A 115,343-nucleotide genomic window follows, 5' to 3' on the forward strand; every position below is an offset into this window, starting at 1 on the left:
AATTAAACGCCGGTTGCCGGCACAAAAGGCAGCAGGGCTGAAGAAATTCGGTGGTGCGGTAGTTCAGTTGGTTAGAATACCGGCCTGTCACGCCGGGGGTCGCGGGTTCGAATCCCGTCCGCACCGCCACCGTATTTAGGGGCGTAGTTCAATTGGTAGAGCACCGGTCTCCAAAACCGGGTGTTGGGAGTTCGAGTCTCTCCGCCCCTGCCAGTTAACAACTAAGTAATAATTGATATAGCTTTCAGATTAATAGCCCAGCTAATTTTAGCTGGGTTTTTTCTTGTTTGTCATTTTTTACGTGACTCTAACATGTGGCTCTAACTAACATATAGTTTTAATCTCGAATCTCTTTTAATTCTATTCTATTTGTAGCGCTACTCCTTCGCTTGCTATATCACAATCCCTTCCTTTTTACTATAAAAGTCACTCTCAGGCAGTTACAGGTGCTTTCTCAACAGGTATTTTTAATAAGTGCTGGATTAGGGGTTGTTGGTCACTGTTTTGCAACCATACAGCATACAATGGACGTTCTATTAACTTAGTATTAGGAGAGGCAACGAGTTCAGGATATTTCTCTTGCCAGTGTACAGGAAGGAAGGTTGTAGCGTTAACGCTATTCAATAATTCTCTGGCAATATGTGCTGATGTGGTTGTAATGATAGGTGGATGGTCGCTCTTTAAGATTTGTTGTTCTTGCTGATGAAAATCAGCTCCCCATTCCAATTTAATATAATTTTCTACCCCTTTATCAAGATTATGCTGGGTTGTTAATAAAACAAGCTGGATATTACCTATCAACTGGCTTTGAAACTCATCCATTTTGGGCAATTCAGTGGTAATTAACAGATCTAATTCACGAGAATGCAATTGCTTGACTAACGACTGGCGTGTCGAAACTAGAGACTCAATTCTTGTTTCTTGATGGAGTTGATAAAATGTATTTAGCCAGGATGTGAGATAACTTTCCCATAGGGATGCTGTAGCACCAATAGAAAGTTTTATGTGCTGGGCAACATAATTGATTTCTTTCTTCGCCAATTGCCAAGTACTCATTAGTGATTCTGCATAGGGTACCAGACGTTCTCCGGCCGCAGTTAGGCGGATATTATTGCGATGTCGTGTGAATAAATTGGTTCCCAGCTGATTTTCTAGTTGGCGGATCCGAAAGCTAACGGCGGATTGTGTTAAATAAAGCGATTCAGCTGCCCGACCAAAGTGACGAGTCTTACTGACTTCCAAGAAGGTTTTCAGTAATTCAGTGTCCACATGCATCTCCAATAGTTTTTGTCGTTAAGATTTAAATATTTTGTTTTACAGAATGTCAAGCCTCCCTAATACTCCGCGCCATAATTAGTATGACATGAGAGTTAGGAGTGTGTCAGATGGCTGAAAGCTTCATCACGACTAATCGTTTTTTTGATAATAAAAATTATCCACGTGGATTTTCCCGTCATGGTGATTTCACCATCAAAGAGGCTCAATTGCTAGAACGTCATGGTCATGCGTTCAATGAATTGGACCTTGGTAAACGTGAGCCTCAAACAGAAGAAGAAAAACTGTTTGTTTCAGTTTGCCGTGGTGAGCGTGCACCTGCAACGCTAGAGGAAAAGGTATGGGCTAAGTATTTGGTAAAAATTAGCCGTCCAAAACGTTTTCATACTCTTTCAGGCGGAAAACCGCAGATTGATTCTGCAGAGGACTATACCGACTCTGATGATTAATACCATCATTGATATTAATGATCTACGCAAGAGGGGCAAAAATTGCCCCTTTTCTTAATCTATAGCCTATCCAGCTTGTTTCTGTAATTGAATAAGTAGCCTATCCATACTTCGGTAGCTGAGTGCTTCCATAATATCTGGTTTTTCTATTTTTTTTTGTTCTTTTAAGTCTGCGATTGTGCGGGAAACTCTGAGAATTCTGTGCCAGGCACGTATAGATAGCCCTAATTTCAATAACGTATTTTCCAGAAAAACAGCATCTTCTATGCTAATTTTGCAAATATTTTCGGTTTGTTTGCTACTGAGATGGGCATTGATATGTCCACACCGCTCTATTTGTATTCTTCTTGCTCTTGCTACTCGTTTTTTGACTTCCGGACTACTTTCTCCATGTTTTGTCGATGATTGACTCAAAATGCCAGGAGGAAGCAGGGGAACTTCAATAGAGAGATCAAATCGATCTAAAAAAGGGCCTGAAAGTTTGGAAAGGTAGCGCAATACTTGTTGTGGACTACTTCGGTTATGCATCCCTTGGTGATAGCCAGTTGGGCTAGGGTTCATGGCTGCAATCAGTTGAACTTGAGCAGGAAAACAGACTTTTGCCCTAGCGCGGGATATTATTATTTCTCCAGATTCTAATGGTTCACGCAGAGCATCAAGAACACTGCGGTTAAATTCGGGTAATTCGTCTAGAAATAAAACGCCGTTGTGCGCAAGAGAGATTTCTCCTGGCTTAGGTATTGAACCTCCTCCAACAAGAGCTGCCATTGAAGAACTATGGTGAGGGGCTCTAAATGGACGTGTGTGCCATTTTTGAGAATTAATCAACCCTCCGGCTAAGCTATTAATTGCAGCGACGTCCAGAGCCTCCTGATGCGTCAATGGGGGTAATAAGCTACATAATCGGCTAGCAAGCATGGTTTTGCCTGTGCCTGGGGGCCCAAGTAGCAGGAGATTATGTCCGCCAGCGGCTGTGATCTCCAACGCTCGCTTGGCTTGCTCTTGCCCAATAATATCCTGTATATCCAAGACAGATGGTTCGGCTTGTGGTTCAACAGGAGAAGGGGGGGATAAAGCCGTTTTTTCTCCTTGTAAGAAATGACAGACTTGAAGTAAATGGTTTGCTATCAACGTTTCGTTCTGAGACAAAATAGCCAATTCAACCTGGTTTTCTGAGGAGAGGATAAGTTGCCTTCCTGCTTTTTTTGCACTTAATGCGGCGGGAATGGCTCCCATGACTCGCCGTATTTCGCCAGAGAGTGCTAACTCACCTAAAAACTCATAATCATGTAGCTTATCTGTCGTGATTTGCTCCGATGCGGCCAAAATTGCGATAGCGATGGGTAAGTCATATCGCCCCCCTTCTTTGGGAAGATCCGCAGGTGCTAAATTGACGGTAATTCTTTTGGGAGGATAGGTAAAACCACTATTGATTAGAGCACTTCGGACACGATCTCTGGCTTCCTTAACGGTAGTTTCAGGTAAACCAACAAGAGTGAGGCCGGGTAAGCCATTACTGATATGTGCCTCTATCGTGACGATAGGGGAATCAATACCAATGGTTGCCCGTGTATGAATGACGGCAAGTGTCATGATGCTCTCCTTAGCAAGAAAGCTGCTATCATGAATCGATAAAAAATAATAAAAAGTCGCCTTGCGTTATTTTGTGAAAAGGTTCGTAAATATATTTATCGCTATGGCTATATTGAAAATTATTCAGTCGTTTGAATTTTAATAATAACATAATGTTATATATGAATAATCTAACAGGCGGAAGCTCTTATGATAATGAAATCAAGTGATAATGAGTGATATCTTTTGAAAATTATAACTAAATAAAATATATAAAATTAATTTAATAAATCTTGAATCTATATTTTTTCAATGATGGTAACCACGAATCAACAAAGTTGGTTTGGATCGTATTTTTTCCAAATCATATGGATACAGATGATTATCTCATATTTTTATTGTTTTATTTATTAATTATTTTACTAAATAAACAGATGATGATTTTTTCTAAGCTAAAAATGGGTGAATTCTAGTGAATTTATCTGTTTGTTAATTTATCTAAATGAAAAATATAAATAAAAATAATTTTGTTATGAAAAAATAAAAATAATCGTTGTAAACAGTCATAGAAAGTGATAACTCTTAAATATACGTCAAGCATACGAGTTGAAAACGAATAGAATTATGAACACATTTGTCCTAGTGATTAGCCTAATTATTGTGAGCGTGGTGGTGATTATCCCACCGTGCGGGGCTGCACTAGGACGAAGAATGGCTTAGACAGAAGAATAGCCAGACTCCAAAAAACCCCCCGCACCGAAAGGCGCGGGGGTTTTTTTTAGGCTAGACACGTAGAAGCGGGCATAACAAAACATCACAACAGCCAACGATAAGATAAACATAATAGGGGTGACGGCAATGAACGGGGCACAATCGGTTGTAGAGGCATTACGAACACAGGGCGTTGAAAAAGTTTTTGGTTATCCTGGTGGAGCCATAATGCCAGTTTATGATGCGCTGTATGACGGAGGTGTTGAACACATCTTATGCCGCCATGAACAAGGTGCCGTTATGGCTGCAATCGGCTACGCGAGGGCAAGTGGTAAGCCAGGCGTTTGCATTGCGACATCAGGACCTGGAGCGACAAACTTAATCACGGGATTGGCTGACGCATTATTGGATTCTGTCCCTGTTGTAGCCATTACCGGTCAGGTGAGTTCTGAGTTTATGGGAACGGATGCCTTTCAGGAAATCGATATGCTGGGAATGTCTCTTTCTTGTACAAAACACAGCTTTCTTGTTGATTCACTGGAAAAACTACCTCAAATCATAGCCGATGCCTTTACTATTGCCATGAGTGGTCGTCCTGGCCCTGTTCTGGTTGATTTACCAAAAGATATTCAGTTGGCCCAGGGTAATTTTGCACCCTATTTTATACCTACATCCTCTCAATTTTCTCTCCCAAAACAAGAGCTGGAATTGGCTCGTCAATTGTTAGTTTCATCTCGGAAACCTATTTTGTACGTGGGGGGAGGAGTTGGCATGTCTGACGCTGTTCCTGAATTACGTAATTTTGTATCAGAAACAGGTATCCCCGTCGTTTCCACATTGAAAGGTTTGGGAGCGGCTGATTTTGGACATGAATGTTATTTAGGAATGTTAGGGATGCATGGTGCTAAAGCAGCTAATCTTGCCGTTCAATCCTGTGATTTGTTAATTGCTGCTGGTGCGCGTTTTGATGACCGTGTTACCGGGAAGCTGAATACCTTTGCACCTAATGCCAAAGTTATTCATTTGGATATTGACCCCGTTGAATTCAATAAATTACGCCAAACTCACGTTTCATTATTGGGCGATTTAAAAACTCTGTTGCCTCATTTACAGCAATCCTTATCGATCCAGGCCTGGCAGCAAGAAATCAAACAATTAAAAAATGAACATGCATGTCGTTATGACTATCAAGGCGAAAGTATTTATGCTCCGCTGCTGTTGAAGCAGGTTTCTGACCGCACCTCGCCCAGTACCGTTATCACAACCGATGTCGGGCAACATCAAATGTGGGCTGCCCAGCACATGACTTTTAGTCAGCCAGAGAATTTCATCACATCAAGTGGATTAGGAACGATGGGATTCGGTATTCCAGCGGCGATTGGTGCTCAGATGGCGCGCCCGGAAGATATGGTTATCTGCATATCTGGCGATGGCTCTTTCATGATGAATGTTCAGGAGTTGGGCACCATTAAACGTAAGCAATTGCCGGTCAAACTGATCTTATTGGATAACCAGAGATTGGGTATGGTTCGTCAGTGGCAAGAATTGTTTTTTGACAAGCGTTATAGCGAAACAATCTTAACTGATAATCCTGATTTCCTTACGTTGGCGCAGGCCTTTGGTATTCCAGGGCAAAGAATTACTGATAAAGCACAAGTGAATGAAGCCTTGGATGCTTTGTTCAATAGCGAGGGCGCGTATTTATTACACGTGTCTATTGATGAATTAGAGAATGTCTGGCCCTTGGTTCCACCAGGCGCAAGCAACGAAACTATGTTGGAGAAGCCATTATGATACAGCATCAACTTGCTATTAAGGCGCGGTCTTGCCCTGAGATTTTGGAACGGATCCTGAGGGTTACCCGCCATCGCGGATTCCAGATATATGCATTGAATATGGATCATATAACAGATAGTGATAATGTAAATATTGAACTCACCGTGACTAGTCAGCGTCCAGTTAATTTACTTTTTTCCCAATTGATGAAATTGGTGGATGTTGCTGGTGTCGAGATCAAACATAAAGAATCACAATTGATAAGCGCATAGTGCGCCATTGAAGGAAAACTGAGAATGACAAAGCAAGCTGATTATATTTGGTTCAATGGGGAAATGGTGCCTTGGGCAGATGCCAACGTTCACGTTATGTCCCATGCTCTACATTATGGGACTTCAGTATTTGAAGGAATTCGTTGCTATGACTCCCACAAAGGGCCGGTTGTTTTTCGTCATCGTGAACATATGCGGCGCTTGCATGACTCAGCCAAAATTTACCGTTTTCCAGTGAACCAAAGTGTTGATGAATTGATGGAAGCTTGCCGCGAAACACTCCGTAAAAATAAATTAGTCAGTGCTTACATTCGTCCATTGGTATTTGTGGGTAATGTTGGAATGGGCGTAAACCCACCTGCTGGTTATAAAACAGACGTTATTATTGCAGCTTTCCCGTGGGGGGCTTATCTTGGTGAGGAAGCCTTGGAGCAGGGCATTGATGCGATGGTTTCTTCATGGAATCGCATGGCCGCAAATACGATCCCTACAGGTGCAAAAGCGGGTGGAAATTACCTCTCTTCTTTGCTGGTGGGAAGCGAAGCGCGACGCCATGGTTATCAGGAAGGTATTGCACTGGATGTTCATGGCTATATTTCAGAAGGTGCGGGCGAAAATTTATTTGAAGTGAAGGATGGAATTCTATTCACTCCTCCATTTACTTCATCTGCTCTGCCGGGGATCACTCGTGATGCCATCATCAAGCTGGCACAGGATCTTGGTCTGGAAGTTCGTGAACAAGCACTTTCTCGTGAATCGCTTTATTTAGCGGATGAAGTCTTCATGACAGGAACTGCTGCGGAGATCACTCCGGTTCGTGGCGTAGATGGCATTCAGGTTGGTATCGGCAAACGTGGTCCAATTACCAAAAAAATCCAAAGCGCGTTCTTTGGCTTATTTGATGGTACAACAGAAGATAAATGGGGTTGGTTAGATCCTATTAATCCCGAATAAAAAATATAAAACCAACAGGCGATCGTTCCTCGCCTGTTTTGATTATTGAAGATAATTATTATTAAAGCTAATTGATAAGACAGACTTGGGAGTAAAAACAATGCCTAGATATCGTTCTGCCACGACGACGCATGGTCGCAATATGGCGGGAGCCCGTGCTTTATGGCGAGCCACGGGTATGACTGATGCAGATTTTGGAAAGCCTATTATTGCGGTTGTTAACTCATTCACACAGTTCGTGCCAGGGCATGTACATCTGCGTGATCTTGGCAAACTGGTGGCAGAACAGATTGAGGCATCAGGTGGTGTTGCGAAAGAGTTCAATACCATCGCTGTTGATGATGGTATCGCAATGGGGCATGGTGGCATGCTCTATTCATTGCCTTCGCGTGAGCTAATAGCTGACTCGGTGGAATACATGGTCAATGCTCACTGTGCTGATGCGATGGTGTGCATTTCCAACTGTGACAAAATCACTCCAGGAATGTTGATGGCATCGCTGCGCTTGAATATTCCGGTTATTTTTGTTTCTGGTGGCCCAATGGAGGCGGGTAAAACACGATTATCCGAGCAACTTATCAAACTGGATTTGGTCGATGCCATGATTCAGGGGGCCAATCCAAATGTCAGTGATGAACAGAGCGAGCAAATTGAACGTTCGGCGTGTCCGACATGTGGTTCTTGTTCTGGTATGTTTACGGCGAATTCGATGAATTGTCTAACTGAAGCGCTTGGACTTTCACAGCCGGGCAATGGTTCCCTGCTCGCTACACATGCGGATCGTAAGGCCCTGTTTATCAATGCTGGCAAACGCATTGTTGAACTGACTAAACGCTATTATGAACAGAATGATGATAGTGCTCTCCCGCGTAATATTTCGACCAAAGCGGCCTTCGAAAATGCCATGACATTGGATATTGCGATGGGCGGTTCGACTAACACTGTTCTGCATCTGCTGGCTGCTGCTCAAGAAGGTGAAATTGACTTCACTATGGCGGATATTGATCGTCTGTCTCGCCAAGTGCCTCACCTGTGTAAAGTTGCTCCGAGTACTCAGAAATATCATATGGAAGATGTGCACCGTGCTGGTGGTGTGGTGGGAATTCTTGGTGAGCTTGATCGCGCAGGGCTTTTGCATCGTGATGTGAAAAATGTTTTGGGTTTGGATTTGCCACAAACGTTGGCCCAGTACGACATCATGCTGACAGAAGATGAAAGTGTTAAGAGCATGTATTCAGCGGGGCCAGCAGGAATTCGCACCACACAAGCCTTCTCACAGAATTGTCGCTGGCCATCGCTGGATACTGATCGCGAAGCAGGATGTATTCGTGAGCGCACTCATGCTTACAGTCAGGATGGTGGGCTGGCAGTTTTATTTGGCAACATTGCAATAGATGGCTGCATAGTGAAAACAGCAGGTGTTGATGCAGAAATTCTGATTTTCCGAGGCCCAGCTAAAGTTTACGAGAGTCAGGAAGATGCAGTAGAAGCCATTCTTGGTGGAAAAATAGTGGCAGGTGACGTGGTTGTCATTCGCTATGAAGGGCCGAAAGGTGGCCCAGGTATGCAGGAAATGCTCTATCCCACTACGTATTTAAAATCCATGGGGTTGGGGAAAAGTTGTGCATTGATTACGGATGGACGTTTCTCTGGAGGAACATCGGGGTTATCCATTGGACACGTATCTCCAGAAGCGGCAAATGGTGGTTTGATTGGGCTGATTCATGACGGCGATATCATCAATATTGATATTCCAAACCGTAAAATTCAGTTGGATGTTACTAAAAACGAACTTGCAGAACGTACACAGGCTGAATTATCTCGCGGAGATAAGGCGTGGACACCTAAGTCCCGTGAGCGTCAGGTTTCTTTTGCATTACGGGCTTATGCTTCCTTGGCGACTAGCGCTGACAAAGGCGCAGTACGTGATAAAACCAAACTGGGGAGCTGATTGTGGCAGTTTATCCTCTTAATACGGAACCCAAAGGAGCGGAATATCTCAAGGCCGCATTGAGTGCGCCGGTTTATGATGTTGCTCAAGTCACTCCTTTACAGGAAATGAAAAAAATCTCGGCTCGTTTAGGCAATACTATTTTGGTTAAACGTGAAGATCGCCAGTTGGTGCATAGTTTCAAATTGCGCGGTGCGTACGCGATGATTGCTGGTTTGACGGAAGAGCAAAAAAACAAAGGCGTGATTACGGCTTCCGCAGGCAACCATGCACAAGGTGTTGCATTATCGGCCAATAAGATTGGCATAAAAGCGACGATTGTGATGCCGATAGCAACAGCGGATATTAAAGTCGATGCAGTTCGCAATTTTGGTGGAGAGGTTTTGTTGCATGGTGCGAATTTCGATGAAGCGAAGGCAAAAGCAATCGAAATGGCAAAAGAACACAGTTACACTTTTGTGCCACCATTTGACCATCCTGTCGTCATTGCAGGTCAGGCTACACTGGCGATGGAGTTGCTACAGCAGGATGTTCATCTTGATCGCATTTTTGTTCCCGTTGGCGGTGGTGGCTTGATTGCGGGGGTTGCCGTTCTCATCAAACAGCTTTTACCCGAAATAAAAATCATTGGAGTAGAAGCCGAAGACTCTGCTTGTTTGAAAGCAGCACTGGAGGCCGGGCATCCGGTTGATTTGCCAAGAGTTGGATTATTTGCGGAAGGTGTGGCAGTCAAACGCATTGGCGATGAAACGTTTCGTTTATGCCAGCAATATGTTGATGATGTCATTATGGTGGACAGTGATGCTATCTGTGCCGCCATGAAAGATATTTTTGAAGATGTCAGGGCGATTGCAGAACCTTCTGGTGCGTTAGCACTGGCAGGCTTGAAAAAATATATCCAGCAACATCAGATTCAGGGAGAGCGGTTGGCGCATATTCTTTCTGGTGCCAATGTGAATTTTCATGGGTTGCGTTACGTTTCAGAACGCTGTGAGCTTGGGGAGCAACGCGAAGCCTTGCTGGCGGTGACTATTCCTGAACAAAAGGGAAGTTTCTTGCAATTTTGCCAGATACTGGGTACTCGCGTCGTGACTGAATTCAGTTATCGTTATTCGGGTGCAACAGATCCAAACCAAGCCTGTATTTTTGTTGGTATCAGATTGAGCAGGGGAAATGCTGAGCGTTGTGAAATCATTGAAGAGTTAAAATCATCGGGATATCAAGTTGCTGATTTTACTGATGATGAAATGGCAAAGTTACACGTGCGTTACATGATCGGAGGCAGGCCATCCAAACCATTGCAGGAGCGGTTGTTTAGTTTTGCCTTTCCTGAATCTCCGGGGGCTTTGCTGAAATTTTTGCAGACACTGGGAACTTATTGGAATATTACTCTGTTTCATTACCGTAGCCACGGCACGGATTATGGGCGTGTATTGGCTGCTTTTGAACTTTCAGGGCCAGAAGTGCGTTTTGATCGCCATTTGGATGCGCTGGGCTATGAATATCATGATGAAACTGATAATTCCTCATTTAAATTATTTTTGACTTAAGCAATAATATAGTAAAGTAATAAAAAGCAAAATAGCCTCTTGTTATATGGAGGTATTTTGCTGATTTTATTCTATTTTTTCTGTAATAAGCGATGATGTTGGCATTATCTTTTCTACTACTTTTCCTATTATATCCGTTGTCTTTCAAGTTGCAGCTTTGTTGGCTGCATCTTGAAAGACAACGGATATATAAGATTTCCAAATTACAAAAGTTCCCAGAATGCTTTAACTAATGGTTCATTCAAGCGCTTACTCAACGTACAGACACCCAATTCAAATGGCTCGACCAGTGAGATATTTTCCAGTAGTGAGATACGGTTGCGCACAGGTTCAGGGCTATTTTCGACAACAACCGCAGGGATTAGCGCAATCCCACAGCCTAGTGCCACCATGGAAACTATCGCTTCATGACCGGAAACTGTCGCGTAAATTACGGGGTGCAGGATCTTATGCCGACGGAACCAAAACTCAATGCGTTTGCGGGAGGGGCCGTGCTCGGGCAGAATAAATGGGATGCTATTCCAGTCGGGGGATTCCTGTGTAGCGAGGGTTCTCACGGCGCAAGGCAGTGAGGGCGCAATCAGTACCAGCGGTACTTCACCTATTTTGGTAAAACGGACATTATCAGGTAGTTTTTCCGGCTTGCCTGCAATACCCAAATCTGCTGCATCAGATTGAACTTTATCAACGGCATCAGCGGCATCTCCTGTTGTCAGCTTGATTTCCACCAAGGGATGCTCTGCCCGAAATTTATCTAAGACTTGTGGCAGGTGGCTATACGCAGCCGTGACCGAACAGAATAGCCGTAACTCTCCTGTCAGTGATGGACTTTGGTGGTTTAATGAATGCTGTAGCTGCTTATATTGCAGGAGGGTTTGCTGAGCAAATTGTTTGAGTTGTTCACCAGCGGAGGTTAATTTTACTGTTCGGTTATCTCGCAGAAAAAGCGGGTGCCCTAATAATTCCTCAAGGCGTTGGATTTGGCGTGAAAGCGTGGATGGACTGACGTGCATGGCCTTGGCTGAGCGCCCAAAGTGACAACTTTCCGCAAGGTGTAAAAATAGTTTTAAATCACGTAGATCCATCGTTTGAGGCCTTTTGCCTAGAGAGTTTTTGCCGTGAGAAAGCTTGTTGCATTATCTGCAATATAATCTTGTTAATATATCAATTTAAGCAATAGCTTTCATATCATATATTGTCTGTATGCAAACAACCTCACATCTAATTATATCGGAGTCACCATGGCTAATTATTTTGATACGTTGAATTTGCGCCAGCAATTGGCGCAATTAGGCAAATGTCGTTTTATGGCGCGGGAAGAATTTGCTGACGAAGCAGGGTATTTAAAAGGCAAAAAAGTGGTGATCGTTGGCTGTGGTGCGCAAGGGCTAAACCAAGGTCTCAATATGCGTGACTCCGGTTTAGATATAGCTTATGCGCTACGCAAAGAAGCGATTGATGAAAAACGACCATCATGGCGTAAGGCAACCGAAAATGGTTTCATAGTTGGCAATTATGAAGAGTTAATTCCACAGGCCGATTTGGTTATCAACCTGACGCCAGATAAGCAGCATTCTGCGGTGGTTCAGGCGGTTCAACCCCTGATGAAAGAAGGCGCTGCGCTGGGTTATTCCCACGGTTTCAACATTGTCGAAGTGGGTGAGCAGGTGCGCAAAGATATTACCGTTGTGATGGTTGCCCCTAAGTGCCCGGGTACGGAAGTTAGCGAAGAGTATAAGCGCGGATTTGGTGTACCTACCTTGATTGCTGTACATCCAGAAAATGATGCAAAAGGTGAAGGGATGGCGATCGCGAAAGCGTGGGCCGCTGCAACAGGGGGACATCGGGCAGGCGTACTGGAATCTTCTTTCGTGGCAGAAGTTAAATCTGACCTGATGGGAGAGCAAACCATTTTATGTGGCATGTTACAGGCTGGTTCTCTGTTGTGCTATGACCAATTGGTTGCTGATGGCACTGAACCGGGATATGCAGGGAAATTAATCCAATTTGGTTGGGAAACTATCACTGAAGCCTTGAAGCAGGGCGGTATTACGCTGATGATGGATCGTCTTTCCAATCCGGCGAAGCTACGTGCTTATGCTCTTTCTGAGCAATTGAAAGTGATTTTGGCTCCGTTGTTCCAGAAACATATGGATGACATCATTTCTGGTGAATTCTCTTCCACTATGATGGCTGACTGGGCTAATGACGATAAAAATCTGCTGACTTGGCGTGAAGAAACGGGCAAAACACCGTTTGAGAATTACCCAGACGGTAATGGTAACGTCAACAACGGTAATATCAGCGAGCAGGAATATTTTGACCACGGCGTGTTGATGATTGCAATGGTTAAGGCTGGGGTTGAGCTGGCATTCGAAACTATGGTGGATACCGGTATTATTGAAGAATCTGCTTATTACGAATCTCTGCACGAATTGCCGCTGATTGCGAATACCATTGCTCGCAAGCGTCTGTATGAGATGAACGTGGTAATTTCTGATACGGCAGAATATGGTAACTATCTGTTCTCTTACATTGCAGTTCCACTGTTGAAAGAGAAATTCATGGCGACTCTGCAAGCAGGAGATTTAGGAAAATCAGTTGCAGATCGTGGTATTGACAATGCGCAGTTACGTGATGTGAATGAAGCGATTCGTAACCATCCGATTGAAGTTATCGGCCGTACTTTGCGTGGTTATATGACGGACATGAAACGCATAGCTGTCGGTGGCTAATATGCTGTTTATCCTGCCCGAAATTATTTTATCGGGCAGGTATATCTTTAATCCTTACAGATCAAATTTCAGTTTCAGTTCATCAAGAGCTTGCCGCTGAAATGCTTCAAATCGTTCTTTCGGTTGCTGCAATTTGATCAAGTTCAGTACGGGATCGTTAACTTCAGTACGAATGCCGCTTAATTCCTCCATGACGGCTAATCCACAGAAAGGTACATAGGCTTCGGAATAACCCCCTTCGTGAACAATGACTAATTTGCCATGACACAGTTCATCGGCAGCCTGTTGTACCTTGCGGGTCATTTCACGGAAACTGTCACTGTGCAACTGCATCCGTGCCAGAGGGTCAAACGCATTGGCATCATAGCCGCAAGCAACGATGATCAGTTCTGGTTGGTAACGCCGTAGTGCAGGGAGCACAATCTGATCCATGGCATAGAGATAATTATTGTGTCCAGCACCCGCCATCAATGGGATATTGATATTGAAACCTTTCCCTTTGCCAGCGCCGATATCTTCCTCACCACTGTAGCCTTCGGGATAACAGCCATCTTGATGCAGTGAAATTGTCAAAACATCGTCACGTTCCCAGAATATATGCTGTGTACCATTACCGTGGTGAACATCCCAGTCAATGACGGCAACCCGACCAACGCCAAGCTGCTCTTTGGCGTACTCAACGGCGAGGGCAATGTTGGCAAGGAAACAGAATCCCATCGCTCGATCTGGCAGGCAGTGATGTCCGGGAGGACGTGAAAGGCTGTAAGCGTTATCTAATTCACCTTGTAACACGGCTTTTACTGCAGCATAGGTGAGTCCGGCGGACAATTTGGCGATTTCATAACTACCTTGTCCCATTGGCGCTTCAGATCCCAACATCCCTCCACCATTATCACTCATGGACTTAAAACGCTGTAAATACTCTTCGGTATGAACTAGTCTTAATGCTGTATCATCAAGAGGCTCAGCACTACGCAGTTGCAGTGAGCGGCTTAAACCTGATACATCCATTAAATTTTTCATTCTGCGTTTAGTTTCTGGTGATTCTGCGTGTCCTGCACTGCTCGGTGGTTGTATCCATCCCCCAACGGGAAATACGGCTACATGTGGTAACCCAGAGTTATGCCAGAAACAAAGTTCATCAAAGAAAAAGCCTGTCTTACGTAACATATTACATCCTCTTTGAACCCCTTTATCTTTCAAGCTGCAATTTGAAATCTATTGGGTATATTGATTGTGTGTCAGTAGCTGTGTGTCAATAAACGTAATGATTGCTATAACCTTAATGAGGTTAAACAGACTCCATATATTCTAATTACAGTAGAATCAATATTGATATATTTAGCCTGAATAATTTAGATTAATTTAAAAAAATTATCTTTGTGATTTATCACATAGATTAATAATAAATGAGTGTTCTTGATATGATGATCTGATATTTATATGAAAAGCCTAAAGATGATATTATCGGCTGCTACCCAGCAAGGTAATGAATAATATATGATTTGACTCTCTACTTTTCCAGTTTGTTTGAATGCACGGTAAAATATCATAAATAACAAATGGATGGGTGATGTTGTGACTACTGCTATTGATTGATGTTTATTTATGTGAAGGGTAACAAAGAAGATGAATGTAGACAGGATACTGTAAAGAGGTATTTTTTCAGTTTCTTATTCGCCCATTAAAAATAAAATGTACTACAATCATTATGAGTCCTATCTTAAGAAGTCATCTATATTGATGCGTTTTTTTCATTCCATTTTGAAATAATTCACTGATGTAAAGAAAACCGCCTAGTCAGCTTTGCTTTCTGTTACAATTCCGTTCCCCGATCTTTCATTCTGATATAGTTTTTAGAACAGTATGCGATTAAATCCAAGCCAACAACAAGCGGTTGAATTTGTAACAGGGCCTTGTCTGGTTCTGGCGGGTGCTGGCTCTGGCAAGACCCGAGTGATCACCAATAAAATTGCCCACCTGATCCGCGCTTGCGGTTATCAGGCCCGCCATATTGCAGCAGTCACTTTTACTAATAAAGCGGCACGTGAGATGAAAGAACGTGTTGCCCAAACCTTGGGCCGTAAGGAAACACGAGGGTTGATGATCTCGACTTTCCATACCTTGGGTTTGGAGATCGTTAAGCGTGAATATAAAGCGCTGGGAATGAAAAGCAATTTTTCACTGTTTGATGACCAAGATCAGATGGCTTTGTTGAAAGATCTCACAGCCGATTTGTTGGAAGAAGATAAGGATCTGCTGAAAAAACTGATTGCAAGCATTTCTAATTGGAAGAATGACTTAATGTTACCAGAGCAGGTGATGAGGATGGCTCGCTCAGCGCAGGAGCACCAGTTTGCAGAGTGTTATCGTCGCTATGACCTACATCTGAATAGTTGTAATGTGCTTGATTTTGATGATCTGATTACTAAACCAACTTTGCTGTTAATGCGCGATGAAGAAGTCAGGGAGCGCTGGCAGAATAAAATTCGTTACTTGCTGGTGGACGAATATCAGGATACGAACACTAGTCAGTATCAGCTTGTTAAATTGTTGGTTGGTAGTCGAGTACGTTTTACGGTAGTTGGTGATGACGATCAGTCCATTTATTCATGGCGTGGTGCTCGCCCACAGAACTTGATCCTATTGAAAGAAGATTTCCCGCAGTTGAATGTGATTAAGCTGGAGCAGAATTACCGTTCATCAGGGCGGATATTGAAAGCGGCAAATATTCTGATAGCTAACAATCCCCATGTTTTTGAGAAAAAACTTTTTTCAGAGTTGGGTTATGGTGATCCACTTAGAGTGATCGAAGCAAATAATGAAGATCATGAAGCAGAGCGGGTAGTGGGAGAGTTGATTGCTCACCACTTTATCAATAAAACGGAATATAAAGATTACGCCATTTTATATCGTGGTAATCACCAATCTCGTATCTTCGAAAAAATGTTGATGCAGAACCGTATTCCTTACCGGATTTCGGGAGGAACATCATTCTTTTCTCGGCCTGAAATTAAAGATTTGCTCTCTTACTTGCGTGTTTTGACCAATCCAGAGGATGATAGTGCATTTTTGCGTATCGTCAATACACCACGGCGGGAAATCGGTGCTGTAACGATCCAAAAATTGGGTGGGTGGGCGAATCAGCGTAACAAGAGTTTATATCAAGCCAGTTTTGATCTTGGGCTGGAGCAGTATTTAAGTGGACGAGGTCTGGCTGCATTGCAGCGCTTTACCCACTGGATGGACGAAATATCCCGCCAGGCAGAACGAAAACCATTGCTGGCAGTAAGAGACTTATTGCGTGGCATGGATTACGAAAGCTGGTTATATGAAACTTCTCCCAGCCCAAAAGCGGCTGAGATGAGAATGAAGAACGTCAATCAACTCTTCACTTGGATGAGTGAAATGCTTGAGGGAGATGACCTGAATGAACCAATGACCCTTTCCCAAGTAGTGGCGCGTTTTACATTGCGGGACATGCTGGAGAGAGGTGAGGAAGATGAAGAGTTAGATCAAGTTCAGTTGATGACATTACACGCTTCCAAGGGGCTGGAGTTTCCCTATATTTTCTTGGTTGGCATGGAAGAAGGATTGTTGCCACATCCGACCAGCATTGATGAAGACAACATTGAGGAAGAACGTCGTTTGGCTTATGTGGGTATCACCCGTGCACAGAGAGAACTTTTTTTCACTCTTAGCAAAGAACGTCGCCAATTTGGTGAACTTATTCGTCCGGAACCGAGCCGATTCTTGCTTGAATTGCCACAGGATGATTTGCACTGGCCGCAGAGTAAGCGAGTGATTAGTGCGGAAGAAAGGATGATACAGGGGCAATCGCGCCTTGCTGACATTAAATCACGTTTGGGACTCGGACAGAAAAACGGTAATAAATAAGTTGTACGATTAGCACGATGATAACCCTGCATTTGTGGATAAATGCAGGGGATGCAGGGAATAAAGTAAACTTCAGTCCAAACGAGAGTTATTTTGTTCCTCAAAGAACAACAACCATTGGACATAACTCTGCCACTTCATTTCCTGCTGTAATGTTTCAGTTCTGAGTGGGTGTTTCATCTGCCATTGATGGGGTAAGGTGATAATGAGAGTCTCATTTTCCACCTGTAACCGCAAAGCTGGCAATGTGTTATCCCGTCGGCGGCTGGCGAAAATAATTGCCAGCCGTAATAAGCGGCATAACCGCTGCGCCTGTAGCGGTCGCACGGCATTTTGCTGACTGAGCGATGCTAAATCCACTGGGCCGCTTTGATTTTTCAATAACGTAGTCAGCAGTCGTTTTTGGGCCGGAGTATAACCAGGCAGATCCAAGTGACTGATTAAATAAGCAGAATGTGCAGGCCCCTGACGAAAATCAACAAACAGGCCTATTTCATGGAGCAAACATGCACTGTTCAATAACTCACGACAGCGCTCGTCCAATTTCCATGGCTTGGCAATTTGTTGGCAAAAATTTTCAGCCAACTGTTTGACACGCTGTGCTTGCTCAATATCCACTTGAAAACGTTGCTGAATATTTCGCAGGGTTCTTGCACGAATATCCTGTTCAATCGGCAAATCCAACATCCCGTAAACCAGACCTTCACGCAGCGCGCCACCTGCCAATATCATGCTTTCGATATTCAATGCTTGAAACACGGCAATTAAGATTGCTAATCCACTTGGAAAAACCAATGCCCGCTCCCGTGTCAACCCATCGATTTCCAACTCTTCCAACTTGCCGCACTCAATCACCTGATGCTTGAGTTGCTGGAGCTTGGGGAGGGTGATCAGTTCATCCATACCTTGAGCAATCATAATTTCCTGCAAGGCCTGCACTGTGCCGGAAGCACCCACACAAATTTTCCAGCCTTGCTCAAGCAGCTTAGTAGTGACAGAGCCGAGAATATCATGTGCGGCAGCTTCTGCGTTGGCAAAGTTTTCTTCTGTCAGGCTGCGATCATTGAAATAACGTTCCAGCCAGGTGACACAGCCCATTTCAAGGCTAAAGAGCTGATTGGCTTTGGCTCCGACACCGTTTACCAATTCGGTACTGGCACCGCCAATATCTACGACAAGTCGATTTTCAGGCCCGCCAGTAGTGTGAGCAACACCTCGATAAATTAACTGAGCTTCTTCTTCACCATGGATCACATTGATTGGGGTGCCCAATATCTCTGAGGCTTTCCTGACAAATTCATCCGAATTTTCTGCGAGTCTCAAGGTTGCTGTAGCAACAACGCGGATCTGCGTGGCAGGGATATCCTGCAAATATTCGGAAAAGAGGCGCAAACATTGCCATCCCCGTTCCATTGCCTGTTGTGATAAATGGTTATTTTGATCCAATCCGGCAGCCAGCCTGACTTTGCGTTTGATGCGGGTGACGACTTGAATGCTGCCGGATACTTCACGGACAACCAGCATATGAAAACTGTTTGAGCCTAAATCGATAGCCACATAAAGCGAAGAAGCACTCAGCATAGTATTTATTCCGGCTTGTGTTATTTCAGCATCGTATTATTTCATCTGTTGCATCATTTTAGCTTGGGCGCTTACGGTTGCGCGTTGCATTACCACGGCGTGGTATGCTGGTACGCCGAGGGTGTCCCCCTGAGCGAGCACGATTACGGCGCTTAGGTATAGGCAGATCGTTTAGCAGTGCATCACTATTATATTTACTGACAGGTATCTGGTGCTGGATATATTCTTCAATGCCCGGTAAGTTCAGCACATACTCTTCACATGCCAGGCTGATGGAATGTCCACTTTCTCCAGCACGACCTGTCCGACCAATCCGGTGGACATAATCTTCACAGTCATCCGGTAGATCATAGTTAAATACGTGTGTCACAGATGAGATATGAAGCCCACGAGCGGCAACATCAGTGGCAACCAGAATATCCAGATTACCCTGACTGAATTCCTCAAGAATACGCAGACGTTTTTTCTGCGCTACATCACCGGTCAATAGACCAACACGATGACCATCGGCAGCCAAATGGGCCCAGATATCTTCACAGCGGTGCTTGGTATTGGCAAAAATGATGCAGCGATCAGGCCATTCTTCTTCCAGCAGAGTCTGTAGCAGGCGCATTTTTTCTTCATTGGAAGGATAAAATAGCTCTTCCTGGATACGGTGTCCTGTTTTTTGCAGAGGTTCTACTTCCACATATTCAGGATTATTCATCTGTTCAAAAGCAAGTTCACGTACTCGGTAAGACAGAGTTGCGGAAAACAGCAAATTCATTCTTTCTGCGGCAGTAGGGAGTCGGCGGAACAACCAGCGAATATCTTTGATAAAGCCCAAGTCATACATGCGATCAGCTTCATCAAGCACAACAACCTGAATGGCACCAAGATGGATATGGCCCTGTTTTGTGTAATCGATCAGGCGTCCTGTTGTACCAACCACGATATTGACGCCAGCTGCCAGTACCTTCAGCTGCTTATCATAACCATCGCCGCCGTAAGCAAGACCCATTTTCAACCCAGTGATTTTCGCCAATCCTTCTGCGTCAGAGTATATCTGAACTGCCAATTCACGGGTAGGTGCCATAATCAGCGCTCTTGGCTGATTGGTTTTATGCTCTTTTGAAGCAGGATGAGTCAATAAATAATTAAAAGTAGATGCCAGAAATGCCAGCGTCTTGCCCGTTCCGGTTTGTGCTTGCCCCGCAACATCTCGGCCTTCGACAGTAAAAGGCAATGTCAGCGCCTGTATCGGCGTGCAGTTGGAAAACCCATTTTTATCAAGGGCTTCTAATACTTTGGGGTGCAATGTGAAGTCGGAAAACTTCTTTTCTGTCAAATGTGTTTTGCTCATAGTGAGGTAGAATATCAGTTAACTATTGCTTTAAGAAAGTGTATCCGCTGAAATAAAGACACCCTTTGTTGATCAATGTACACTTACACTGTAAAAAATTTTACTCTTGGAGCAAAAAATGAATGCAAATATTATCCATCTAACTGATGCTGGTTTTGAAAATGATGTACTGAAAGCCGAGGGCCCTGTTCTCGTTGATTTCTGGGCTGAATGGTGTGGCCCTTGCAAAATGATTGCCCCTATTCTGGATGAAATTGCCGCAGAATACGCAGGAAAACTGACTATTGGCAAGTTGAACGTTGATGATAACCCAGCAACAGCCCCAGAATACGGTATTCGTGGTATCCCAACACTGATTCTGTTTAAAGGTGGTGAGAAGGTTGCAGTAAAAGTGGGGGCTTTGTCAAAAACTCAACTGAAAGAGTTTTTGGAACCACACCTCTAATTTAGAGTCAGGTCACAGGAATTACGGGCGTTTAGCGTATGAGGTGATTTATCCGATTGACCGCTAGACGTCTGCTACGAAGCGTGGTAAGTTAGCAACTATGTGCTTATATGAAGCTTCGCTTGCGTGAATTCTTTATTTGATATTCTGATATAAAGGTTTATTGATAGATCTTGGTATAATTTGATATATCTTAGTATAAAGAGTTGACATTAAGCGTATTGCATACTAAACAATCTGTAGTGTCTGATAAATCTGTTATCTCTGGGTCCACCTGAAGTATCTGATGGCATATCGCATTTGGTAAAATTTCTGAGTTTATATACGAGTAATCTAGTATATAGCCTAGTACACCCATAGCGTTCTAATGCTGAACATCTTTAAGCAGAGTGTTTTTATCCTAGGCATTTTTATGTTGAGTCTTCTCATATTCGATATAAAATCCGTCTACGATGTTTGTGTTAAAAAACGCTTGTGTTAAAAGTGTCTATGCTGAATGTGTATGCTGAAATAGTGTCCACTGTTATAATCTTATAATAGTGTCTGCATTATAGAATTGTATTTACATTATAGATAGTTATAACATATGGCACATAGATAGTTAGACGACATAATAGTTAGAAGATAGTGAAGAGATAGTTATAAACAGTACTCATACCGAGATAATGTTTACGCTGAGGATAATGTTTACGCTGAGATAGTGCCTATATTGAAATTAATCATGTTTCGCTATTACCTCGGTCGTGTTTTGACAGTTTGTCAGCCTTATTTTGAAATCAATCTGAGTACTTCAAGCTATTGCCTTGTAATATAATTTAGTATGCTAGAAGGTTTTATTCGTTTCTGGTACAAATAAACAGGCACCGATAACGCTGCCATACCATTCATGTTCATAGTTCGAGATATACCCCGAGTTAAAGAACCCACCATTATGAATCTTACCGAATTAAAGAATACGCCGGTATCTGAGTTGATTACTCTCGGCGAAAATATGGGGCTGGAAAATCTGGCTCGTATGCGTAAACAGGACATCATTTTCTCTATTCTCAAACAGCATGCGAAAAGCGGAGAGGATATTTTCGGAGATGGTGTGCTGGAGATATTGCAGGATGGATTTGGTTTCCTCCGCTCCGGAGACAGTTCTTACCTTGCTGGTCCCGATGATATCTATGTTTCTCCTAGTCAAATCCGCCGCTTTAACCTCCGTACCGGTGATACTATTTCAGGGAAAATCCGCCCACCAAAAGAAGGTGAACGCTATTTTGCCCTGCTGAAAGTTAATGAAGTTAACTTTGACAAACCTGAAAACGCCCGCAGTAAAATCCTGTTTGAAAACTTGACTCCACTTCATGCTAACAACCGCTTGCGGATGGAACGTGGTAATGGATCTACTGAAGATTTGACAGCCCGTGTTCTGGATTTGGCAGCTCCGATAGGTCGTGGTCAGCGTGGTCTGATTGTTGCTCCACCAAAAGCGGGTAAAACTATGCTGCTACAAAATATTGCAGCTAACATTGCCCACAACCACCCAGATTGCGTTCTGATGGTTTTGCTGATTGATGAGCGCCCAGAAGAAGTAACCGAAATGCAGCGTCTGGTAAAAGGTGAAGTTATTGCCTCAACCTTTGATGAACCTGCTTCCCGTCACGTTCAAGTGGCTGAAATGGTTATCGAGAAAGCGAAACGCCTGGTTGAGCACAAGAAAGACGTTATTATCCTGCTGGACTCCATTACCCGTCTGGCTCGCGCATATAACACCGTGGTTCCTGCTTCCGGCAAGGTTTTGACCGGTGGTGTGGATGCGAATGCCCTGCATCGTCCAAAACGTTTCTTTGGTGCTGCACGTAACGTTGAAGAAGGCGGTAGCCTGACCATCATCGCTACGGCGTTGGTTGATACTGGCTCCAAGATGGATGAAGTTATTTACGAAGAATTTAAAGGTACAGGTAACATGGAATTGCACCTGTCCCGTAAGATTGCTGAAAAACGTGTTTTCCCAGCCATTGATTACAACCGTTCTGGGACACGTAAAGAAGAGTTGCTCACTACACAGGATGAGCTACAGAAGATGTGGATTTTACGTAAGATCATCCATCCGATGGGTGAAATTGACGCGATGGAATTCCTTATCAACAAACTGGCTATGACAAAAACAAACGAAGAATTTTTCGACTTTATGAAACGTTCATAGTTTTTTAAGATTGATAATCCCATAATAAACAATATCCATTTCACTAAAACGCCACATTTTTGTGGCGTTTTTTTTACTGCTTACTTACTCTATTTGCCTAAAATGGTACATTTTTTGCATTCTATTCGGATGATTAGATGCATTTTTCCTAATCGAGAACTTTATAATTATGGATCAAGTTTTACAGGTGCATGATCCATTTGATTGATTTTATGAGTCAGGACGCCTTGTTTTATTAACAAGGAGCTTATGGATTCGGTGTCGCGTGGGACATCCATAAGTATATGAATAATAGATGCCCCATCATTATTTTTATAGAGAGTTGTTATTGTGAATATTCCCAGTATGAGTGCCGAAATTTTTTACGTATTTATATTCTCATTTGTATTTTTGTTTGTGGCTCGTAAAGCAGCAAAAAAAATTGGTCTGGTTGATAAACCTAATTACCGTAAGCATCATCATGGCTTAGTTCCTTTGGTGGGGGGGATATCTGTTTTTTTTGGTGCTTGTTTCGCATTTTTTATTACGAAAGAGTTTATACCTCATAAATGGCTGTATTTGGCTTGTGCAGGAATACTAGTCCTTATCGGTGCCTTGGATGACCGTTTTGATATCAGCGTGAAGATTCGGGCAACCATTCAGGCTTTGGTTGGTATCAGTATGATGTATTTTGCTGGCTTGAAGCTTGATAGCTTGGGACACGCGTTCGGACCGTGGGAAATGTCACTGGGACCATTCAGCTATGTTGTGACTCTATTCGCTGTCTGGGCCGCCATTAATGCTTTCAACATGGTAGATGGTATTGATGGGCTGCTGGGCGGGTTATCTTGTGTCTCTTTCGGCGCGTTGGGCATTTTGTTGTATGGAAATGGCAATACGGCGCTGGCATTTTGGTGTTTTGCATTTATAGCAGGGATTTTGCCTTACATCTTCCTTAATCTTGGAACATTAGGAAAACGTTTCAAGGTATTTATGGGCGATGCGGGAAGTACCTTAATCGGCTTTACGATTATTTGGTTATTGACTGAAGCGACGCAAGGAAAAAATCCATCTATTCGTCCTGTGACAGCGCTATGGATTATTGGGATTCCACTGATGGACATGGTTGCTATTATGTACCGTCGATTGCGCAAGGGGATGAGTCCATTTTCTCCGGACCGCCAGCATATCCATCATTTGATTATGCGTGCTGGGTTTACCTCTCGTCAGGCATTTATCTTGATCACTTTGGCTGCGGCTTTATTGGCATCAATTGGAATTATTGTTGAACGGTTAATTTTTGTCCCTGAATGGGTGATGTTGGCATTATTCTTGCTTGCATTTATGTTGTATGGCTATTGCATCAAACGAGCATGGCGAGTAGCCCGTTTTATCAAACGGTGTAAGCGCCGTCTTCGCCGGGCAGCAAGCCATCATTAAAAACATCGACTATCAAAGGGGTTTTGTGCAGTGATAAACTCAGAAACGAAATCTAAACAGGATCAACCTGCTATAGAGCATGAGCTGGATATTCGGGCACTGTGTTATGCTTTGTGGCGTGGGAAGATATGGATTATCGCACTGGCAATGATTTTCGCTGCTGTCGCTCTGGGTGCATCTTATTTGATGCAGCAAAAATGGAGCGCAACCGCTATTGTGAATTTACCGACAACCAATAATTTGGGTAGCTATTATTCGCAACAACAATTTTTGCGTAATTTAGATACTCATATCAATGCTTCGCCAGAGGCGCAATTACCGACCATTCCAGACGGTGCATACAAAGAATTCATGACTCAGGTCTCAGCATATGATACCCGCCGTGAATTCTGGCTTCATTCTGACTACTACAAACAGCGCAAGGAAGGGCATGTCAAAGCGGATACTGTATTGTTAGAAGAATTGATCAACGATATTAAAATCACGCATAGTGATGATAAAACATCGCTAAATGACAGTATCAAATTGACAGTAGAAACCGCAGCTGATGCCAATCGACTTCTGCGTCAGTATATTGCATTTGCCAACCAACGAGCGAGCAATCACCTGAACAACGAAATTAAAGGTGCATGGGCGACGCGTGCCCAGTCAATGAAAGCGTTGGTTAAACGTCAGGAGATAGTGGCACAGGCGATGTACAATCGTGAATTGAATGTCTTGCAGCAGTCTCTGAAAGTGGCTGAGAAGCAGGGTATTCACCGTAATCAAACCGATATGCTCATTGAAGAACTTCCTAAATCCAAAATGTTTATGCTGGGGACGTCATTATTGCAAGCCCAAATTGAAACTTTGGAAGCCATAGGCCCTAATTACAATATCGATTATGATCAAAATATTGCGATGCTGGCTACACTGAATTTCGGTCCGACTTTGCAAGATTCTTTCCTGACTTACCGTTATCTCAGAACGCCGGAGGAACCAGTCAACCGAGACAGTCCTCGCCGTGCTTTCATGATGATTTTATGGGGAGCCGTTGGCTCATTGGTTGGTGCAGGTGTCGCTTTGGTAAGGCGTCCGCGCTCCGTTAGCTCATATAAATAACGGTATATGATTAATCTCGTTAAGTGAAAAATCTATCGTTTTTTTCAGGAAAACCCCTTTTCTTGGAAGTAGCCGCAATGATTGACAAAATAAGAGAGTCACTGTGAAAGTGTTGACTGTGTTTGGTACCCGGCCGGAAGCCATTAAAATGGCCCCGTTGGTACATGCATTGGCTATGGATGCTGCTTTTGAAGCAAAAGTGTGTGTCACAGCTCAGCATAGGGAAATGCTGGATCAGGTATTGCATCTGTTTGGGATAACCCCGGATTTTGATCTTAATATCATGCAAAAAGGGCAGGATCTGACGGATATTACATGCCGTATCCTGCAAGGTATAAAGCCTGTATTGGAAGAGTTCAAACCAGATGTAGTGCTGGTGCATGGAGACACCACAACGACCATGGCAACTAGTCTGGCTGCCTTCTACCAGCATATTCCGGTAGGTCATGTTGAAGCGGGTTTAAGAACCGGAGATCTTTATTCTCCATGGCCGGAAGAGGCCAACCGCAAGATTGCCGGGCACTTGGCCATGTACCATTTTGCACCGACGGAAAATTCTCGGAACAACCTCTTAAAAGAATCTATTGCGGAAAACCGTATTTTTGTTACAGGGAATACAGTTATTGATGCCCTGCTATCGGTACGTGATCGCATTATAAATGATGAAGCCATGTCTGAGCAGCTTGCTGAACTTTACCCTTTCCTTAACCCGAATAAAAAAATGATTTTGGTGACAGGTCACCGCCGTGAAAGTTTTGGCAAAGGGTTTGAACGCATTTGTGAAGCATTGGCACAGATTGCCAGAGCACATCCTGATGTTCAGGTAGTTTATCCTGTCCATTTAAACCCGAATGTCAGTGAACCGGTTAAGCGTATTTTGCATGACATTGATAACGTTATTCTTATCAAACCACAGGATTATCTGCCATTCGTCTATTTGATGAATCATGCCTATTTGATCTTGACCGATTCAGGAGGAATTCAGGAAGAAGCGCCTTCTCTGGGAAAACCGGTTTTGGTCATGCGAAATACCACTGAGCGACCTGAAGCTGTTGATGCGGGAATAGTGCGATTGGTGGGAACAGAAACACAAACTATTGTTGCGGAAGTTACGCGTCTATTGACGGATGTTAACGTCTATCAACAAATGAGCCATGCCCATAACCCTTATGGTGATGGGCAGGCTTGCCAACGAATTCTGGAAGCATTGAAAAAAAATCGGGTGACATTATGAGTTTTGAAACAATTTCTGTTATCGGCTTGGGTTATATCGGTTTACCCACCGCAGCGGCATTCGCCTCCCGCAAAAAGACAGTAATTGGTGTGGATATTAATCAACATGCGGTAGAAACGATTAACCGTGGCTCGATTCATATCGTTGAACCTGATTTAGATGAAGTAGTAAAAGTCGCGGTAGAAGATGGTTTTCTGCACGCTGTGGCTGTTCCCCAAACAGCGGATGCCTTCTTGATTGCTGTTCCTACGCCTTTCAAAGGGGAACATGAACCAGACATGGCTTATGTACGTTCTGCGGCGGAATCAATAGCACCTGTCTTGAAAAAAGGCGATTTGATTATTTTGGAATCCACTTCTCCCGTAGGTGCGACAGAGCAGATGGCCGAATGGTTAGCAGTGGCACGTCCTGATCTCTCATTCCCACAACAATTGGGTGAAAACTCAGATATTGATATTGCTTATTGTCCTGAACGTGTTTTGCCGGGGCAAGTGATGGTGGAACTGATCAAAAATGATCGCGTAGTAGGAGGCATGACAGCCAAATCCTCCCGCAGGGCAAGTGAGCTGTACAAGATTTTCCTTGAAGGTGAATGTGTTATCACTAATGCCAGAACAGCAGAAATGTGCAAGCTGACAGAAAACAGTTTCCGTGATGTCAATATCGCCTTTGCTAACGAACTTTCCTTGATTTGTGCTGACCAGGGAATCAATGTGTGGGAATTGATCAGTCTGGCAAACCGCCATCCACGTGTAAATATTCTGCAACCTGGCCCCGGTGTAGGAGGACATTGCATTGCAGTCGATCCGTGGTTTATCGTATCCCAGAACCCTGAACAGTCCCGTTTAATTCATATTGCGCGTTTAGTGAATGATGGTAAGCCACTGTGGGTAGTAGATCAGATGAAAGCCGCAGTAGCTGATTGTTTGGCTGAGAGTGGCAAACGTGCGAATGAGATTAAAATTGCCTGTTTTGGCTTGGCTTTCAAACCGAATATTGATGATTTGCGTGAAAGCCCAGCGGTTCATATTACAAAAATGGTGGCACAGTGGCACGCAGGGCAGACTATCGCGGTTGAACCCAATGTGTGTGAGCTGCCTGATTCACTGAAAGATTCGGTGGAATTGATGGATGTGAATCAGGCATTAGAAGAAGCTGACGTTGTATTGATGCTGGTGGATCATAGCCAGTTTAAAGCCATTCATGGTTCTGCAATAAAACAAAAATGGGTTGTTGATACAAAAGGAGTTTGGCGTTGAAACGTATTCTTATTACTGGTGGAGCAGGTTTTATCGGCTCTGCGGTCGTTCGTCACATTATTAATCAGACTGAAGATAGCGTCGTTGTCGTTGATAGCCTGACTTATGCCGGCAATCTTGAATCACTGGCTTCGGTTGCCAACCACCCCCGCTATGCGTTTGAACAGGTTGATATCTGCCAGCGTGATGCCCTGGATCGCGTGTTCCAGCAATATCAACCGGATGCAGTTATGCATCTGGCCGCAGAAAGCCATGTTGACCGTTCCATTGACGGGCCTGCGGCTTTTATCGAAACTAATATCATTGGTACTTATACTTTGCTAGAAGCAGCACGCGCATTTTGGCAACAGTTGGATCAAGAAAAACAGGCTAAATTCCGCTTCCATCATATTTCAACAGACGAAGTATATGGCGATCTGCACGGTGAAGAGGGATTCTTTACTGAAACCACACCTTACGCGCCGAGCAGCCCTTATTCAGCATCGAAAGCTTCCAGTGACCATCTGGTCAGAGCATGGCTGCGTACCTATGGCTTGCCGACTGTAATCACCAATTGTTCGAATAACTATGGGCCTTATCATTTCCCGGAAAAACTGATCCCCTTGGTGATTCTGAATGCGCTGGCAGGCAAAACCTTGCCAGTCTATGGCAAGGGTGAGCAAATTCGTGACTGGCTGTATGTGGAAGATCATGCTCGGGCGTTGTATTTAGTCGTTACCAAGGCGGAACCCGGTAAAACCTATAATATCGGTGGTCATAATGAACGCCGGAATATTGAGGTTGTGGAAACGATTTGTGAATTGCTGGAAGAATTTTGTACTCAAAAAATGTGCCCTGAAAAGCCAGCAGGTGTCTCGTATTACCGTGATTTGATTACTTATGTGACAGATCGACCTGGGCACGATATGCGTTATGCAATTGATGCAGCGAAAATTGAGTGTGAACTGGGTTGGACGCCACAGGAAACATTCGAATCCGGCATTCGTAAAACCGTGCAATGGTATCTGGAAAATGAGAGTTGGTGGAGCAGAGTCCAAGATGGCTCTTATGCAGGGGAGCGACTTGGACTCGGCAATGAATAAGCCCGTCAGGGGGAGCAGATGAAAGGAATTATACTGGCCGGGGGTTCTGGCACCCGTTTGTATCCAATAACGCGTGGTATATCAAAGCAGTTATTACCGATTTATGACAAGCCGATGATTTACTATCCGCTGTCAGTTTTAATGCTGTCGGGAATACGCGATATTTTGATTATCTCAACACCGGAAGATTTACCTGCTTTTAAGCGATTGCTGGGCAGTGGTGAACAATTTGGTATCCATCTTAGCTATGCAGAACAGCCCTCACCCGACGGTCTGGCACAGGCATTTTTGATTGGAGAAGAGTTCATCGGCAATGATACTTGTTGCCTGGTTCTGGGTGACAATATCTTTTTTGGTCAAGCGTTCAGCCCGAAACTGCAAAGTGTATCAGCCCGGGAAACAGGGGCGACAGTCTTCGGCTACCAAGTAATGGATCCAGAACGATTTGGTGTAGTGGCATTTGACGAGCAATATCGGGTACTTTCCATTGAAGAAAAACCTGTACAGCCTAAATCCAATTGGGCGGTGACGGGTCTCTATTTTTACGACAACAAAGTCGTGGATTTCGCCAAACAAGTAAAACCTTCTGCCCGTGGGGAACTGGAAATCACCAGTATCAACCAGATGTATCTGGAATGCGGTGAATTGAATGTTGAATTATTGGGGCGTGGTTTTGCTTGGTTAGATACAGGTACTCATGACAGCCTGATTGAAGCCAGTACTTTTGTTCAGACCGTCGAAAAACGACAAGGCTTCAAAATTGCCTGTCTGGAAGAGATCGCATGGCGCAATGATTGGCTCAGTGATGAGCAGTTAAAAGCGGCGGCGGCAGACTTGGCGAAAACGGGTTACGGCAAATATCTAATGGATTTGCTCAATGTCTATTCACGCGAACCTTGAACCACTGGCTTGGGATAGCCATTTTTTTGGCTTGCCCACTGCCCGCCTGAGTTTTTCGCCAGAATCGGCAGAGTTGACGGCTGCCGATTTGGACCAATATGCATTGGTGCAAGCCAAGGTGGCTACCCAACAAACGACCATTATTGATGAACTGTCTGCCTTGGGGTTTTCTTTAGTTGAAGGTGAAGTCGATTTACTGTTATCGATTGAGGCGGGAGATATTTCTGGCATTCATACGGGTAAAGAACTCATACAATTACTTTCTGCGAAAAAAGAAGATATCCCCGTATTGAAGGCCGTGGCTGCTCGTGTATTTACGGCCAGCCGCTTCCGGGCACCTTGGTATCAACCGGATGACAGTGGTCGCTTTTATGCTGCTTGGGTTGAAAAAGCTGTTTTGGGTACGTTTGATCATGAATGCCTACTTATCAACAATGAACACGCTCAAATGGCGGGTTTTGTCACCTTAAGAGACATGGGTAACGGCGAGGCGTGCATTGGTTTATTGGCTGCTGTACCAGGCAATCATCATCAAGGGATTGGGGAAAAATTAATGTCGGCGGCGCAACAGTGGTGTCAGAACCATCAGATACAACGGCTGAGAGTGGCTACACAAATCAGTAACATCACTGCCTTGCGTCTTTATACACGTAGTGGTGCCCTCATTGAGAGCACTGCATATTGGTTATACAGAGGACGAAATGATTCCATTTAACAAACCACCCGTAGTCGGCACTGAACTTGAATACATGCAACAGGCGATGGCCAGCGGTAAATTGTGTGGTGATGGTGAATTTACCAAACGTTGTGAAGCATGGATGGAGCAGCGCTTTAACTGCCCGAAGGTATTGCTGACACCATCTTGTACGGCTTCATTGGAAATGGCGGCCATGCTGCTGGATATCCAGCCGGGTGACGAAGTCATCATGCCGAGCTATACCTTTGTTTCGACCTCTAATGCTTTTGTTCTGCGTGGTGCCACCATTGTGTTTGTGGATATTCGTCCTGATACCATGAATATTGATGAGAACAAAATTGAAGCCGCCATTACAGAGAAAACCCGTGCTATCGTACCAGTGCATTATGCGGGTGTGGCCTGTGAAATGGATACCATCATGGCACTGGCGAAAAAATATAACCTGTATGTAGTAGAGGATGCAGCGCAGGGCGTTATGTCCACTTATAAAGGCCGGGCACTAGGCACGATTGGGAATATTGGTTGTTTCAGTTTCCATGAAACGAAAAACTATTCGGCTGGTGGTGAAGGTGGTGCGACATTAATCAATGATAAGTCCATGATCGCCCGCGCTGAAGTCATTCGGGAAAAAGGCACTAACCGCAGCCAATTTTTCCGAGGGCAAGTTGATAAATATACTTGGCGCGATATCGGTTCCAGCTATCTGCTGTCTGACCTGCAAGCGGCTTACCTGTGGGGACAACTGGAAATTGCTGAAGAAATCAACCTGCGCCGTCTGACCCTGTGGAATAACTACTATCAAGCCCTGAAACCGCTGGCAGACGCCGGATATCTGGCTTTGCCAATTGTTCCGGAAGGTTTGGAACACAACGCCCATATGTTCTACATCAAGCTCAAAGATATGGAAGAACGCAGCAAATTCAACCGCTATATGAAAGAGAATGACATCCTCAGCGTATTCCACTACGTGGCATTGCATACCAGCCCTGCGGGTGAAAAATGTGGCCGTTTCCACGGCGAAGATCGCTTTACGACCAGCGAAAGTGACCGCTTAGTTCGCTTGCCGATGTTCTACAACATCACTGATGCAGAACAGCAAGTCGTTATCGATCGTATCAAGGAATTTTTCGCCTAACATGTCACTTGCCAAAGCTTCTGTTTGGACGGCAAGCTCCACACTGATCAAAATCGGTGTGGGGTTGCTGGTCATTAAACTTCTGGCGGTGTCGTTTGGCCCAACTGGTGTTGGGCAAGCAGGTAATTTCCGCCAACTCATTACCGTACTGGGTGTGCTCTCTGGTGCGGGTATTTTTAATGGCGTCACTAAATACGTGGCGGAACACCATCAGCAACCGGAAAGGCTCAGGGCGATATTGGGCACATCGTCCTCAATGATTCTCGGTTTCTCGACCTTACTGGCAGTGATTTTCCTCTTGTTCAGTGAGGCCATCAGTATTGGCCTGTTTGGTCACAATCATTACAAAACTGTTGTGCAGATGCTCGCATTTATTCAAATGAGCATCGCTTATGCCAACTATTTTCTGGCTATCTTGAAAGGGTTCAGGGATGCTAAGGGAAATGCGTTGGCAGTTATTTTGGGGAGCCTGACGGGCGTAATTGCCTATGGTTTCTGCTATCGGCTGGGAGGCTACGAAGGCGCATTGGCAGGTTTGGCGCTGGTGCCTGCATTAGTGGTTTTACCTGCTGGATTGATGATACTGCATCATAAGGCCATCACCTTTTCTGCCCTGAAACCTATGTGGGATCGTGCGATTGCCAGCGATCTGGGCAAATTTACCCTTATGGCGTTGCTGACCTCCATTACATTGCCCGTCGCTTATATCATGATGCGAAATTTGCTGGCAGCGCGTTATGGCTGGGAAGAAGTTGGGATTTGGCAGGGAGCGAGCAGTATTTCGGATGCTTATTTACAATTTATTACCGCTTCCTTCACTGTCTATCTGTTGCCGACTCTTTCTCGTTTGGAGAGTAAGCAAGATATTACCAGCGAAATTATAAAGGCACTGAAATTTGTCTTGCCTACTGTGGCTGTTGCCAGCTTTTCTGTCTGGCTGCTGCGTGATTTTGTTATTTGGCTGTTGTTTTCAGACAAATTCATCGCTATGAGTGATCTGTTTGCGTGGCAGTTAGCGGGCGATGTGTTGAAAGTTGGCGCTTATGTTTTTGGTTATCTAGTGATAGCGAAAGCTGCACTGCGTTTTTATGTATTGACTGAAGTGAGCCAATTTCTTTTATTGACAGGTTTCTCTCATTGGCTGATACCAGCAAATGGAGCCTTGGGGGCTGCGCAGTCATATATGGCAACTTACATTGTTTATTTCATTCTTTGTTGTAGCGTATTTATTATTTATCGCAGGCGAGCATGACAACCCTAATTCACGTTTTGGGATCGGATATCCCACATCACAATCAAACGTTACTGCGTTTCTTTAATGACGTCTTGGCACAGGAAATACATTTTCCCGCCAAACCGTGTTTTATGGTGGTGTCCAAAGACCACACATGGCTATCGAATTACCCTAATCTGGCTATTTCTCTTTATCACAGCAAATCTGCCTTATCACAGGCGGTGATAGAGAAAGCGAAGGCTAACAGAACGGTTCGTTTTTTTTTCCACGGGCAGTTTAATGCAGCTTTATGGTTGGCTTTATTAGTGGGAAAAATCAAGCGACACCAATTTTTGTGGCATGTTTGGGGGGCTGATTTATATGAAGAATCCCGTCAACTGAAATTCCGTTTGTTCTACCTGCTTCGTCGCTTGGCACAGAAACGGGTAGGGCATATTTTTGCCACGAGCGGCGATCTCCGGCATTTTTTCCAGAATTGCCCCCGACATTGTGTACCGCGCTCAAATCAGGGCAAGCCTGATGTGCCATCATCATTACTCTATTTTCCGACCCGGATGGATCCTGCATTGACGGTCACGGAGAAAACATGGTCACCGGAAGGGATTACCATCCTATTGGGGAATTCAGGGGACCAATCCAACCGCCATATTGAAGCCTTACATAAGATCCACCGCCAGTTTGGCGATGAGGTGAGAGTGATTATTCCAATGGGCTATCCTGATAATAATCAAGCCTATATTCAGAGTGTGGAGCAAACTGCATTGTCGTTGTTTCCAGTGCAAAACGTCCGTATTTTGAAAGATAAATTGGTATTTGATGAATACTTATCACTATTGCGCCAATGTGATTTGGGGTATTTCATTTTCAAACGTCAGCAGGGTATTGGCACACTCTGTCTGTTGGTTCAATTTGCTATTCCGTTTGTTCTGAGCCGCCAAAATCCATTCTGGCAGGATTTAACAGAACAGCAGATCCCTGTTCTGTTTGAAGGTGATAAACTAAATAAACACTGGGTGCAGGAAGCACAGCGCCAGATGCTATCCCTCGATAAAAAGGCGATTGCTTTTTTTGACCCTAATTTCATTGAGGGGTGGAAAACTGCCCTATCGGATGCATCTGGAGAGTATCAATGACCTTGACACAATTCGGTGGGCTTTTCGTTGTTTATGTGATCTCACTGGTCTTTATCCTGACCTTGACGTATCAAGAATTTCGGCGTGTCCGTTTTAACTTTAATGTTTTTTTCTCACTATTGTACTTGCTGACATTCTATTTTGGCTTTCCATTGACCAGTCTATTGGTATTTCAGTTTGATGTGCAGGTTGTGCCTGTAGATTCATTGCTGCATGCAATGTTGGCATCTGGCTGCTTTTATGCCATTTACTATGTGGCTTATAAAACACGCCTCACTTATAAAACGCGGCCCAGAGATAATATAAAACCTGAAACCTTAATGATGACTTCGCCGCGTAAGCCCTTATTCACCATGAATCGGGTGGAAACGAATCTGATGTGGCTGCTGCTCGCAGGTATTGCTATCGTTACGGTAGGTTCGTTCTTTATGCAGAACGGCTTCTTATTATTTAAGTTGCAATCCTATAGCCAGATATTTTCCAGTAAAGTTTCCGGTGTGGCACTCAAGCGATTCTTTTATTTTTTCATCCCTGCCATGTTGGTGGTCTTTTTCCTGAAACCGACCAAAGTACGATGGTTGTGCTTTTTGGTGGGGACAGTCGGGTTTGGTATTCTGACTTATGTGATAGTTGGGGGAACACGGGCTAACATTATTATTGCGTTTGCATTGTTTCTGTTTATCGGGATTGTCCGTGGTTGGATCACACTGTGGATGCTGTTTGCTGCCGGTGTGATGGGAATTGTCGGTATGTTCTGGCTGGCGCTAAAGCGCTACAGTTTGGATGTGAGCGGAGCAGAAGCATTTTATACGTTCTTATATCTCACGCGAGATACTTTCTCACCGTGGGAAAATTTGGCTCTGCTGCTGGATAATTACAGCAAAATAGATTTTCAGGGACTGACTCCGATTATTCGTGATTTTTATGTTTTTATCCCCAGTTGGGTATGGCCGGACAGACCCAATCTGGTCTGGAATACAGCTAACTATTTCACATGGGATGTATTGAATAACCACTCTGGTCTTGCGATTTCACCAACCCTGATTGGTTCTCTTGTAGTTATGGGGGGCGTATTCTTTATCCCTCTGGGCGCGATAGCCGTCGGCTTTATTATCAAATGGTTTGATTGGATTTATGAGGCAGGAAAACAGGAAACCAATCGCTATAAAGCAGCAATTTTGCAGGCTTTCTGTTTCGGCGCAATCTTTAACATGATTGTACTCGCTCGTGAAGGCGTCGATTCTTTTGTTTCTCGGGTCGTGTTCTTTTGTATTGTTTTTGGCCTGTGTCTGGTCGCGGCGAAATTGCTGTATTGGCTGTTTGAAAGTGCCGGGCTGATTCGAAAGTTTGTGGTCAGTAATTTGGCTACTGTGCAAAAAACACCTGTTATTTTGGATGTAAGGAAAAAAAATGGCGTTGAATAACATTCCCAAATACCGCATTCGTGGCCTCAGTATTTGGGGATTCCGTGGTATGCCGCATTTCCTCGACCACCTTTTCCAAGATGGACAGGTAAAAACAGGTACATTGGTCGCGATTAACGCAGAAAAAGTTCTCACGGCAGAAAAAGACAATGCGCTGAATGTGTTGCTGGATGAGGCTGAATACTTATATGCAGATGGCATCAGTATCGTACGTGCCATTCGCCGTAAATACCCTGATACGGATGTATCGCGTATTGCGGGTGCTGATTTGTGGGAAGCCCTTATGGAACGGGCTGGGCGTGAAGGTACGTCGGTCTTTCTGGTAGGCGGAAAACCTGATGTCTTGGCACAGACAAAGAGCAAATTGCGTACCCAGTGGAACGTCAATATCGTGGGCAGTCAAGATGGGTATTTTACGCCAGAAATGCGTGATGAGGTGTTTGAGCGGATTCATGCTAGTGGTGCTGAAATTATTACTGTCGCAATGGGATCTCCCAAACAGGAAATCTTTATGCGCGATTGCCGCAAAGTTCATCCAGATGCATTGTATATGGGCATTGGAGGAACTTATGATGTCTTCACCGGGCAAGTTAAACGCGCACCGAAAGTCTGGCAGAATCTAGGTTTAGAATGGTTGTATCGTTTACTCTCTCAGCCAAGCCGCATTCGTAGACAGATCAGGCTATTGAGATTTCTTGGCTACTATTACGGCGGCAAGCTGTAATCTTGTAACGCTTCTGTCTTATTACCTATACTTGCTACTATCTATACTTGCTACTACCTATACCTGCTACGTTTACCTGCTGCATTGGACATATGTTATTTATGTGCAGCAGGTTTATGCTCCTTTCTTATGCATGCCTGATAGATTTTCATATCTAATAGATTGCTGGCAGTTTTTATTGTTTTTTTTGCTTGTCAATGGCTTTCTGTTTAGCTATCTGTTCTCAAATCTCATTTGGCGAAAATGTGAAATAACCATCTTGTTGTATGTTTAAAAAGTAGTCATGATGGGGTTGTTCTCTTCAACTGTGATGTTAAATAAAACAGACATCAACTCAATTTTATAATTTTTTATTTCACTGATTGGCAAAACGTGTTTTGATCCCAGCCTTTTTTACAACGATTGATTATCAATTCCTGTATTTTTTCTGTTTGTAAATATAGACATCATAAAAGTGGATAGGGAGTTTTATGAGTGATTCAAAACAGAGCCTGCAAAGGGGACTTGAGGCACGTCATATTGAGCTGATTGCGCTGGGTGGCACAATCGGCGTAGGGTTGTTCATGGGTTCAGCCAGCACTTTGAAATGGGCCGGTCCTTCTGTTTTACTGGCTTACATTATTGCTGGGCTTTTTGTCTTTTTCATCATGCGTTCCATGGGAGAAATGTTGTTTCTTGAACCTGTAACGGGTTCATTTGCTGCTTTTGGACATAAGTACCTAAGCCCGTATTGGGGATATCTAACAGCATGGGGTTACTGGTTCATGTGGGTTTCTGTGGGAATCTCAGAGATTACTGCCGTGGGCGTCTATGCTGAATTTTGGTTCCCTGAATTGCCTCAATGGATCCCGGCACTGGTCGCGGTTGGATTGGTTGCTTTGGCGAATTTGGCGGCGGTAAGGCTGTATGGTGAGTTGGAGTTTTGGTTTGCCATGATTAAAGTCACAACGATTATTGTGATGATTCTGATTGGTATCGGCTTGATTTTCTTCGGTTTGGGTAACGATTGGCAACCTATTGGTTTGGATAACCTGACCTCACATGGCGGCTTCTTTTCTGGTGGGTGGAAAGGCTTTTTATTTGCCCTCTGTATTGTTGTTGCTTCTTATCAAGGGGTAGAGCTGGTTGGCATTACAGCCGGTGAAGCGAAAAACCCACAAGTTACCCTCAAAAAAGCGATCAACAATATTTTGTGGCGTATTCTGATTTTTTATGTTGGTGCCATTTTTATTGTTGTGACGTTGTTCCCGTGGACAGAAATAGGATCACATGGCAGCCCGTTTGTGATGATTTTTGCTAAAGTCGGCATTGTTTCTGCGGCCGCGGTGATTAACTTTGTTGTACTGACTGCTGCGCTTTCAGGATGTAACAGTGGTATGTATAGCGGTGGCAGAATGCTGTATGCCTTGGCGCAGAACCGTCAATTGCCTGCTTCATTGCTGAAGCTGTCGAAAAATGGTGTGCCAGTAAGATGTATTGCAATTACCATTGGTTGTTTGATTGCGGGTTCCAGCCTGAATTATCTGATACCAAATCCGAAAGCAGTATTTGTTTACGTTTATAGTGCCAGTGTATTGCCCGGCATGGTGCCGTGGTTTGTGATTCTGGTCAGTCAGTTGAATTTCCGTAAGCATCACGAGGAAGCGCTGAAGCAGCATCGGTTTAAGTCGATCTTGTTCCCATATGTCAATTATCTGACATTGATTTTCCTCTGCTGTGTGTTGGTGGGGATGGCAATTAACCCAGACACACGCCTTTCACTGATAGTGGGGGGAGCATTTTTGCTGATCGTGTCATCAATTTATTGGTTGAATAAATTGTTTAGGCAAAAAAAATCAATCTAGTTTTATTGTCTTAAATTTAATCAATAAAACTGATTGTGGCAGTATTGCGGTGGAAATGTGCTGTCTTTATCAACTAAGTGAGCAAAGCATAATCAAACGCATCATTTCTTTTAAAAAAGCACTGGACAGTACGACATTAAATCCGTACTATCCTCCACCGCAACGGCGTTAAGCGCCCGTAGCTCAGCTGGATAGAGCGCTGCCCTCCGGAGGCAGAGGTCTCAGGTTCGAATCCTGTCGGGCGCGCCATTTAAAGCGTGCAAGAGCAGTGACAATGAGTTAACGTGGTCAATGGCATTGTTGTAAAATATCATTGTTGTAAAACATAGCAGTATGTAAAAAGATAGCTGTTATGGTGGCTATAGCTCAGTTGGTAGAGCCCTGGATTGTGATTCCAGTCGTCGCGAGTTCGAGTCTCGTTAGCCACCCCATCTTTTTTATGAAACGCGAGGGTGGCGGAATTGGTAGACGCGCTAGCTTCAGGTGTTAGTGTCCTTACGGACGTGGGGGTTCAAGTCCCCCCCTTCGCACCATAAAAGAGATTAAAGATATATAAGATATATTTCGGCGAGTAGCGCAGCTTGGTAGCGCAACTGGTTTGGGACCAGTGGGTCGGAGGTTCGAATCCTCTCTCGCCGACCAAATTCTGAGAAAACCCCGCAATAGCGGGGTTTTTTCTTTTTAGTTTCTTTCTAATTCCTTTCTACTTATCTTCTTATCTTCTTACTTTTTTCTTCTCTCTACTTTTCTTGCGGATAAAAAATTTCCTTTTTATTTCTTGTTGGTTTCTGTTTGGTTTTTTAACATAAAATCGAATGTTATCACCTTTGTTATAGTGTTAACTTTATGTTTTTAAATAAATTTTTATATTGATGTTGTATATCAACGACAAACCATATCCCTTAATGTCTCAAATGGGAGACATTTAACTAAATGATTTGTAATATATATTTGTTATGGGCTAAAAGAGCGTCTCAAATAAGAGACGGTATTTTTAACAATATTTGGTGAAAGTTAGACTATCTATTATGAAAAGTCAGTTAAACCTTAGGTAAGGGAAGTTTAATCTAATCAAAAAAGTTGGCATGCAAAATGCATTATTGAAATTGTAGATACTCATCCCACTCGTTATGACAGCGTATGGCTTCATAAATCCAGGGATGATGTAGAGCTGATTGTCAGTGCCTATGGTCCACGTTATAGATGAGTAAGCATCACTGTCTTTTCATCGCAAACCGGACACAACGTTGAGTGAGGCACTATCCGTCTGTAGACCTGATTGTATTTATACACCTGTCTTTTTTGATAGGTGTTTTTTTTGTCTATAGAAAAGTTGGTATTTTATATAATGCACCTCAGTTAACGATTCAATGGCATCATATATATCATCATTAACTGAGGTGTGAAGTCATGTGCTTTTATGCTTCGGTGGCATTATCACGCTTCAAGGTCAGCATAAAGCCTTTGCTACGGGTTTGGTTGGCTTCTTCACGTTTTTGCAATCTGTCCAATGCATCGGCAAGCCATGCATAATCATGGGCATCCGGTCGCTGCACAAGAGCGGCTTTAAATGCCGATTCAGCGTTCGCCCACTCGCCATGGCGCAAGGCAACCTGTCCCAGTGTACTATTGAGCAATGGAGTTGCACCATGTTGCTTTAATAGCTGAGAGAGCATTTTTTGTATGGCTTCATGATCACTTGTCTCAAGATGTGGAATTAATAGCAGGAAACGTTCGTCGTACTGCTGTTTTAATCCATTTAAAATGATTTGCTGGGCAGTCTCGTGATCATCACATTCAATCAAATGCTCGGTCATTGCGACTTGCAGCACAATATCATTGCGAATCTTGCGGCTTTGATCTTTCCACCATACTTTCAGCCCAGCGTTGCCTTTCTCTGCTATAACCTGATTCATTAACCCGATATAGGCTTGCTGACGCAATTTAAAGATTTCTTCTTCATCGTGCAGATTAACTTTCAGCATAGAAGGCAAGATATCAATCAGAGATTGATAATCACCTGAAAGAGAATAAGCCTGTTCAGCCAATCGTAACACTTCAGGGTGACGAGGAGCATGACCCAATAGTTTATCCACTCCATTGCGTGCGGCATAAATTTCACCTTGAGCTAATTGGATGCGGACGCGGGTAATATCAACGGGCAGTTGGTCTTTATCAGCAACTTCCGCTGCTTGTTCAATATATTGGTTAGTGTGGAAATAATCACCACGTCGCTGAGCGGCTTCGGCTGCCAGCAAATAATTCACGACAGGATATTCTGCATGGTTTGCGTTGCGGGTCATCAGACGCTCAACTTGCTTGAAATCTCCTTCAGCTAGCTTCAGCAACGCTTGTTTAGTCTGTGAACGCGCACGATTACGTTTGTATCCCCCAAAGATCCAGCTATGGGTGGATGTGCTGGTGCGCTTTAACCGACGATAACACCAACCGATGAAAATCAGCAGGAATTGCAGCAGAAGGAAGATGATCACCAGCCCGGTGATGCTGGTGGTGATATTGTTTTTATCCGTCTGGATCAAAACGTACCCTTGATGACCGGACATCAAGGGGCCGAGTACTATCCCGACAATAAGGACAATGAACAGCAATAATACTTTTAGCATGTTCAGATCTCCTCAGCGGATGTTTTTGCCTGATCGGCTATGTCTGTTGTCGCCGATAGTGATTGAGCTTCAGGCTGTGTTTCTGGTTGGACGCCAGTTTGAGATTGCTTGGAATTAGATGATTGATTTGAATTAGGTGACTGTACTGAATGCGGTAAATTGTAGATACGCTTACGTACTAGCTCTGCCAATATTGGCTGGCTACTTAACTGTTCAGGAACATCAATCGAAAGCGGTCTCTTTTGCAGTGAATCAACATTTTTTAAAAAGTTTTCTGCATCCGGATTAGAGGTATCAAAATAAGCCTTCACCCAAGATTTAACATCTGCTAATGCGCCCTGATAAATTTTAACCTGATGGCGCGGAACCGCCTGCGCAGCAATCAGCAGTTTTGAGCGAATGTTCTCGCGGAGGTAAACGCCCTGATTGGGTGCCAACAGCGGCTCTTTGCTGTTATCACGCGGGGTAATGGTAATGAAGTTATCCATAAAACTGTGCCAGCTATTGCTTAGGTTTTGACGCCAATCAGAGAGTGAAGCTGTGATTTCATGATTGCTTGCCTTCTCCGATCTGGCTTGTTCTACTTTATTGGCGAGGTGTAAGTTATCGACTTGGTTTGATAGCTGATTCAGCATCAGGATAATGCCATCTAAATCAATTTGTTTGATTTTGGTCAGAGAATCGATATCAGTCATGATAGCTTCACGGGCATAGCGCAGACTGGGATCATCCATTTCAGCGAGGTTCTGATCAGCATCTTTCAGCAAGGCGATGGCAGTGGTGATATCCTGTTCACTCCATACTTTGCGGCCAGCCATCTTAATGAGAGAGCTTGCCTGCGCCAGTCGCCAGTTTTCGATATCAGTATTTGAAAATGTTGAAATACGGTTTTGAAGATCAGATATGCGGCTATCTAGCAGTTGGCCTTGTGAGCTGGCTTGTTGTAAGGAAGCCTCTATATTTTGGAGTTTGGCATTAAGACTTTGTTTATCGGCAGATTGCTGTTGTGTCAGAGAGGCAACTTCTTGTTGAAGAGCGAGATTTTTAGCCCTTAATTCCGTGTTTTGCTGTTGACCATGATAATAAATATAAAGACCACCAACACCTATCGCCAGCGAAATGGCAATTGAGAGCGTATTGCCCACCCATCCATAACTCTTGGGTTTGTGGGAAGGCGTTGCAGGCTGCTGAGAGTGTTTCGTCTCAACAGTATCAGTGGATTGCTTTTGTTCCGTCATAATGGACATCCCATATTAATTTATTCCAGCGCCTGGATTAAGGCGTCATTATCTGCACTCTTAGCTACTTTTATTGTTTGCCAGCCCAATGTCTGGGCGATATTAGCAAGGCGCTCGCTGACCACAATCAGGTCGCAACCCAATAACCATGCTTTTCCATCGCTATCAGTTACTAAGTTATATAACAGTTGCAGCATTTCGCCACTTGTTACAACGATGGTTTTTATATCACATTGTTGCCAGTGACGGCTGAAATCTGCTGCATCATAATTGACTGGCTGGCGTGAATAACATTCACAATAATCTACTTCACCTCTCCGAATCCTTAATGTCGAGGCAATGACTTCGCGGCCACCGTTGCCTCGGAGCAATAAAATCTTTTTATTGCTCATTTTCTGTAACGTGGGGAGTTGCAGTAGATCTTCACTGGTTTCACCTTGCTCAGAGCAGAGAATTTCCAGCCCCGTGTATTGGTGAAACATTAGGGAAGTTGACTTACCGATACCATAATAAGATAGCTGATCAGGCCATAACTGGCCTTCTTGAATAAGCTGCTTATTCGCATAATGGACGGCATTTTTTGATAATAGAAAAACCAGATCTCCCGCAGATAGCCGTTGCAGTTTTTGTGACAGTAATGGCAAATCTGCCCCCGGATGAATTTCGATGAGGGGGGCGCTGAAGGCTGATTTACCAATAGCTCGCAGCCGCTTGACCAATTCCTCTCCTGCGGGGGCAGGGCGGGTGATCAAAATGCTCATTCCGGCGAATTCCTCTGGTATACGCTAGCCAGAATTTGGCGTGCGCCTTTCTCCAATAATTCTTCCGCCAATTCAATACCAGCTTGGTGGGCCTTTTTTGGTGATACCACTCTTTCACCACGCACGATCACCGTGCCATCAGGAGCACCAACCAGTGCGCGTAGCCAAATGTTGTCTTCCTGCCAGATGGCATAACTGCCAATCGGTACCTGACAGCCTCCTTCAAGACGGGTATTCATGGCTCGTTCAGCGAGAACGCAGACTTCTGTTCTTGCATGGTTCAAGGGGGACAGCAGCTCACGGGTTTGATAATCGTCAAGCCGACACTCAATACCTACCGCTCCTTGACCGACGGCTGGCAGCAATAATTCCGGTTCTAATGGCATACGGATGCGTTCTTCCAGCCCGAGCCGTTTCAGACCAGCAGTTGCAAGAATAATGGCATCATAATCGCCATTATCGAGCTTGCTCAGACGGGTACCGACATTACCGCGCAAGTCACGAACCATAAGATCGGGATATAGCTGACGGATTTGGCATTGGCGGCGTAAACTGGATGTACCAACAACACTGCCAGCGGGTAGGTCATCAAGCGAGGCGTATTCTACTGAAACAAAAGCGTCCCGTGGATCATCCCGTTCGCAGATTGTGACCAACCCCAAACCATCAGGAAATTCGATGGGAACATCTTTCATGGAGTGGACGGCAATATCAGCTCGCTTTTCCAGCAGAGCCAGCTCCAATTCCTTTACAAATAGCCCCTTGCCTCCCACTTTTGCCAATGGCGTATCGAGGATAATATCGCCGCGTGTAACCATTGGAACCAGATCTACTTGCAGGTCTGGATGAAAGTGTTTCAGTTGTTTTTGAACATATTGCGCTTGCCACATAGCCAACGGGCTTTGGCGGGTAGCGATGCGAATGATTTTCATTGTCATGGATAAGTATATTGGATAGTCGTATTAACTAATGGTTTTTAACCCTTTCCCTTTCAATTTGTTGCTTTATTGATTGCTAGGCAACTTGAAGTTGATTGGGAGTGATAGCTTTTAGCTACTGGTTAGTCACCAATTAGCGAGAAATGGTGTCAGTTTTAACATTTCAATGATTTTTTTTCCAGTTACGAAAAAGCCAGAAAAAATAGAAATAGTATATGGATATACAGTTTATAAGATAAAAATAATTTTTAAATATTAAAATAATATTTTATTTGAATGGAGAAAATAAACAAATAGATTGATTTAAAAGCAAATTGACATTTATGTTTAGACTACTGATAAAAAATAGTGAAAATATTTAACAATAATAAAATATTACTAGATTGAAATAATTATGGAAGGCTGATGTGCTTTCGATTCTTTACATCTACGATATGAAAAATAATCAACTACAATAGTTATTCTTAAAAAACATATTATTATGTCTATTTCGTGATTAATTTAATATTTTACAAAGAGTTAAACATGCTTTTGCTATTGCAGGGTAAGGAAAAAGATGTTAATGCGTACTTTACGCTTTGACTGCAAGGTGTTAGATTGATCACGTTTCCGACAATAAGTTTGTAAAAATTATTTTAAATAATCTTGTAATACCACGCATGATCGGAAACAGGGGACTACTTTAGGCACTGGAACTGATATCAGGCGAAACTCTTGTATCTCTATATTGAAACGCTGAAGCAGCGACTGGATGCAATTAACCAACTTAGATTAGAACGCGCCACCAGCTTAATGGGGGATGCTTTCAAGCAAGTTTATAGTTTAATTCCAGTATTATTACATCATCATCATCCAATGATGCCGGGCTATATCAAAAATGGTATTCCTCATGGCGTTTGTTTTTTTATGCCTGATGAATCACAACAGTTTTGGATTAATGCACTGGACAATCAGCTTATTGATGTCTTGCCAGATGTACCTTCACATACGCCCAATGGTGAATTGCCGATTACGGGGATTTACTCCATGGGTAGTACCTCTTCTATAGGGCAAAGTTGTTCTTCTGACGTAGATGTCTGGGTTTGTCATCAATCTTGGTTGGATAGCGATGAGAAAGCCTTGCTGGAACAAAAATGCGCCTTGATAGAAGAGTGGGCATCCTCGCTGGGAATTGAGGTTACTTTTTTTCTGATTGATGAAAACCGTTTTCGACATAATGCCTGCGGTAGTTTGAATGGTGAAGACTGCGGTTCTACCCAACATATCCTTCTGCTTGATGAGTTTTATCGCACAGCGGTCTGCATGGCGGGTAAACGCTTGCTATGGGCAATGGTTCCGGTGGAAGAGGAAGCGCATTATGATGAATATGTCCTTTCTCTCTATGCCCAAGGTGTATTGACGCCAAATGAATGGTTGGATTTAGGCGGCTTGGGCGAATTGTCCGCAGAAGAATATTTTGGGGCGAGTCTCTGGCAGCTTTACAAGAGCGTGGACTCCCCTTATAAGGCAGTATTGAAAAGCCTGCTGTTGGAAGCTTATTCATGGGAATATCCCAATGGAAAACTTCTGGCGATGGAAATGAAGCAATATTTTCATGACGGCTCGATTGTTTCCTTTGGCCTCGATGCCTATAGCATGATGCTGGAGCGTGTAACTCGTTATCTTACTGCCACGAACGATCTTACGCGCCTTGATTTGGCGCGTCGTTGTTTTTACCTGAAGGTGTGCGAAAAATTACTGGAAAGCCAAGATGACAAAGGCTGTACAGGATGGCGTCGTCAGGTTATATCCCAGTTGGTGCGTGAATGGGGCTGGGATGACAATAAACTGGCTATACTGGATAATCGTAACTCATGGAAAATTGAGCAGGTGCGTGATGCCCATAATGAATTGCTTGATACCATGATGCTGAGTTATCGCAACCTAATCCGCTTTGCCCGCCGTAATAATTTAAGTGTGAGTGCCAGTCCGCAAGATATTGGTGTATTGACCCGTAAATTGTATGCGGCTTTTGAAGCATTGCCCGGTAAAGTGACTCTGGTGAATCCTCAGATATCACCTGATCTGTCAGAAAAGGATCTGACTTTCATTTATGTTCCTCCGGGGCGGGTAAACCGCAGTGGCTGGTATCTTTACAACCATGCTCCAACGATCGACTCAATCGTTGGTCACCAACCGTTGGAATATAATCGTTATCTGAATAAATTAGTTTCCTGGACTTATTTTAATGGCTTGCTGACCAAAGAAACCCGGCTTCATATGCATCACGGGAGATCTCAGTGTGACAGGCAGAAATTGTGTGATTTGATGGATGACATTGCGACTCATTTCCCAATCCGCTTATCTGCACCCACACCAAAAGCGTTATACAGCCCTTGTGAAATCCGTCACTTGGCGATCATTGTTAATTTAGAGCAAGATCCAACAACTGCATTTTCCAATCAAGTTGTGCATTTTGATTTAAGAAACCTGAATGTTTTCAGCTTTGGTGAGTCGCAGCAATGTCTGGTAGGTAGCATCGATTTGCTTTATCGCAATTCATGGAATGAAGTGAGAACCTTGCATTTCAGTGGTGAACAATCGGTACTGGAAGCATTGAAGACCATATTGGGTAAAATGCATCAAGATGCAGCGCCGCCATCTGACGTTGAAGTATTTTGTTATAGCGAACATTTGCGTGGGTTGATTTGTACACGTATCCAGCAATTAGTTTCGGAATGTATAGAGTTGCGCCTGTCCAGCAACCGACAAGATCCAAATCGTTTCAAAGCATTACGAATTTCAGGACAAACATGGGGGCTATTCTTCGAACGGCTAAACGTTTCGGTGCAAAAATTGGAAAATGCAGTGGAATTCTATGGTGCGATTTCCAATACCAAATTGCATGGTCTGCCTGTCAAAATTGATACCAAAGAAAAGCACTTACCGCCTGTAATAGACGGCTTTGCCTGTGAGGGAATGATTCAGTTTTTTTTCGAGGATATCGAAGAGGAGCAAGGATTCAATATTTATATTCTTGATGAATCAAATCGGGTGGAAATTTATTCCCACTGTGAAGGTAGCAAAGAAGAATTAGTGCGAGATATCAGCCGTTTTTATTCCTCATCGCATGATCGTTTTACTTATGGCTCCAGTTTTATCAACTTCAATCTACCGCAGTTCTATCAAATCGTTAAGAAAGGTGAGCGCACCCATGTCACTCCATTTATAGATGGTGTGTTCCCATTGGATGATCTAGAAACGAATGATGTCAGGCTCGATGTTGATGGGCAATTTAATGAAACATGCGGGGCGCATGCGTCTTATCGCTCGCTGTATCATTATTGATAAAAGTGATTCTATCCATCAAGTTAACCTGAGCGCTTATTTTATTAGGCTCTCAGGCCACGAAGGCTGTAATTCAACACAATTAATTGAAAATAATTGATAATTGTGTTGCAAGTCACCATTTTGATTACTAACTAGCAATTGCCATTTATTAATGGTCTATTATTTCAATGGGTTATAAAGAATTCAGCAGTCTGTTACCAATGGTATCAATAAAAACTCCATTTTATGGAGGTTCAAAATTAATTAAATTTATTTTAGAATTAAAAAGAAAAACTTTTCAACAAAGGATTGGTAAATGATATTCCTCTTATTAAGGCTAATTGACATTATTGTTTTTTTTCCATTATTTGCGATTGTTAGTTATTTTTTTATCTTAGACAAAAACCTGAAAAAAACTCTAATATTATCGTTATTGGCTTCTATTATTTTCTTTTTAGTTCATGTCTTTTTTCCAACACTACTTATCTATTCATTAAATTTTTTTGGTATTAGATGAATTAGACGGTATATACAATGCACGACCGCTAGGTAGGGTGTCCATTTTTTTATCAATCAGTAGATTTGTTTTATTTTCCCCTCTTTAGCTATTATTTCCAGCACTTTCAGCGCCTATTTTATTAGGCGCTTGTTTCTACTGGGTAATTGTTTTTATAAAGTGTGTGAAAGATAATCACGAAAATTGGAATGGCTCACCGCTCTGTTCAGTAATGGCTTGTGCCAGCATGGAGAGAAAATCATTACCACTACGGTCACAAATCCACTGGCTATCCCGATAATCAAAATGGTAACCACCACTTTTGGTTGCCAGCCATATCTGATGGAAAGGCTCTTGGCGGTTGATAATGATTTTGCTGCCGTTTTCAAAACTCAGCGTCATCACCCCACCATTTGTTTCATAGTCAATATCCGAATCCCCATCGTAATTATCCAGTTGCTCTTCAAGATGAAGCATCAATTGATCGGCCAATTGATGAAATTCGCTATCGTTCATGTTTATTTCCTATTTGCTTTTCAGGGCCTAGCTGCGATTATAGAGAGTATTGGCGCATGAATCACAGGCATTAATATGATGAAAAAACAACTCCATTGGTCACTGGCTATCATAACATTACTTTCTCTGGCAGGTTGTGGCTTGAAAGGACCTCTCTATTTTCCCCCTGTGGAAACATCTGCGACACAGGCAACTATGCACAAAGCGGATAAGGCGCAGCCAGAAAAATTGTCAAAAAACAGTTTATTAAAAGACAATATATCAATGGATGCATGATAGTGATTCGGTAATATGATTTCTCTTGGAGTCGTATATGCAGTTCTCCAAAATGCATGGTCTTGGCAATGACTTTATGGTCGTTGATGCAGTGACCCAAAATGTTTATTTTTCTCCAGAGTTAATTTGTCGTCTGGCTAACCGGAATACTGGGGTGGGTTTTGATCAACTCTTGATTGTTGAAGCGCCCTATGATCCTGACTTAGACTTTCACTACCGCATTTTTAATGCTGATGGCAGTGAAGTTTCTCAGTGTGGCAATGGAGCGCGTTGCTTTGCCCGTTTTGTCCGTCTTAAGGGGCTGACTAATAAACGTGATATCAAGGTCAGTACGCAGGCAGGTCGGATGGTATTGAGCATCACAAATGATGATCAAGTCTGTGTGAACATGGGAGAGCCGGACTTTGATCCGCAGCGAGTTCCCTTTCGTGCCAATAAGGCTGAGAAAACCTACATTATCCGTGCCATCGAACGCACGGTGCTTTGTGGTGTTGTGTCGATGGGGAACCCTCACTGTATCATACAGGTTGAAGATGTAGACACTGCCGAAGTGGAAGTATTGGGACCAGTGCTGGAAAGCCATGAACGTTTTCCTGAACGGGCCAATATTGGTTTCATGCAAGTAATCAATCGGGGACATATTCGATTGCGTGTCTTTGAGCGTGGTGCAGGTGAGACACAGGCCTGTGGCAGTGGTGCATGTGCCGCAGTAGCCGTTGGTATTCAGCAGAATCTGCTGGATAATCGGGTTCGGGTTGATCTTCCGGGGGGAACACTGCAAATTCGCTGGGATGGATCGAGCAAACCCCTTTTTATGACTGGGCCTGCAAGCCACATTTATGATGGTACGATTCATTTGTGATGGATTCTGTGTTTACTTAATCACTCTTGAAAATATGGGGCATTGGAAAATGGATGAAAAAAACGATCCATTGCACATCGAAAACAGATTGAATGACCAAGCGGTAGTGGATTATTTGTTGAATAATCCAGATTTTTTTATCCGTAATGCCAATATGGTCGATAAGATCAGGGTTCCCCATCCGGTGCGGGAGTGTGTCTCCTTGATGGAATGGCATATGAACCGCCAGAGGAATCGCATCTGTTATTTGGAAGACGATCTGAACCATTTGGTTGAGCAGGCGAAACAGAATGAAGTGCTGTTCAGCAGCTTATTGCAATTGCTGTCAGATCTCTCTGGTGCCAAGAGCTTGCAGGACTTTCTTTCCTGCCTGAGGGCATGGTCAAAAACACTTGGATTGAGTAACAGTTATATCCGGTTGTTCAGTGATAAATGGCATCTTGGTGCACCACTGAATTCACCGGAGCTGGCTATTTCCCGTTATGCCTTTGAATCCGTCCGCATTAAGCGATTTGGTGAAAAGAATCATTATCTTGGTCGATTGCACGGCCCAGAGATTTTATTATTGATGCCACAGGCACGCCATGTTGGCTCAGTGGCGATTTCCCTTTTAGGATCGCAAGGGGATTTGGGCATGGTGATTTTCAATAGCCATAATAAGCAGCATTATCACGAAGACATGGGAACTGACATTCTCGGTCAGTTAGCGAAGCTGTTGCCGTGCTTATTGTCCCGTTGGATTGAACGCGCATGACTCAGCCGATTGATTTACTGCTAGCGCCCGTGGAAGACTTTTTACACTATTTGCGGGTTGAGCGGCGTTTAAGCCCCGTCACGATCACGAACTATCGACGCCATTTGGCGGTGTTGGCGAAAATGTCACTGGAGATGGAAATACGTGAGTGGCAGGAGTTAGATCCCGCGAAAGTCAGAATGTTTGCCTCCCGGAGTCGTCGCGCTGGGTTGCAGTCCGCCAGCCTTGCCCTGCGCCTTTCTTCTTTGCGTAGCTTTCTTGACTGGATGGTGATGCAAAATAAATTGGATGCCAATCCGGCTAAAACAGTCAGTACTCCCCGTAAAAAACGCCATTTACCTAAAAATATGGATGTGGACGAAGTTAGCCAGCTGCTCAATATTAATTTGAATGACCCTTTGTCAGTGCGCGATAGAACCATGCTGGAAGTCATGTACGGAGCGGGTTTGCGTTTGTCTGAGTTGGTGGGCCTTGATTGTCGCCACTTGGATTTGGAGGGTGGGGAAGTTTGGGTACATGGTAAGGGCAGTAAAGAGCGCAAGGTACCGTTCGGTCGCATGGCTCAGGAATGGCTCCGGCGTTGGCTGGAAATGCGGGAATTATTTGAGCCGGAAAATGATGCGGTTTTCATTTCCACCAAGAGCGGGAAACGTATCTCTACCCGTAACGTACAGAAACGATTTGAACGATGGGGGATTCGGCAAGGTGTTAGTAGCCACATCAACCCCCATAAATTGCGTCACTCTTTTGCCACACATATTCTTGAGTCCAGCGGTGATTTGCGTGCAGTGCAGGAATTACTTGGTCATGCGAATCTGTCGACGACCCAGATCTATACCCATTTGGATTTTCAACACTTGACCAAAGTCTATGATGTGGCCCACCCCAGAGCCAAACGAGGGAAATCATAATGCGTTTTTATCGGCCTCTCGCGCCGTTTGCTGCGATGACATTCGATCTGGATGATACGCTTTACGATAATTATCCTGTAATCGATAGAACCGAAAAAGAAGTATTGTGTTTCATCAGGCAGTACGATGCCAGATTCGATCACTTTGGGCATGAAGATCTGCACTTATACCGTCAGACCGTCCTTGAACGGGAGCCGGATATTTACCATGATGTCACATCATGGCGCCGACAGTCCGCAGAACTCATGTTTACCCACCATGGTTTCAATCATGAAGAGACAGTACGTGGCACGGATGAACTTATGTCTTGCTTTACGTACTGGCGTAACCAAATCGCAGTTCCAGAATCTACCCATAAGGCTTTAACCATATTGGCAGAAAAAATGCCGTTGGTGGCAATTACTAATGGAAACGCTGAACCTGCCGCATGTGGGCTTGCTCCTTATTTTGAGTTTGTCTTGAAAGCTGGCGCTGATGGGCGTTCCAAGCCTTGGCCTGATATGTACCACTTGGCGGCTGAGCGCTTGAATCTGCCCATAAATCAGATCATGCATGTGGGGGATAACCTGAATACGGATGTAGAAGGGGCTCTTTGCAGTGGTATGCAGGCTTGTTGGCTCAACATCGAAAATAAAGACTTGATGCAGGAACCTAAAGGACGTCTGGTGCCACATGTTGAGATTTCTGATTTGGCTTCTTTGATAGCACTGATATAATTTCAGCTTGCAATCTGTATAAAAAAACAGCCTTGCTTGTTTTTTATCCGACAGAATAGGGTTGTTGTAACGCTGGATTATTACAAGAACCAGTTATTACAAAACCCAATGATGACTAAAAATAAGTCATTGCTAACAACTGATGGTAATTATGGACGTTTCTTATCTGCTCGAAAGTCTCAATGATAAACAACGCGAAGCGGTCGCAGCATCCCGCAGTAACATGCTGGTGCTGGCTGGTGCTGGCAGTGGTAAAACGCGCGTGCTGGTTCACCGGATCGCTTGGTTACTGTCAGTTGAAAATGCCTCTCCGTTTTCTATCATGGCGGTCACGTTTACCAATAAAGCTGCTGCTGAGATGCGGCACCGAATTGAAAACCTGATTGGCACCAGTCAGGGCGGAATGTGGATCGGTACGTTCCACAGCCTTGCCCACCGCTTGTTGCGTGCCCATCACCTTGATGCCAATTTACCGCAGGATTTTCAGATCCTTGATAGCGAAGATCAGCACCGTCTCATCAAACGCATCGTCAAGGCGATGAATCTAGATGACAAACAATGGCCGGCCCGTCAGGGAATGTGGTACATCAATGGCAAAAAAGATGAAGGTTTGCGTCCACAGCACATTGAAAGTTATGGCAATCCGGTCGAAGCGACGTGGCTGAAAATCTATCAGGCCTATCAGGAGGCGTGTGACCGAGCCGGGTTGGTGGATTTTGCCGAATTGTTGCTACGTGCCCATGAACTTTGGCTGAACAAACCACAGATCCTGCAACATTATCGTGAACGCTTCACTAATATTCTGGTGGATGAATTTCAGGATACTAACAGCATTCAATACGCTTGGATCCGTCTTCTGGCTGGCGAGAGTGGTAAAGTTATAATTGTCGGGGATGATGATCAGTCCATTTATGGCTGGCGTGGCGCTCAGGTAGAAAATATTCAGCGTTTTCTCAAGGATTTTCCGGGAGCGGAGACGATCCGTCTGGAACAGAATTATCGTTCGACCAGTAATATCCTCAAGGCTGCAAATGCCCTGATTGCCCATAACAGTGATCGTTTGGGCAAAAATTTGTGGACAGAAGGGAGTGAAGGAGAGCCGATTTCACTTTACTGCGCCTTCAATGAACTGGATGAGTCTCGTTATGTTGTCGGTCGTATCAAGCATTGGCTGGATAATGGCGGCGCACTGAAAGAGTGTGCGATCCTGTATCGAAGCAATGCCCAATCTCGGGTTTTGGAAGAAGCCTTGTTGCAGGTTTCCATGCCTTACCGCATTTATGGTGGTCAGCGTTTCTTCGAACGTCAGGAAATCAAAGATGCCTTGTCCTACCTTCGCTTGGTGACAAACCGTCACGATGATGCTGCCTTTGAACGCGTGGTGAATACACCAACACGCGGTATTGGTGGCAGAACACTTGATGTTGTGCGCCAAATGGCGCGTGATCAGCAAAAAACCTTGTGGGAAAGTAGCCTGTTATTAATACAGGAAAAAGTGCTGGCTGGCCGTGCGGCATCCGCATTGCAGCGCTTCATTGAATTGATTGAAGCGTTGGAAACGGAAACGCAGGAAATGCCATTGCATGTACAGACCGATCGCATTATCCGTGATTCTGGCCTATGGGCGATGTATCAACAGGAAAAAGGCGAAAAGGCACAGGCGCGTATCGAAAACCTTGAAGAATTAGTCACAGCAACCCGCCAATTCAGCTATCAGGATGAAGACGAAAACCTGTTGCCGTTGCAAGCTTTTCTTTCCCATGCTGCGCTTGAATCAGGAGAAGGTCAGGCGGATGCCTATCAGGATGCCGTGCAATTAATGACACTGCATTCAGCGAAAGGTCTGGAATTCCCGCAAGTCTTTATCGTGGGCATGGAAGAGGGCATGTTTCCGAGTCAGATGTCCATTGACGAAAGTGGTCGGTTGGAAGAAGAGCGGCGCTTGGCCTATGTTGGAGTTACCAGGGCGATGGAAAAACTGACGCTGACTTATACGGAAAGTCGTCGTTTATATGGCAAGGAAGTGAATCACCGTCCATCTCGTTTTATTGGGGAACTACCGCCGGAATGCGTGGCAGAAGTTCGTCTGAGAGCAACGGTATCCCGTCCGGTCAGCCACAAACGGCTGGGTACGCCTATCAGCGCCAGCGATAGTGGTTACGCACTTGGACAGCGTGTACGCCATCCCAAATTTGGTGAAGGGACGATTATCAATATAGAAGGCAGTGGGGAGCATTGCCGTTTGCAAATTGCGTTTCAAGATGAAGGAGTTAAGTGGCTGGTGGCCGCTTATGCCAGACTCGAAACGGGCCAATAATCCGGTCGAATGTTGACAGGCTTTTTCTTCTAGGCGTAACATTCGCGCCTTACGATAAACGTAGGGAGTATAAGGAGACTTATGGTACATGCTGAACGCATTTAAATTAGAGAATAATCGCCTGCTCCGTCTTGAACTTGAAGAAGGTGATAAGTTATCTGACTCCATGTGGGTAGATTTAGTTGGTCTGGGGGATAATGATCGTCTCCGTGTCCAGAATGAGCTGGGACAAGTCTTGGCGACCCGCACTGAATTGGATGACATTGAGGCATCAGCACGTTTTTTTGAAGATGAAGATGGTATGCATGTCCACTCATTCTTCTATTTTGAAGATGCCGAAGACCATGCTGGCAACTCGACAGTTGCATTTACCATCCGTGACAGTCGTCTCTACACATTGCGAGAGCGTGAACTCCCTGCATTTCGATTATATCGAATGCGCGCCCGCAACCAGACGATGGTTGACGGGAATGCCTATGAACTGCTGCTGGACTTGTTCGAAACTAAAATCGAACAATTGGCTGATGTTATTGAAAACATTTATAGCGTGCTGGAATCCTTGAGCCGGGTCATTATGAAAGGCAAGCAGGGTGATGAGTTTGATTCTGCTTTGTCTAACCTTGCTGAGCAGGAAGACATTGGCTGGAAAGTCCGCTTGTGTTTGATGGATAGCCAACGTGCCTTGAACTTCCTTGTGCGCCGTGCCCGCTTGCCTGCCAACCAATTGGAACAGGCCCGTGAAATCCTGCGGGATATTGAATCCTTGCTGCCGCACAATGAATCCCTGTTCCAGAAAGTGAACTTCTTGATGCAGGCGGCGATGGGCTTTATCAACATTGAACAAAGCCGTATTATCAAAATCTTCTCCGTTGTTTCTGTGGTATTTCTGCCACCGACGTTGGTAGCGTCCAGCTATGGTATGAATTTCAAATTTATGCCGGAATTGGATTGGACATTCGGCTATCCTGCGGCCATTGGATTGATGATAGCAGCGGGTTTGGCACCTTATCTTTACTTCAAGCGGAAAAACTGGCTGTAGTCATTTCATCAGTTATCAATAAAACCACGCACGACTTAACGGAAAAACTGACCCGATTTATTAATAATGTTTTGGGTCAGTTCAAACATATGATAGCGACTTATCTCGTTTCAGGGTGTTTAGCTGCTTTACGTAAGCGGCGCTGAGTATAAAGCGCATCCAGCGTAAACAGAATCAATGCAGCCCAGATAAAGCCAAAAGTGATCAAACGATCAGAGCCTATTTCCTCGCCATAAACCAGTGTTGCCAGCAAGAACATCAATGTTGGGCCAAGGTATTGGAAAAAGCCCAGTGTGGACAATCGCAAATGCGCGGCTGCTGCGGTAAAGAGCAACAGTGGCACAGTTGTAATAATACCGGCAGCAATCAGCATAAGGTTCAAAGGGTACGTATTATCCAGCATATTGCTTGTCGGGCTATGGGTGAAGAACAGCAGGTAAGTCAGAGCGACAGGGAACACCCAGACTGTCTCAATCAACATACCTGTTTGTGCATCCACTCCCAGTTTTTTGCGGATCAACCCATAGACAGCAAATGTCGTTGCTAAATATAAACCAACCACCGGTACAGAGCCAAATTGCCATAGTTGGATCAGTACGCCAGTAAAGGCCAATCCTACTGCAATCCACTGCATGCGACGGAAGCGCTCACCAAGAAAAACCATGCCAAACAGCACACTCACCAGAGGGTTAATAAAATACCCCAGACTTGCTTCAAGCAGATGGTTATTATTCACCGCCCAAATATAAGTCAGCCAGTTACTGGTAATCGTGAAGGCAGTGATGCCTAACAGCAGTAGGATTTTAGGTTGACGGGCGACAGTCCAAACCTGACGCCAGTGACGAGTCACTATCAGCATCAGTACCATAAAGAAAGCTGACCATATAACGCGGTGTGACACGATTTCATCGGGTGGCACATATTGTATGGCCTTGAAGTAGATGGGAGCCAATCCCCAAATAAGATAAGCTCCCAAGGCATACAGGATACCTTGGGTCGTATTTTGGTTAGTCATAATATCCTTGGATGTTTAGAGAGTGTTCAGAAAAAATCAGAGGAGCTTGTTAATAAGATGATAGCTCATAAACCTATACAATGTGTCATTGGGATGAATGATTTACAAGTAGTTAATAGCATGAATCATAAATTAAATTTTTTTTACTCATCTAAATGGCACCTTACGCTAAATATAATGAAATAACTTTTCAGCTTTCCTGAAGAGCTTTTTGAGACAAAAAACTTATCCTATCCGGTGGGATCGGCCCTAGAAGTTGAATTTCATGGTTAAAATTGGCAACTGTGGAAATAAAATGACGATTCTTGGTTTTTAAGCCCCCACCCGGAAGAGTACGTTCCTCATCCGAAAAACTGGATTCTACATGAGGATGTCTGGTGGCAAGTTGTATCAGAAAACCTTCGTTCTTTTCATTTCCATGAACGTGGACAGCAGGTATGCCTAACGCATTAATTTTATACAGATAACCTATGTTAGATGATCTGTACTTTGACAAGCAATTATTAGTCTCTTAGAAATAAAAATCAGCGCCCTCTTCATCTGATGCAACAAAAACAGTTCTATGACCAAAAATATTATTAAAGTACAGCCTTCCTGAACCTTGGAATCCAACCTTCTGTATTACATCGGGAGGCCTGCTATCCCAACGGTATGCTACTTTGATATCTTCAACATAATGTATGGGTTCACTTACATAGGGAGTTTTATGAGTTTTCTTTTTGAAGGATCGCATTGTATTCATCTCCTTTAATTTTAATCATGTTATTGGTGAGGTAATAGATAAATATATTTTATTATATCTATCTAAATCCCATTAACGTCTTAAATGGTGATTCCAGTTTATCTGGGCAATCTAATCTCCTTATTTTAATTGCTTTACCATTATTTCTTAACTCATTACATAATTGAGCTATATCTTTAGGTGTCCAATATAGATTTTTGGCATAACCTATTCTTTTAACTATATTTAATAAACGTTCTACTCCACCTGCTTTTAATATTTTAGCAACCATTGTTGAACAATTTTTATTAATGGAATTATAGCTGTGGCTTATACGCCAAGTGCCATGCATTTTCCCATTATAGATTTCGCGCTTTTGGTATTGCATTTTTTCAACATTTAAGCCAATCAGGCGATATTCCAAATGAGGGGTATCTACAAAATCAGCTCGAAGACTATTAAGGACTCCTGCACAGGATAAAGTTCCTCGCGGTCTAGCAGGTTCTGCAAGGAAACTAACATAGTTATCATCTGTTCCTGTCGAACATCGTGGATTATTTGAAGGGCATGGATTATCTGAACTGAAATCGGTCGAAGGATATTGTGGTACTCCACCTATATAAATAGAAGCATGTCCAAAAGGGAAACTCCGGCAGGGATACCAGATATAGACAACGGCAGAGACAGGTTTACCTGTGAGGATCTCTTTTTCTGCTTTGGTTTTTGGGTTCATAACCTGTTCTCATGTTGATTAATTAATATTAAAAACAATATATTGTGAGATTTTTCGGGTTATTGGTTTTTGACAATGGGTTAAGATAGGTTCAGCTTAGCTGCTATTGGAAGTTTGTTTATTATAATTGGGCATCATATACCCAAAGTGGAGAGCTGTTAATAGGTGTTGTGAATGTTTTTGTGATTGGTTTATTTATGCTGGCTTATATCGATAATTCCGTCATTCCGCACTTCATTTCTGATTTAGAAATAGTGTGATATTACGCATATTTTATGTATTTGTTGTCCCGATGGAATTGATGGTGATCGCTCGTTTTGATCTATTACTTTTATTTGCCGGTAAATCAATATGCCCGCGCCAGAACCTGCCATTAAACGTCTTGATCACCTTGGCCTTATCGCGGCTTCCTGTCATGAAGTCAGATTACCCCGACTGATTGATGCCATTATCCCAAAATATTCAGTACATACCCGTCTCTCATGGTGATGCCTTCCTCGCGATGATCCTTAATGTTGATTCAAACGCCATTTATAATGCTTTCTTTGTCAACTCAAGTTCGGAGAGAAAGACATCGCCCAGCCAATGGGCCGCCGAGCAAATTTTTGGGTATTGGTATTTGGTGGATATTAATGTTTTGGAATTATTAAAAAACATCAACCAACCAAATAAGTTCCTACTGCACTGGCAATATGCACTTGTTTCTCATTATGTAATTCAATTCTGGCGACAGAGACTTTATTGCCAGCGCGAATAATGTTACAACTGGCGGTAAATATTTCACCACGTCCGGGTCTCAGGTAATCCACACGCAAATCAATAGTACCCAATGTCGTAAGACGTTTTTGGATCTCTGAGATTGTGAGCGTTTCAATTACTGTCAGTGCATTGCCTGCACAAACCAGCCCTCCTGCAACATCTAATATGGAAGCGATCGCACCACCGTGCAGAATTTTATGCATCATATTACCGACTAATTTTTCCTGATAGCGAAATTGCAATTCTACGTAGTCTTGTTCGAAGCGGAGCAGTTCGAGACCTAATAGCTGGTTGAATGGCATGTGGTAAACAAACACTTCACCAATAAATTTACGGGCTTCTTCTGGAGTTAAGGTTGTGTCTGTTTGCTGTATATTTTCCATGGTGGATTTCCTGATAATGAAAAGTAAAACCGACTGATATTAAATGGATCTTTATAGTTAATAACTTGTTAAGTTTATGCTTTCGTTATCGACTTTGCCAGTCTGTGAAGCACTTCGAAAAACAATTCATAGAAAAAAACAGACTACAAAAAATAACCATATAGTGTGTAGAATAAGTAGTGATTTTTTAGTTTGAAATTACCACAATAGGAAAACCAGAAATGCGCTTGTTATGGAATATACTGGTTATTATCGGTTTATTATCGCCATTGGCTCATGCAGCAGACAATCAGGTTGGTGAAGTGAGAGGGAGCGTGCTCTCGATGATGTTGGGCGAGCAAGAGTCTACGTTAATGCTCTATCCCTATGATACGAATTACATTATTTATACTTACGGGAGCCATATTAATAAATCGGCGATTCATAGCTATAATTGGGCAGATCACGCCCGCAAAGATGAAGTCATTTTTCAGATAAGTTTTGGCTTTCCATTATGGCGGGGAATTGCTGGAGAGAACTCGTTGCTTGGCGCTTCTTATACACAGCGTTCATGGTGGCAGCTCAGTAATAAACCGGAATCGTCTCCGTTTCGTGAAACGAATTATGAACCACAACTCTTTCTGGCATGGCTAACTGACTATGAATTTGCTGGTTGGCACTTAAGGGAAATTGAGGCCGGATTTAATCATCAATCAAACGGGCAACCAGAAGCGACTTCCCGTAGCTGGAATCGGCTTTACTCGCGTTTCATGGCACAGAATGGCAATTGGCAGGTGGATTTGAAATCGTGGTATCGGCTGCCTGAAAGCTCCCGTCGTGACGATAACTTGGACATGAACCGCTATATGGGATATTACCGACTGAAAGTGGGCTATACCTGGGGAGATAGTGTATTTACCGCTCAAGGGCGCTATAACTGGAACCGTGGTTATGGTAGTGGAGAGCTGGGTTGGAGTTATCCAATATCAAAACATGTTCGTGTTTATACCCAGTTTTTCAGCGGTTATGGCGAATCGATGATTGACTACAATTTCAAGCAGACCCGTTTTGGTATCGGTGTCATGCTGAACGATATGCTGTAACTGCTTTTTATACTGTAACTGCTTTTTATACTGTAACTACTCTTTATACTGTCACTACTCTTACAGTGAGATCGCATAATATACAGGCGATTGGATCGCAGCTGTATTTTTTATAGCCTGATTTTTAGGCTTTTTCAGGGATTAGCTTCTAACGATCGAGGAAAGGCGTGTCTACCGCAGAACTCATCAGCACGGCATCGCTGGCTGAACAAGCATTACGAAAAACATTCGGATACCAGCAATTTCGTCCGGGACAGCAGCAGGTTATCGACGCCGTTCTTGACGGGCGAGATTGTCTGGTAATTATGCCAACGGGAGGCGGTAAATCGCTGTGTTACCAGATTCCCGCATTGGTTAAAAATGGGCTGACTCTGGTTGTGTCTCCATTAATCTCATTGATGAAAGATCAGGTTGATCAGCTACGTGCGAATGGAGTTGAAGCGGAATGTCTGAACTCAACCCAGAGCCGTGAACAGCAATTTGATATCATCCAACGTTGCCGTCAAGGGATCATCAAGCTGCTCTATATTGCCCCTGAACGGTTGGTAACGGATAACTTTCTTGATCAACTTCACCATTGGCAACCTGCTTTACTGGCTGTTGATGAAGCCCATTGTATTTCTCAATGGGGACATGATTTTCGTCCAGAATATCGAGCGTTAGGGCAACTTCACCGCCATTTTCCCGATCTTCCTGTGATTGCACTAACGGCGACGGCAGATAAAACCACCCGCCAGGATATTGTACGTTTATTAGAGTTGCATGAGCCGATTATCCATATCAGCAGCTTTGATCGTCCCAACATTCGCTACACGTTAGTGGAGAAATACAAACCGCTTGATCAGCTTTGGTTATTTGTCCGTAGTCAGCAGGGAAAAAGCGGAATTATTTACTGTAATAGTCGCACTAAAGTGGAAGAGACTGCGGAGCGTTTGCAAAAGCGGGGGTTAAGTGTTGCACCTTATCATGCAGGGCTGGAAAACAACCAACGTGCATGGGTACAGGATGCTTTTCAGCGAGATGATTTGCAGGTTGTTGTGGCAACCGTAGCATTTGGGATGGGGATTAACAAACCTAATGTGCGCTTTGTTGTGCACTTTGATATACCCCGCAATATTGAATCTTATTATCAAGAAACTGGTCGGGCCGGGCGAGATAGCTTACCAGCAGAAGCAGTATTATTTTACGATCCTGCGGATATGGCGTGGCTGCGTCGCTGCTTGGAAGAAAAAGCCGCTGGTGAACAACAGGACATTGAACGACATAAACTCAATGCCATGGGTGCATTTGCAGAGGCACAGACTTGCCGGCGTTTAGTATTGCTGAATTATTTCGGGGAAAGCCGCCAAACAGCTTGTGGCAATTGTGATATTTGCCTTGATCCCCCCAAGCGCTACGATGGTCTGGTGGAGGCACAGAAAGCGCTATCCTGCATCTATCGCGTTGGACAACGTTTTGGGATTGGCTATATTGTAGAAGTGCTACGCGGCGCAAATAATCAACGCATTAGAGATTTTGGGCACGATAAATTACCTGTTTATGGCATTGGTAAAGAGCAAGGTCAGGAACATTGGATGAGTGTCTTGCGTCAGCTCATTCACTTGGGGTTGATTAGTCAAAACATCGCCAACTATTCTGCGCTGCAACTGACTGAGGCTGCACGGCCTGTATTGCGTGGCGAAGTGCCTCTACAACTTGCCGTACCACGCATCCAGAACTTGAAAAGCCGTAATCAGCAAAACAAATCATACAGTGGGAACTATGATCGCAAATTATTTGCCAAATTACGCAAATTACGTAAATCCATTGCTGATGAAAACAACATTCCACCCTTTGTCGTTTTCAATGACGTCACGTTAATTGAGATGGCAGAACAGTGTCCAATAACACCAGAGGAACTTTTGTTGATTAATGGTGTTGGGCAGCGGAAATTGGAACGTTTTGGAGATGCATTTATGACGTTGATCAGTGAGCATTTTGAAGGATTTGAGTAACTAAAGGATAATAACAGAGGATGATGAATGGTGCCTGAGATATTGAAAGCAAGCTGGTTAAACCGTGAACCTCAGTTCTCTGCCTTTACAAATGGACTATTACTGGATTTTTGGCTAACGAGGGAAGAAAGGAAATTTATAGGGGTTGATGATGTTCCCATCCATTATGTCTCCTTTTGTTCCCCCCACCACGATAAAACACTCGTGATTTTGCCCGGCCGAAGTGAAAGCTATGTGAAATATCCTGAAGTGGCTTACGATTTTTATCACTTGGGTTACGATATTTTCATTATTGACCATCGCGGGCAAGGCCGTTCTGGGAGAATGTTGGATGATCGACAAAAAGGTCATGTCGAAGAATTCGATCATTATGTGGATGACTTAGCTAAATTTATTGATCTTGAAGTGGCTCCCCGTCAGTCTCATCGCTGTTATGCACTGGCCCATTCGATGGGCGGTGCGATTTTGAGTCGTTTTCTGATGCGTTACCAAGAGCCGATTTTTCGTGCTGTGGCGCTATGTGCACCGATGTTTGGCATTTATTTACCGATGCCTCGTTGGTTGGCCAATATTCTGGTTAATCAGGCGGAACCTTATTTCAAAAAGCGTACCGCTTATGCTCTATCTACGGGGCAATGGCAACCATTGCCTTATTTTATCAATTTATTAACGCACAGCTATGCGCGTTACCAGCGTTATTTGCGTTACTGTGCTGATTATCCTGAATTGCGCCTTGGAGGGCCGACTTATCATTGGATGCGTGAAAGTATGCTGATGGGGGATAATCTGATTGAAAATGCGGGTAAAATTCAGAACCCACTCATGGTTTTGCAAGCGAGTGAAGATAAAATAGTGAGTAATCGGGAGCTATTGGCTTTTTGTGAGTCACGCCAAAAAGCAGAAACAGGAAAAGAAGAACAAAATCCTCTAATTATCCAAGGGGCTCATCACGAAATCCTGTTCGAAGAAGATGCATTGCGGGCGCAGGCTCTCAATGCAATTTGTGATTTTTTTGACCAGAACTGATCTAGTTTAGGAACCATAATCATGTACCATGTTATTGCTTCAGATTTAGATGGCACTTTGTTGTCTCCCGACCATAAATTAACTCCGTATACCAAGGAAACGCTGAACTTGCTGACGGAGCAAGGAATTCATTTTATTTTCGCAACAGGTCGCCATCATGTTGATGTGGGGCAGATCCGTGATGGATTGGGCATTGATGCTTATATGATCACATCTAACGGTGCAAGAGTTCACAATATTCAGGATGAATTAGTATTCAGCCATAACTTAGATCCTGAGATTGCCCATGATTTATGTTTATTGGAGTTTAATAATCCCAATATCCTGACAAATTACTTCAATAACGATGATTGGTTAATGAATAGGGAATCTCCTGAACAGGAAGAATTTTTTCAGGAGTCAATTTTCCATTACCAGCTTTTTCAACGCGATAATTTTCTCACTGATGGCGTGTGCAAGGTTTATTACACCAGTGAAGATCATGATTATTTGGTGGATTTGGAAGAGAGAATTAAAGCGCGTTGGGGGGCAAGGGTCAATGTTAGCTTTTCACTGAGAAATTGCTTGGAAGTGATGGCTGGTGGTGTTTCTAAAGGTCATGCGTTGGAGCAGGTTTGTCAATCGATTGGATACCAATTGAATGACTGCATTGCTTTTGGCGATGGTATGAATGATCGGGAAATGTTGAGTGTGGCAGGTAAAGGCTGCATTATGCAGGGAGCACACCAGCGCTTGAAAGACATTCTACCTGATATGGAAGTTATTGGTTCCAATGCTGATGATTCTGTTTCTTGTTATTTGCGGAAAATGTATCAAATTGGAAGCTATTTGAAGCTAATAGTCTGAATAATTGTTTGAAAACAGCATCCGGTGTGATGCTGTTTTTTTATACATTGATAGGTGTTATCCCAGTCACATAATAGTTAGTTATTTTTCGAGGATTCCACTTCATGCAGGATAAAATAGATATTTTCATATTTATACTAATAGTTTTTCATAAATAACATAATTAATTACTTTTATGAAAATAAATCGTAATCTAACCTAGATTTATAATAGAATAATTGGTTTTATTTTCCTGATCGATTTATACGTAACTTTGATATGTGTTAAAGATATTTATGTTGTTTTTATTTTTAATTTTGCATTTGTAAGTGTTTTTTAATTCATTATCTAATAATGGCATAAATAAGGAAATATTAACCAACTAATAATAGATCATGGACTTTAAAAGGTAAGTAAGTGTAAGATTCGTCATCCTTTATAGTTTGCTCTCTTTTTACATAAATTAACTTCAATCAAGTGATATTATGAATTGGTATTTTAGTGTTTTTAAAAATTATGCTGAATTTTCAGGGCGTGCTCGTCGTAAAGAATATTGGATGTTTTCTTTATTCCACATAATTATAGTTGTAGCCTTAGCAGTATTGGGTTCAGCAATTAGTGAAACTGCCAGTGTGTTATTGCTTGGTGTGTATATTCTTGTTACTTTTATTCCAATCTTTGCAGTAACAGTACGCCGTTTACATGATACTAACCATTCTGGTTGGTGGTTATTAATATCTCTGATTCCATTTGTCAGTATTATTTTATTTATATTTTACTGCACAAGAGGAACAACTGGCGATAATGATTATGGTACAGATCCAAAAAAAATGTCTTAATGTACCAAGGTATAATATAAATTAGAAATTTAGTTTTCCATGTAATATAAACGCCACTTATTCCTTTAGTGGCGTTTTTTGATCTTTATTAATTTATTTCATTGATTTCTTTTTGAGAAAATAATTTTTTTAGAAAAAATAATTATGTCCTTTGCATAAATAATTTATCTGGAATATAGTTCTTGCGATTTTAAGATAAGGGATATTATTTATGAATGATTTACGTCTTGCTTACTACAATTTATCTCCAGAACTATTGCAGGGGTTCCGTGCGGTAAAAGAAGGGTTGGAAAAAAGCTCGCTAGATTTACCGTTGATTGAACTGATTTATTTGCGAGTATCTCAAATCAATGGGTGTTCGTTCTGTTTAAATAAACATTCTCAAGCTTTGCGGGAACACCAAGAAACAGAACGTCGATTAGCTGAATTAGCCGGATGGCGAGTAAGCGGTCAGTTTAGTCCCCGTGAAAAGGCAGCGTTAGAATGGGCGGAAGCTCTTACTCATATTGTGACAACACACGCAGACGATTATGCTTATTTTCCCTTGAAAGATTATTTCACGGATCAGGAAATTTCTGATTTGACCTTTGCTATTGCGCTTATGAATGGAATGAATCGGCTTGCAATCGGAATGCGTCACTGAAAAGGTATGCGTCTGGTCATGTTGGTGTAAGATTACAGTTCTCCCGGTTTACGTGGGGGATTACGACCTGTGGAATTAGTTGTAGCACTGCGAATTTCTTGCCCAAAAATATCAACACGAGCCTGAAACGGTGGGAATGGTAAAGTGATATTGTGTTTGCGGAATTCCTGCAAAATGTGTTGATGTACTTCATGACGGGCAGGCATACGATGCCCCATCTCTGCGGCGTAGGCACGCAGTTCATAAATTTGAATGCCTTGTTGTAAATCCACTAAATATACTTCCGGCATTGGGTTATCAAGAATTAATGGTGAGCTTTTGGCTGCGGTCGTTAATATGTCGGTGGCACGGATAGAGTCAATATCAGCCGGCACTGGGATCGTCAGGACGATACGAGTAATCGTGTCAGACAGTGACCAGTTGATGAATTGCTCTGTAATAAATGCCCTATTGGGAACGATAATCTCTTTCCTATCCCAGTCAGACAGCGTTGTTGCCCGCGTATTGATTTTTGTGATGCTGCCTGTCAGATTACGGATAGTCACGGTATCACCAATGCGGATCGGTTTTTCAAATAAGATGATCAGTCCGGAAATGATATTGGCGAAAATTTCCTGCAAGCCAAAACCAAGCCCAACCCCCATTGCAGCAACCAGCCATTGTAGCTTCGACCACTCAATCCCCACCAGAGAGAAACCAACCAAACCACCAATGAGCGTAATGCTGTATTTGGTCAGTGTCGTAATGGCATAACCTGTTCCTGGTGTCAGCACCAGATGTTGTAATAGAGCAAGCTCCAACAGGGCTGGCAAATTACGGACAAGTTGCGTAGTAATGACAATAACTAAAATTGCAATTAACACTGAGCCTACAGTTATTGGTTGAATGCTATTAACACCGTTGATGGTTGTACTGACGTTCCAGAGCCGAATATTTTCAAGGAAAGAGAAGGCCGAATGTAACTCAGACCACAATAGGATCAGAGAAACTAGCGCAACCATTGCCAGAATTGAACGCACCAATCCTAATGATTTAGCGCTGATGGCATCCAAATCAATGACTGGTTCCTCAACTTCGATTGAACCCTCTACACTACTATTAATGTTGGTTGAATCTTCTTCACTTTTAGCACGCTGGGCCAATATCTCCGCACGGCGTTGTTTTGCCCGTTCAAAAGCGATTTTGCGGCGCTGGATCAGCATCCACCGACGGACAATATGGTAAATGACCAGCAAGAAGAACCAGATGGCGACAGAAGTTTCCAGACGCACCAATAGTGCTTGCGAGGTTCGCAGATAACCAAGGATCGAAGCAAGTGCTGCCAGGATTGGAGCAAAGAGCAGAATCCACCATAGAACAGAACTAACGATATTTTCGCCTGAACCATGTTTGTCCATATAGAGTGGAACGCCGGCACGCTTTAAGCTGTTGGTGACTAAACTCAGTGCAATACACAGCATGACAAAACACAGCCTGCCGAGAGTTGGGATAAATTTTGAATCGTCGTAATAATTAAAGGCGATCACTGCCATCATAAGAGGCACGATCAGGAAAATGGAAAGACGATAGAAACGCATAGCCCGCTTTATACGTTCTTCCGGCCAGCGAAAATGTGCGATAAATAAACCATTGGGATGGGCAAATGCTGCGCTGAGCATAAAGACCCACAAAATCGGAGTTGTTGCACTTATACCGTCGCCTATTGCTACAGCTATCGGGTATTGCCACGCATTTTGCAGGCCGTAGCCAATGGCTGACCAGAGCATGGGTAGCGGTGATGCCGCGACGATAGACCAAAAAACTGTTTGCACCGTCAGAGAAAAATGATCTTGTGTTACTTTGCCAATGCGATTGCTGGAACGCTCAAGAAAAGCATGATATTGGCGGTGTGAGCTAATACTGAAACAGACCAGTAGCAAAGTGCCTAGCAAATAAAGCAGAGTATTCTGCGTGGTCAACATGTTGAGGATTGCGTAACCTAACTGTGAGAACGTATCCAGAGACAGTAGGCGTGTCAGATCTTGTACTACCAGTAGCGGATAATTCAGCGATATGGGATCGACATTTACGACCCAGAACAGATAGCGGTGGGTAACATCATTTACTTCTTTTAAAGCATCATTTAATTGGCTGGTGTTTACCTTGAGGTTTGTCAGTTCCAGTATTTTATTGTCATATACTGAGAGTAGAGAAGTTAATAGCTTTTCCTGCTTGAGTATAGATGAGCTATAGGCTTCCTTTTGTTTTGGCGTCAGTGAATTATATGAAGGTAATGTCTGCCAGGAAAATAATTGTGAGGATTGTATGTCTTCCCGCATGTCTTCATATTTCAGTCTGCTGAGACGCAATTCGGCAATCACTTTGTCAATTTGCTGGATTTTTTGCATTTTGGGGATAGAAGCGATTTGAGCTCTCAAAGCTTCGCTAAGTGCAGCGGAAGAGCTTAGCCATTGTGCCTGTTCACGGATTGTGTTGAGTATTTTGTGAAGTTTCAGAATAGAATTGGCTATATGACGTTGTTGTGAGCGAATGTCATCCAAGCTCTTCCTTTGCTGCTCAGTTCTTTGTAACAATTGGCGGTTTTCCAGGATTCCATTCTGCAAGAATTCTGGAATGTTTTCTCCGCTCTGTTCTGCCAGCATTTCTGTATGCTCTAAGTCAAATTCCGTTTTCTTCTGATGTTGAATATTTAACTGATCGCGCAATTGCTGGAGTTTAGTCTCCAGTCGTTGAGAGCGTTTTTTGAATAAATCGGCGCGCATGTGCACAATTTTCTGACGATTATTGACAGAAAGTTGAGCTATCCTCAGCTCATTGATTATAGCGTTATGGGCCTCGACTTCTGCTTGAGCCAGTTTCAGCTGCGCAATGGCCAGTGGCGTGGAAGGTGAGCTCAGAGACTGAAGCCGGGAAGCCGCTTCAGCCTGCAAACGCTTTGCCTCAGTTTGTTGTTCAGGCAATTGATTTATGAAATCACTGATTTTTTGGGCTTCGTCCAGTTCTTGCTGTAATTGGAGTTCTTGCTGCTGTAATTCGTTATTTGTCTGGGTGATTTGCTGATCTAACTGGCTGATAGTCTGATTGGTTGGGATGGATATGTTGGTATTGCTTTCAGCAAGAATTTCCTGACGTAATTTTTTGGTGATATTAGGAAATTCATTAATCGTTTTTTGATAGTTTTGAGCCTTCACATTGGAAATGTTGGTCTTGCTAACCCAATTTATAGCCCCTCGAATTGTTTGAGCGATTTCAGAATCTTCTGGTTTTTTGCTGTCTTCAACTTTTTTCAACTCTTGCTTCAGTTGGTTTTCGTCCAACGGCATTACAGAGGCAAAAGCCGAATTCGCAATTAAAAGACTGAACAGTAAACTGATAATCAGGCGCACAATAAGGGGCTCCATGGATCTAAAATTAGCTGACGATATCTTTATTCATTGATTCATCAATATTCACTGAGGGTTCTTCCGATGTGATGGCTTGCGCCATCATGGTTCCCATGAGGGTTTGTGAACCGCTGTATAAGTTGTTGGCAAAACTAATCTGATTAGCAGCAAACAGATTGATAACGGTTGAACCCAGCTTGAAACGCCCCATTTCCTCTCCTTTTTTGAGGGAAACCACACCTTCCTGGCCCTCTGTTGGGTAGGTCCAGCGTTTGATGATCCCTTCACGCGGAGGTGTAACACAACCGCTCCAGACGGTTTCAATACTGCCCACAATAGTAGCACCAACCAGAATTTGTACCATTGGCCCGAATGCCGTCTCAAATAAACAGATAACACGTTCATTACGTGCAAACAGGTTTGGTACATTGGCTGCTGTCAATGGATTAACTGAAAACAGATCGCCGGGAACATAAATCATCTCTTTAAGAACGCCATCACATGGCATGTGAACACGATGATAATCCTTTGGCGATAAGTAAGTCGTGATAAATTGACCATTGCGGAACTGTTCGGCCAGTTGATACTGTCCTGCCAGTAGTGCTTCTATCGTGTAATAGTGGCCTTTGGCCTGAATAATCTGATCTTCGCGGATCGCCCCAAGCTGGCTTACTGTGCCGTCTGCTGGCAGAGCCAATTGGTGGGCTTCATTGACAATAGGGCGAATACCCTCTTTAAGGGGACGGACAAAAAACTCATTGAATGTTGAATAAGCGGTGAATGAAGGATCTTTGGCTTCATTCATATCCACTTTATAGGCTTTGGCGAAAGCTTTGATTACAAGTTGTGTCAGCCAGCCAGCCTTTTTATTGGCAAACCAACCTGCTAGGTTGGTAATGCATTGTTTTGGAAGTAAATATTGTAGCCTGATTTTAAAATTATCCAGCACGTGAACCTCTTGGATTTTTTCTTGGCAAATTGGACAAAAGGCGACTATTGTACCTGCCATTATTTTGAATGTCAGGGTATCGTTAATTATTGTCTTATTTTTGACCGTCTGTGAAATTTCTGCGTGGTTTAACCTGTGCCATGCTTTCCAGAATCCGGTGATAATGTTCGAAACGTTCTTCAGCAATGATACCCTGTTCCAACGCTTCTCTTAAGGCACATCCGGGATCATCCTGATGTTTGCAATCACGGAATTTACATCCTCCCAGATATTCACGGAATTCGACAAAGCCTTGTGTAACTTGTTCTGGCGTTAGATGCCACAACCCAAACTCACGGACACCTGGAGAGTCGATCACATCTCCCCCCAGTGGGAAATGGTAAAGGCGTGCGGTGGTGGTAGTATGCTGACCGAGACCGGAGTTATCTGAGACATTATTGACCAGAATAACTTTTTCATTGTCAGGGAGCAGTGTATTGAGCAAGCTGGATTTCCCGACCCCGGATTGCCCCGCAAAGACACTGATTTTGTCAGCCAGCAGAGAGGTAAGCTCAGGGATACCTTCACCAGTATAGCTGGAAACTTCCAGTACGCGGTAGCCGATATGGCGGTAGATATTCATGACATCATTGACCCATTCACGGCTTTCGGCATCCAACAGATCGATTTTATTGAGTACGATCAAAGGCTCGATATTGAGTGTTTCACATGCGACTAAATAGCGATCGATAATATTCAATGAGAGTTCAGGCAAAATAGCGGAAACAATCACGATCTGGTCGATATTTGATGCAATTGGTTTGATGCCATCATAGTAGTCGGGACGTGTAAGTACGGAAGTGCGTTCATGAACCGCTTCTACGATACCATTAACTTTGACATCAGACTGGAGTTGCAGCGCAGGGCGCCATACAACGCGATCCCCTGTGACCAATGAGCGTATTGTCCTGCGGATATTGCAACGCTGTATGGAAGAATCTGCTGCTTCAATATCGGCATGTTGCCCGAATCGGCTGATCACCAGCCCTTCCTGTGGCTCACCAAACTGGCTATCATCCATTTCTGGTTTATTAGTATCAACTTTATGCAACTTGCGTTGATGATTGGCTTGCACACGGCGTTGTTGCCCTTTGGAAAGTTTACTTTTAGCCACCGAACCTCACTTATTTTCACTTATCTTGCTGATTATCGCTGTGAGTGATCAAAAACGTTATGATACATCACGGATACAGACTACCTCTTTTGAAGGAAATTAGGATATATCATGTCAAAAAGCGAGAACAATCTTATCTGGATAGATTTAGAGATGACTGGATTAGATCCCGAGCGCGATCGCATAATCGAAATTGCGACCATTGTTACCGATTCGGAATTGAATATCCTTGCAGAAGGGCCTGTCATTGCGGTTCATCAGTCGGATGAGCAATTGGCATTAATGGATGATTGGAATGTACGGACGCATACCGCCAGTGGGTTGGTGGAACGTGTAAAGCAGAGCCAATTTGATGATGCGCAAGCTGAAAGAGCAACTATTGCTTTTCTGGAACAATGGATTCCGGCTGGAAAATCACCAATTTGTGGTAATAGTGTAGGGCAGGATCGTCGTTTCCTATTCCGTTATATGCCTGAATTGGAAAAATATTTTCATTACCGTTATTTGGATGTCAGTACGCTTAAAGAATTGGCTCGTCGTTGGAAGCCAGAGATGTTGTCGGGGTTCAGCAAGAAAAATACTCATCAGGCATTGGATGATATTCGAGAATCCATTGCTGAATTAGTGTATTACCGTGAACACTTTATTCAAAAATAGACATATCCAGCAATAAGCAATAGCTATTAGTACATAGTTTGTACGTAAGTTTGTATATAAAACGTTCTCTGAGTTGATGGTTAAACGGATTATTTGCCGATTTAATCATCAATCAGAGAAAAAACGCAATTTTTTACGTTTTGGGGACTTGCCAGAAGAATAATTCCTCGTATAATGCGCTCCCCGTACCGGTGAAGAATTTCAACAGTACAAACACACCAAATATATGCGGGAATAGCTCAGTTGGTAGAGCACAACCTTGCCAAGGTTGGGGTCGCGAGTTCGAGTCTCGTTTCCCGCTCCAAATTCAAAGTTATTTAGGTGTGAAAAAATTGGCTGAAAGAAGCCATGATAAATGCGGGAATAGCTCAGTTGGTAGAGCACAACCTTGCCAAGGTTGGGGTCGCGAGTTCGAGTCTCGTTTCCCGCTCCAAATTCAGGACGGTAGATTTTATCAAAGTCTGCAAGTCATACAGAAAAGCGCCTTTCGGCGATTTTTTTGTTTTCAAAATATCTCACCAAGGTCAACTGCCACATGAATACTCGGTGGTACATCATTAATTAATATATGAATAAATTTATATCTGTCCTATAAGCGTCATATTGATGTTGACCTATATTAAAATCCTTTGGTAGATTAAATCATTCGATATAATCACTCTAAGAAACAAATCTGTCGTGCTCTCCCTAAAGTGAAAATAAGCTCATAACGGAAGCGCTCTCCATAACCTAACAGTCTGCAAAACATCTCTAATCTGTTTCTAAGAGTTTCTTAGGGATATTTATCTATCAATGTGAAGAGGTAGAGCCAATGAACTATGATGTCATTGTTGTAGGGTCTGGCGCTATTGCAGGTTCGATTGCGTATGAACTTGCTAGTCGCCAATTGAAAGTATGCAGGTTGGGACGTCTTGATCGTAGTAATGCTGCGTCAAAAGCCGCAGGGGCAATGAATGGTTGTTTTGGTGAAGTGACCAACGGGCTTGTCGCGAGCGATTATGGAAAATTGAAACTCAAAATGGATCGTATTGCGAAGGATCGCTGGTCAATATGGGCGCAGCGTTTGGGCGCGTCTTCAGGGGATACCCGCCCTCTGTTTACCGCAAAAGGCACTCATGTCATTCTTAATACCGCAGGAATGGCTGCCGTTGATAGTATTAATTATGATGCTATAGAGAGTACTCTTCGTGAGTATAATGAACCTTATGAGGTTGTTGATCCGCAATCGATTAAGGGAATGAAAGCTAATGATTTGATGCGTTCGCTAAAAGGACTTTATATTTCAGAAGAACATGCCCTTAATTCCCATATATTGCTTGAAATGTTGGATGCAGCATTTTTTAGGGAAGGGGGAGAGATCGTCGATAACAATGTTAAACGCGTTCTCACAGAAAATGGAGCCATAACGGGTGTTGAAACTGTCGATGGAGTGCGCTTTACTGCAAATAAAGTGGTTATTGCGGCAGGAGTGCAGTCTCTCGATATATTATCAGACCAGCTTTCTATCGTGCAGAAAATTCCTCCACTCTTTGCCGGCTATGGAGTTTCTGTTTTACTCAAAGTTAAAAATCCCGATGAATTACCAACATCAGTGATTCGTACACCTAATCGTGCATTTGCTTGCGGGCTACATTGTGTTCCGCGTGGTGATGGTGTTCTTTACGTCGGCGCGACCAATCTTTTATCCAATCAACCTCGTGCATATGCAACAGTTGCTACTATACAGTTCCTTGTGGAATGCGCTTACAATCAGATAAACGTTGATTTGTTTGAATCAGAGGTTCTTGCAATTCAGGTTGGCAATAGGCCCATCTCCGCTGATGGTTTTCCATTGATTGGGGAGTGTGGCACAGATGGGTTGTGGCTTGTGACTGGCACATATCGGGATGGCCTACACCAATCCCCGCTTTTGGCGGATTATGCTGCGAATGCACTCATGGGGCTACCTAATTTGGAGATTGACTTAGGGGATTTTACACCTATTCGTCGACCCTTAATCGGACTTGACCGAGATATGACCATTTTGGAGGCGGCACAGCAAACGGTAGCGATGGGTTATGAATGTCTCTGGAATATTAGACCGGGGTGGAATGAATTAATCCATGAATGTTTACTCAATAAGTATCGTGCGCAAGTTGAATCTATTGATGCTGTCTATACGCCTCCCCCTGATTTAGTTGCATTTTCTTGTCATGACGAGCAGATAACAAAGCGGTTACGTGATTACTATAGTAGTTGGAAAAAATGAGTAATTGGAAAAAATGAGTCGTTGGAAGGAATGAGTAGTTGGAAGGAATGAAAATTGCTGGAAATGATGGATTATGAAGAAAAGCAGAATAGGTACAAAGATTATCGCTTGATGTTTGGGATAACAAATTTGTATATAGATAGGTGTTCGAAAAGGTCCGAAAAGTGTTGGACATTATTATTAATAATGTCCAACACGTATTATCACATCACTTTTTGCAATTCTTTCAACAATGTTTCCTTACGTTCCATCATGTTTTTTATCGCTTTTTGTTTCACATGACCAAATCCACGTACTTGATTGGGAAGTTCTGCAATTTGCTGACAGGTTACCAAATTATAGCGATCTATCTTTTCGATCAAAACATCAATTAATCGCTCATATTCAAGCAGCAAATTTCTTTCCTGCTTACGCTCTTCCTGATAGCCAAAAATATCGAAAGCAGTACCACGCAGTGGCTTACATGCAGCAAGGAAACGCAATACAGGAATGATCCATGAGCCATATTCCCTTTTTCCTCGTTGGCCTGTGCGGGGATCTTTGCGATTAAAGAGCGGAAGGCTGAGGTGAAAGCGGATGTTATCCGTATTATCAAATTGCGAGCGGAGCTTATCGAAAAAATCGGTTTTGACGTAGAGTCGGGCGACTTCATACTCATCTTTATATGCCATCAATTTGAATAAATTTTCAGCAACGGATTTAGTAATTTCTTCTGCATCGATCTGCTGGGCCACCATCTGGATTTGGGCAACACGACTGAGATAATGCATTGCATATCTTTCATTTTGATAATCCACTAGAAATTGATACCGATGCATAATGAGGTCGTCCAGACTTTTTATATTTTCTGACGAAGTCATATTGAGGTTTTTTTGTAGAATATCTGGTTGTACTGCTGCGATTCGGCCTATACAGAAAGCCCGTCGGGCATTATCTGCGGAGGAGCCTAGTTCTTGAATGACATTATCAATGGAAGATAATGTGATTGGAATTTTGCCGAGCTGCCAGGCATAACCAATTAATATGATATTTGTTTGGTCCCTGTCACCAACCAGCTGGGCAGCCATCATTTCTGCATCAATGGAGCGTAATGTCTGTGTGTGTTGACTTAGGGTATCTAGCATTTTGCGATGATCCAAATCCAGCATAGGAGCGCGAAGCATAGTTCCGATTTGGGTTTCATGGGTGTTCAATATGCATTTTGTTGATCCCCTCGACATCACTTCCAGAGAGTTTTGCCCTGTTGCTGCCACTAAATCAGCGGCGATGATCAAATTGGCACGTCCGCGATCGATCCTGACTTGGTGCAGTTTGTCCTGATCATGGCATAACCGAACATGAGCTATGGCTTCCCCTCCCTTTTGAGCAAAACCAGTAAAATTCAGCAAACTGACGAAGCAATTATCTAATTGTGCCGAATTTGCAAGTAGATGCCCTGCGGTGATGATTCCTGTACCGCCAATACCGACTAACAGTATTTCATAAGGTGTTTCGGCAGAAGCCAGCGTTGGTAGTGGTAATTTGTGGATAATTTTGTCTAACTCAGTATACGGGATGATTTTGCTGAGATCTGCCCGTGGATTGGCATTCTCAACAGTGATAAAGCTGGGGCAAAATCCTTTCAGGCAAGAGAGATCAGAGTTGCAAATATGTTGGTCTATCTTACGTTTAGTGCCTAAAAGCGTTTTAACCGGAATGACGGCGAGGCAATTCGATTGTATTTGACAGTCTCCACATCCCTCACAAACCAATTCATTGATGACGGCATGGCTTGTCACTTTTGGCATCAAGCCCCGCTTTCTTTTACGGCGTAGTTCCGTGGCACAGATTTGATCGTAGATGATGATGGTTACGCCAACGATATCTCGAAGACGTTTTTGCACATCTTCGAGATAATCCCGTTCATAGAGTTCCACATTGGCAGGAAGGCTATTTTTACCTTTGTATTTATCAAGGTCATCCGTCACGATAACCACTTCTTTCACACCTTCTGCCAGCATCAAAGAAACAATTTGCGATATGGTTATATTTCCATCCAGCGGCTGCCCACCTGTCATTGCCACTGCATCATTGAATAGCAATTTGTAAGTAATATGGCTCCCAGCGGCGACTGATTGGCGAATAGCTAAGTGACCAGAATGGAAATAGGTGCCATCTCCCAGATTTTGAAAGACATGGGAGCGATTCACAAACGGAGCATGTCCTATCCAGTCGATACCTTCTCCCCCCATTGGCAAGAGGCCGCTTCCGGTGTTGCGATCCATCCACGCTGCCATGACATGGCATCCTATGCCAATCTGGGCTTGACTACCTTCCGGTAAGCGCGTTGAAGTGCTATGAGGGCATCCAGCGCAGAAATAAGGTGTGCGTTTTGGCAAAGAGGTATCGTGCTGAATGGGATTTATGGACCATTCCGGAGGCACAGAAAGAAATAGATTGAATTGCTGTAACCATCCTGAAAGTGGAACGGCAACCCGTGAGGGGCGTAACTCAACGTCAGTGGGCAACAATTTCTCACCAAGATGGTTATGCTTACCTATCAGGTTGGTATTTTTTTGTAATTTAACCAATTGATGTGCCAGCAGCATTTCAACGATGGCTATTTTTTCTTCAATGACAAAAATATTACTGACTTGAGTGGCGAGTTCGCAGAGAAGCGGCGATAAAGGATAAACCAAACGGACATGGAGAAGGGCAACGCCTTGCTGGGCCAGTTCTGAAGGCGTTAAGCCTCCGGCACGCAGGGCTTCCATAACATCCTTGTGGGCTTTGCCAACAGTAACCAATAAAGCGTGTGGATGCTCGCAAGGGGCGAGTAGGTAATCAATGGGGTTAAGTTTAGCGAAATTTTCAACGGCTTTCAGTTTATAGGCCAAACGCTTTTCAATTTGTGGGCCGGGAAGATCAGGCCAGCGCCAATGCAGCCCATCAGGGCCAGGATCAACCTGCGGAATTTTATAATCAGGAAATGGCTTACTTTCTATGACAGCACCGCTTTCCACAATTTCACTGATTGCCTTAAAACCAAACCATGCGCCACTTACACGTGATGCCGCCCAGCCCCATAAGCCGACATCACGATAATCAGCAATTGATGCAGGATGTAAGATGGGCATAGTCCACGCCATCATTGCGAGATCAGATTGATGGGACATGGAAGAAGAGACACAACCATGATCGTCTCCGGCGATAACAAGCACACCTCCGTGCGGAGAGGAACCGTAGGCATTGCCATGTTTGAGCGCATCACCAGAACGATCTACGCCAGGCCCTTTGCCGTACCACATCCCAAAAACACCGTTAACCTGCCTGTCAGGATCTGTTTCGACTTTTTGTGTTCCTATCAATGCATTGGCGGCAAGATCTTCATTGACAGCAGGCTGAAAACGAATATTGGCTTGGATAAGTTCTTTGCTGTGTTGCCATAATGTTTGATCTAAACGGGCTAAAGGTGAACCACGATAGCCCGAAACAAACCCTGCTGTGTTGAGATTGTGGATTTCATCTAGCTCAGCTTGAGCGAGTAGAAGGTCAACCAGCGCTTCAGTGCCCGTGACAAATTTAGATTGATAATATCGAGCCATAATTTTTGACCCTCTCTCAGGAGAATAATCATCTAAGTAACAACCAAAATCGATGCTAATCTATTTCTACAAAATACTTACGACAACCATAAATCTTATTAGATGTTGGTTATTTGTTTATTTAATGTTAATTCCTGGCTGTTGGGTATTCAAGATAACTACTGGGGTTATGGTATGGATTTTTTGTATCAAACTCGGACGAATATCTTTTGAGCGTTTAGCGCGGGGGTGGGTGCAAAGGGGTTGCCATCTTATCTGAACATGTTCATAATGGCGCCCATTCCTGATATGCAGGTTTTTCGATTTATATCGTTAACCGAACTCAAAATCAGCATTCAGGCATCTCAGGTTAATCATGTTAACCATCATAACGCGGGAATAGCTCAGTTGGTAGAGCACAACCTTGCCAAGGTTGGGGTCGCGAGTTCGAGTCTCGTTTCCCGCTCCAATTCTCTTCATTCTGTTTTTCTATATTATTTATTTCCTATATTTTAAATCTATGGAATTTTAATAAACCTCGCTTAAAACCATAACTTCTGGTGATTAAACTAATCTATCTGTTATTCATGATCACTATGATGCCGGAATTTGATATCGCTTTTCTGACTAATCCACATGAATATATCCCAGTGTATTGAAAAGTAAGTTCTTTTTTGTTGGCACTGGGAAGGTAATGTATCTCCATGATCATCATTGGAAACCCGCGGTATTAGGATAATCACTGTAGGTATCGGTAGCATTAACTAATAGATCTTCATTTTCAGTAATATTCTGATGATATGTATATGCATTGTTGTTATATCTGCCTTAAATGGCGACAATTATCTTTGTCTATTAATCGCCGGTGCTGATTAAAAAACTTCTTTTCTTGGCCTTTCAAAAATAGTCGTTAAGGATAGGAGTGTAGAAAAGATGATAAGAACCGGAGAAAGATATCTTGATGATCTGCGTGATGGACGAATCATTTTTATTAATGGGGAGAAGATCACAAATCATGTGGATCATCCTGCGTTCAGAAATGCTATTAGGTCGGTTGCGAAATTGTATGATTATAAAGTTAAGCATACCGACAGTATGACTTTTAAGACAGGGACAGGTGAGCCGATTGCTCTGTACTGGCAATTGCCGTCTACACCGGAAAAATTAATTGCTCGTGGTCATGCTGCTTATGAATGGGCGAAGCAGACGGTTGGTTGGCTTGGAAGAAGCCCCGATTATGCCGCAGCGGCTCTTACAGGAATGATAACGCATATTGAATTGTTTGAATCTTATTCACAAGAACGAGCTAATGCTTTGCGGAATTATTTTTCCTATGTGAGTGAGAACGATCTTTATTTGACTTATGCGTTGGTTAATCCACAAGGTGACCGCTCAAAAACACCTGGTGAACACACTAAAAATATTTATCACACTCTCGGTGTGGTGGAAAAGAATGCTAAGGGGATTGTTGTCAGAGGAGCAAAAATGCTGGCAACGGGAGCAGCTCTGGCAGATGAAGTTTTGGTTGGTACATATTTTCCCTTTAAAAAGGGAGTGGATGAGCGATATGCCCTCTCTTTTGCTATGCCGCTTAATACGCAAGGTATCAAAATCATTTCAAGGAAATCTTACGAATTAGACGCAAATCCCAAGGATTATCCACTATCGTCCCGGTTTGATGAAAATGATTCAATGCTCTATTTTGATGATGTGCTGGTGCCTTGGGAAAGGGTATTTGTCTTCGAAGACATTGAGATGTGCCTCAAGCAAATAGACTCAACTGCTGCAGAAACTATGATGGATATCCAAAGTTTGGCCCGTTATGCTGTCAAATTACATTTTTTAGCCGGTTTGGCTCAAACTATGGCTGAAACAAACGGTGTTGCCCAGATCCCCGCAGTGAAGGAATCACTTGCACAGTTAGCCTGTTATGCAATGAATATTGAGGGATTATTAAATAGCGTACTCCATTGCCCAAAAGTTTATAACGGGTTTTATCTGCCGGATAAAACTCTGCTTTGTACGTATCGGGTTATCTCGCAGTCAATATATCCCAATATATTGGAAACGATAAGGAAATTGGCTGGTGGCGGTATTTTGATGTTGCCATCAGGCGAGGTAGATTTAGAAAATAATGAGATTTTAGAAATAATTGAGAAAACACAGTATTCGTCAATTGTTTCCCCTGTCGAAAGGGTCAGGTTGATGAGATTGGTGTGGGATGCGGTTGGGTCAGAGTGTGCTTCAAGGCATCATCAATATGAATTGTTTTATGTGGGTGCTCCTTATCAGACGTTGGGGAGTCTTTACAAACAATATGATTGGGAAGCATCAAAGGCATTGGTTGAGCAAATAAGAATGCTTTAATCTGGCTTTTTATCGACTAAATCTACTGACCTTGGTTATAGGGTTATGGGGTATTGTCGGTGGGAATAATTGGTAAGGAGTAGTTGGTAATAAGTAGGGAGTAGTTAGTAATAACAGTTAGTAATAACAGTTAGTCATAAATAGTGCCAGCGTGGAGATGTTGGCACTTATGCAAGCAATATTTTATATTTCAACGGGCTTATATTCACATAATCACCTTAATCTCACCCAAAATTTAACCCCCTATTAAAAATACAATTTCACTCAAAAATAAATTGTCAATAAAGCGCTTGCTATCCTGCTTCAACAGGCCCATAATGCCGCCTCATTTTTGAAGAGGCAGAGGAAAATTTCTCCATTAGCGTCTAGAATGGATGAGTGGACTATTACTTCGTTGCTGATTTCTGATGTTTTCTACTAGAATTTAATTCTTGTTTTTTATCCACAGAATTTAACATTATCGCTCTATTGAGCCACCTGATGATGCTCGGCTTATTACACAGAGTTATCCACAGGAGACTATTTCGTATTTGGCTTCCCTAATTTATCTATTAAAATAATAGTTAAAACTTAACTTATTGATTAATTGAAATAATTAATCTGATTTTAAAATATTGTCATCAATATTCATTTTCTATTTTTTAGTTGGTTAGAAAAGTATTTCTATTTTATTCACAAGGAGATAAAGGATTTTTTTGACAATAAATTAAGCTGATTGATTATTAAGCATCTCGAGGTAATCCTTTGGTTATTGCTCGTATCAACCGTTTTTGTTGTGAGGTTTGAACTTCAATTGTATTAGCATTTCGGCGAGCCATTTGTTGAGCTATAGCCCAGTGGATATGTTCATCCAAAACTTCGCTTAAACCAATTCTTTTTTCCAGTACCAACACGATATCAGCTTGATACGGCGCGTTGCCCAAAGCGACGGAAACGTTGCGTAGCCAGCGTAAATATCCAATACGGCGAATTGCCGAGCCTTCTGTGATACGCAGGAACTTTTCCTCACTCCAATTGAATAGATCTAGTAGCTCAGGAGTATGCAGTGCTGCTCGTGGGCTGAAGTCGGCTTCATCCGTTAATTGAGAAAAACGGTTCCAGGGGCAAATAAGCTGGCAATCATCACAGCCATAAATCCGGTTGCCCATCAGTGGACGAAATTCTTCCGGAATAGCTCCTTCCAATTCAATGGTCAGATAAGAAATGCAACGTCGGGCATCGATAGTGTAAGGCTCGACAATAGCACCCGTTGGGCAAGTTGTCATACAGGCTACACAGCGCCCACATTGCTCATTTTGTGGAGCATCAATGGGTAGGGGAAGGTTAATCAGCAATTCGCCCAGAAAAAACCAAGAGCCTGATTCACGGTTCAATATAAGTGAGTGTTTACCAACCCATCCAAGTCCTGCTTTTTCTGCGAGTGGGCGTTCCATAATAGGGGCGGAATCGACAAAAGGACGAAAATTCAGAGTTCCCTGATATTCATGAGTGTCACAATATTCTTGAATCTTGTCACCCAGTTTTTTGAGACGTTGACGCAGCAGTTTATGGTAATCTCTGCCCAGCGAATAGCGGCTAACATAACCCATTTGCGGATTGTTAAGTGTACTGGCAAACGCGGCCTTAGCGGGCAGATAATTCATGCGTATACTGATAACCCGCAAAGTTCCCGGCAGAAGTTCATGAGGGCGTGCACGCATCATGCCGTGACGAGCCATCCAGTCCATTTCGCCATGATATTGCTTATCAAGCCATTCCTGTAGTCTCGGCTCTTCTGCCGATAAATCGGTGTCACAGATGCCGACTTGCTGGAAGCCAAGGGAAAGGCCCCATTGCTTGATATTTGTTGCTAGAAGATTCAGATCGAGGGGGGTTGTCATGGAATATCAAATTACTGCTGAAAGAGGGCATTTAGCTTAACACAGTGGGGATTGAATACAAAAAATGGGGTATGTAGCCGTTACAGCGGTGTAGAAGAGGCTAAATGGTAATGTCTGAATTATGTTATGGCTATTGATTAAGCTATTTAACTGATATGTCTACCTGATTAGTCTTTAATTCAATAAATCAAAATAGATATTTTTCGATGAAAGAACTCGTTTTATCACTTCCAAATGAAGATGCCACAGTCGCATTAGGTAATGCAGTGGCAGCAGTTGGCGATCGCGGCTATGTTATTTATTTATACGGCGATCTTGGCGCGGGGAAAACTACGTTCAGTCGTGGTTTTTTACAAGCTCTCGGCCATCAGGGGCATGTGAAAAGCCCAACTTATACGCTAGTCGAGCCTTATACCTTACAACCACGGCCTGTTTATCATTTCGATCTTTACCGTCTGGCTGATCCTGAAGAGCTGGAATTTATGGGGATCCGTGATTATTTTCATCAGGACTCCATTTGTTTGGTGGAGTGGCCTCAGCAGGGGGCGGGTGTTTTGCCTGATGCTGATATTGAGTTGCACTTGAGTTATGACAGTGAAGGGCGACAGGCTCGTTTTGTTGCGTTATCTGAATATGGTGAAAGTCTGTTGGATAATTTGAAGTCCTTATGAAGGAATACCCGGCCATGATGAATGCCTTTTTCGTGAATATTTTCGTGAATGTGATAAAAAATTGGCGTGCCCGTTGGGTGATGGCCTGTGTTTTGTTTTTCATGTTGAACCAGTTGGTCATGACAGCAGCAGCGGCTACGTTGTCGAATATTCATGTGAATAATGGTCGATCCGAGACCGTAGTGACGTTGGAATTCGTTGGCGGGTATCCTGATTATCGATTTTTTCCTTTGCATTCTCCTGAACGAGTGGTGGTGGACATTCGCCAAGCCAGTAAAATTTTTGGGTTGCCGATGCGTTTATCTGATCAGAATCTGGTAAAACTTGTACGTTCCAGCCAGTCACCTGATGCACATCATCAGCGGGTGGTGCTGGAGTTGGCACATAAGTCCACAGCCACTTCCACGGTGAAACATGTTGGTAATAAATCGCAAGTAGTGATGACACTGAAAGCCAATGGAGCAGGGATAAATTCATTTGTATCCAATAAACACGTCTCACAAAGTGAAAGTAAGCGGTTACTTACAAACAATGCGTCAATGACGGGAAAAGAAATAGGAAAAGAAACTAAGCCAGTATCTAATCACCGTGAGCAAGATGCAAAAAAGCAGGTGACTCAAGCTGCGAAAGAAAGAGGACCTCGTACGGTTGTTATCGCCATTGATGCGGGGCATGGTGGACAAGATCCTGGTGCGATTGGGCAACGAGGGCTGAGAGAGAAAAACGTCACTAGTAGTGTTGCCCGTAAATTGGAAGCCCTTTTGCGCAATGATCCCATGTTTACGCCTGTATTGACGCGCAATGGCGATTATTTTGTCTCTGTGGCTGGGCGCTCTGAAGTTGCCCGTAAGCATAAAGCCAATATGCTGGTCTCGATTCATGCAGATGCAGCTCCCAACCGCAGCGCCAGAGGTGCTTCTGTTTGGGTGCTCTCTAACCGTCGTGCAAACAGTGAATTAGGGACTTGGCTGGAGAAACATGAGAAACAATCGGAGTTATTGGGAGGTGCGGGAAATGCCCTCGCCAATGGAACTGATCCGTATCTGAGTCAGGCGGTATTGGATTTGCAATTTGGGCATTCTCAGCGGGTTGGCTATGACGTTGCCATGCAAGTCTTAAACCAGTTATCCAAAATTGGTTCCCTGCATAAGCGTACGCCAGAACACGCAAGCCTTGGCGTATTGCGCTCGCCAGATATCCCGTCCATTTTAGTCGAAACGGGTTTTATCAGTAATTTGTCTGAAGAAGGGTTATTGGGTTCCAATCAGTATCAGGAAAAATTGGCACAAGCCATCCATTTGGGGCTACGTCACTATTTTCTGGCTAACCCATTACAGGCAGCGCCGAGATAAATAGGCTGTGCCAAAGTAACCAATATATGTCTGTCAAAAAGGTTAAATATGGCTATCAAGATATTACCCCCACAATTGGCAAACCAGATTGCTGCCGGTGAAGTGGTTGAACGCCCTGCTTCTGTAGTGAAAGAATTGGTGGAAAATAGCCTTGATGCCGGTGCAACCCGCATTGACATTGATATTGAACGGGGCGGCGCAAAGCTGATTCGAATCCGCGATAATGGCTGTGGCATTAGCCAGCAGGATTTGACTCTGGCATTAGCGCGCCATGCAACCAGTAAAATAGCTTCATTGGATGATTTGGAAGCGATTGTCAGTATGGGGTTTCGTGGGGAGGCTCTGGCTAGTATCAGCTCTGTTTCAAGGCTGACATTAACTTCCCGCCCTGAAAGCCAGACAGAAGCGTGGCAATCTTATGCAGAAGGCCGTGATATGGAAATCACGGTGAAACCTGCCGCTCATCCTGTTGGGACAACGGTTGAAGTGTTGGATCTGTTTTATAACACACCTGCCCGCCGAAAATTTCTGAGAACGGAAAAAACGGAATTTGGTCATATTGATGAAGTGGTGCGCCGGATAGCTCTGGCACGGTTGGATATCGCCATCAATCTGAATCACAATGGAAAATTGGTGCGTCAGTATCGTCCTGCTAAAGATGAGTCTCAGCATGAACGACGTTTGGCAGCCATTTGTGGGGCAGCGTTTGTACAGCAGGCGTTGGCGTTGTCATGGCAGCATGATTCCTTGTCCATTAAGGGCTGGATTGCTGATCCTGTGAATGCCACGGCAGTAAGCGATATTCAATATTGCTATGTTAATGGACGCATGATGCGGGATCGTCTGATTAATCATGCGATTCGTCAAGCTTATCAGGACTTGATTCAGGGTGAACAACAGCCTGCTTATGTTTTGTATCTCGAAATCGATCCGCACCAAGTGGATGTCAATGTGCATCCAGCTAAACATGAAGTGCGTTTCCATCAGGCTCGCTTGGTACATGATTTTATTTACCAAGGAGTGGCTGCGGTACTAAAACAACGCGGAGCGGGGGATGAGTTGGAGCTTGGCTGTCAAGAGACTGCTGCGAGCTGGGTGCCGGAAAACCGTCCTTCTGCGGGAGAAAACCATTTTCTCCGCAATCGTGTAGTGCAGGCAGAGGCGGCATCTTCACGACATCATGATGGCAGTAAGAATCAAGATGGCAATAAAAACCATAATAGCGAAAAGCTGTCGACCGGAGAACGCCAACATTCAGGCAGTGGCACACAGCACACGCATCATGGGGAAAACTATCAGAAAAAGCAGGGTGAGTTGTACCAGAAGTTGATGCAGTCCTCACCGGAAGAAAAACGTCCGTTATTTCCAGAGAAAGGGAAACGGGAAAGCACTCTTCTGGGAAAAGATATACCCAAATCGGGAAGAATTTATCCGTCACCGAGCGCGCCGACTGCCAATCCGGTATCTGTCCTTACTACATCTGTCCTTACTACATCTGTCCATACTACATCAGTGCAAGCAGGGCAGGGAAAATACAGTTTCGGAAAAGTATTGTGTATCTATGCAGGTTGTTATGCCTTGATCGAATCCCCATTGGAAATTGGGCTGCTTTCTCTGCCAGTGGCTGAACGCTGGTTGAAACAGGCACAACTGACTCCGGGGGAACAAGGGCTAAAATCCCAGCCGCTATTGATCCCTCTGAAACTTGCTCTCAATCAGTCAGAAATGAATGTCTTGAAGCAGAATAGTGACCTGTTAAAGACTTTTGGCATTGAATCGACAGTCGCGCATGGAAAAGTAACCATTCATGCGGTATCGTTGCCTCTGCGCCAACAGAACCTGCCGAAACTCTTGCCGGAGCTGTTGGGCTATCTCGGGGAACAACCAACGGCTTCTGCTGAGCAGGTTGCTGTTTGGCTTTCCCGTCACGTGGGTAGCGAGCATGAAATGTGGAACATCGCGCAAGCCGTTCAGCTTTTGGCTGATGTCGAGCGTCTTTGCCCTCAACTGGTGGGATCGCCACCGGATGGGTTATTACAGTTAATTGATCTACAAGCAGTGGTGGCACTTCTTAATCATGAGTGATTTAAAAACTCAACATCTGCCGACAGCCATTTTTATCATGGGACCGACGGCCTCCGGGAAAACGGCATTATCGATCGCCTTGCGCCAGCATCTTCCGGTTGAATTAATCAGCGTTGACTCTGCGTTGATTTATCGTGGAATGGATATTGGGACTGCAAAACCTTCCGCAGAAGAGCAGGCACTGGCACCTCATCGTTTGATCGATGTTCTTGATCCTGCCGAAGTTTATTCTGCGGCTGATTTTCGCCGTGATGCATTGCAAGAAATGGCAGAAATTACAGCTGCTGGGAGAATTCCACTCCTGGTTGGTGGAACCATGCTATATTTCAAAGCATTGCTGGAAGGATTATCGCCTTTGCCTTCTGCAGATCTAGAAATTAGGACTCAGATTGAGCAGCAGGCGGCGGAACTTGGGTGGGATGCATTGCATCGGCAATTACAGGAAATTGATCCGGTTTCTGCTGCAAGAATTCACCCTAATGATCCACAACGTCTTACTCGTGCACTGGAAGTTTTTCGGATTTCGGGTAAAACTTTAACTGAATTGACTGAAACATCTGGGGAAGTGCTGCCTTATAGGGTTCATCAATTTGCGATCGCGCCAGCAAATCGTGAAATTTTGCATCAGCGCATCGCAGCTCGTTTTGAACAAATGATCAAATCAAGGTTTGAAGATGAAGTGAAAGCGCTTTATGCTCGTAAGGATTTGCATACAGATTTACCCTCCATTCGTTGTGTTGGTTATCGTCAGATGTGGTCTTATCTTGCGGGCGAAATATCTCATGATGAGATGGTTTATCGTGGTATCTGTGCGACACGCCAATTGGCGAAGCGTCAGATTACATGGCTCAGAGGTTGGAGCAATGTGACCTGGTTGGATAGCGACCAACCTAAACAAGCCCTAAATACAGTCATGAAGGTTATTAGTACATAAATTCATTGATTGTGTACAATTGATCAGTACAAAGTATCATTTTTGAGTAGTTACTTTTTCGAACCAATCGGTTCTTAGTTAAAAACAAAATATAAGGAAAATATAGAATGGCTAAGGGGCAATCTTTGCAAGATCCATTCCTGAACGCGTTACGGCGTGAAAGGGTCCCGGTTTCTATTTATTTGGTCAACGGCATCAAATTGCAGGGTCAGATTGAATCTTTTGACCAATTTGTTATTTTACTGAAAAACACGGTTAGCCAGATGGTTTATAAACACGCCATCTCGACTGTTGTGCCTTCCCGTCCGGTATCTCATCATGGTAACAACCAGAGTGCACCGACTGGAGTTGGAAATTATCATGCTGGCACTAGCACAGCAGCACAACAGGAAAGTGATGGCGCTGAGTAAATCAGCGACCGTGCCTGACGTAAATAAAACATAGGTAGGGAGACTTTACCTATGTTTTTTCTTATTGGGTTTTTACTTAGCCTGAGGGGTTGCACCGTTGTTTGATCGTTATGAAGGCGGAGAGTTAGCCGTTCTGGTGCATGTTTTCTTCTCACAGGAAAAAGATACGGAAAATCTCAGTGAATTTGAGTCATTGGTGACTTCCGCAAATGTTTCTCCTGTGCAGATTGTAACGGGAAGCCGGAAGGCGCCTCATCCGAAATATTTCGTCGGAGAGGGCAAGGCAGAGGAAATTGCTGAAGCTGTCAAAAACAGTGGTGCAGATGTGGTGTTGTTTAACCATGCCCTTAGCCCTGCTCAGGAACGTAATCTTGAGCGCTTGTGCCAATGCCGTGTTGTTGATCGCACGGGAGTGATTCTGGATATTTTTGCCCAGCGGGCAAGAACGCACGAAGGCAAGTTACAAGTCGAATTGGCACAATTGCGTCACCTGTCCACCCGTCTGATTCGGGGCTGGACTCACCTTGAACGCCAAAAAGGGGGAATCGGGCTGCGTGGGCCTGGAGAAACCCAGTTAGAAAGTGACCGCCGTATGTTGCGTGACAAAATCAAGCAGATTTTGGGACGTCTCAACAAAGTAGAGAAACAGCGTGAACAGGGACGTCAGGCACGCAATAAAGCCGATATCCCAACAGTTTCTCTTGTCGGTTACACTAATGCGGGGAAATCCAGTCTATTTAATAAAATAACTTCAGCTGAAGTTTATGCGGCTGACCAGCTTTTTGCTACCCTAGATCCGACCCTGCGCCGGATAGATGTGAATGATGTCGGTACTGTTGTTCTGGCTGATACAGTAGGTTTTATCCGCCATTTGCCCCATGATTTGGTGGCGGCGTTTAAGGCGACTTTACAGGAAACCCGGCAGGCGAGATTGTTGCTGCATGTTGTTGATGCGGTAGATAATCGTCTTGATGAAAACATTATTGCTGTTGACAGTGTCCTTGAAGAGATTGAATCTCACGAGATCCCTTCGTTACTGGTGATGAATAAAATCGATATGTTGGAAGATTTTATTCCCCGCATTGATCGTGATGAAGAAAATCGTCCGATCAGAGTGTGGTTATCTGCACAAACCGGTGCAGGTATTCCTCTGTTATTGCAAGCGTTGACCGAGCTTCTTTCAGGTGAAATAGCGCACTATAAATTGCATCTCCCACCTGAAACAGGGCGCCTGCGCAGCCGTTTTTATCAGCTTCAGGCCATTGAGCGTGAATGGATGGAAGACGATGGTCAGGTTGGTGTTGAAGTCAGAATGCCAATGGTTGATTGGTGTCGTTTGTGTAAACAAGAACCTAATTTGCCAGACTATGTTGTCTGATTGATTGGCGCAAGACAACAAACAAGGTATCATTTTATCCGCCATTTCAGGGTAATTATAGTTATGAAGTAACAGATAGTTATGAAGTAACAGATAGCTATGAATTAATAGATAGTTATGGAGTAACAGAGATGAAATGGCGGTGGTGAAATGACTGTGCCAGAATTGCAGTGACAGGATTAGCATTGTCAAAGGTATCACCCAATAATATTGGTTGCTTACAAAAACGATGAAGTTCGTCGTTTCTGCCCACTGAGGCCGCTGTCATACCTGTCAGGGACAGGCAACGGCCTGTGAAGTGGGAAGCCTCACCCACATTTGGGTGGAGAGCAGTCACCTCTGAAAAACCAGTAAAAACTAAAAAGTGGAGCTAAAACATGGCGTGGAATCAGCCCGGTAATAACGGACAGGACCGCGACCCGTGGGGAAGCAGCAATAATAATGGCAGCAACTCCAGCGGCAATAATAAAGGTGGTAGTAACCGCGGGGCAACTGATCTCGACGATCTGTTCCGTAAACTGAGCCAAAAACTCGGTGCTCTCGGTGGAAAAAAAGGTGGGAATGGTTCTGAGCAGAACTCTAAACTTGGCGGGCGTCTTATTGGTCTTGCCGTTGCTGCTGCAGTTGTTGTTTGGGTTGTAAGTGGTTTCTATACGATTAAAGAAACAGAACGTGGCGTAGTTACTCGATTGGGTAAAATCAGTCACGTTGTTCAGCCTGGCTTGAACTGGAAAATGACGTTTATCGATCGAGTGCGTGCCGTTAACGTCGAATCTGTTCGTGAACTGGCGACAACGGGTACTATGCTGACATCGGATGAAAATGTTGTGCGTGCTGAAATGAACGTTCAGTACCGTGTAGAAAATCCTGCCGCCTATCTCTTCAATGTTACCAACCCCGATAATAGTCTTCGTCAAGCTACAGACAGTGCTGTGCGTGGGGTGGTTGGCAAATACTCAATGGAAAAAATTCTGACAGCAGATCGTTCGATTGTGCGTAATGATACTCAAAAAGTACTGGAAGAAACTATTCGTCCGTACAACATGGGGATCAAGTTGCTGGACGTTAACTTCCAGACAGCACGTCCACCAGAAGAGGTGAAAGCTGCATTTGATGATGTTATTGCCGCCCGCGAAGAAGAGCAAAAAACCATTCGTGAAGCAGAGGCTTATAAAAACTCTGTTCTACCAATCGCTAATGGTGATGCTCAGCGTATCATTGAAGAAGCCAGAGCTTATAAAACGAGTGTGGTCTTGAATGCACAGGGTGAAGTGGCAAGTTTTGCCAAAATTCTACCTGAATATAAAACAGCACCAGAAATTACCCGTGAGCGTCTTTACATTGAAACAATGGAGCGTGTTCTGAGCCATACCCGTAAAGTTATTGCAAACGAAAAGAGCAACAACATGCTGGTGCTGCCATTGGATCAAGTTCTGCGTAGCCAATCTGAAGCACCAAAACTTCAGCAAAATCATAATGTAATGTCAGAAAAGAGTAATGCGACACATTCTACATCGACACAAGGGCACTCAAGTTATAGCAATTCCGGTTATGACAGTTCTAGCTATGGTAATTCAGGTTCAAACAACCTGCGTACTGAGACGCCAAGACAAGGGAGACCATAATCATGCGTAAGTCGTTCGTCTTTGTTATTGCCGCCATATTGGTTGTGCTGTATTCGTCGATATTTATCATATATGAAGGTCAGCGTGGCATTGTGATGCGTTTTAGCAAAGTTGTGCGTGACTCTGAAAATAAGCCAGTGGTTTATCAGCCTGGTCCGCATTTCAAAATTCCATTTATTGAAACTGTTAAAAGGCTCGATGCTCGTATCCAGACTATGGATATCAAGGCTGACCGTTTCCTGACAAGCGAAAATAAAGACCTGATCGTTGACTCTTATCTGAAGTGGCGGATTAAAGATTTCAGTCGCTATTATCTGGCAACAGGTACTGGAGAAATTTCTCAGGCGGAATTGCTATTGAAACGTAAATTCAGTGACCGCTTGCGTTCTGAGATTGGTCGAGTGGATGTGCGTGGCATCGTAACAGATTCTCGCGGTCGTTTGACAACAGATGTACGTGATGCGTTGAACATGGGAACAAGTGAGGATGACTCTGTAGCAGACAATGAGCTTGCTTCTGCCGCGGCGCGTGTTGAGAAAGAAACGAAAGGCAAACAACCAGTCCTGAATCCGAATAGTATGGCGGCATTGGGGATTGAAGTGGTTGACGTTCGCATCAAGCAAATTAACTTGCCAGATGAAGTCTCAGACGCAATTTATCAGCGTATGCGTGCAGAACGTGAAGCTGTAGCGCGTCGTCATCGTTCACAAGGTCAGGAAGAAGCTGAAAAAGTCCGTGCAGATGCCGATAAGAGCGCAACTGAAATCAAGGCAAGAGCAAAGAGTCAGGCATTGGTTTTACGCGGTGAAGGTGATGCAGAAGCAACCAAGTTGTTTGCTGATTCATTTAGCAAAGATCCTGAGTTCTACGCATTTATCCGTAGCTTGCGTGCTTACGAGAATAGCTTCAAGAATAATGATGTGATGGTACTCAGTCCAGATAACGATTTCTTCCGTTATATGAAAGCGCCATCTAAGCAGCCTTATCATGCGAATAATTAAGTGGTTTTGACAGGCAAATAGCCTTTAGTCACGTTAATTGATAAAAATAAATCTACAGCGGCCAGTGTGTCTGGTCGTCTCCTAAGCCACTGTAAAAAAGCATATAGTGGCTTTTTTGTATACTTTTCCATTCCCAATATCTACTTGGCAGCTCGTTTATATGACTAAACGAAATAACAGAAGTGACAAAAAATACTGAAAGGTGCTAAATGAGATGGTAGAATCCATTTTTAAGCAACCGAGTGAACTTTTGAAATGGGTAAGAACGTTGTCGTATTGGGCACCCAATGGGGTGACGAGGGCAAGGGTAAAATCGTCGACTTGCTGACTGAACGAGCTAAATACGTAGTTCGTTATCAAGGGGGCCACAACGCGGGCCATACACTAGTCATCAACGGTGAAAAAACCGTTCTCCACTTAATCCCATCTGGGATCTTACGTGAAAATGTCATTAGCATTATCGCAAATGGGGTCGTTTTAGCACCAGATGCTTTGATGAAAGAGATGAAAGAGCTTGAATCACGTGGGGTTCCTGTACGTGAACGCCTGCTTATTTCTGAAGCTTGTCCGCTGATCCTGCCTTACCATGTTGCATTGGATAACGCCCGCGAAAAAGCGCGTGGTGCCAAGGCGATTGGTACAACAGGCCGTGGTATCGGCCCTGCATATGAAGATAAAGTCGCACGTCGTGGTCTGCGTGTCGGCGATCTGTTTGATAAAGAAGCTTTCGCTGTCAAACTAAAAGAAATCATCGATTACCACAACTTCCAATTAGTTAATTACTACAAAGAACCTGCTATTGATTACCAGAAAGCATTGGATGACATTTTGGCTGTTGCCGATATCCTGACTGGCATGGTAGTTGACGTTTCTGACCTGCTCTATAAAGCAACTCAGAAAGGTGAGCTGGTAATGTTCGAAGGTGCACAGGGTACTCTGCTGGATATCGACCACGGTACCTATCCTTATGTGACTTCTTCTAATACTACTGCGGGTGGTGTTGCAACGGGTTCCGGTCTGGGTCCACGTTACGTTGACTACGTATTGGGAATCATCAAAGCCTACTCCACCCGTGTTGGTGCTGGCCCATTCCCGACTGAGCTGTTTGATGAAACAGGTGAATACCTGCGTGAGAAAGGTCAGGAATTTGGTGCAACCACAGGCCGTAGTCGTCGTACTGGTTGGTTGGATATCGTTGCTATCCGTCGAGCGATCCAAATCAACTCTCTGTCTGGCTTCTGCATGACTAAATTGGATGTGTTGGATGGCCTGAAAGAAGTGAAAATCTGCGTTGGCTACCGTCAGGCTGATGGCTCTGTTATTGACACGACGCCACTGGCAGCAGAGAACTGGGAAGGTCTTGAAGCAGTTTATGAAACTCTGCCAGGTTGGGATGAAAGCACTTTTGGTGTGAAAGATCACAGCCAATTGCCACAAGCAGCATTGGATTACATCAAACGTGTAGAAGAGCTGACCGACGTTCCTGTTGATATTATTTCTACAGGCCCAGATCGTGCAGAAACCATGATCCTGCGTGATCCATTTGATGCTTAATTGATAATTTAATCTTTTAAGTATACATAACCGGGCTTAATGCCCGGTTTTTGTTTTTAGGAAATAGCCTTGGCTTGCCTGAGGTATTTTTATTTTTTTAGTTATTAAAGCTTTTTAGTTATTAAAGCAAAGTAATAAGAGATAAATAAGCGGGTCTCCTATTTTGCTTAATTTTTAAAATACCCACATAATGATGAGTAACTAACGAAAACCAATAAACATATATTTTTTGGTTCCAAATAAATTCCGTTATATTCAGTCTCCCAGAGGTGAGTGTGCAGTTAACCAGTTTTACCGATTATGGATTACGTGCCTTGATTTATATGGCTTCTTTACCAGAAGGCCAAATGACGAGTATTACAGAGGTTACTGAAGTTTATGGTGTCTCACGTAACCATATGGTAAAGATCATCAATCAACTTAGTCACTTGGGATTGGTGAATGCTGTCAGAGGAAAAAATGGCGGCATCAGTTTAGGTAAACCTGCCAACGAGATCAGAATTGGTGATGTGGTTCGCTCATTGGAACCGCTTTCATTGGTTAACTGTAGTGCCTGTCAAATCACGCCTGCATGTCGCTTAAAATCAGTCTTGAATCAAGCGGTAGAAAATTTTTTGGAAGAGTTGGATAAACATACTTTGGCCGATATGGTCAAAAACAATCGTCCCCTTTATCAATTGCTTTTGATTAAGTGAAGCAAGGGGATAAACAGCTTGCTGATGACAACAGAGGAATGACGATGTCAAAAGATCCTTTTCAGGAACGAGAGGCTGAAAAATACGAATCTCCTATCCCAAGCCGTGAATACATCTTGGATATCATTTCTAAACACACCGCTCCGGTAAGCCGTCAGGAATTAGCACAAGAACTTCAGTTAACCACTCCAGATGCACAAGAAGCATTGCGCCGCCGTTTGCGGGCAATGGAACGCGATGGACAACTGGTTTTTACCCGTCGTCAATGTTACGCGTTGCCAGAGCGGCTGGATTTATTGAAAGGCACAGTGATAGGACACCGTGATGGCTATGGTTTTCTGCGTGTAGAAGGCCACAAAGAAGATTTTTACCTGTCCGCCGAACAGATGAAAATGGCGATCCATGGGGATGTTGTACTGGCGCAGCCTTTGCAACCAGACAGAAAAGGCCGCATTGAAGTACGTATCGTGCGGGTTTTGGAACCCAAATGCAGCCAGATTGTTGGTCGGTACTTTATAGACGCTGGCATGGGGTTTGTCGTCCCTGATGATAGCCGTCTGTGTTTCGATATCTTGATCCCAAAAGAAGCAATCTGCGGAGCGAGAATGGGCAATGTCGTGGTGGTTGAATTAACAAATCGCCCGACTCGCCGCACAAAAGCCATTGGTAAAATTGTTGAAGTACTGGGCGAAACCATGGGAACGAGCATGGCGGTTGAAATTGCGCTGCGTACCCATGAAATTCCACATAGCTGGCCGCCTATGGTAGAAGAACAGGTCGCTGATTTGGATGAAAATGTGCCGGAATCTGCCAAACAAGGCCGTGTAGATTTACGTGAATTACCACTGGTAACAATCGATGGCGAAGATGCCCGTGATTTCGATGATGCGGTACTTTGCGAAAGAAAACGCGGCGGTGGTTGGCGGTTGTGGGTAGCGATTGCGGATGTCAGTTACTATGTTCGCTCGCAAACGGCTTTGGATACAGAAGCACGCAGCCGTGGTAACTCGGTCTATTTCCCGTCCCAAGTTGTACCTATGCTGCCGGAAGTGCTGTCTAATGGATTGTGCTCTCTCAATCCAGAGGTTGATCGCCTGTGTATGGTATGCGAAATGACCGTTTCTGCTCAGGGTAAACTATCTTCCTATAAGTTTTACGAAGCGGTGATGAATTCACATGCTCGTTTGACCTATACAAAAGTTTGGAAGATTTTGCAGGGCGATCAAGAGTTGCGTGATCACTACAAGCCGCTGGTGAAGCATATTGAGCATCTGCATGAACTTTATCAAGCACTGGAGCAGGCACGTGAACAGCGCGGGACCATTTCGTTTGAATCAGAAGAAGCCAAGTTCATCTTTAATGCAGAGCGTCGCATTGATCGCATTGAACCTGTTGTACGCAACGATGCGCATAAACTTATCGAAGAGTGTATGATTTTGGCGAATATCGCGGCCGCTCGCTTTGTTGAAAAACACCATGAACCCGCGTTATATCGTATCCATGATCGACCAAAAGAAGAGAGTATTCTGAACCTGCGTTCGGTTTTCAACGAGTTAGGGTTGAGCTTGTTGGGTGGCATGACGCCAGAACCGAAAGATTATGCGCAATTGATGAAAGAAGTTGCCGACAGGCCGGATCGCGAATTACTGCAAACCATGTTGTTGCGTTCCATGAAGCAGGCGATCTACGAACCGGAAAATCGGGGACACTTTGGTTTGGCATTGCGTTCTTACTCTCACTTTACTTCGCCAATCCGCCGCTACCCTGATTTGGCTCTGCATCGGGCTATCAAGTACTTATTGGCACAAGAAGAGCTGGTACAAAAAGAGCTGGTACAAAAAAATAGTGCTGCGGAGCATCGTTGGACCCCAACTGGGGGTTGGCACAATGACATGGAACACATGTTGCAATTGGGCAACCATTGTTCTATGACCGAGCGTCGTGCTGATGAAGCGACAAGGGATGTGGCAGACTGGCTGAAATGTGATTTCATGCAAGATCAGGTAGGTAATGTTTTCACCGGATTGATTACCAGCGTAACAGGCTTTGGTTTTTTTGTTCGCTTGAATGATCTGTTCATTGACGGCTTGGTGCATGTTTCGAAGTTGGATAACGATTATTACCGATATGATAATGTTGGTCAGCGCTTGATTGGTGAATCTTCCGGGCAAACTTATCGCCTCGGTGATGAGGTGGAGATCCGTGTGGAAGCGGTTCACATGGATGAGCGTAATATCGATTTTGCCTTGCTTTCAACGACTCGTAAAGCGCGTAATCAGGGTAAGACATCCCGTGATAAGGCGAAAAAAGGTACGCCAGAACGTAAAAATGGTAAAAAAGGTCGTGATCATAAAAAATCAGCCAATTTTGAGTCAGATAGCGGTTTCCGTAAAAAGAAAAGTGCGGAAAAGCCTAAAGAGGCTAAGCCAAGTAATTCTAATCAAGGCAAAAAGAAAAAACCGTCAAGTAAAACTAAGAGAATTACGGCAAAACTGAAAGCAAAACGTGCGGAAAAAAGCGCAGAGTAATTATCAGTAAAGATTAGTCCGTAAAAGTTAGTCTATACAATCGTAAATCAGGGCGGATTATACCGCCCACTATTTTTTCAGTATCTTCTAAAATATCAGTAAGTTAGGTGTCAGTCAGTCATGAGTGAAATTATCTACGGTATCCATGCCGTTAAAGCCTTGCTGGAGCGCGATCCACAACGTTTCATGGAAGTTTATGTGTTGAAAGGGCGTGAAGATCGCCGTTTAACGCCATTATTGCAGGAATTGGAAAGTATCGGCATTGCGGTACAAATTGCCAATCGCCAATGGCTGGATGCTCAAACGGAAGGTGCTGTTCATCAAGGAATCATCGCACGAGTCAAACCCGGACGTCAGTATCAGGAAAATGATTTGCCGGATTTGTTATCCCGGTTGGATCGCCCATTCCTGCTGGTACTGGACGGTGTGACCGATCCACATAATCTGGGGGCTTGCTTGCGTACAGCGGATGCTGCGGGGGTTGATGCGGTTATTGTTCCCCGTGATCGTTCTGCACAATTGAATGCGACAGCCAAAAAAGTTGCCTGTGGCGCTGCAGAAAGTGTTCCGCTGATTCGCGTTACTAACCTTGCCCGGACATTGCGTTTACTGCAAGAACACAATATCTGGGTTGTCGGAACTGCCGGTGAAGCCACGCATGCTTTATATGAAAGTAAGCTGACTGGCCCAATGGCTCTGGTGATGGGGGCGGAAGGTGAAGGTATGCGCCGATTGACTCGCGATCATTGTGATGAATTGATCAGTATTCCAATGGCGGGTTCAGTCTCTTCTTTGAACGTATCGGTAGCGACAGGGGTATGCTTGTTTGAAATCGTGCGTCAGAGAAGTGCCCTGTAATTATTTGTCATTTGTCTGCCTCGAATGACTTGAAAGAAGAATAAATGTGTTTTTCTCTACCCGGACCTTGAGTTTTTTTGTGTGTGTGGGTATAGTGACGCGTCAATTTTTCAGCCGTACTAAACACGTTCCTTGCTTCCATGGGCCACGGCTGACCCTGACAGGAGGCTGAATAATCCGTAAGGAGCAATCTAATGCGTCATTACGAAATCGTTTTTATGGTCCATCCAGACCAAAGCGAACAGGTTCCGGGCATGATCGAGCGTTACAGTGCGACTATCACTAACGCGCAAGGTCAGATTCATCGTCTGGAAGACTGGGGTCGTCGTCAACTGGCTTACCCAATCAACAAACTGCACAAGGCTCACTACGTTCTGTTGAACGTTGAAGCGCCACAAGAAGCGATTGATGAGCTGGAAACTAACTTCCGCTTCAACGACGCCGTTATCCGCAGCATGGTTATGCGCGTTAAGCACGCAGTAACTGAAGCATCACCAATGGTTAAGGCTAAAGACGAACGTCGCAGCCGTGATCTGGTCCTGGAAGAAGGCCTGGTTGATGATGCTGATGAAGCTGGGGATTCTGAAGAGTAATTACCGTGACAACCAATCGATTGGTGCTCTCTGGCACAGTGTGCAAGGCACCGATACGAAAAGTCAGTCCATCTGGTATTCCACATTGTCAGTTTGTGCTTGAACATCGTTCACAGCAACAGGAAGCCGGATTCAGCAGGCAGTCATGGTGCAGAATGCCCGTAATTGCCAGCGGACAGTTGTTACAGGAACATACTCACAGTATAACGGTCGGCAGTCGAATAGCCGTTTCAGGATTCATTAATTCCCATCATGGGCGTAATGGTCTTAGCAAACTGGTTCTTCATGCCGAGCAGATTGAATTGATAGATTCTGGAGACTAGCCAAATGGCACGTTATTTCCGTCGTCGCAAGTTCTGCCGCTTTACCGCGGAAGGCGTACAAGAGATCGATTATAAAGATATTGCTACGCTGAAAAACTACATTACCGAAAGTGGTAAAATTGTACCAAGCCGTATTACTGGCACTCGTGCAAAATACCAGCGTCAGCTCGCTCGTGCTATCAAGCGTGCACGCTATCTGTCTCTGTTGCCTTACACTGATCGCCATCAGTAATAGGTTCAGTCCATTAACGACTTTGAGAGGATAAGGTAATGCAAGTTATTCTGCTTGATAAAGTAGCGAACCTGGGTAGCCTGGGTGACCAAGTTAACGTTAAAGCGGGTTATGCCCGTAACTTCTTAGTACCACAGGGCAAAGCTGTTCCTGCAACTAAGAAAAACATCGAATTCTTCGAAGCTCGCCGTGCTGAACTGGAAGCTAAACTGGCTGACGTTCTGACAGTAGCGCAAGCTCGTGCAGAGAAAATCAGTGCATTGGGCGCTGTCACCATCGCTTCTAAAGCGGGTGATGAAGGTAAACTGTTCGGTTCTATCGGTACTCGTGACATCGCTGATGCAGTTACTGCAGCTGGCGTTGAAGTATCTAAGAGCGAAGTTCGCCTGCCTAACGGCGTTCTGCGTACTATTGGTGAGCACGAAGTTCACTTCCAAGTACACAGCGATGTATTCGCACAGTTGAACGTTAACATCGTTCCAGAAGCTTAATCCCTGATTAGCTGAAGAACATGTGACAATAAAAAACGCTGGCATTGCCAGCGTTTTTTATTTATGTCTCAGAAGTATTCCTCAAATATAAGGGCGTGGTAGTAGTTATACGTCAATAATTGGTATCTCACACTATTATTGATCCCTTTCACGCATTTACCCATCTTGGCAGTGCTGTTATGCTTGGGTCTTCACTCATTTAATAACAGGTATTTTCATGACAAAACCTTCTTTTGAGTCTATTGAAGCGCGGGCTAGTTACGGTATTGGTTTGCAGGTTGGTCAACAATTACAGGAATCTGGCTTACAAGGGTTGGAACCAGAAGCACTATTAGCAGGGTTATGTGATGCGTTGGAAAGCCGTTCTCCTGCTATTCCTGTAGAAGAACTGCATCGTGCGCTACGTGAGATACATGAACGTGCTGATAGCGTTCGTCGTGAACGTCAGCAGGTTATGGCGGAAGAAGGCAAAAAATTCCTGGCAGAAAACATTCAGCGTGAAGGTGTAAGCAGCACTGAGTCTGGTCTGCAATTTTCTGTCCTGACACAAGGTGATGGAGCTATTCCTGCCCGTACCGATCGTGTTCGTGTTCATTATACTGGTCGTCTGATTGATGGCACTGTATTTGATAGCTCAGTACAGCGCGGTACACCAGCAGAATTTCCTGTCAGCGGCGTGATCCCGGGGTGGATTGAAGCGTTGACTTTGATGCCAGTAGGTTCTAAGTGGGAACTGTATATCCCTCACAATCTGGCTTACGGTGAGCGTGGCGCAGGTGCGTCTATTCCTCCTTATAGCACGCTGATCTTCGAAGTAGAATTACTGGAAATCTTGTAATTTTTTGATCCGTAATTCTTTGATCTATAATTCTTTGATCTGTAATTATATTGATAATTAAAAAAATAGCCGGTTAGCCGGCTATTTTTTTATGTGTATTTGGGAATGATAGAAGAATAAAGTATTCGCTATTCCAGTAAAAAATGCGCTAAAAATATAGCTTAAAGTGGTATACCCAAAATAGATTTCAATTTGCAATACAGCCAAAAAGGTTGCAATTTGAAAACATGAGGGGATAACTAAACAATGAACGCAGAGGTGTATGATGCTACAACAGATCTGCCAATTGGCACGGGAAGCAGGCGCGGCGATCATGGAGATTTATCAGGCTGAGCAACCGTTGCAAGTAGAACATAAAATGGATGATTCACCTGTTACTGTAGCGGATATTACCGCTCACCAGATCATTAAAGCGGGGTTGTTGCGGATTGCGCCTGATATCCCATTGTTATCAGAAGAAGATCCACCAGCATGGGAAGAACGGAAAAACTGGCAGCGCTATTGGCTGGTTGATCCGTTGGATGGTACGAAAGAGTTTATTCGCCGAAATGGCGAGTTTACCGTCAATATCGCATTGGTAGAAAATGGTGTACCTGTGATGGGCGTTATTTATGTTCCTGTACAGAATGTCTTGTATTTAGGGCAAGGACGTCACGCGTGGAAAGAGATCAATGGTCAGACACTTCCCATTAAAGTGATTCCAGCGAAACCTCCGATCGTGGTAGTCAGCCGTTCTCACAAGGATGATGAGGAGTTAAAAGATTATCTTTCCCAGTTAGGTGTGCACGATACACTTTCGGTCGGGTCTTCACTCAAGTTCTGCATGGTTGCAGAGGGAAAAGCCCAACTTTACCCACGTTTTGGACCGACCAACATCTGGGATACTGGTGCCGGCCATGCCATTGCTATTGCTGCGGGGGCACACGTAACGGATTGGGAAGGGAAAACACTAAATTATACACCACGTGAATCCTTTCTGAATCCAGGCTTCAGGGTCAGTATTTTTTGATATTAAGACGATACTATTACGGTGATAATGTAAGGTGATAATGGTTCACAGCGGGAGAACCATTATCACTGTACGCTCATTAGAATTACCATGATTGAAAATCAGGATCATCTTTAGGTTATTGTTTCAATTCTTCTTTGATTAGGCTGATAACGTGCGTGATTTCTTCGTTACTTAACTTGCCATCTTTGACAAATTTTACGTTACCGTTTTTATCCAGCACAATGATTGCTGAACTTTTGGGTTCCAGTCCCCAAGCTTTTTTAGCCAGTCCGTTACTGTCTACAATAAATTGTGACCACGGGAACTGTTTTTTGCTGTCTTCGAGACTATTGCGAACAAAAATGCTGGTGCCAAAAATAGCATCATCGATATTCACGATGCTGGTTGTTTGATATTTATCCTTGGGTAAATCAGCATTTTTCAATGCTTGAATCAAGGGATTGTTCATTTCTTTTGCGGAGCTACGACCGGCAATATGCTGGATCGTTCTTACTTTACCGGGAAGTTCAGTGCTGCTCCATTTTTGGTAGCTAAATTTACCATTGTTTAGTAATAACTCACCTTTATCCGTCACACTGACTGCGGGAACTTGTTGTTTTAATGTGATATTGTGGGCGAATGCAAATATTGGCGCTAAACTCAATATTGCAGATAATACAATGTTTTTTATCATCTTTATTCCTTATTTATCATGGTGTGGAATGTTATCAGGGAACACCATATTCAGCATAGCGCTTGTTAACAGGGCTGTCCTCAACAAAATAAACAATTTGATAACATTCAGGATGAGATATAAGTAAACAAGGTAAAGTATATAATTTAATGTGCATTAATATCATAGTATTACATAAAGGTAGTGATTGAATCTTGATATTCAGGGGAACAAATTTTTATATATGTAGTCTATACACTGTGCATAACAGTGACATGTCTTCTGATTCATTAGTTATGTGATGCAATAGAATGGTATCGTAAGAAGCATGGGAGGAAAAAAACAGAGATGAAAATCTTTCGCCATTATAACCCACTGAAAATTGCTCTCTACGTAAAAACTCTATTTCGTGGGCGTTTATATATTAAGGACATGGGCGCTTTTGAATTTAATTATGGAAAAATTTTACCCCCGAAGATAAGAGATAAACGTCATTTCCATGTAATGAGTGAAGTTAACCAGCAAGTATTACGCTTACAGACCGAAATGGGGTGATGTTTTTCGACTGCCCATCTACTGATGGGGATGTAGCAAGATCGACAACATACATACCATTAGTATCATAAGCCATTAGTATAATAAACGGCCTTGCGGCCGTTTTTTGATCTTATGCGTTATGTTTGCGCTTCATTTGGTTGTTTGGTGTTGAGATGATTAGGTTGTGTGAGAGTATCGACAACTTTTGTCACCAGCAATTGATCGATTTTATAGTTATCAATATCTACCACTTCAAACTTATAACCACTGAATTTCACATAATCCGTGCGTTTTGGAATTTTTCGCAGGCGGAACATCATAAAGCCAGCGATAGTTTCATAATTACTGGAGTCTGGGAAATCATTGATATTCAGAACCCGCATGACGTCTTCAATTGGTGTGCCACCTTCAACCAGCCACGAATTTTCATCCCGGATGACGATTTGTTCTTCTTGGCCTTGCCCGACTAAGTCTCCCATTAAGGTAGTCATGACGTCATTAAGAGTGATGATCCCCATTACCAAAGCATACTCATTGAGAATAATAGCGAAATCTTCCCCAGCGGCTTTGAAACTTTCCAGTGTATCAGAGAGTGAAAGCGTGTCTGGGATCATCAAAGCGTTGCGGATTTGGACACCATCTTTTAGGTTGAGGTTTTGTCCATTCAAGACATTGTTGAGCAAATCTTTCGAGTCCACATAACCGATAACATGGTCAATGTCACCATCACAAACAAGGAACTTTGAGTGAGGGTGAGTGGAGATTTTTTCTTTGATGCTGTTTTCATCTTCATTCTTGTCAAAATACACCACACTTTCACGGGAAGTCATGGCTGAAGGGACTGTGCGAGACTCCAGTTCGAAAACATTTTCAATTAACTCATGTTCTTGTTTGCGAAGTACGCCAGCAATGGCTCCCGCTTCAACGACAGCGTAAATATCGTCAGATGTAATGTCTTCATTACGTTCCATCGGGATCTTAAAGATTTTGAGGATACAGTCGGCCAGACCATTGAACAACCAAACCAGAGGACGGCAAATTGCCAGACAGAAACGCATTGGATTGACAATTCTCAAGGCAACGGCTTCGGGCTTAATCATGCCAATACGTTTAGGGGTTAAATCAGCAAGCAGGATAAAGGTACTGGTAACGATAGTAAAAGAGCAGATGAATCCTAGTTGGTCTGCCCATTCTGGTCGCATGAATTTTATAAACAGTGCTTTCAAGGCGGGTGAAAAGGCGGATTCTCCCATCACCCCCGCAAGGATTGCTACCGCATTTAGGCCGATTTGAACCACAGTGAAGAACATACCGGGAGTTTCTTGCAGCTTAAGGACATGGGCTGCATTGAGATTCCCTTCATCGGCCATCAGTTTTAATTTTATTCTTCTTGAAGCAGCCAGAGAAATTTCTGATAACGAAAAAAATGCGCTAATAGCACAAAGTAAAAGTATTACTAATAAACTGTTTAACATAAAGTATCCGTGTCTTATCTCCAGCGATAGGGTAGGTTTTATTTGAATAGCACTGGAGGTGAGATGAAAAATTATACAAATAAAAAATATTACGGCGGGATGCCGAAAAATCAATAAGTTTAGCCCAACGATTATAGCATTGGGCTAACTAAATCGGCTAGTTTCTGTGCGTTGGCGGGAAACAGACTCCAGTACCACCTAATCCACAATATCCTTCAGGATTTTTGTAGAGGTATTGCTGGTGATAATCCTCCGCAAAATAGAATGGCCCGGCTTTGCTAATTTCCGTTGTGATAGTGCGTTGATCGCTATTTTGTTCCATCGCTTGCTGGTATTGGTTGCGGCTGGCAATTGCCTGCTCATACTGTTGTGGCGAAACCGTGTAAAGGGCAGAGCGGTATTGGGTACCTATATCACCATGCTGACGCATGCCTTGAGCAGGATCGTGATTTTCCCAGAACAGAGCGAGTAGTTGTGGATAAGTCATTTTAGTTGGATCAAATACGATCCTGACTATTTCTGCATGGCCGGTTAAGCCGGTGCAGACTTCTTCATAAGTTGGATTTGGCGTGACGCCCCCACTATAACCCACAGAGGTGGTGTAAATGCCTTCCTGTTGCCAGAAAAGGCGTTCAACGCCCCAGAAACATCCCATTCCTACATAGGCTATTTCCATATTTTCTGGGATGTTATCTATCGCATGCTTTGTGATGACATGGTAGGGTGATACGGTCAATGGGGTGGCCCTACCAGATAAGACATCCTGTGAAGAAACATGTTGGCTTTCATTGACTGAATTTGGCAAGATTCTCTCCTGTTATTCACGAATTTTATGGTTATGTGCTGCTTGTATATCTTTAAAACTTTACCAGAATTAATTTATTGCAGCATTTTTATATTGTTAGATTTTACTCTACAGATAGATAAATATTAGGAGTCCGAGTGCCACGATATCCCCTCATATGTGCGCTTTTTGTATCTATCATCACTCCGTCGGCTTATAGTGCAAATTTGCGACTGAAAGTAGAAGGGCTTTCTGGTGAATTAGAAAAAAATACCAGAGTACAACTTTCAAATATCAGTACCGATGAAGTTGCTCCTGATGGACGTTTTCGAGCCCGTGTGGAGAAAGCGATACGACAAGGGCTTCGTCCATTGGGATATTATGATCCTACCGTTACATTCACTTATCAAGAAAATACACCTCCTTCCCGCCCTGTTTTAACAGCAAAAGTAACGCTTGGCGAGCCTGTGAGAGTTGCTGAAGTGAATGTTGATTTGGAAGGAGGCGCTAAAACAGATAAAGATTATGCCGTCCTCATCAAAAAAAATATGCCAAAAGAAGGGACGATACTTAATCACGGAGAGTATGAAAATTTTAAAAGCACATTGACTAATTTGGCTGTTAAGAAAGGCTATTTTGATGCAGTGATGAAGAAAAGTGAGTTGGGGGTATCAAAAGAGCTACACGAATCTATTTGGGATTTTGATTTTGATAGCGGACAACGTTATCGTTTTGGCCCTGTCGCATTCCACGGATCGCAAATTCGTGAAACTTACCTGAATAATCTGATCCCTTTCAAACAAGGTGAATATTATACCTCCGGGCAATTAGCCGAATTTAATCGTCGTTTAGTAAATACTGGATGGTTTAACTCTGCGGTTATTGTGCCCGATTTTAAAGTCGGGCGTGAGAGCGAGGATAAAATATTACCATTGAATGCCTCATTGATACCCCGCTCTGCCAACTATGTCGAATTAGGGGGCGGTTATGCAACGGATGTCGGGCCGCGTGTTCAGGCAAAATGGAAAAAACCGTGGCTCAATTCCCGTGGACATAGTTTTAGTACCAGTCTTAACCTTTCCGCACGAGAACAATTCATTGATGGTTCCTACAAAATGCCGCTTAAGGTTAATCCTCTCGAAGAATATTATCAGCTACAAACAGGTTATAAACGTAAAGATATTAACGATACCATTTCGGATACGGCAACTTTGAACTTTTCTCGTAACTGGGATCGTTTTACGGGTTGGCAGTACAGCATAAATCTGCGCTGGAGTCTTAGCCACTTTACGCAAGCCAACGTAACAAACACCACGATGTTGCTTTACCCGGGAGCAAATATCAGCCGTATTCGCCAACGTGGCGGTACTATGCCTTATTGGGGGGATAGCCAGCGTTACTCGCTTGATATTTCTGATACAAGTTGGCAGTCCAATGTCGATTTTTTCGTATTACAAGCACATCACGTCTGGATCAGAACTTATCGGGATAATCATCGTTTTGTGGTGCGGGCGGATTTGGGCTGGATAGAAACTAATGAATTTGACAAAGTGCCGCCTGATCTCCGCTTCTTTGCTGGGGGGGATCGCAGTATTCGTGGATATAAGTACCAAAAAATCTCACCGACAGATAGTGACGGTAAATTAGTAGGGGCATCAAAGTTGGCGGTAGGTTCGTTAGAATATCAATACAATATTTATGGCAATTGGTGGAGTGCCTTATTTGTAGACTCGGGTGAAGCGGTGGATGATATTAAGAGGAGTAATTTCAAAACAGGCGCGGGAATTGGTGTGCGCTGGGCTTCACCTGTCGGGCCGATAAAATTTGATTTGGCGACTCCGATCGGAGATCCAAATAGTCATAATGTTGAATTTTACATCGGTTTAGGGGCTGAACTATGAGGTGGGCAAAAAGGGTCAGTATTGCTTTCCTGCTGATTGTTGGCCTGTTATTGATGACCGTTGTGGGATTGGTCGGCACACAAACTGGCTTGCATTTTGTGATTAACAGTGCAGTACGTTGGGTGCCCGGATTGGATATTGCCAGTGTCAGCGGAGGTTGGCGCGATTTGACGCTAAAGGGCGTGAAATATCAGATGCCGGGAGTTAACGTTAATGCTGACAATTTACACCTCTCTATGCGGCTTTCCTGCCTGAAACACAGTCAGGTGTGTGTCAACGCATTGACAACTGAAGGTGTTACTGTTTTGGTGAATACCGCTGAGCTTCCGATATCGGCTCCCTCTACTGAATCGGAACCACTGACCGAATTGCAAACCCCGTACCCTATCTCACTGGATTCGCTTTCCTTGAAAAATATTCATGTGAAGGTTGATGATATCTCCATTGTATTGGATGAGTTTAAAGCGGGGGCTCAGTGGCAGGAAAAGCAACTGATATTAAGACCTACGGAAATTAATAACCTGTTGGTGGCATTACCAAAGAGTTCATCTGAAAAAATCGGGGCAGTGCAAAAAACAGAACTAAAGAATAAGCAACAGACTGAACCTGAGAAACCATTGGGTGAAACGTTGAAGGCATTGTTTGCCAAGCCACTGTTAGCGAAGCTGCCCAGCATTCCCATTCCTCTTGATATCACTGTGGAAAGTATCCATGGCAGACAACTGCATTTAACGGGTGATACCGATATTAAGATTAATGACTTGCAGTTACAGGCCAGAAATCAGGGGCAATCAGTTGATGTAAAAACGTTGAACCTACAGGCTCCGGAAGGTTCACTGGCAATACAGGGGACAGCAAAATTGTCTGAACAATGGCCTGTCAGCCTCTCGGTTAAGGGAAGCGTAACTAATTTAAACAATATAAATCTGGATGACCTGAAAGGGCAGCAGATTAATATAACGCTAAAAGGCGCTTTGTTGCAGCAGCTTGATCTTGCGTTGAATCTTTCTGGTCCAGTCGCCGCCAGTCTGGATGCTCAGGCTGAGTTGGCAAAAGCAGGCTTGCCTTTACGTATTACATTGAAAAGCCAACAATTACAATGGCCCTTGAAAGGCAAGCCAGAATATCAGCTTGATGGTGTTAAGTTGCGCTTAAATGGTCAAGCCAGTGGTTACGATCTTTCCCTTCGCTCGGATATTAAGGGCAATAATCTTCCCCCTGCATTGTTGATGCTGGATGCAAAAGGTAATGAAGAATTGCTGAAACTAACGCGCCTGCGTTTGGCGGCCTTGCAGGGTAAAGCCGACATTTCAGGAGTAATTGACTGGAGTAAGGCCATTAGCTGGAATACCAATCTTGTTTTGGATGGCATTAATACTGCCAAACAGTGGCCGGAATGGCCTGCCAAAATGGATGGTAAAATAGCGGTGCGTGGCAGCTTGTATGGGGGAAGTTGGCAGCTTCAGATCCCTAAAATTGCCCTTGATGGCTATGTGAAGCAAAATGTAATCAAAGCATATGGCAAGGCGTCAGGTAATGCGGCTGGGCAATGGGATATTCCTCAACTCGATCTTGCTGTTGGGCGCAATACACTAAATATACAAGGTCGGCTTACGGATGAAGAGTGGAAGCTCGATGGCGAAATTAATGCACCGCAATTAAACGGTTTACTTCCGGGCTTGGCTGGTTTTATTACTGGTAAGATCAATCTGCGTGGCAATATGAAAGCGCCACAAATCGTAGCAGATTTGAACGCACGTGGGTTGCGTTGGCAGGATGTTCTAAGGGTGGATAGTGCCACGATTAAGGGGGATGTACGCTCGGCTGAACAGATCCAAGGCCAGTTATCGGTTGTTGTGCATCAATTGAAGCAGGCAGATTTAACCATCAAAAATTTGTCGCTCAACGCTACGGGCACAGAAAGGAAACATGATTTACAACTGAAAATCGAGGGGACTCCGGTATCAGGTCAGTTGGTACTCAATGGCAGCTTTGATCGTCAAGAAGAGCGCTGGAAAGGTAACATTAACAATACTTATTTCGATACCCCTGTCGGTGAGTGGCGTTTAAGCAAGGCGATATCCATTGACTACTCGAAATTGCAACAAAAAGTCTTGGTTGGTACTCATTGCTGGCTTAATCCTAATGCACATCTTTGTATTTCAAAACCCATTGAAGCGGGAACGAGTGGTTATGCACAAGTGGTGCTTGAGCGTTTTGATTTGGCTATGATCCAGCCATTCCTTGATAGAAGCACTCAACTTAAGGGCATATTCAGTGGTAATGCTGATATCAGATGGTCAGCAGAGCAGGGTTTACCGCAAGCAAAAGTCGCTCTTCAAGGGAATGGTATACAAGTTAGTCAGGTTGTAGAAGGTAGTGTATTACCGATTGATTTTGAAACAATCACCTTGAATGCAGGGCTGACAAATGGCAAGGCTAATTTGTCATGGTTATTCAAATTGGCTGGCAATGGGCACTTGAAAGGCGATATGCAGGTCGCTGATTTAGAGGGCAGTCGAAAATTATCGGGGAATGTAGATATTCAAGCACTTTCCTTAAAGTTGATTAAACCTATTTTGGGTAAAGGCGAAAAAGCGGAGGGAGGATTAAATGCAAATCTACGCATTGGTGGAAATGCTAAGAATCCGCTGTTATTTGGCCTATTTAAAACTGATAACTTGAAAGTGAGTAGCCATTGGCTTCCGTTTGATATCACCCAAGGCCAGTTAGCCGTTCAGTTTTCAGGTGCCAGTTCTAATTTGAATGGCATGATTAAAACACCTAAGGGGCAACTAAATCTGAATGGTTATGCCGATTGGCGCAATTTAGATGAGTGGTACGCCAGAATTGCCGCTAATGGTGACAAGCTACGTGTCACTGTTCCCCCAATGGTGAAGGTGGATATCAGCCCGGATTTGGTGCTGGAGGCAAAACCAAATCTACTGAAACTTGACGGTAATGTAGATATCCCATGGGCGCGAATTACGGTTCAGGAATTACCGGAATCAGCAGTAGGTATTTCTTCTGATGAAGTGATGCTGAATAAAAGCCTCCAGCCAATAGAGAAGAAAAAATCATCTATTTTGATTCAAAGTAACTTAAATGTTCAGATTGGCGATGATGTGAGTTTGAATGCATTTGGTTTGCAGGCACACCTCAAAGGGGTTTTGAAAATCCTTCAGGGTAAACAGGGGTTGGGGCTGAATGGCCAGATTGATATCCCGGAAGGGCGTTTCCATGCTTATGGGCAAGATTTGCAAGTTCGCAAGGGAACCATTCTGTTCTCTGGCCCACCAGATCAGCCATTGTTGAACATTGAAGCTATCCGTAACCCTGAATCGACAGCAAACGCTGTTATAGCTGGCGTGCGTGTAACAGGCTTGGCAGATAAACCTAAAGTAGAAGTCTTTTCTGATCCGGTTAAATCACAACAGGAAGCTTTGTCTTATTTGTTACGTGGTGAAGGTTTGGAAAAAGGCAACTCTGACAACTCGCAAATGACGGCTATGCTGATTGGATTGGGGGTTGCGCAGAGTGGTCAATTAGTCGGTAAGATTGGGGAGACGTTTGGTGTCTCTGATTTGGCTTTGGATACTCAGGGCATTGGCAATAAATCTCAGGTTGTTGTCAGTGGTAGAATTACCAACGACTTACAAGTGAAGTATGGTGTTGGTATTTTTGACTCTTTGGCGAAACTGACATTACGTTATCGTGTTATGCCACGATTGTATCTGGAAGCAGTATCTGGTATTGATCAAGCTTTAGATCTGCTCTATGAGTTTGAGTTTTAAAGATGCGAGTTATTGTTTATGGTAGCCTGAGGCAAAAACAAGGCAATCATCACTGGATGACGGATGCCCAATTGTTAGGAGAATACAGATTAGAAGGTTATGAACTTTATGATCTGGGGCATTATCCGGCAGTTATCAGTGGCGAAGGAACAATCGAATGTGAAGTATATCGTATTACGCCATCCATCCTGACAGAATTGGATGAGTTGAAAAAAAACTCTCAGGAGTACCGAAGGGAACTGATTGAAACACCTTATGGCAAGGCGTGGATTTACCTCTACAAATTGCCTGTTGAGGGATTGCATAGGATCACAAGTGGTGATTGGCTAAAACGCCACGGTGAAGAATAAAAATTAGTGATTCATTGTTTGTTGTGTGATTTTATTTTTATGTCTGGTTATTCATGAATTGTTCCAGCAAAAATTACTCTGACAAAATTGACTGATAAACAAAAACCTCTGCCCTGATAGGGACAGAGGTTTTTTGCATCAAAAAACTCCGCAATTATCTGTTCGGATTATTTTTTTGCAGCGCGTTCGAAAGAAGACAGGATTTCAGCCTTAGCAGCCTCAGCGTTGTCCCAGTCATCAATTTTAACCCACTTGCCTTTTTCCAGATCTTTGTAGTGCTCGAAGAAGTGAGTGATTTGGGCACGCAGCAGTTCCGGCAGATCGTACACATCTTTGATGTGATCGTATTCTTTGCTCAGTTTGGTATGAGGAACAGCGACCAATTTCGCATCTTCACCTGATTCGTCAGTCATTTTCAGAACACCGACTGGACGGCAGCGAATAACGGAACCTGGCTGTAATGGGTATGGTGTTGGAACCAATACGTCAACTGGGTCACCGTCGAGGGACAGAGTATTATTGATGTAACCGTAGTTGCATGGGTAGAACATCGCAGTTGACATGAAACGGTCTACAAACAGAGCACCAGATTCTTTGTCTACTTCATATTTGATCGGATCAGCGTTTGCTGGGATCTCAATAATGACATAGATATCTTCAGGCAGGTCTTTTCCCGCCGGTACGTTGTTCAGGCTCATAAAAAGTTTCCTTGAATTTCAAACCAAAATGGAGTGCCGGGTATTATAGCCAAAACAGGCTTAAAGTAATTCCATTTTTCTGTATTATGTCCGTATCCCTGTGGGTTATGAAAATCACAGCCCAGAAATCATCTATGATTTGTTCTATGGCCTCTAATAACAGAGTTTCTGTAATTATTGTTCATTCTTGTTGTTTGTTTATGAATTATGAACAAAGTTATTTTGTGAACTAAATTAAGGCAGGGTAAGTTACAGAGGCGAAATTTAGTTCGCCTCTGTAACTACTTTACAAATAAATGATCTTATTCATCTGGAAATTCAGCCATAAAATCCTCGGCTTTTTCCACCATTGATTTGGTTCCCACGAAGAAAGGAACGCGCTGATGCAATTTAGTTGGTGTGATGTCCAGAATGCGGTTAGCGCCATCACTGGCCTTGCCGCCAGCTTGTTCAGCAAGAAAAGCAATTGGGTTGCACTCGTACAATAGGCGCAGTTTTCCGGTTGGATAGCTTGCAGTACTTGGATAAATATAGATGCCACCCTTCAGCAAATTGCGGTGGAAATCTGCAACCAGAGAACCAATATAACGGGTTGTATAAGGACGCTGAGTCGCTTCGTCCTGCTCTTGGCAATATTTGATGTATTTTTTCACACCCATCGGGAATCTGATGTAGTTCCCTTCGTTGATAGAGTACATATTACCCTTTTCTGGGAACTGGACTTTTTCATGGGTCAGACAGAACACACCAAGGGAAGGGTCATAAGTAAAAGTATGGACACCACAGCCTGTAGTATAAACCAGCATTGTGGATGAACCATAAACCACATAACCTGCTGCAACCTGACGATTTCCCGGTTGCAGAAAATCTTCTTCAGTTACAGGCTGACCAATCGGGGTAATTCGATGGTAAATCGAGAAAATAGTCCCGACGGAAACGTTTACATCAATATTCGAAGAACCATCCAGTGGATCCATCAAAACAACATACTTCGCATTTTCTGCTCGGTCGCCATCAAAAATAACGATCTCGTCTTCTTCCTCAGAAGCAATACCTGCAACTTCGCCGCGTGCTTTCAGTGCTGCCTTAAGTTTTTCATTGGCATATAAGTCCAGTTTCATCTGAACTTCACCCTGAACATTAGATACACCACTAGTGCCTAAAATATCCACCAGACCGGCTTTATTGATATCTCTATGAATGATTTTGGCACCTAACTTAATGGCAGACAGCAATGCAGTCAGTTCACCTGTAGCATGAGGAAAATCGTGCTGTTTTTCGACGATGAATTCGCCTAATGTTTTCATGACAAAGGCCTTGAATTTGATTGTGGTTTTAGGAAGCGTGCTTCACTTTTGTGTCGCACTCATGCGCGGGCAGTTTAGCTAAAGAATCAGATGATTCATAGGCTATTGCATTTCTAATCTCTGATTTGATGGTTAGAATAGTGATACAGTTCATGATATCGGGTAGAAATAAATGCGTATTCATATTCTCGGCATTTGCGGTACTTTTATGGGAGGGTTGGCGATCCTCGCTCGTGCACAGGGCCATGAAGTGACTGGCTCTGATGCTAATGTATATCCACCAATGAGCACCCTGCTGGAAAAACAGGGCATTGAGCTGATCCAAGGATACGACCCGGCACAACTTGATCCTGCTCCGGATCTGGTGATCATTGGTAATGCCATGACACGCGGTAATCCTTGCGTGGAAGCGGTATTGGATCGTGGCATTCCTTATATTTCTGGTCCGCAATGGCTACATGATCATGTATTACCGGAACGCTGGGTATTGGCTGTCGCGGGAACCCACGGCAAAACAACAACGGCTGGCATGTTGGCTTGGATTTTGGAAGATTGTGGCTATAAACCGGGATTCTTGATCGGTGGTGTACCGGGTAATTTCGAAGTTTCAGCACAAATCGGTGAAAGCCCATTTTTTGTGATTGAAGCTGATGAATACGATTGTGCCTTTTTCGACAAGCGTTCAAAATTTGTCCATTACAGTCCCCGCACACTGATCATGAACAATCTGGAATTTGATCACGCCGACATTTTTGAAAATTTGGGTGCTATTCAAAAACAGTTCCACCATCTTGTCAGAGTTGTACCGAGTACGGGGAAAATCATTGTTCCTGATAATGATGTTAATTTGAAGCATGTGCTTTCAATGGGATGTTGGAGTGAACTGGAACAGATCGGAGAAAGTGGTCATTGGCAGGCGAAGAAAGTCAGCCAGGATAGCAGTAATTATCAAGTCTTCCATCGAGGTGAATTGATTGGAGAAGTGAAGTGGTCACTAGTCGGTGAACACAATATGCATAATGGTTTAATCGCGATTGTGGCAGCCCATCATGTGGGAGTTCAACCTGCGGATGCTTGTCGGTCACTAAGCAAATTTATTAATGCCCGCCGTCGTCTCGAATTATGCGGCGAAGTCAATGGTATCTCGGTGTATGATGATTTTGCCCATCATCCAACGGCCATTTTAGCTACAATGGAAGCGCTGAGAAGCAAAGTGGGCGGCATGGCTCGCATTCTTGCTGTACTGGAACCTCGGTCGAATACCATGAAAATGGGAATGAGCAAAAATGATATTGCGCCTTCCATGGGGCGCGCTGACGAAGTCTTTCTCTATCAACCTACTAATATTCCGTGGCAAGTTATTGAAATTGCTGAACAGTGCATTCAGCCAGCCCGTTGGAGTGCTGATATCGACGCTTTGGTTAAAATGATTGTAGAAACGGCACTGCCGGGCGATCATATTTTGATTATGAGTAACGGTGGGTTTGATGGAATTCATGAGAAGTTACTGACCGAATTGACGAAGAAAGCAAGTACAGCTTAATTGTTATGCTCTCTGCAATAGGGGATCGTGCCCATTGGCCGATCCTCTTTTCATCACATATTCCTTTATCCTCCAAGTTAATATTTTTCAGTCCAATATATTCCAGACTAATATTTGCCAAACCAATATCTTCTAAGACAAACCATCATGTGAAATTCATTGGGCAAATTCTTCATATAATCTTATATTTTTGTCTGCCGTAGGCCTATTTTGATTGGTTTGGCATACAGCAGATCCACAGATTAAAGTTCCTGCTCAAACAGGTTGAGAATTGCTTCGTAGAGTTGCTTGGTCGTAAAGTTTTGTGCTGGTGTAGAAAAAATGGTGTCATCTCCTGCAATACTGCCAAGAATCCCTTCTGCCTTCCCCAATGAATCTAATAGACGTGCAATTAACTGTGCTGCGCCAGGGCTAGTTCGTATGACAACCACGCTATGATTATAATCGACATCTAATACCAGATTTTTTAATGGACTGGTGGCAGTGGGAACACCCAGTTCTGCTGGTAGGCAGTAGACCATTTCCATCTTTACATTACGGGTTCGGACAGCACCAAATTTCGTCAGCATTCTGGAAACTTTAGATTGGTTGATATTTTCAAACCCTTCATCCTGAAGTGCTGAAACAATTTCACCTTGAGAGCTGAATTTTTCTTCTTTCAATAATGCCTTGAAAGCTTTTACCAAATCTTCCTGTTTCGAAGGAACACGCATATTTCACCATCGTTGAATCCGTTATCAGGCCGACATTATGCGAAAGAGTGAATTTTTATTCAAGAAAGAGAAGAAAAAACCAACATATAGAGCATAATTGTATATTTTTCGATATTACCTTATTAATAGTCTGGATATTAATATAGTTTTCTTTTCTCCATATTAAGCATAGTAAATGTATTGTTAATTAAATGGTATTGTTTAGTGTGAAAAGGAAGAGTAAGGTAATCAGCTAATTGATGAGTAATACAACTAAAATAATTCTCAAAAAAGTGTCCGTTATCTCATTAACAGATAAGCCTTTTGTCTAGAATAAGGCAACTTTGGTATTCCGTCATCGGGTCATTAGGTGGATAATCTGACTGTTAACAGATTGTTTTTAAGACGTAGTGATGAGTAGGATGAGAGCCTTCTCGATCATTATATTGATGATGGAAAAAATGAAAGCATTCTCTTAACCGTACAGGTTTAAACTTTTTATAGTACTTATTTAAGGAGTATCAGGATGAAAGTTGCAGTTCTCGGTGCAGCCGGTGGTATTGGTCAGGCACTTGCCCTTCTACTCAAGACCCAGCTTCCTTCAGGTTCAGAACTTTCCTTGTATGACATTGCTCCGGTGACCCCAGGCGTGGCAGCCGATCTGAGCCATATTCCAACGGCAGTCAAAATCACAGGTTTTGCTGGTGAAGATGCAACCCCTGCACTAGTAGGTGCAGATGTCGTATTGATTTCTGCGGGTGTAGCACGTAAACCTGGTATGGATCGTTCCGATTTGTTCAATATTAATGCGGGAATCATTCGTAATCTGGTTCAGCAGGTCGCTAAAACTTGTCCAAAAGCATTAATTGGAATTATTACCAACCCAGTCAATACCACTGTAGCAATCGCTGCTGAAGTATTGAAAAAAGAAGGGGTGTACGATAAGAACCGTCTGTTTGGTGTAACAACATTGGATATCATCCGTTCCAACACGTTTATTGCTGAATTGAAAGGTAAAAAACCAGAAGAGTTGGAAGTTCCAGTGATTGGTGGACATTCAGGCGTAACTATTTTGCCATTATTGTCTCAAGTTCCAGGTGTTAGCTTCACTGATGAAGAAGTAGAAGCATTGACCAAACGTATCCAGAACGCAGGTACTGAAGTCGTTGAAGCGAAAGCAGGTGGCGGCTCTGCAACGTTGTCTATGGGACAGGCGGCGGCACGTTTGGGGCTGTCTCTGATTCGTGGTCTGCAAGGTGAAAGCAATGTTGTTGAGTGCAGCTATGTTGAAGGTGATGGCAAATATGCCCGTTTCTTTGCGCAGCCTGTACGCTTAGGGAAAAATGGTATCGAAGAACGTTTAGATATTGGCAAGTTGAGTGACTTTGAACGGAAGTCATTAGATAACATGCTGGATGTTTTGAAGAAAGATATTGAATTGGGCGAAAAATTTATTAACGACTAATTCATTTATTATTAATTTATTAATATAAGAATTAAGTTAAATATATTAGATAACTAAAACCGCTAGTTCGAAATAACTAGCGGTTTTTTTTCAATAATTATATTGATAGCTAATTATTCTTTTTATCTCGGACTTTTCTCTCTAATAATTCTCCTGTATGGGGATTGAAATAACGGCTTGGCCATATTTCAGACGGATGTAATTCTAAGTAATCCGCTATTATCCATTCTCCCTTGGGCCATGGGCGAGAAAGTGTATTCGCCAAAGTTGATGAACTCAGCCCCGCTTCACGAGAAACGGCTGCTAACGTAGTTCCACGTTTACGTAAAGCGGCAATAATATCAGCAGGATGCCAATCCGATTTCATAGAAATCATTTTTTTAATCCTTTCCTATTAAATTTGAAGCCACATTAGTGGTATAACTAAAGCGTTAATGTGAAATTAATAACGAACATGGATCTGTTATTAAGAAAATAAAATAACATTATTTTTTCTAAAAATATTTCTAAATTTTTCTTAATAACTTCTTTTTTGAACTTGGTTACAAAAATAGAGAAACATTATGAAAAAAGAGTGGTATACGGCAATGGAGTTGACCGGTGTAGGTGAGTTACCTAGATCACCACAAGGAGTTAATGCCAGAGCAAAACGTGAAGAGTGGTTGAAGCAAAAACGGACAGGTGTTCAAGGAAGGGCGATT

Annotated in this window: 95 protein-coding genes, 9 tRNA genes and 1 pseudogene (1 of these 105 running past the window's edge); 76 read left to right on the forward strand and 29 right to left on the reverse strand. The window is 43.5% G+C overall.

Annotation, left to right across the window (positions count from 1 at the left end):
- Positions 1-52 precede the first annotated feature (52 nt).
- Positions 53-129, forward strand: a tRNA-Asp gene (locus PSI23_RS00850).
- Between the two features lie 8 nt (positions 130-137).
- Positions 138-213: transfer RNA gene (locus PSI23_RS00855), tRNA-Trp, on the forward strand.
- Positions 214-432: 219 nt separating this feature from the next.
- Here PSI23_RS00855 and hdfR read toward each other — a convergent pair.
- Entirely contained in the window at positions 433-1,269 is an 837-nt protein-coding gene (gene hdfR, locus PSI23_RS00860; protein WP_273553290.1) for an HTH-type transcriptional regulator HdfR, read from the reverse strand.
- Positions 1,270-1,385: 116 nt separating this feature from the next.
- On the opposite strand from hdfR, the gene PSI23_RS00865 reads away from it, so the two are divergent.
- Positions 1,386-1,724 (forward strand): MaoP family protein, encoded by a 339-nt coding sequence (locus PSI23_RS00865; RefSeq protein WP_273553291.1) that lies wholly within the window; start codon positions 1,386-1,388, stop codon positions 1,722-1,724.
- A gap of 66 nt (positions 1,725-1,790) precedes the next feature.
- Here PSI23_RS00865 and PSI23_RS00870 read toward each other — a convergent pair whose 3' ends face one another.
- Entirely contained in the window at positions 1,791-3,317 is a 1,527-nt protein-coding gene (locus PSI23_RS00870; protein WP_273553292.1) for a YifB family Mg chelatase-like AAA ATPase, read from the reverse strand.
- 603 nt (positions 3,318-3,920) lie between these two features.
- Between PSI23_RS00870 and PSI23_RS00875 the strand changes: the two genes are divergently transcribed.
- The 6 genes from PSI23_RS00875 to ilvA all read left to right on the forward strand — a co-directional run bounded on the left by PSI23_RS00875 (position 3,921) and on the right by ilvA (position 10,510).
- Positions 3,921-4,016 (forward strand): IlvGEDA operon leader peptide, encoded by a 96-nt coding sequence (locus PSI23_RS00875; RefSeq protein WP_273553293.1) that lies wholly within the window; start codon positions 3,921-3,923, stop codon positions 4,014-4,016.
- Between the two features lie 138 nt (positions 4,017-4,154).
- The gene (gene ilvG / locus PSI23_RS00880; RefSeq protein ID WP_273553294.1) at positions 4,155-5,801 is read left to right on the forward strand and encodes an acetolactate synthase 2 catalytic subunit; all 1,647 of its coding nucleotides are present in this window, start codon (positions 4,155-4,157) and stop codon (positions 5,799-5,801) included.
- Positions 5,798-6,055, forward strand: coding sequence for an acetolactate synthase 2 small subunit (gene ilvM / locus PSI23_RS00885; RefSeq protein WP_273553295.1), 258 nt, complete (start codon positions 5,798-5,800; stop codon positions 6,053-6,055). Before ilvG ends, ilvM begins: the two co-directional genes overlap by 4 nt.
- 24 nt (positions 6,056-6,079) lie before the next feature.
- Positions 6,080-7,009, forward strand: a complete 930-nt coding sequence (locus tag PSI23_RS00890; RefSeq protein ID WP_273553296.1) for a branched-chain amino acid transaminase — start codon at positions 6,080-6,082, stop codon at positions 7,007-7,009.
- 100 nt (positions 7,010-7,109) lie between these two features.
- Positions 7,110-8,960, forward strand: a complete 1,851-nt coding sequence (gene ilvD / locus PSI23_RS00895) for a dihydroxy-acid dehydratase (RefSeq protein WP_273553297.1) — start codon at positions 7,110-7,112, stop codon at positions 8,958-8,960.
- Positions 8,961-8,962: 2 nt separating this feature from the next.
- A complete protein-coding gene (gene ilvA / locus PSI23_RS00900; protein WP_373567266.1) occupies positions 8,963-10,510 on the forward strand; it encodes a threonine ammonia-lyase, biosynthetic in 1,548 nt (515 codons plus the stop codon).
- A 203-nt stretch (positions 10,511-10,713) separates the two neighbouring features.
- Here ilvA and ilvY read toward each other — a convergent pair whose 3' ends face one another.
- Positions 10,714-11,595, reverse strand: a complete 882-nt coding sequence (ilvY, locus tag PSI23_RS00905; RefSeq protein WP_273553298.1) for an HTH-type transcriptional activator IlvY — start codon at positions 11,593-11,595, stop codon at positions 10,714-10,716.
- Between the two features lie 156 nt (positions 11,596-11,751).
- Here ilvY and ilvC point away from each other — a divergent pair, with 156 nt between their 5' ends.
- Positions 11,752-13,245, forward strand: a complete 1,494-nt coding sequence (ilvC, locus tag PSI23_RS00910; protein WP_273553299.1) for a ketol-acid reductoisomerase — start codon at positions 11,752-11,754, stop codon at positions 13,243-13,245.
- 54 nt (positions 13,246-13,299) lie between these two features.
- Here the strand turns inward: ilvC and PSI23_RS00915 are convergent, their stop codons facing one another.
- On the reverse strand, positions 13,300-14,415 hold the full coding sequence (locus PSI23_RS00915; RefSeq protein WP_273553300.1) for a histone deacetylase-like amidohydrolase: 1,116 nt from the start codon (positions 14,413-14,415) through the stop codon (positions 13,300-13,302).
- Between the two features lie 696 nt (positions 14,416-15,111).
- On the opposite strand from PSI23_RS00915, the gene rep reads away from it, so the two are divergent.
- Entirely contained in the window at positions 15,112-17,142 is a 2,031-nt protein-coding gene (rep, locus tag PSI23_RS00920; RefSeq protein ID WP_273553301.1) for a DNA helicase Rep, read from the forward strand.
- A 72-nt stretch (positions 17,143-17,214) separates the two neighbouring features.
- Here rep and gppA read toward each other — a convergent pair whose 3' ends face one another.
- A complete protein-coding gene (gppA, locus tag PSI23_RS00925) occupies positions 17,215-18,723 on the reverse strand; it encodes a guanosine-5'-triphosphate,3'-diphosphate diphosphatase (protein ID WP_273553302.1) in 1,509 nt (502 codons plus the stop codon).
- 58 nt (positions 18,724-18,781) lie between these two features.
- The gene (rhlB, locus tag PSI23_RS00930; RefSeq protein WP_273553303.1) at positions 18,782-20,065 is read right to left on the reverse strand and encodes an ATP-dependent RNA helicase RhlB; all 1,284 of its coding nucleotides are present in this window, start codon (positions 20,063-20,065) and stop codon (positions 18,782-18,784) included.
- Positions 20,066-20,183: 118 nt separating this feature from the next.
- On the opposite strand from rhlB, the gene trxA reads away from it, so the two are divergent.
- The 19 genes from trxA (at position 20,184) to PSI23_RS01025 (ending at position 38,529) form a co-directional block, all read left to right on the forward strand.
- On the forward strand, positions 20,184-20,510 hold the full coding sequence (trxA, locus tag PSI23_RS00935; protein WP_273553304.1) for a thioredoxin TrxA: 327 nt from the start codon (positions 20,184-20,186) through the stop codon (positions 20,508-20,510).
- 931 nt (positions 20,511-21,441) lie between these two features.
- Positions 21,442-22,701 carry a transcription termination factor Rho gene (rho, locus tag PSI23_RS00940; protein WP_273553305.1) on the forward strand — a complete coding sequence of 420 codons (1,260 nt, stop codon included), beginning with the start codon at positions 21,442-21,444 and terminating at the stop codon, positions 22,699-22,701.
- 330 nt (positions 22,702-23,031) lie between these two features.
- Positions 23,032-24,120: a UDP-N-acetylglucosamine--undecaprenyl-phosphate N-acetylglucosaminephosphotransferase gene (gene wecA, locus PSI23_RS00945; protein WP_273553306.1), complete on the forward strand. Its 1,089-nt coding sequence runs from the start codon at positions 23,032-23,034 to the stop codon at positions 24,118-24,120.
- A 30-nt stretch (positions 24,121-24,150) separates the two neighbouring features.
- Entirely contained in the window at positions 24,151-25,221 is a 1,071-nt protein-coding gene (gene wzzE, locus PSI23_RS00950; RefSeq protein ID WP_273553307.1) for an ECA polysaccharide chain length modulation protein, read from the forward strand.
- Between the two features lie 103 nt (positions 25,222-25,324).
- On the forward strand, positions 25,325-26,455 hold the full coding sequence (gene wecB, locus PSI23_RS00955) for a non-hydrolyzing UDP-N-acetylglucosamine 2-epimerase (RefSeq protein WP_273553308.1): 1,131 nt from the start codon (positions 25,325-25,327) through the stop codon (positions 26,453-26,455).
- Complete coding sequence (gene wecC / locus PSI23_RS00960; RefSeq protein WP_273553309.1) at positions 26,452-27,714, forward strand: UDP-N-acetyl-D-mannosamine dehydrogenase; 1,263 nt, start codon at positions 26,452-26,454, stop codon at positions 27,712-27,714. The genes wecB and wecC overlap by 4 nt, the downstream gene beginning before the upstream one ends.
- Positions 27,711-28,796 carry a dTDP-glucose 4,6-dehydratase gene (gene rffG / locus PSI23_RS00965; RefSeq protein WP_273553310.1) on the forward strand — a complete coding sequence of 362 codons (1,086 nt, stop codon included), beginning with the start codon at positions 27,711-27,713 and terminating at the stop codon, positions 28,794-28,796. Before wecC ends, rffG begins: the two co-directional genes overlap by 4 nt.
- 18 nt (positions 28,797-28,814) lie before the next feature.
- On the forward strand, positions 28,815-29,696 hold the full coding sequence (gene rfbA / locus PSI23_RS00970; protein ID WP_273553311.1) for a glucose-1-phosphate thymidylyltransferase RfbA: 882 nt from the start codon (positions 28,815-28,817) through the stop codon (positions 29,694-29,696).
- A complete protein-coding gene (gene rffC / locus PSI23_RS00975) occupies positions 29,674-30,411 on the forward strand; it encodes a dTDP-4-amino-4,6-dideoxy-D-galactose acyltransferase (RefSeq protein WP_273553312.1) in 738 nt (245 codons plus the stop codon). The genes rfbA and rffC overlap by 23 nt, the downstream gene beginning before the upstream one ends.
- The gene (rffA, locus tag PSI23_RS00980; RefSeq protein ID WP_273553313.1) at positions 30,398-31,528 is read left to right on the forward strand and encodes a dTDP-4-amino-4,6-dideoxygalactose transaminase; all 1,131 of its coding nucleotides are present in this window, start codon (positions 30,398-30,400) and stop codon (positions 31,526-31,528) included. Before rffC ends, rffA begins: the two co-directional genes overlap by 14 nt.
- A 1-nt stretch (position 31,529) precedes the next feature.
- Positions 31,530-32,780, forward strand: coding sequence for a lipid III flippase WzxE (wzxE, locus tag PSI23_RS00985; RefSeq protein WP_273553314.1), 1,251 nt, complete (start codon positions 31,530-31,532; stop codon positions 32,778-32,780).
- Positions 32,777-33,895 carry a TDP-N-acetylfucosamine:lipid II N-acetylfucosaminyltransferase gene (locus tag PSI23_RS00990; protein ID WP_273553315.1) on the forward strand — a complete coding sequence of 373 codons (1,119 nt, stop codon included), beginning with the start codon at positions 32,777-32,779 and terminating at the stop codon, positions 33,893-33,895. The genes wzxE and PSI23_RS00990 overlap by 4 nt, the downstream gene beginning before the upstream one ends.
- Entirely contained in the window at positions 33,892-35,319 is a 1,428-nt protein-coding gene (gene wzyE, locus PSI23_RS00995) for an ECA oligosaccharide polymerase (RefSeq protein WP_273553316.1), read from the forward strand. The genes PSI23_RS00990 and wzyE overlap by 4 nt, the downstream gene beginning before the upstream one ends.
- A complete protein-coding gene (gene wecG, locus PSI23_RS01000; RefSeq protein WP_273553317.1) occupies positions 35,306-36,043 on the forward strand; it encodes a lipopolysaccharide N-acetylmannosaminouronosyltransferase in 738 nt (245 codons plus the stop codon). The genes wzyE and wecG overlap by 14 nt, the downstream gene beginning before the upstream one ends.
- Before the next feature lie 470 nt (positions 36,044-36,513).
- The gene (gene thrP / locus PSI23_RS01005) at positions 36,514-37,887 is read left to right on the forward strand and encodes a bifunctional threonine/serine APC transporter ThrP (RefSeq protein WP_273553318.1); all 1,374 of its coding nucleotides are present in this window, start codon (positions 36,514-36,516) and stop codon (positions 37,885-37,887) included.
- Between the two features lie 172 nt (positions 37,888-38,059).
- Positions 38,060-38,136, forward strand: a tRNA-Arg gene (locus PSI23_RS01010).
- Positions 38,137-38,242: 106 nt separating this feature from the next.
- A tRNA-His gene (locus tag PSI23_RS01015) sits at positions 38,243-38,318 on the forward strand.
- Between the two features lie 15 nt (positions 38,319-38,333).
- A tRNA-Leu gene (locus PSI23_RS01020) sits at positions 38,334-38,420 on the forward strand.
- Positions 38,421-38,452: 32 nt separating this feature from the next.
- Positions 38,453-38,529: transfer RNA gene (locus PSI23_RS01025), tRNA-Pro, on the forward strand.
- Positions 38,530-39,305: 776 nt separating this feature from the next.
- Here the strand turns inward: PSI23_RS01025 and hemY are convergent.
- The 4 genes from hemY to hemC are packed head-to-tail and all read right to left on the reverse strand — an operon-like array spanning position 39,306 to position 43,448.
- Positions 39,306-40,511, reverse strand: coding sequence for a protoheme IX biogenesis protein HemY (gene hemY, locus PSI23_RS01030; protein ID WP_273553319.1), 1,206 nt, complete (start codon positions 40,509-40,511; stop codon positions 39,306-39,308).
- A 2-nt stretch (positions 40,512-40,513) separates the two neighbouring features.
- Positions 40,514-41,749 carry a uroporphyrinogen-III C-methyltransferase gene (gene hemX / locus PSI23_RS01035; protein WP_273553320.1) on the reverse strand — a complete coding sequence of 412 codons (1,236 nt, stop codon included), beginning with the start codon at positions 41,747-41,749 and terminating at the stop codon, positions 40,514-40,516.
- A 20-nt stretch (positions 41,750-41,769) separates the two neighbouring features.
- Positions 41,770-42,510 carry a uroporphyrinogen-III synthase gene (gene hemD, locus PSI23_RS01040; RefSeq protein WP_273553321.1) on the reverse strand — a complete coding sequence of 247 codons (741 nt, stop codon included), beginning with the start codon at positions 42,508-42,510 and terminating at the stop codon, positions 41,770-41,772.
- The gene (hemC, locus tag PSI23_RS01045; protein WP_273553322.1) at positions 42,507-43,448 is read right to left on the reverse strand and encodes a hydroxymethylbilane synthase; all 942 of its coding nucleotides are present in this window, start codon (positions 43,446-43,448) and stop codon (positions 42,507-42,509) included. Before hemC ends, hemD begins: the two co-directional genes overlap by 4 nt.
- A gap of 714 nt (positions 43,449-44,162) precedes the next feature.
- Here hemC and PSI23_RS01050 point away from each other — a divergent pair.
- A complete protein-coding gene (locus PSI23_RS01050) occupies positions 44,163-46,775 on the forward strand; it encodes a class I adenylate cyclase (protein ID WP_273553323.1) in 2,613 nt (870 codons plus the stop codon).
- A 673-nt stretch (positions 46,776-47,448) separates the two neighbouring features.
- Here PSI23_RS01050 and cyaY read toward each other — a convergent pair.
- On the reverse strand, positions 47,449-47,769 hold the full coding sequence (gene cyaY, locus PSI23_RS01055) for an iron donor protein CyaY (RefSeq protein ID WP_273553324.1): 321 nt from the start codon (positions 47,767-47,769) through the stop codon (positions 47,449-47,451).
- Positions 47,770-47,847: 78 nt separating this feature from the next.
- On the opposite strand from cyaY, the gene lptM reads away from it, so the two are divergent.
- The 7 genes from lptM (at position 47,848) to corA (ending at position 54,644) form a co-directional block, all read left to right on the forward strand.
- Entirely contained in the window at positions 47,848-48,045 is a 198-nt protein-coding gene (gene lptM, locus PSI23_RS01060; RefSeq protein ID WP_273553445.1) for an LPS translocon maturation chaperone LptM, read from the forward strand.
- 37 nt (positions 48,046-48,082) lie between these two features.
- Positions 48,083-48,907, forward strand: a complete 825-nt coding sequence (gene dapF / locus PSI23_RS01065) for a diaminopimelate epimerase (RefSeq protein ID WP_273553325.1) — start codon at positions 48,083-48,085, stop codon at positions 48,905-48,907.
- Positions 48,908-48,956: 49 nt separating this feature from the next.
- Positions 48,957-49,661: a DUF484 domain-containing protein gene (locus PSI23_RS01070; protein WP_273553326.1), complete on the forward strand. Its 705-nt coding sequence runs from the start codon at positions 48,957-48,959 to the stop codon at positions 49,659-49,661.
- The gene (gene xerC, locus PSI23_RS01075) at positions 49,658-50,572 is read left to right on the forward strand and encodes a tyrosine recombinase XerC (protein WP_273553327.1); all 915 of its coding nucleotides are present in this window, start codon (positions 49,658-49,660) and stop codon (positions 50,570-50,572) included. Before PSI23_RS01070 ends, xerC begins: the two co-directional genes overlap by 4 nt.
- Positions 50,572-51,288 (forward strand): 5-amino-6-(5-phospho-D-ribitylamino)uracil phosphatase YigB, encoded by a 717-nt coding sequence (gene yigB / locus PSI23_RS01080; RefSeq protein WP_273553328.1) that lies wholly within the window; start codon positions 50,572-50,574, stop codon positions 51,286-51,288. The genes xerC and yigB overlap by 1 nt, the downstream gene beginning before the upstream one ends.
- 151 nt (positions 51,289-51,439) lie before the next feature.
- Complete coding sequence (uvrD, locus tag PSI23_RS01085) at positions 51,440-53,605, forward strand: DNA helicase II (RefSeq protein ID WP_273553329.1); 2,166 nt, start codon at positions 51,440-51,442, stop codon at positions 53,603-53,605.
- Between the two features lie 88 nt (positions 53,606-53,693).
- Positions 53,694-54,644, forward strand: a complete 951-nt coding sequence (gene corA, locus PSI23_RS01090) for a magnesium/cobalt transporter CorA (protein WP_273553330.1) — start codon at positions 53,694-53,696, stop codon at positions 54,642-54,644.
- A 100-nt stretch (positions 54,645-54,744) separates the two neighbouring features.
- Here the strand turns inward: corA and rarD are convergent, their stop codons facing one another.
- The 4 genes from rarD to PSI23_RS01110 all read right to left on the reverse strand — a co-directional run bounded on the left by rarD (position 54,745) and on the right by PSI23_RS01110 (position 57,113).
- A complete protein-coding gene (rarD, locus tag PSI23_RS01095; protein WP_273553331.1) occupies positions 54,745-55,659 on the reverse strand; it encodes an EamA family transporter RarD in 915 nt (304 codons plus the stop codon).
- Positions 55,660-55,849: 190 nt separating this feature from the next.
- Complete coding sequence (locus PSI23_RS01100) at positions 55,850-56,155, reverse strand: hypothetical protein (RefSeq protein WP_273553332.1); 306 nt, start codon at positions 56,153-56,155, stop codon at positions 55,850-55,852.
- A 15-nt stretch (positions 56,156-56,170) separates the two neighbouring features.
- Positions 56,171-56,392 (reverse strand): hypothetical protein, encoded by a 222-nt coding sequence (locus PSI23_RS01105; RefSeq protein WP_273553333.1) that lies wholly within the window; start codon positions 56,390-56,392, stop codon positions 56,171-56,173.
- A gap of 67 nt (positions 56,393-56,459) precedes the next feature.
- The gene (locus PSI23_RS01110; RefSeq protein WP_273553334.1) at positions 56,460-57,113 is read right to left on the reverse strand and encodes a hypothetical protein; all 654 of its coding nucleotides are present in this window, start codon (positions 57,111-57,113) and stop codon (positions 56,460-56,462) included.
- A gap of 351 nt (positions 57,114-57,464) precedes the next feature.
- On the opposite strand from PSI23_RS01110, the pseudogene PSI23_RS01115 reads away from it, so the two are divergent.
- Positions 57,465-57,627, forward strand: a pseudogene (locus PSI23_RS01115) (DUF4277 domain-containing protein); the annotation flags it as partial.
- 142 nt (positions 57,628-57,769) lie between these two features.
- Here the strand turns inward: PSI23_RS01115 and PSI23_RS01120 are convergent.
- Positions 57,770-58,255, reverse strand: a complete 486-nt coding sequence (locus PSI23_RS01120; RefSeq protein WP_273553335.1) for a thioesterase family protein — start codon at positions 58,253-58,255, stop codon at positions 57,770-57,772.
- Between the two features lie 221 nt (positions 58,256-58,476).
- Between PSI23_RS01120 and pldA the strand changes: the two genes are divergently transcribed.
- From pldA to PSI23_RS01150, 6 genes are all read left to right on the forward strand, one after another.
- Entirely contained in the window at positions 58,477-59,337 is an 861-nt protein-coding gene (pldA, locus tag PSI23_RS01125; RefSeq protein ID WP_273553336.1) for a phospholipase A, read from the forward strand.
- A gap of 167 nt (positions 59,338-59,504) precedes the next feature.
- On the forward strand, positions 59,505-61,331 hold the full coding sequence (gene recQ / locus PSI23_RS01130; RefSeq protein WP_273553337.1) for an ATP-dependent DNA helicase RecQ: 1,827 nt from the start codon (positions 59,505-59,507) through the stop codon (positions 61,329-61,331).
- Between the two features lie 27 nt (positions 61,332-61,358).
- Positions 61,359-62,357, forward strand: coding sequence for a lysophospholipase L2 (gene pldB, locus PSI23_RS01135; protein WP_273553338.1), 999 nt, complete (start codon positions 61,359-61,361; stop codon positions 62,355-62,357).
- Between the two features lie 21 nt (positions 62,358-62,378).
- Positions 62,379-63,203 carry a sugar/pyridoxal phosphate phosphatase YigL gene (gene yigL, locus PSI23_RS01140; RefSeq protein ID WP_273553339.1) on the forward strand — a complete coding sequence of 275 codons (825 nt, stop codon included), beginning with the start codon at positions 62,379-62,381 and terminating at the stop codon, positions 63,201-63,203.
- Between the two features lie 464 nt (positions 63,204-63,667).
- Positions 63,668-64,021, forward strand: a complete 354-nt coding sequence (locus PSI23_RS01145) for a DUF805 domain-containing protein (RefSeq protein ID WP_273553340.1) — start codon at positions 63,668-63,670, stop codon at positions 64,019-64,021.
- Positions 64,022-64,232: 211 nt separating this feature from the next.
- Entirely contained in the window at positions 64,233-64,664 is a 432-nt protein-coding gene (locus PSI23_RS01150) for a carboxymuconolactone decarboxylase family protein (protein WP_273553341.1), read from the forward strand.
- Positions 64,665-64,696: 32 nt separating this feature from the next.
- Here PSI23_RS01150 and mscM read toward each other — a convergent pair whose 3' ends face one another.
- The 3 genes from mscM to rsgA all read right to left on the reverse strand — a co-directional run bounded on the left by mscM (position 64,697) and on the right by rsgA (position 70,149).
- Complete coding sequence (gene mscM / locus PSI23_RS01155; RefSeq protein ID WP_273553342.1) at positions 64,697-68,050, reverse strand: miniconductance mechanosensitive channel MscM; 3,354 nt, start codon at positions 68,048-68,050, stop codon at positions 64,697-64,699.
- Between the two features lie 25 nt (positions 68,051-68,075).
- The gene (asd, locus tag PSI23_RS01160) at positions 68,076-68,996 is read right to left on the reverse strand and encodes an archaetidylserine decarboxylase (protein ID WP_273553343.1); all 921 of its coding nucleotides are present in this window, start codon (positions 68,994-68,996) and stop codon (positions 68,076-68,078) included.
- 94 nt (positions 68,997-69,090) lie between these two features.
- Positions 69,091-70,149 carry a small ribosomal subunit biogenesis GTPase RsgA gene (rsgA, locus tag PSI23_RS01165; protein ID WP_273553344.1) on the reverse strand — a complete coding sequence of 353 codons (1,059 nt, stop codon included), beginning with the start codon at positions 70,147-70,149 and terminating at the stop codon, positions 69,091-69,093.
- A 111-nt stretch (positions 70,150-70,260) separates the two neighbouring features.
- Between rsgA and orn the strand changes: the two genes are divergently transcribed.
- The 4 genes from orn to PSI23_RS01185 all read left to right on the forward strand — a co-directional run bounded on the left by orn (position 70,261) and on the right by PSI23_RS01185 (position 73,054).
- Complete coding sequence (orn, locus tag PSI23_RS01170; RefSeq protein ID WP_273553345.1) at positions 70,261-70,806, forward strand: oligoribonuclease; 546 nt, start codon at positions 70,261-70,263, stop codon at positions 70,804-70,806.
- 228 nt (positions 70,807-71,034) lie between these two features.
- Positions 71,035-71,110 (forward strand) — tRNA-Gly (locus PSI23_RS01175).
- A gap of 53 nt (positions 71,111-71,163) precedes the next feature.
- A tRNA-Gly gene (locus PSI23_RS01180) sits at positions 71,164-71,239 on the forward strand.
- A gap of 378 nt (positions 71,240-71,617) precedes the next feature.
- Positions 71,618-73,054, forward strand: coding sequence for an NAD(P)/FAD-dependent oxidoreductase (locus PSI23_RS01185; protein ID WP_273553346.1), 1,437 nt, complete (start codon positions 71,618-71,620; stop codon positions 73,052-73,054).
- 203 nt (positions 73,055-73,257) lie between these two features.
- Here PSI23_RS01185 and PSI23_RS01190 read toward each other — a convergent pair whose 3' ends face one another.
- The gene (locus tag PSI23_RS01190) at positions 73,258-76,638 is read right to left on the reverse strand and encodes an indolepyruvate ferredoxin oxidoreductase family protein (protein ID WP_273553347.1); all 3,381 of its coding nucleotides are present in this window, start codon (positions 76,636-76,638) and stop codon (positions 73,258-73,260) included.
- A 372-nt stretch (positions 76,639-77,010) separates the two neighbouring features.
- Here PSI23_RS01190 and PSI23_RS01195 point away from each other — a divergent pair.
- Together PSI23_RS01195 and PSI23_RS01200 are read left to right on the forward strand one after the other, a co-directional pair.
- Positions 77,011-77,086 (forward strand) — tRNA-Gly (locus PSI23_RS01195).
- 464 nt (positions 77,087-77,550) lie between these two features.
- A complete protein-coding gene (locus PSI23_RS01200; protein WP_273553348.1) occupies positions 77,551-78,984 on the forward strand; it encodes a 4-hydroxyphenylacetate 3-hydroxylase family protein in 1,434 nt (477 codons plus the stop codon).
- Positions 78,985-79,706: 722 nt separating this feature from the next.
- Here the strand turns inward: PSI23_RS01200 and queG are convergent.
- Positions 79,707-80,864, reverse strand: a complete 1,158-nt coding sequence (gene queG, locus PSI23_RS01205) for a tRNA epoxyqueuosine(34) reductase QueG (protein ID WP_273553349.1) — start codon at positions 80,862-80,864, stop codon at positions 79,707-79,709.
- A gap of 206 nt (positions 80,865-81,070) precedes the next feature.
- On the opposite strand from queG, the gene tsaE reads away from it, so the two are divergent.
- From tsaE to hflX, 6 genes are all read left to right on the forward strand, one after another.
- Positions 81,071-81,535: a tRNA (adenosine(37)-N6)-threonylcarbamoyltransferase complex ATPase subunit type 1 TsaE gene (gene tsaE, locus PSI23_RS01210; RefSeq protein WP_273553350.1), complete on the forward strand. Its 465-nt coding sequence runs from the start codon at positions 81,071-81,073 to the stop codon at positions 81,533-81,535.
- Positions 81,532-82,887 (forward strand): N-acetylmuramoyl-L-alanine amidase AmiB, encoded by a 1,356-nt coding sequence (amiB, locus tag PSI23_RS01215; RefSeq protein WP_273553351.1) that lies wholly within the window; start codon positions 81,532-81,534, stop codon positions 82,885-82,887. Before tsaE ends, amiB begins: the two co-directional genes overlap by 4 nt.
- 48 nt (positions 82,888-82,935) lie before the next feature.
- A complete protein-coding gene (mutL, locus tag PSI23_RS01220; RefSeq protein WP_273553352.1) occupies positions 82,936-84,972 on the forward strand; it encodes a DNA mismatch repair endonuclease MutL in 2,037 nt (678 codons plus the stop codon).
- A complete protein-coding gene (gene miaA / locus PSI23_RS01225) occupies positions 84,965-85,906 on the forward strand; it encodes a tRNA (adenosine(37)-N6)-dimethylallyltransferase MiaA (RefSeq protein WP_273553353.1) in 942 nt (313 codons plus the stop codon). Before mutL ends, miaA begins: the two co-directional genes overlap by 8 nt.
- A 107-nt stretch (positions 85,907-86,013) precedes the next feature.
- Positions 86,014-86,316, forward strand: a complete 303-nt coding sequence (gene hfq / locus PSI23_RS01230; protein WP_273553354.1) for an RNA chaperone Hfq — start codon at positions 86,014-86,016, stop codon at positions 86,314-86,316.
- 97 nt (positions 86,317-86,413) lie between these two features.
- Positions 86,414-87,694 carry a ribosome rescue GTPase HflX gene (gene hflX, locus PSI23_RS01235; protein ID WP_273553355.1) on the forward strand — a complete coding sequence of 427 codons (1,281 nt, stop codon included), beginning with the start codon at positions 86,414-86,416 and terminating at the stop codon, positions 87,692-87,694.
- A gap of 115 nt (positions 87,695-87,809) precedes the next feature.
- On the opposite strand, the gene PSI23_RS01240 is transcribed toward hflX, so the two are convergent.
- Positions 87,810-88,031 carry a hypothetical protein gene (locus PSI23_RS01240; RefSeq protein WP_273553356.1) on the reverse strand — a complete coding sequence of 74 codons (222 nt, stop codon included), beginning with the start codon at positions 88,029-88,031 and terminating at the stop codon, positions 87,810-87,812.
- 40 nt (positions 88,032-88,071) lie between these two features.
- Between PSI23_RS01240 and hflK the strand changes: the two genes are divergently transcribed.
- The 12 genes from hflK (at position 88,072) to cysQ (ending at position 99,441) form a co-directional block, all read left to right on the forward strand.
- Positions 88,072-89,319: an FtsH protease activity modulator HflK gene (gene hflK / locus PSI23_RS01245; protein ID WP_273553357.1), complete on the forward strand. Its 1,248-nt coding sequence runs from the start codon at positions 88,072-88,074 to the stop codon at positions 89,317-89,319.
- A gap of 2 nt (positions 89,320-89,321) precedes the next feature.
- On the forward strand, positions 89,322-90,320 hold the full coding sequence (gene hflC / locus PSI23_RS01250; protein ID WP_273553358.1) for a protease modulator HflC: 999 nt from the start codon (positions 89,322-89,324) through the stop codon (positions 90,318-90,320).
- A gap of 255 nt (positions 90,321-90,575) precedes the next feature.
- Positions 90,576-91,874 (forward strand): adenylosuccinate synthase, encoded by a 1,299-nt coding sequence (locus PSI23_RS01255; protein WP_273553359.1) that lies wholly within the window; start codon positions 90,576-90,578, stop codon positions 91,872-91,874.
- 275 nt (positions 91,875-92,149) lie between these two features.
- Positions 92,150-92,569, forward strand: a complete 420-nt coding sequence (gene nsrR / locus PSI23_RS01260) for a nitric oxide-sensing transcriptional repressor NsrR (protein WP_273553360.1) — start codon at positions 92,150-92,152, stop codon at positions 92,567-92,569.
- 44 nt (positions 92,570-92,613) lie between these two features.
- On the forward strand, positions 92,614-95,097 hold the full coding sequence (rnr, locus tag PSI23_RS01265) for a ribonuclease R (RefSeq protein WP_273553361.1): 2,484 nt from the start codon (positions 92,614-92,616) through the stop codon (positions 95,095-95,097).
- Between the two features lie 120 nt (positions 95,098-95,217).
- Complete coding sequence (rlmB, locus tag PSI23_RS01270; protein WP_273553362.1) at positions 95,218-95,955, forward strand: 23S rRNA (guanosine(2251)-2'-O)-methyltransferase RlmB; 738 nt, start codon at positions 95,218-95,220, stop codon at positions 95,953-95,955.
- A 194-nt stretch (positions 95,956-96,149) separates the two neighbouring features.
- The gene (gene rpsF / locus PSI23_RS01275; protein ID WP_273553363.1) at positions 96,150-96,548 is read left to right on the forward strand and encodes a 30S ribosomal protein S6; all 399 of its coding nucleotides are present in this window, start codon (positions 96,150-96,152) and stop codon (positions 96,546-96,548) included.
- 5 nt (positions 96,549-96,553) lie between these two features.
- A complete protein-coding gene (gene priB / locus PSI23_RS01280) occupies positions 96,554-96,871 on the forward strand; it encodes a primosomal replication protein N (protein WP_273553364.1) in 318 nt (105 codons plus the stop codon).
- Between the two features lie 4 nt (positions 96,872-96,875).
- The gene (gene rpsR / locus PSI23_RS01285) at positions 96,876-97,103 is read left to right on the forward strand and encodes a 30S ribosomal protein S18 (protein WP_000135199.1); all 228 of its coding nucleotides are present in this window, start codon (positions 96,876-96,878) and stop codon (positions 97,101-97,103) included.
- Between the two features lie 38 nt (positions 97,104-97,141).
- Positions 97,142-97,594 (forward strand): 50S ribosomal protein L9, encoded by a 453-nt coding sequence (rplI, locus tag PSI23_RS01290; protein ID WP_273553365.1) that lies wholly within the window; start codon positions 97,142-97,144, stop codon positions 97,592-97,594.
- Between the two features lie 217 nt (positions 97,595-97,811).
- A complete protein-coding gene (bamJ, locus tag PSI23_RS01295) occupies positions 97,812-98,432 on the forward strand; it encodes a BamJ family beta-barrel-assembly machinery protein (RefSeq protein WP_273553366.1) in 621 nt (206 codons plus the stop codon).
- A gap of 265 nt (positions 98,433-98,697) precedes the next feature.
- Positions 98,698-99,441, forward strand: coding sequence for a 3'(2'),5'-bisphosphate nucleotidase CysQ (gene cysQ / locus PSI23_RS01300; RefSeq protein WP_273553446.1), 744 nt, complete (start codon positions 98,698-98,700; stop codon positions 99,439-99,441).
- 118 nt (positions 99,442-99,559) lie between these two features.
- On the opposite strand, the gene PSI23_RS01305 is transcribed toward cysQ, so the two are convergent.
- Positions 99,560-100,117, reverse strand: coding sequence for a YtfJ family protein (locus PSI23_RS01305; RefSeq protein WP_273553367.1), 558 nt, complete (start codon positions 100,115-100,117; stop codon positions 99,560-99,562).
- Between the two features lie 327 nt (positions 100,118-100,444).
- Between PSI23_RS01305 and PSI23_RS01310 the strand changes: the two genes are divergently transcribed.
- Positions 100,445-100,651, forward strand: coding sequence for a DUF1107 domain-containing protein (locus tag PSI23_RS01310; RefSeq protein ID WP_273553368.1), 207 nt, complete (start codon positions 100,445-100,447; stop codon positions 100,649-100,651).
- 119 nt (positions 100,652-100,770) lie between these two features.
- Here the strand turns inward: PSI23_RS01310 and paeA are convergent, their stop codons facing one another.
- Both paeA and msrA read right to left on the reverse strand, forming a co-directional pair.
- Entirely contained in the window at positions 100,771-102,108 is a 1,338-nt protein-coding gene (paeA, locus tag PSI23_RS01315; RefSeq protein ID WP_273553369.1) for a polyamine export protein PaeA, read from the reverse strand.
- Between the two features lie 157 nt (positions 102,109-102,265).
- Positions 102,266-102,913, reverse strand: coding sequence for a peptide-methionine (S)-S-oxide reductase MsrA (gene msrA / locus PSI23_RS01320; protein WP_273553370.1), 648 nt, complete (start codon positions 102,911-102,913; stop codon positions 102,266-102,268).
- A 137-nt stretch (positions 102,914-103,050) separates the two neighbouring features.
- Between msrA and tamA the strand changes: the two genes are divergently transcribed.
- Genes tamA through PSI23_RS01335 form a run of 3 tightly spaced genes read left to right on the forward strand, consistent with a single transcriptional unit; the run spans position 103,051 to position 108,937 of the window.
- Positions 103,051-104,793: an autotransporter assembly complex protein TamA gene (gene tamA, locus PSI23_RS01325; RefSeq protein WP_273553371.1), complete on the forward strand. Its 1,743-nt coding sequence runs from the start codon at positions 103,051-103,053 to the stop codon at positions 104,791-104,793.
- A complete protein-coding gene (tamB, locus tag PSI23_RS01330) occupies positions 104,790-108,587 on the forward strand; it encodes an autotransporter assembly complex protein TamB (RefSeq protein WP_273553372.1) in 3,798 nt (1,265 codons plus the stop codon). The genes tamA and tamB overlap by 4 nt, the downstream gene beginning before the upstream one ends.
- A 2-nt stretch (positions 108,588-108,589) precedes the next feature.
- The gene (locus PSI23_RS01335) at positions 108,590-108,937 is read left to right on the forward strand and encodes a gamma-glutamylcyclotransferase family protein (protein WP_273553373.1); all 348 of its coding nucleotides are present in this window, start codon (positions 108,590-108,592) and stop codon (positions 108,935-108,937) included.
- 167 nt (positions 108,938-109,104) lie between these two features.
- On the opposite strand, the gene ppa is transcribed toward PSI23_RS01335, so the two are convergent.
- On the reverse strand, positions 109,105-109,635 hold the full coding sequence (ppa, locus tag PSI23_RS01340) for an inorganic diphosphatase (protein ID WP_273553374.1): 531 nt from the start codon (positions 109,633-109,635) through the stop codon (positions 109,105-109,107).
- Between the two features lie 302 nt (positions 109,636-109,937).
- Positions 109,938-110,942, reverse strand: coding sequence for a class 1 fructose-bisphosphatase (gene fbp, locus PSI23_RS01345; protein ID WP_273553375.1), 1,005 nt, complete (start codon positions 110,940-110,942; stop codon positions 109,938-109,940).
- 172 nt (positions 110,943-111,114) lie between these two features.
- On the opposite strand from fbp, the gene mpl reads away from it, so the two are divergent.
- Complete coding sequence (gene mpl / locus PSI23_RS01350; protein ID WP_273553376.1) at positions 111,115-112,485, forward strand: UDP-N-acetylmuramate:L-alanyl-gamma-D-glutamyl-meso-diaminopimelate ligase; 1,371 nt, start codon at positions 111,115-111,117, stop codon at positions 112,483-112,485.
- A gap of 242 nt (positions 112,486-112,727) precedes the next feature.
- Here the strand turns inward: mpl and argR are convergent, their stop codons facing one another.
- Positions 112,728-113,198 carry a transcriptional regulator ArgR gene (argR, locus tag PSI23_RS01355; protein ID WP_273553377.1) on the reverse strand — a complete coding sequence of 157 codons (471 nt, stop codon included), beginning with the start codon at positions 113,196-113,198 and terminating at the stop codon, positions 112,728-112,730.
- A gap of 505 nt (positions 113,199-113,703) precedes the next feature.
- Between argR and mdh the strand changes: the two genes are divergently transcribed.
- On the forward strand, positions 113,704-114,642 hold the full coding sequence (gene mdh, locus PSI23_RS01360) for a malate dehydrogenase (protein ID WP_273553378.1): 939 nt from the start codon (positions 113,704-113,706) through the stop codon (positions 114,640-114,642).
- Positions 114,643-114,751: 109 nt separating this feature from the next.
- Here the strand turns inward: mdh and PSI23_RS01365 are convergent, their stop codons facing one another.
- Positions 114,752-115,018 carry a helix-turn-helix domain-containing protein gene (locus tag PSI23_RS01365; RefSeq protein ID WP_092516811.1) on the reverse strand — a complete coding sequence of 89 codons (267 nt, stop codon included), beginning with the start codon at positions 115,016-115,018 and terminating at the stop codon, positions 114,752-114,754.
- Between the two features lie 187 nt (positions 115,019-115,205).
- On the opposite strand from PSI23_RS01365, the gene PSI23_RS01370 reads away from it, so the two are divergent.
- Positions 115,206-115,343: the 5' portion of a DNA-binding protein gene (locus PSI23_RS01370; protein WP_092516812.1), read on the forward strand. The gene runs 210 nt beyond the window's last position; the window shows 138 of its 348 coding nt (coding positions 1-138); it begins with the start codon at positions 115,206-115,208; its stop codon lies beyond the right edge, outside the window.

This window comes from Xenorhabdus yunnanensis, from assembly GCF_028598805.1.
Lineage (GTDB): Bacteria > Pseudomonadota > Gammaproteobacteria > Enterobacterales > Enterobacteriaceae > Xenorhabdus > Xenorhabdus yunnanensis.

Bases quoted from the DNA above. Each gene is read 5' to 3' on its own strand.
- PSI23_RS00865 (WP_273553291.1), top strand. From the start codon at position 1,386: ATGGCTGAAAGCTTCATCACGACTAATCGTTTTTTTGATAATAAAAAT.
- PSI23_RS00870 (WP_273553292.1), bottom strand. From the start codon at position 3,317: ATGACACTTGCCGTCATTCATACACGGGCAACCATTGGTATTGATTCC.
- PSI23_RS00875 (WP_273553293.1), top strand. From the start codon at position 3,921: ATGAACACATTTGTCCTAGTGATTAGCCTAATTATTGTGAGCGTGGTG.
- ilvG (WP_273553294.1), top strand. From the start codon at position 4,155: ATGAACGGGGCACAATCGGTTGTAGAGGCATTACGAACACAGGGCGTT.
- ilvM (WP_273553295.1), top strand. From the start codon at position 5,798: ATGATACAGCATCAACTTGCTATTAAGGCGCGGTCTTGCCCTGAGATT.
- PSI23_RS00890 (WP_273553296.1), top strand. From the start codon at position 6,080: ATGACAAAGCAAGCTGATTATATTTGGTTCAATGGGGAAATGGTGCCT.
- ilvD (WP_273553297.1), top strand. From the start codon at position 7,110: ATGCCTAGATATCGTTCTGCCACGACGACGCATGGTCGCAATATGGCG.
- ilvY (WP_273553298.1), bottom strand. From the start codon at position 11,595: ATGGATCTACGTGATTTAAAACTATTTTTACACCTTGCGGAAAGTTGT.
- ilvC (WP_273553299.1), top strand. From the start codon at position 11,752: ATGGCTAATTATTTTGATACGTTGAATTTGCGCCAGCAATTGGCGCAA.
- PSI23_RS00915 (WP_273553300.1), bottom strand. From the start codon at position 14,415: ATGTTACGTAAGACAGGCTTTTTCTTTGATGAACTTTGTTTCTGGCAT.
- rep (WP_273553301.1), top strand. From the start codon at position 15,112: ATGCGATTAAATCCAAGCCAACAACAAGCGGTTGAATTTGTAACAGGG.
- gppA (WP_273553302.1), bottom strand. From the start codon at position 18,723: ATGCTGAGTGCTTCTTCGCTTTATGTGGCTATCGATTTAGGCTCAAAC.
- rhlB (WP_273553303.1), bottom strand. From the start codon at position 20,065: ATGAGCAAAACACATTTGACAGAAAAGAAGTTTTCCGACTTCACATTG.
- trxA (WP_273553304.1), top strand. From the start codon at position 20,184: ATGAATGCAAATATTATCCATCTAACTGATGCTGGTTTTGAAAATGAT.
- rho (WP_273553305.1), top strand. From the start codon at position 21,442: ATGAATCTTACCGAATTAAAGAATACGCCGGTATCTGAGTTGATTACT.
- wecC (WP_273553309.1), top strand. From the start codon at position 26,452: ATGAGTTTTGAAACAATTTCTGTTATCGGCTTGGGTTATATCGGTTTA.
- rfbA (WP_273553311.1), top strand. From the start codon at position 28,815: ATGAAAGGAATTATACTGGCCGGGGGTTCTGGCACCCGTTTGTATCCA.
- rffC (WP_273553312.1), top strand. From the start codon at position 29,674: ATGTCTATTCACGCGAACCTTGAACCACTGGCTTGGGATAGCCATTTT.
- rffA (WP_273553313.1), top strand. From the start codon at position 30,398: ATGATTCCATTTAACAAACCACCCGTAGTCGGCACTGAACTTGAATAC.
- wzxE (WP_273553314.1), top strand. From the start codon at position 31,530: ATGTCACTTGCCAAAGCTTCTGTTTGGACGGCAAGCTCCACACTGATC.
- PSI23_RS00990 (WP_273553315.1), top strand. From the start codon at position 32,777: ATGACAACCCTAATTCACGTTTTGGGATCGGATATCCCACATCACAAT.
- wzyE (WP_273553316.1), top strand. From the start codon at position 33,892: ATGACCTTGACACAATTCGGTGGGCTTTTCGTTGTTTATGTGATCTCA.
- wecG (WP_273553317.1), top strand. From the start codon at position 35,306: ATGGCGTTGAATAACATTCCCAAATACCGCATTCGTGGCCTCAGTATT.
- thrP (WP_273553318.1), top strand. From the start codon at position 36,514: ATGAGTGATTCAAAACAGAGCCTGCAAAGGGGACTTGAGGCACGTCAT.
- hemY (WP_273553319.1), bottom strand. From the start codon at position 40,511: ATGCTAAAAGTATTATTGCTGTTCATTGTCCTTATTGTCGGGATAGTA.
- hemX (WP_273553320.1), bottom strand. From the start codon at position 41,749: ATGACGGAACAAAAGCAATCCACTGATACTGTTGAGACGAAACACTCT.
- hemD (WP_273553321.1), bottom strand. From the start codon at position 42,510: ATGAGCATTTTGATCACCCGCCCTGCCCCCGCAGGAGAGGAATTGGTC.
- hemC (WP_273553322.1), bottom strand. From the start codon at position 43,448: ATGACAATGAAAATCATTCGCATCGCTACCCGCCAAAGCCCGTTGGCT.
- cyaY (WP_273553324.1), bottom strand. From the start codon at position 47,769: ATGAACGATAGCGAATTTCATCAATTGGCCGATCAATTGATGCTTCAT.
- lptM (WP_273553445.1), top strand. From the start codon at position 47,848: ATGAAAAAACAACTCCATTGGTCACTGGCTATCATAACATTACTTTCT.
- dapF (WP_273553325.1), top strand. From the start codon at position 48,083: ATGCAGTTCTCCAAAATGCATGGTCTTGGCAATGACTTTATGGTCGTT.
- PSI23_RS01070 (WP_273553326.1), top strand. From the start codon at position 48,957: ATGGATGAAAAAAACGATCCATTGCACATCGAAAACAGATTGAATGAC.
- xerC (WP_273553327.1), top strand. From the start codon at position 49,658: ATGACTCAGCCGATTGATTTACTGCTAGCGCCCGTGGAAGACTTTTTA.
- yigB (WP_273553328.1), top strand. From the start codon at position 50,572: ATGCGTTTTTATCGGCCTCTCGCGCCGTTTGCTGCGATGACATTCGAT.
- uvrD (WP_273553329.1), top strand. From the start codon at position 51,440: ATGGACGTTTCTTATCTGCTCGAAAGTCTCAATGATAAACAACGCGAA.
- corA (WP_273553330.1), top strand. From the start codon at position 53,694: ATGCTGAACGCATTTAAATTAGAGAATAATCGCCTGCTCCGTCTTGAA.
- rarD (WP_273553331.1), bottom strand. From the start codon at position 55,659: ATGACTAACCAAAATACGACCCAAGGTATCCTGTATGCCTTGGGAGCT.
- PSI23_RS01105 (WP_273553333.1), bottom strand. From the start codon at position 56,392: ATGCGATCCTTCAAAAAGAAAACTCATAAAACTCCCTATGTAAGTGAA.
- PSI23_RS01110 (WP_273553334.1), bottom strand. From the start codon at position 57,113: ATGAACCCAAAAACCAAAGCAGAAAAAGAGATCCTCACAGGTAAACCT.
- PSI23_RS01120 (WP_273553335.1), bottom strand. From the start codon at position 58,255: ATGGAAAATATACAGCAAACAGACACAACCTTAACTCCAGAAGAAGCC.
- pldA (WP_273553336.1), top strand. From the start codon at position 58,477: ATGCGCTTGTTATGGAATATACTGGTTATTATCGGTTTATTATCGCCA.
- pldB (WP_273553338.1), top strand. From the start codon at position 61,359: ATGGTGCCTGAGATATTGAAAGCAAGCTGGTTAAACCGTGAACCTCAG.
- yigL (WP_273553339.1), top strand. From the start codon at position 62,379: ATGTACCATGTTATTGCTTCAGATTTAGATGGCACTTTGTTGTCTCCC.
- PSI23_RS01145 (WP_273553340.1), top strand. From the start codon at position 63,668: ATGAATTGGTATTTTAGTGTTTTTAAAAATTATGCTGAATTTTCAGGG.
- PSI23_RS01150 (WP_273553341.1), top strand. From the start codon at position 64,233: ATGAATGATTTACGTCTTGCTTACTACAATTTATCTCCAGAACTATTG.
- orn (WP_273553345.1), top strand. From the start codon at position 70,261: ATGTCAAAAAGCGAGAACAATCTTATCTGGATAGATTTAGAGATGACT.
- PSI23_RS01185 (WP_273553346.1), top strand. From the start codon at position 71,618: ATGAACTATGATGTCATTGTTGTAGGGTCTGGCGCTATTGCAGGTTCG.
- PSI23_RS01190 (WP_273553347.1), bottom strand. From the start codon at position 76,638: ATGGCTCGATATTATCAATCTAAATTTGTCACGGGCACTGAAGCGCTG.
- PSI23_RS01200 (WP_273553348.1), top strand. From the start codon at position 77,551: ATGATAAGAACCGGAGAAAGATATCTTGATGATCTGCGTGATGGACGA.
- queG (WP_273553349.1), bottom strand. From the start codon at position 80,864: ATGACAACCCCCCTCGATCTGAATCTTCTAGCAACAAATATCAAGCAA.
- tsaE (WP_273553350.1), top strand. From the start codon at position 81,071: ATGAAAGAACTCGTTTTATCACTTCCAAATGAAGATGCCACAGTCGCA.
- amiB (WP_273553351.1), top strand. From the start codon at position 81,532: ATGAAGGAATACCCGGCCATGATGAATGCCTTTTTCGTGAATATTTTC.
- mutL (WP_273553352.1), top strand. From the start codon at position 82,936: ATGGCTATCAAGATATTACCCCCACAATTGGCAAACCAGATTGCTGCC.
- miaA (WP_273553353.1), top strand. From the start codon at position 84,965: ATGAGTGATTTAAAAACTCAACATCTGCCGACAGCCATTTTTATCATG.
- hfq (WP_273553354.1), top strand. From the start codon at position 86,014: ATGGCTAAGGGGCAATCTTTGCAAGATCCATTCCTGAACGCGTTACGG.
- hflK (WP_273553357.1), top strand. From the start codon at position 88,072: ATGGCGTGGAATCAGCCCGGTAATAACGGACAGGACCGCGACCCGTGG.
- hflC (WP_273553358.1), top strand. From the start codon at position 89,322: ATGCGTAAGTCGTTCGTCTTTGTTATTGCCGCCATATTGGTTGTGCTG.
- PSI23_RS01255 (WP_273553359.1), top strand. From the start codon at position 90,576: ATGGGTAAGAACGTTGTCGTATTGGGCACCCAATGGGGTGACGAGGGC.
- rnr (WP_273553361.1), top strand. From the start codon at position 92,614: ATGTCAAAAGATCCTTTTCAGGAACGAGAGGCTGAAAAATACGAATCT.
- rlmB (WP_273553362.1), top strand. From the start codon at position 95,218: ATGAGTGAAATTATCTACGGTATCCATGCCGTTAAAGCCTTGCTGGAG.
- rpsF (WP_273553363.1), top strand. From the start codon at position 96,150: ATGCGTCATTACGAAATCGTTTTTATGGTCCATCCAGACCAAAGCGAA.
- rpsR (WP_000135199.1), top strand. From the start codon at position 96,876: ATGGCACGTTATTTCCGTCGTCGCAAGTTCTGCCGCTTTACCGCGGAA.
- rplI (WP_273553365.1), top strand. From the start codon at position 97,142: ATGCAAGTTATTCTGCTTGATAAAGTAGCGAACCTGGGTAGCCTGGGT.
- bamJ (WP_273553366.1), top strand. From the start codon at position 97,812: ATGACAAAACCTTCTTTTGAGTCTATTGAAGCGCGGGCTAGTTACGGT.
- cysQ (WP_273553446.1), top strand. From the start codon at position 98,698: ATGCTACAACAGATCTGCCAATTGGCACGGGAAGCAGGCGCGGCGATC.
- PSI23_RS01305 (WP_273553367.1), bottom strand. From the start codon at position 100,117: ATGATAAAAAACATTGTATTATCTGCAATATTGAGTTTAGCGCCAATA.
- PSI23_RS01310 (WP_273553368.1), top strand. From the start codon at position 100,445: ATGAAAATCTTTCGCCATTATAACCCACTGAAAATTGCTCTCTACGTA.
- paeA (WP_273553369.1), bottom strand. From the start codon at position 102,108: ATGTTAAACAGTTTATTAGTAATACTTTTACTTTGTGCTATTAGCGCA.
- tamB (WP_273553372.1), top strand. From the start codon at position 104,790: ATGAGGTGGGCAAAAAGGGTCAGTATTGCTTTCCTGCTGATTGTTGGC.
- PSI23_RS01335 (WP_273553373.1), top strand. From the start codon at position 108,590: ATGCGAGTTATTGTTTATGGTAGCCTGAGGCAAAAACAAGGCAATCAT.
- ppa (WP_273553374.1), bottom strand. From the start codon at position 109,635: ATGAGCCTGAACAACGTACCGGCGGGAAAAGACCTGCCTGAAGATATC.
- fbp (WP_273553375.1), bottom strand. From the start codon at position 110,942: ATGAAAACATTAGGCGAATTCATCGTCGAAAAACAGCACGATTTTCCT.
- mpl (WP_273553376.1), top strand. From the start codon at position 111,115: ATGCGTATTCATATTCTCGGCATTTGCGGTACTTTTATGGGAGGGTTG.
- argR (WP_273553377.1), bottom strand. From the start codon at position 113,198: ATGCGTGTTCCTTCGAAACAGGAAGATTTGGTAAAAGCTTTCAAGGCA.
- mdh (WP_273553378.1), top strand. From the start codon at position 113,704: ATGAAAGTTGCAGTTCTCGGTGCAGCCGGTGGTATTGGTCAGGCACTT.
- PSI23_RS01365 (WP_092516811.1), bottom strand. From the start codon at position 115,018: ATGATTTCTATGAAATCGGATTGGCATCCTGCTGATATTATTGCCGCT.